The 103,257-nt window shown below is 40.5% G+C and carries 77 protein-coding genes and 2 pseudogenes; 37 read left to right on the top strand and 42 right to left on the bottom strand.

The window, feature by feature from the left end; all coding sequences use genetic code 11:
• Positions 1 to 435: 435 nt before the first annotated feature.
• The 3 genes from H0W62_12430 to H0W62_12440 all read left to right on the top strand — a co-directional run bounded on the left by H0W62_12430 (position 436) and on the right by H0W62_12440 (position 1,790).
• On the top strand, positions 436 to 954 hold the full coding sequence (locus H0W62_12430) for a transposase (GenBank protein ID MBA3649336.1): 519 nt from the start codon (positions 436 to 438) through the stop codon (positions 952 to 954).
• Between the two features lie 305 nt (positions 955 to 1,259).
• Positions 1,260 to 1,505, top strand: a complete 246-nt coding sequence (locus H0W62_12435; GenBank protein MBA3649337.1) for a DUF433 domain-containing protein — start codon at positions 1,260 to 1,262, stop codon at positions 1,503 to 1,505.
• 54 nt (positions 1,506 to 1,559) lie between these two features.
• A complete protein-coding gene (locus H0W62_12440) occupies positions 1,560 to 1,790 on the top strand; it encodes a hypothetical protein (protein ID MBA3649338.1) in 231 nt (76 codons plus the stop codon).
• A gap of 35 nt (positions 1,791 to 1,825) precedes the next feature.
• Here the strand turns inward: H0W62_12440 and H0W62_12445 are convergent, their stop codons facing one another.
• Positions 1,826 to 2,797: a KpsF/GutQ family sugar-phosphate isomerase gene (locus H0W62_12445; protein MBA3649339.1), complete on the bottom strand. Its 972-nt coding sequence runs from the start codon at positions 2,795 to 2,797 to the stop codon at positions 1,826 to 1,828.
• Between the two features lie 231 nt (positions 2,798 to 3,028).
• On the opposite strand from H0W62_12445, the gene recQ reads away from it, so the two are divergent.
• Positions 3,029 to 5,365 carry a DNA helicase RecQ gene (gene recQ, locus H0W62_12450; GenBank protein MBA3649340.1) on the top strand — a complete coding sequence of 779 codons (2,337 nt, stop codon included), beginning with the start codon at positions 3,029 to 3,031 and terminating at the stop codon, positions 5,363 to 5,365.
• A gap of 161 nt (positions 5,366 to 5,526) precedes the next feature.
• Positions 5,527 to 7,779, top strand: coding sequence for a hypothetical protein (locus H0W62_12455; protein ID MBA3649341.1), 2,253 nt, complete (start codon positions 5,527 to 5,529; stop codon positions 7,777 to 7,779).
• Positions 7,780 to 7,818: 39 nt separating this feature from the next.
• On the opposite strand, the gene H0W62_12460 is transcribed toward H0W62_12455, so the two are convergent.
• Positions 7,819 to 9,249 carry a hypothetical protein gene (locus H0W62_12460; protein ID MBA3649342.1) on the bottom strand — a complete coding sequence of 477 codons (1,431 nt, stop codon included), beginning with the start codon at positions 9,247 to 9,249 and terminating at the stop codon, positions 7,819 to 7,821.
• 49 nt (positions 9,250 to 9,298) lie between these two features.
• Complete coding sequence (locus tag H0W62_12465) at positions 9,299 to 10,456, bottom strand: methionine aminotransferase (protein ID MBA3649343.1); 1,158 nt, start codon at positions 10,454 to 10,456, stop codon at positions 9,299 to 9,301.
• 196 nt (positions 10,457 to 10,652) lie between these two features.
• Here H0W62_12465 and H0W62_12470 point away from each other — a divergent pair, with 196 nt between their 5' ends.
• The gene (locus H0W62_12470; protein ID MBA3649344.1) at positions 10,653 to 11,381 is read left to right on the top strand and encodes a DUF547 domain-containing protein; all 729 of its coding nucleotides are present in this window, start codon (positions 10,653 to 10,655) and stop codon (positions 11,379 to 11,381) included.
• Positions 11,382 to 11,388: 7 nt separating this feature from the next.
• Entirely contained in the window at positions 11,389 to 11,988 is a 600-nt protein-coding gene (locus H0W62_12475; protein MBA3649345.1) for a TIGR04282 family arsenosugar biosynthesis glycosyltransferase, read from the top strand.
• Between the two features lie 6 nt (positions 11,989 to 11,994).
• Here the strand turns inward: H0W62_12475 and H0W62_12480 are convergent, their stop codons facing one another.
• From H0W62_12480 to H0W62_12490, 3 genes are all read right to left on the bottom strand, one after another.
• A complete protein-coding gene (locus H0W62_12480) occupies positions 11,995 to 12,783 on the bottom strand; it encodes an ABC transporter permease subunit (GenBank protein MBA3649346.1) in 789 nt (262 codons plus the stop codon).
• Positions 12,783 to 13,679 (bottom strand): ATP-binding cassette domain-containing protein, encoded by an 897-nt coding sequence (locus tag H0W62_12485; protein MBA3649347.1) that lies wholly within the window; start codon positions 13,677 to 13,679, stop codon positions 12,783 to 12,785. The genes H0W62_12480 and H0W62_12485 overlap by 1 nt, the downstream gene beginning before the upstream one ends.
• 140 nt (positions 13,680 to 13,819) lie before the next feature.
• Complete coding sequence (locus H0W62_12490) at positions 13,820 to 15,295, bottom strand: PQQ-dependent sugar dehydrogenase (protein MBA3649348.1); 1,476 nt, start codon at positions 15,293 to 15,295, stop codon at positions 13,820 to 13,822.
• Between the two features lie 339 nt (positions 15,296 to 15,634).
• Between H0W62_12490 and H0W62_12495 the strand changes: the two genes are divergently transcribed.
• Genes H0W62_12495 through arsS form a run of 3 tightly spaced genes read left to right on the top strand, consistent with a single transcriptional unit; the run spans position 15,635 to position 17,941 of the window.
• The gene (locus H0W62_12495) at positions 15,635 to 16,459 is read left to right on the top strand and encodes a purine-nucleoside phosphorylase (GenBank protein ID MBA3649349.1); all 825 of its coding nucleotides are present in this window, start codon (positions 15,635 to 15,637) and stop codon (positions 16,457 to 16,459) included.
• A gap of 34 nt (positions 16,460 to 16,493) precedes the next feature.
• Complete coding sequence (locus tag H0W62_12500) at positions 16,494 to 16,826, top strand: carboxymuconolactone decarboxylase family protein (GenBank protein MBA3649350.1); 333 nt, start codon at positions 16,494 to 16,496, stop codon at positions 16,824 to 16,826.
• A gap of 32 nt (positions 16,827 to 16,858) precedes the next feature.
• A complete protein-coding gene (gene arsS / locus H0W62_12505; GenBank protein ID MBA3649351.1) occupies positions 16,859 to 17,941 on the top strand; it encodes an arsenosugar biosynthesis radical SAM protein ArsS in 1,083 nt (360 codons plus the stop codon).
• A gap of 24 nt (positions 17,942 to 17,965) precedes the next feature.
• On the opposite strand, the gene H0W62_12510 is transcribed toward arsS, so the two are convergent.
• Positions 17,966 to 19,681 carry a M14 family metallopeptidase gene (locus H0W62_12510; protein ID MBA3649352.1) on the bottom strand — a complete coding sequence of 572 codons (1,716 nt, stop codon included), beginning with the start codon at positions 19,679 to 19,681 and terminating at the stop codon, positions 17,966 to 17,968.
• Between the two features lie 388 nt (positions 19,682 to 20,069).
• On the opposite strand from H0W62_12510, the gene H0W62_12515 reads away from it, so the two are divergent.
• Positions 20,070 to 20,237 (top strand): DUF2834 domain-containing protein, encoded by a 168-nt coding sequence (locus H0W62_12515; protein ID MBA3649353.1) that lies wholly within the window; start codon positions 20,070 to 20,072, stop codon positions 20,235 to 20,237.
• A 5-nt stretch (positions 20,238 to 20,242) separates the two neighbouring features.
• Here H0W62_12515 and H0W62_12520 read toward each other — a convergent pair whose 3' ends face one another.
• Both H0W62_12520 and H0W62_12525 read right to left on the bottom strand, forming a co-directional pair.
• A complete protein-coding gene (locus H0W62_12520) occupies positions 20,243 to 22,300 on the bottom strand; it encodes a M13 family metallopeptidase (GenBank protein MBA3649354.1) in 2,058 nt (685 codons plus the stop codon).
• Positions 22,301 to 22,404: 104 nt separating this feature from the next.
• A complete protein-coding gene (locus H0W62_12525) occupies positions 22,405 to 23,793 on the bottom strand; it encodes an iron-sulfur cluster-binding protein (GenBank protein MBA3649355.1) in 1,389 nt (462 codons plus the stop codon).
• Positions 23,794 to 24,080: 287 nt separating this feature from the next.
• Here H0W62_12525 and H0W62_12530 point away from each other — a divergent pair, with 287 nt between their 5' ends.
• Positions 24,081 to 26,627, top strand: coding sequence for a T9SS type A sorting domain-containing protein (locus H0W62_12530; GenBank protein MBA3649356.1), 2,547 nt, complete (start codon positions 24,081 to 24,083; stop codon positions 26,625 to 26,627).
• A gap of 136 nt (positions 26,628 to 26,763) precedes the next feature.
• On the opposite strand, the gene H0W62_12535 is transcribed toward H0W62_12530, so the two are convergent.
• Entirely contained in the window at positions 26,764 to 28,164 is a 1,401-nt protein-coding gene (locus H0W62_12535; protein MBA3649357.1) for a T9SS type A sorting domain-containing protein, read from the bottom strand.
• A 248-nt stretch (positions 28,165 to 28,412) separates the two neighbouring features.
• Between H0W62_12535 and H0W62_12540 the strand changes: the two genes are divergently transcribed.
• On the top strand, positions 28,413 to 29,015 hold the full coding sequence (locus tag H0W62_12540) for a hydrolase (protein ID MBA3649358.1): 603 nt from the start codon (positions 28,413 to 28,415) through the stop codon (positions 29,013 to 29,015).
• Positions 29,016 to 29,020: 5 nt separating this feature from the next.
• On the opposite strand, the gene dnaJ is transcribed toward H0W62_12540, so the two are convergent.
• Both dnaJ and H0W62_12550 read right to left on the bottom strand, forming a co-directional pair.
• Positions 29,021 to 30,190: a molecular chaperone DnaJ gene (dnaJ, locus tag H0W62_12545; GenBank protein ID MBA3649359.1), complete on the bottom strand. Its 1,170-nt coding sequence runs from the start codon at positions 30,188 to 30,190 to the stop codon at positions 29,021 to 29,023.
• 46 nt (positions 30,191 to 30,236) lie between these two features.
• A complete protein-coding gene (locus tag H0W62_12550; protein ID MBA3649360.1) occupies positions 30,237 to 30,887 on the bottom strand; it encodes a nucleotide exchange factor GrpE in 651 nt (216 codons plus the stop codon).
• A gap of 264 nt (positions 30,888 to 31,151) precedes the next feature.
• Between H0W62_12550 and H0W62_12555 the strand changes: the two genes are divergently transcribed.
• The 3 genes from H0W62_12555 to H0W62_12565 all read left to right on the top strand — a co-directional run bounded on the left by H0W62_12555 (position 31,152) and on the right by H0W62_12565 (position 35,768).
• Complete coding sequence (locus H0W62_12555) at positions 31,152 to 33,461, top strand: gliding motility-associated C-terminal domain-containing protein (protein ID MBA3649361.1); 2,310 nt, start codon at positions 31,152 to 31,154, stop codon at positions 33,459 to 33,461.
• Between the two features lie 111 nt (positions 33,462 to 33,572).
• Positions 33,573 to 34,688, top strand: coding sequence for an anhydro-N-acetylmuramic acid kinase (locus tag H0W62_12560; GenBank protein MBA3649362.1), 1,116 nt, complete (start codon positions 33,573 to 33,575; stop codon positions 34,686 to 34,688).
• A 63-nt stretch (positions 34,689 to 34,751) separates the two neighbouring features.
• Positions 34,752 to 35,768 carry an NAD-dependent epimerase/dehydratase family protein gene (locus tag H0W62_12565; protein ID MBA3649363.1) on the top strand — a complete coding sequence of 339 codons (1,017 nt, stop codon included), beginning with the start codon at positions 34,752 to 34,754 and terminating at the stop codon, positions 35,766 to 35,768.
• 60 nt (positions 35,769 to 35,828) lie between these two features.
• Here H0W62_12565 and H0W62_12570 read toward each other — a convergent pair whose 3' ends face one another.
• The 3 genes from H0W62_12570 to rpoN form a co-directional block, all read right to left on the bottom strand.
• A complete protein-coding gene (locus tag H0W62_12570; GenBank protein ID MBA3649364.1) occupies positions 35,829 to 37,700 on the bottom strand; it encodes a choice-of-anchor B family protein in 1,872 nt (623 codons plus the stop codon).
• A 149-nt stretch (positions 37,701 to 37,849) separates the two neighbouring features.
• On the bottom strand, positions 37,850 to 38,323 hold the full coding sequence (locus H0W62_12575) for a hypothetical protein (GenBank protein ID MBA3649365.1): 474 nt from the start codon (positions 38,321 to 38,323) through the stop codon (positions 37,850 to 37,852).
• A gap of 198 nt (positions 38,324 to 38,521) precedes the next feature.
• The gene (rpoN, locus tag H0W62_12580) at positions 38,522 to 40,081 is read right to left on the bottom strand and encodes an RNA polymerase factor sigma-54 (protein MBA3649366.1); all 1,560 of its coding nucleotides are present in this window, start codon (positions 40,079 to 40,081) and stop codon (positions 38,522 to 38,524) included.
• A 199-nt stretch (positions 40,082 to 40,280) separates the two neighbouring features.
• Here rpoN and H0W62_12585 point away from each other — a divergent pair, with 199 nt between their 5' ends.
• Both H0W62_12585 and H0W62_12590 read left to right on the top strand, forming a co-directional pair.
• A complete protein-coding gene (locus tag H0W62_12585; protein MBA3649367.1) occupies positions 40,281 to 41,804 on the top strand; it encodes an asparagine--tRNA ligase in 1,524 nt (507 codons plus the stop codon).
• A 71-nt stretch (positions 41,805 to 41,875) separates the two neighbouring features.
• The gene (locus H0W62_12590; protein ID MBA3649368.1) at positions 41,876 to 42,997 is read left to right on the top strand and encodes an acyltransferase; all 1,122 of its coding nucleotides are present in this window, start codon (positions 41,876 to 41,878) and stop codon (positions 42,995 to 42,997) included.
• A 76-nt stretch (positions 42,998 to 43,073) separates the two neighbouring features.
• Here the strand turns inward: H0W62_12590 and H0W62_12595 are convergent, their stop codons facing one another.
• A complete protein-coding gene (locus H0W62_12595; GenBank protein ID MBA3649369.1) occupies positions 43,074 to 44,165 on the bottom strand; it encodes a COX15/CtaA family protein in 1,092 nt (363 codons plus the stop codon).
• Positions 44,166 to 44,485: 320 nt separating this feature from the next.
• Between H0W62_12595 and H0W62_12600 the strand changes: the two genes are divergently transcribed.
• Entirely contained in the window at positions 44,486 to 47,008 is a 2,523-nt protein-coding gene (locus H0W62_12600) for a bifunctional UDP-N-acetylmuramoyl-tripeptide:D-alanyl-D-alanine ligase/alanine racemase (GenBank protein MBA3649370.1), read from the top strand.
• Between the two features lie 108 nt (positions 47,009 to 47,116).
• Positions 47,117 to 47,548: a hypothetical protein gene (locus H0W62_12605; protein MBA3649371.1), complete on the top strand. Its 432-nt coding sequence runs from the start codon at positions 47,117 to 47,119 to the stop codon at positions 47,546 to 47,548.
• Positions 47,549 to 47,555: 7 nt separating this feature from the next.
• On the opposite strand, the gene H0W62_12610 is transcribed toward H0W62_12605, so the two are convergent.
• On the bottom strand, positions 47,556 to 48,986 hold the full coding sequence (locus H0W62_12610) for a DUF5106 domain-containing protein (protein ID MBA3649372.1): 1,431 nt from the start codon (positions 48,984 to 48,986) through the stop codon (positions 47,556 to 47,558).
• Between the two features lie 202 nt (positions 48,987 to 49,188).
• On the opposite strand from H0W62_12610, the gene H0W62_12615 reads away from it, so the two are divergent.
• Both H0W62_12615 and atpC read left to right on the top strand, forming a co-directional pair.
• Complete coding sequence (locus H0W62_12615) at positions 49,189 to 50,700, top strand: F0F1 ATP synthase subunit beta (protein MBA3649373.1); 1,512 nt, start codon at positions 49,189 to 49,191, stop codon at positions 50,698 to 50,700.
• Between the two features lie 72 nt (positions 50,701 to 50,772).
• Positions 50,773 to 51,021 carry an ATP synthase F1 subunit epsilon gene (atpC, locus tag H0W62_12620; protein MBA3649374.1) on the top strand — a complete coding sequence of 83 codons (249 nt, stop codon included), beginning with the start codon at positions 50,773 to 50,775 and terminating at the stop codon, positions 51,019 to 51,021.
• 79 nt (positions 51,022 to 51,100) lie between these two features.
• Here the strand turns inward: atpC and H0W62_12625 are convergent, their stop codons facing one another.
• Positions 51,101 to 53,320: a transglycosylase domain-containing protein gene (locus H0W62_12625; protein ID MBA3649375.1), complete on the bottom strand. Its 2,220-nt coding sequence runs from the start codon at positions 53,318 to 53,320 to the stop codon at positions 51,101 to 51,103.
• 141 nt (positions 53,321 to 53,461) lie between these two features.
• A complete protein-coding gene (locus H0W62_12630; protein MBA3649376.1) occupies positions 53,462 to 56,284 on the bottom strand; it encodes a tetratricopeptide repeat protein in 2,823 nt (940 codons plus the stop codon).
• Between the two features lie 468 nt (positions 56,285 to 56,752).
• On the opposite strand from H0W62_12630, the gene H0W62_12635 reads away from it, so the two are divergent.
• From H0W62_12635 to H0W62_12670, 8 genes are all read left to right on the top strand, one after another.
• Positions 56,753 to 58,792, top strand: a complete 2,040-nt coding sequence (locus tag H0W62_12635) for a hypothetical protein (protein ID MBA3649377.1) — start codon at positions 56,753 to 56,755, stop codon at positions 58,790 to 58,792.
• A 134-nt stretch (positions 58,793 to 58,926) separates the two neighbouring features.
• Positions 58,927 to 60,963, top strand: a complete 2,037-nt coding sequence (locus tag H0W62_12640; GenBank protein ID MBA3649378.1) for a hypothetical protein — start codon at positions 58,927 to 58,929, stop codon at positions 60,961 to 60,963.
• A 275-nt stretch (positions 60,964 to 61,238) separates the two neighbouring features.
• Entirely contained in the window at positions 61,239 to 63,278 is a 2,040-nt protein-coding gene (locus H0W62_12645) for a T9SS type A sorting domain-containing protein (GenBank protein ID MBA3649379.1), read from the top strand.
• A 228-nt stretch (positions 63,279 to 63,506) separates the two neighbouring features.
• On the top strand, positions 63,507 to 64,406 hold the full coding sequence (locus tag H0W62_12650; GenBank protein MBA3649380.1) for a M23 family metallopeptidase: 900 nt from the start codon (positions 63,507 to 63,509) through the stop codon (positions 64,404 to 64,406).
• Between the two features lie 89 nt (positions 64,407 to 64,495).
• Entirely contained in the window at positions 64,496 to 64,906 is a 411-nt protein-coding gene (locus H0W62_12655; protein MBA3649381.1) for a polymer-forming cytoskeletal protein, read from the top strand.
• Between the two features lie 10 nt (positions 64,907 to 64,916).
• The gene (locus H0W62_12660) at positions 64,917 to 65,099 is read left to right on the top strand and encodes an AtpZ/AtpI family protein (protein MBA3649382.1); all 183 of its coding nucleotides are present in this window, start codon (positions 64,917 to 64,919) and stop codon (positions 65,097 to 65,099) included.
• Positions 65,096 to 65,500 (top strand): hypothetical protein, encoded by a 405-nt coding sequence (locus tag H0W62_12665; protein MBA3649383.1) that lies wholly within the window; start codon positions 65,096 to 65,098, stop codon positions 65,498 to 65,500. Before H0W62_12660 ends, H0W62_12665 begins: the two co-directional genes overlap by 4 nt.
• Complete coding sequence (locus H0W62_12670) at positions 65,493 to 66,110, top strand: hypothetical protein (GenBank protein ID MBA3649384.1); 618 nt, start codon at positions 65,493 to 65,495, stop codon at positions 66,108 to 66,110. The genes H0W62_12665 and H0W62_12670 overlap by 8 nt, the downstream gene beginning before the upstream one ends.
• Before the next feature lie 88 nt (positions 66,111 to 66,198).
• Here H0W62_12670 and H0W62_12675 read toward each other — a convergent pair whose 3' ends face one another.
• Entirely contained in the window at positions 66,199 to 66,465 is a 267-nt protein-coding gene (locus tag H0W62_12675; GenBank protein ID MBA3649385.1) for a hypothetical protein, read from the bottom strand.
• 222 nt (positions 66,466 to 66,687) lie between these two features.
• Here H0W62_12675 and H0W62_12680 point away from each other — a divergent pair, with 222 nt between their 5' ends.
• A complete protein-coding gene (locus H0W62_12680; protein ID MBA3649386.1) occupies positions 66,688 to 70,122 on the top strand; it encodes a pyruvate carboxylase in 3,435 nt (1,144 codons plus the stop codon).
• 13 nt (positions 70,123 to 70,135) lie between these two features.
• Here the strand turns inward: H0W62_12680 and cls are convergent, their stop codons facing one another.
• Together cls and H0W62_12690 are read right to left on the bottom strand one after the other, a co-directional pair.
• Positions 70,136 to 71,590 (bottom strand): cardiolipin synthase, encoded by a 1,455-nt coding sequence (gene cls, locus H0W62_12685; protein ID MBA3649387.1) that lies wholly within the window; start codon positions 71,588 to 71,590, stop codon positions 70,136 to 70,138.
• An 84-nt stretch (positions 71,591 to 71,674) separates the two neighbouring features.
• On the bottom strand, positions 71,675 to 72,361 hold the full coding sequence (locus H0W62_12690; GenBank protein ID MBA3649388.1) for a DUF4918 family protein: 687 nt from the start codon (positions 72,359 to 72,361) through the stop codon (positions 71,675 to 71,677).
• Positions 72,362 to 72,531: 170 nt separating this feature from the next.
• Between H0W62_12690 and H0W62_12695 the strand changes: the two genes are divergently transcribed.
• Positions 72,532 to 73,119: an urea carboxylase-associated family protein gene (locus H0W62_12695; GenBank protein ID MBA3649389.1), complete on the top strand. Its 588-nt coding sequence runs from the start codon at positions 72,532 to 72,534 to the stop codon at positions 73,117 to 73,119.
• 376 nt (positions 73,120 to 73,495) lie between these two features.
• Positions 73,496 to 74,503: an SDR family oxidoreductase gene (locus H0W62_12700; GenBank protein MBA3649390.1), complete on the top strand. Its 1,008-nt coding sequence runs from the start codon at positions 73,496 to 73,498 to the stop codon at positions 74,501 to 74,503.
• Positions 74,504 to 74,605: 102 nt separating this feature from the next.
• Here H0W62_12700 and H0W62_12705 read toward each other — a convergent pair whose 3' ends face one another.
• From H0W62_12705 to H0W62_12725, 5 genes and pseudogenes are all read right to left on the bottom strand, one after another.
• Positions 74,606 to 75,898, bottom strand: a complete 1,293-nt coding sequence (locus H0W62_12705) for a M20/M25/M40 family metallo-hydrolase (protein MBA3649391.1) — start codon at positions 75,896 to 75,898, stop codon at positions 74,606 to 74,608.
• A gap of 201 nt (positions 75,899 to 76,099) precedes the next feature.
• Positions 76,100 to 76,851: pseudogene (locus tag H0W62_12710) on the bottom strand (DUF72 domain-containing protein).
• Positions 76,832 to 77,344, bottom strand: a complete 513-nt coding sequence (locus H0W62_12715) for a DUF1772 domain-containing protein (GenBank protein MBA3649392.1) — start codon at positions 77,342 to 77,344, stop codon at positions 76,832 to 76,834. The pseudogene H0W62_12710 and the gene H0W62_12715 overlap by 20 nt, the downstream one beginning before the upstream one ends.
• 44 nt (positions 77,345 to 77,388) lie before the next feature.
• Positions 77,389 to 78,162 carry an exodeoxyribonuclease III gene (gene xth / locus H0W62_12720; GenBank protein MBA3649393.1) on the bottom strand — a complete coding sequence of 258 codons (774 nt, stop codon included), beginning with the start codon at positions 78,160 to 78,162 and terminating at the stop codon, positions 77,389 to 77,391.
• A 19-nt stretch (positions 78,163 to 78,181) separates the two neighbouring features.
• On the bottom strand, positions 78,182 to 78,634 hold the full coding sequence (locus tag H0W62_12725; protein MBA3649394.1) for a DUF1569 domain-containing protein: 453 nt from the start codon (positions 78,632 to 78,634) through the stop codon (positions 78,182 to 78,184).
• Positions 78,635 to 78,879: 245 nt separating this feature from the next.
• Here H0W62_12725 and H0W62_12730 point away from each other — a divergent pair, with 245 nt between their 5' ends.
• From H0W62_12730 to H0W62_12745, 4 genes are all read left to right on the top strand, one after another.
• Positions 78,880 to 79,788 (top strand): NAD(P)H-binding protein, encoded by a 909-nt coding sequence (locus tag H0W62_12730; GenBank protein MBA3649395.1) that lies wholly within the window; start codon positions 78,880 to 78,882, stop codon positions 79,786 to 79,788.
• A gap of 149 nt (positions 79,789 to 79,937) precedes the next feature.
• The gene (locus H0W62_12735) at positions 79,938 to 80,591 is read left to right on the top strand and encodes a sulfotransferase family protein (GenBank protein MBA3649396.1); all 654 of its coding nucleotides are present in this window, start codon (positions 79,938 to 79,940) and stop codon (positions 80,589 to 80,591) included.
• Between the two features lie 599 nt (positions 80,592 to 81,190).
• Positions 81,191 to 81,700 carry a DUF892 family protein gene (locus tag H0W62_12740; GenBank protein MBA3649397.1) on the top strand — a complete coding sequence of 170 codons (510 nt, stop codon included), beginning with the start codon at positions 81,191 to 81,193 and terminating at the stop codon, positions 81,698 to 81,700.
• Positions 81,701 to 81,744: 44 nt separating this feature from the next.
• Positions 81,745 to 83,916 carry a catalase gene (locus H0W62_12745; GenBank protein ID MBA3649398.1) on the top strand — a complete coding sequence of 724 codons (2,172 nt, stop codon included), beginning with the start codon at positions 81,745 to 81,747 and terminating at the stop codon, positions 83,914 to 83,916.
• 325 nt (positions 83,917 to 84,241) lie between these two features.
• Here H0W62_12745 and H0W62_12750 read toward each other — a convergent pair whose 3' ends face one another.
• From H0W62_12750 to H0W62_12820, 15 genes and pseudogenes are all read right to left on the bottom strand, one after another.
• A complete protein-coding gene (locus H0W62_12750; GenBank protein ID MBA3649399.1) occupies positions 84,242 to 84,688 on the bottom strand; it encodes a hypothetical protein in 447 nt (148 codons plus the stop codon).
• 32 nt (positions 84,689 to 84,720) lie between these two features.
• A complete protein-coding gene (locus H0W62_12755; GenBank protein MBA3649400.1) occupies positions 84,721 to 86,199 on the bottom strand; it encodes an SAM-dependent DNA methyltransferase in 1,479 nt (492 codons plus the stop codon).
• Positions 86,200 to 86,403: 204 nt separating this feature from the next.
• The gene (locus H0W62_12760) at positions 86,404 to 87,957 is read right to left on the bottom strand and encodes a hypothetical protein (GenBank protein ID MBA3649401.1); all 1,554 of its coding nucleotides are present in this window, start codon (positions 87,955 to 87,957) and stop codon (positions 86,404 to 86,406) included.
• 9 nt (positions 87,958 to 87,966) lie between these two features.
• Positions 87,967 to 89,133: an AAA family ATPase gene (locus tag H0W62_12765; GenBank protein MBA3649402.1), complete on the bottom strand. Its 1,167-nt coding sequence runs from the start codon at positions 89,131 to 89,133 to the stop codon at positions 87,967 to 87,969.
• A 5-nt stretch (positions 89,134 to 89,138) separates the two neighbouring features.
• Positions 89,139 to 91,697, bottom strand: coding sequence for an Hsp70 family protein (locus H0W62_12770; GenBank protein ID MBA3649403.1), 2,559 nt, complete (start codon positions 91,695 to 91,697; stop codon positions 89,139 to 89,141).
• A 1-nt stretch (position 91,698) separates the two neighbouring features.
• Positions 91,699 to 92,325, bottom strand: coding sequence for an alpha-ketoglutarate-dependent dioxygenase AlkB (locus H0W62_12775; GenBank protein MBA3649404.1), 627 nt, complete (start codon positions 92,323 to 92,325; stop codon positions 91,699 to 91,701).
• Between the two features lie 60 nt (positions 92,326 to 92,385).
• Positions 92,386 to 93,696 (bottom strand): restriction endonuclease subunit S, encoded by a 1,311-nt coding sequence (locus H0W62_12780; GenBank protein ID MBA3649405.1) that lies wholly within the window; start codon positions 93,694 to 93,696, stop codon positions 92,386 to 92,388.
• Positions 93,697 to 93,864: 168 nt separating this feature from the next.
• The gene (locus H0W62_12785) at positions 93,865 to 94,719 is read right to left on the bottom strand and encodes a DUF3800 domain-containing protein (protein MBA3649406.1); all 855 of its coding nucleotides are present in this window, start codon (positions 94,717 to 94,719) and stop codon (positions 93,865 to 93,867) included.
• 2 nt (positions 94,720 to 94,721) lie between these two features.
• Positions 94,722 to 96,137 (bottom strand): hypothetical protein, encoded by a 1,416-nt coding sequence (locus H0W62_12790; protein MBA3649407.1) that lies wholly within the window; start codon positions 96,135 to 96,137, stop codon positions 94,722 to 94,724.
• Positions 96,138 to 96,314: 177 nt separating this feature from the next.
• Positions 96,315 to 97,676 (bottom strand): annotated as a pseudogene (locus H0W62_12795) (DEAD/DEAH box helicase family protein).
• A 96-nt stretch (positions 97,677 to 97,772) separates the two neighbouring features.
• Complete coding sequence (locus H0W62_12800) at positions 97,773 to 98,000, bottom strand: hypothetical protein (protein MBA3649408.1); 228 nt, start codon at positions 97,998 to 98,000, stop codon at positions 97,773 to 97,775.
• 163 nt (positions 98,001 to 98,163) lie between these two features.
• A complete protein-coding gene (locus tag H0W62_12805; protein MBA3649409.1) occupies positions 98,164 to 98,943 on the bottom strand; it encodes a DUF3800 domain-containing protein in 780 nt (259 codons plus the stop codon).
• Between the two features lie 112 nt (positions 98,944 to 99,055).
• A complete protein-coding gene (locus H0W62_12810) occupies positions 99,056 to 99,439 on the bottom strand; it encodes an RNA-binding S4 domain-containing protein (protein MBA3649410.1) in 384 nt (127 codons plus the stop codon).
• A gap of 11 nt (positions 99,440 to 99,450) precedes the next feature.
• Positions 99,451 to 101,244 carry an acyl-CoA dehydrogenase family protein gene (locus H0W62_12815; protein MBA3649411.1) on the bottom strand — a complete coding sequence of 598 codons (1,794 nt, stop codon included), beginning with the start codon at positions 101,242 to 101,244 and terminating at the stop codon, positions 99,451 to 99,453.
• Positions 101,245 to 101,305: 61 nt separating this feature from the next.
• A complete protein-coding gene (locus tag H0W62_12820; protein MBA3649412.1) occupies positions 101,306 to 101,833 on the bottom strand; it encodes a putative metal-dependent hydrolase in 528 nt (175 codons plus the stop codon).
• Between the last annotated feature and the right edge of the window lie 1,424 nt (positions 101,834 to 103,257).

Consider the following 103,257-nt stretch of genomic DNA (forward strand, 5'->3'; position numbering starts at 1 on the left):
CAATCAGGTTACAGAATTATCAACAATTTTGTATTTAATTAACAAAAGAAAAAGTAGCAAAAAGAAAAATAATAATTGCAAAGTGATTGAAAATATCACTTTGCAAATCTAAAGGTTGGTCTTGGCCAAGAAATAAGTATTGGCAGACCAACAACCTTTGAGCTGGACTAATATCGCTTTATGCTTCCTTGATATGTCTAATGAAATCCCATTCACTTTTATATAGAACATAAAATGATGCAGATGAAAAGCGATAATTTTCCGGATACGTTGCTAATTGCCAACGGTTGTTGAAAGGGTTATTCTACACCGCAGCGGTCACAAACAATTTTTCACCCGTGTTGGTGCTTCGGAGGTTTGCCGTTGCCGTGTCCCCTGACCGGCAACGAATAAGAGGTTCACCTGTAATGCTCAACCCGCTATTTTTACTTTACCATGCAATCCGGTAAGCTATATTTTTTCACCGCAACTATTCTCCACTGGAAACCTCTGCTTGCCCATGAAGAATGTATGCAGATCATCGGAGATGAATGGAAACGACTGGTTATGCTGCGCAGAATCAGCATCTATGCCTTCATCATTATGCCCAATCATTATCACATCATCTGGTCCGTGGAAGAGCCGTATCATCCTGATAATATTCAAAGAGATTTTCACAAGTGGACTGCAAAAAAACTCATCAAATGGATGACAAGATATCAGCCGCACCTTCTGAAAGATTTCACAGTAAATGCCGCAGATCGTGCCATTCAGATATGGGAACGAAATCCTCTGCCGATTGAATTGTACAGTCAAGAAGTAATATGGCAAAAGCTGGAATATATTCACAATAATCCTTGTCGCGATAAGTGGCAATTGGCTGAATTGCCTGAATTGTATCATTACTCTTCTGCACAATATTATTTACTGAACAAAGATGAGTGGGGATTTATTACGCATATACAACAAGCTTAGTAAGCTTGCGCTTCTGTTGCCGGTCAGGGGACACGGCTACGGCTCGCGCATAAGAGGCGACAATGCACTAACAATGGTAAAAATAACCCTTGTCGCGGTAAGTGGCAATTGGCTGAATTGCCTGAATTGTATCATTACTCTTCTGCACAATATTATTTGCTGAACAAAGATCAGTGGGGATTTATTACGCATATACAACAAGCTTAGTTTAGCTTGCGCTTCTGTTGCCGGTCAGGGGACATGGCCACGGCTTACGCATAAGAGGGGACAATGCACCAACCATGGTAAAAAGTTAACTTTGATTTATGGCAAAAAACCGCTCCACTGCGATAAATACAAACCCTGAAATCCTAAACGGCACTCCTGTTTTTATGGGTACCCGAGTGCCCATAAAAAACCTTTTTGATTTTTTAGAAGCCGGCCGAACCATTGAATTTTTTATTCAACAATTTCCTTCGGTAAAAAAGTCACAGGTTATTACCGTGCTTACTTTAGCAGAACATCTGATTGTTACCCCAAATGAAGATTCTTCTCGACGAGTGCCTGCCTAAAGATCTGAAAAAAGAATTTCCGGATCATGAAATTAAAACAGTGAAAGAAATGAAATGGCAGGGAGAAAAAATGGAGAACTTCTTTTACTGCTTTCAAAAAACCGCTTTGATATATTCATTACCATAGATACAAACCTGGTTTATCAGCAAAACCTGAAAAGATATTCGATTATTATTGCTGTAATCGAGGTTACCACCACCGATATTGAAACTTTAATTCCCATCGCAAAAAAGATGAATAAAAGAATTAAGAGTTTACAGCATGGAAGAATTTATCGCTTTTAGGACCAGCATTTATTTATTAGCCTTATGCTCTTTATTTAAACCAATCCCTCTTTCAGCAGGTCGTGAACGTGCACCATGCCGGCATATTTTTTCTTATCCATAACAATCACCTGTGTTATCTTATTTTTACGCATCATCTCCAGCGCGTCTACAGCCAGCTCATCTTTTGAGATAGTCCTGGGGTGTTTCCCCATAATATCCTTTGCCCTAAGCTCCTGGATAGAACCGTTTTTTTCCATCATCCTTCTGATGTCGCCATCGGTGATAATGCCGCTCACCTCGTTCTTCTTATTTAACACTGCGGTGGCACCCAACCGGTTGGAGGTGATTTCCACTATTACCTTATGGAAGGAATCTTCTTCCTGTACCAATGGCCGCGGATGCCGTGCATAAAGATCACTGACCCTTAAATAGAGCTTCTTGCCCAAAGAACCACCCGGATGGAATTTGGCGAAATCTTCCGGTGAGAATCCCCGCAGCTTTAAGAGACAAACCGCCAGGGCATCTCCCATGGCCATCTGTGCAGTGGTGCTTGACGTAGGGGCGAGGTTATTGGGACAAGCCTCCTGGGAAACGGTGGTATTTAACACAAGATCAGCGTGGCTGGCAAGGAAGCTGTTCATGTTTCCTACCATTCCTACCAGTAAATTGCCGTTATGCTTCACTAACGGCACCAGCACCTTGATCTCAGGGCTTTCCCCGCTTTTGGAAATGCAGATCATGATGTCATTTTCCTGCGCCATTCCCAAATCGCCATGAATGGCGTCGGCAGCATGCATGAACATAGACGGGGTACCGGTGGAATTAAAGGTGGAGACAATCTTACTGGCAATAATGGCACTCTTCCCGATGCCGCTGACGACGACCCTGCCTTTCGATTTTAAAATTTCCTGAACAATCTTTACAAAGTCCTCATTAAGCAAGCTTTTAAGTCCTGATATAGCGTTTGACTCAATAGTAAGTGTTTCACCGGCTATATCAATAATGTGTTTTGAAGAGAACTTCAAAGATTTATGAACGAAATTTAAGTTACAATTTTTGTAAAAGTATTAAAATTCCTATTTTTAGATGCTAGGTTGTAAATCAAAGCATAAACGGATAATAACAATTCCTGTTTTATATTTGTTTCCCTATCTTCTGATCCCGAACCCACGCTATCTACTTCTTGCAGATGCCAAAACCAGTCGGGACCAAAAATGAGATGATAAATTTTTCATACTACCTACAATAAATAAGGAATGGCAAAGCGTGCAATCACTGATGAGGCTGTAAAAGAGAAGCCGGTCAAGGTTAAAAGTGTAACAATTAAAAAAGAAGCGGTAACTGTTTCAGCCCAAAAAAGACTTGCTGAAAAATCTATTGCTAAAAACGGCAGTGGAAAGACTTCGTCCTCCTCGTCAAATCTTCGCGAAGCGCTGAATGAATACTTCGGATTCGAAAATTTTAAGGATGAGCAGGAAATGATTATCCGAAGTGTGATGCAGGGTGAAGATACTTTTGTGATTATGCCGACGGGTGGTGGTAAATCCCTTTGTTACCAGCTGCCTGCCATATTGCTCCCGGGCACTGCCGTAATCATTTCGCCCCTGATCGCTCTGATGAAAAACCAGGTAGACCAGATACGGGGATACAGCAGCAAAGACACCATTGCGCATTTCCTGAACTCTTCGCTCACCAAGGCCCAGCAAAAGGAGGTTAAAAAAGATCTGATGAGCGGTGAGACGAAGATGCTTTATGTGGCTCCCGAAACACTGACCAAAGAGGAAAACATACAATTTTTAAGCGAGCTCGAAATTTCTTTTGTGGCAGTAGACGAGGCTCACTGCATATCTGAATGGGGCCATGATTTCAGGCCGGAGTACCGGAAGATCAGGACCATGGTGGAAAGCATGGGTACGCGCATTCCGGTGATGGCATTAACTGCAACCGCCACTCCAAAAGTGCAGCTTGATATTTTAAAGAACCTGGATATGAAGGAGCCGAATGTCTTTATCAGCTCTTTCAACCGCCCAAACTTGTACTATGAGGTGCGCCCGAAAGGAAATAAGGAGACTACGCTAAAGCAGATCACAAAATTTGTGAAAGGCATGCCGGGCAAGTCCGGAATTATTTATGTGCTCAGCAGAAAATCCACGGAAGAAATTGCAGAATTTTTATGTGCGAACGGAATCCGGGCCGGCGCCTATCACGCCGGGCTTGATGCCACTACCCGCTCACAGAGGCAGGACCAGTTCCTGATGGAGGATATAGAAGTGATTGTGGCCACTATAGCTTTTGGGATGGGGATCGATAAGCCTGATGTTCGGTTTGTGATACATTATAACATTCCGAAATCACTGGAAAACTATTACCAGGAAACCGGTCGTGCAGGCCGTGACGGGCTTGAAGGCAAGTGCATTGCCTTTTATAACTACAGCGATATTCTGAAGCTTGAAAAGTTCATGCGCGATAAGTCGCAGAGCGAACGCGAGATGGGCGGACATTTACTGATGGAAACGGTTGCTTACGCAGAAACCTCTGTATGCCGCCGCAGGTTCCTTTTGCATTATTTTGGAGAAAAGTATGGGATTGAAAACTGTGAAAAATGCGATAACTGCCTTAACCCGAAAGAGCAGACCGAAGGGGAAGAATACATTAAGCTGTTGCTTGAAACGGTGGATGCCATCCATGAAAGCTTCGGTATTAATTATGTAATAGATATTCTCTGCGGAAATAAGCATAACCAAGTTACCATGTTCCGCCATGACGATCTTGAAGTATTTGGCGCTGGCAAAGACCATGATGACCATTTCTGGAATTCGGTTTTACGGCAGGCATTGCTGCACAACCTGATTATTAAGGACATCGAAAATTACGGAGTTATCAAGATCAGTGAGAAAGGCAGGAAATTCCTGCAGAAGCCGCACTCTATTATGATTTCGATTAACCATGATTTTGATAACCTTGATGAGGTTGCAGAACCGGAAGGTGGAACAAGTGCTCTGGATCCTATGCTGCTTAACATGCTGAAGGATTTGAGGAAACAGGTTGCCAAAGAAAAAAACCTGCCGCCCTTTGTGCTCTTCCAGGATCCTTCGCTGGAAGAGATGGCCACCTTGTACCCGTGCACCATCGATGAGCTCTCCCACGTAATGGGGGTAAGCAAGGGCAAAGCATTGAAGTATGGTAAGCCGTTTATTGAGATGATAGCGGAATATGTAGAAGAAAATGAGATAGAAAAACCTTCCGAAATGCTGGTGAAATCAATAGCTAATAAATCGGGTGTGAAGGTCTATATTATTCAGAATGTAGATAAGAAAGTCCCAATGGAAGCTATTGCCCACGGAAAGGGGATGAAGATGGATAAGCTGCTCGAAGAGATGGAATCAATCGTTTCATCAGGAACCAGGTTGAATCTTAATTACTATATAAATGATATTATTGAAGAGGACCGTCAGCAGGAGGTCTATGATTATTTCCGCACGGCGCACAGCGATTCACTTGAACATGCGATTAATGAATTAGGTAAAGACAACTATTCCATGGAAGAAATTCAATTGATGAGGATAAAATTTATGAGTGAAATGGCGCATTGACGGGATTATTTATCAATGGATGTAGTGATAGCAATCGATTATATTCACGTATAGCACACACCTTTCGCTTTCCTTAAGCCTGACTGTTTTTACAGGTTATCGCAGGTTTTATAATTTCTTTTATAGCTACCATAAAGTTTTACAATTTTCCGCATCCAACCATGCCGGTTTTCCGCAATATTTTTTATTCTTTTCCCTTCCAGCTTGTACTACTGCACTTGCGGAGGTACCTGTTCATGCTGGCTCCCTGGCTGTTATTAATCCTGATGGTAACCGATAATTTCGGCCATCTCTATGGATTTCATTATCTTTTCCTGGATCCTGAATATTTAGGTAAGGTAAACTGGTTAAGCTTCTTTATTGTCGGGCTTTCTTTGGGCGGCTTTATTTTCGTGTGGAACATTACCAGCTATATTCTCAATAGTTTTCGCTTTCCATTTCTGGCCACCTTTGAACGGCCCTTTCTTCGCTATTCACTTAACAATGCCTTTTTTCCACTGGTTTTTTTAATCATCTATTTTACAGTTATTACAAAGTTTCAATATTACGCAGAGCTGAAATCTTTTTGGGAGGTGGTAAGCTATCAGCTTGCCCTTCTCCTGGGAATGATGGCATGGCCCCTGATGACCTTCAACCGCTCTCTAAATATAAAAATTGAAACTTTTATTGAGCGCACTGCAAGACATCAGCTCCACATCCGTAAAAAAAAGCACTTAATAAATGCTTCCGTAATGACATCACCGGTAATAAAAAGGTTAACGCCTGAATTGCGTGTAGACTACCTGCTAATTCATCCCTTTAGGGTTCGTCCTGTACGGCAGGTGCTGCACTATGAGCAGGAGGTACTATTACGGGTCTTTCGCCTTCACCATAAGAATGCACTGTATTTTGAGCTGATCGCATTCTCACTGTTAGTGGTTCTTGCTTTATTTATGGAGGTGCCCTTCTTCCAAATACCTTCAGCAGCGAGCATGCTCCTGATGATCTCTATATTGCTGGCGCCTTTTGGCGCACTTTCTTACTGGCTAAGATCCTGGGCGATATCAGCTTTTATCGTATTGCTGATACTATTAAATCTGCTTGTAAAATATAATTTTCTCAATCACCGGAGTGAAGCTTATGGCTTGAATTATCACAATCCGGTAGCATATACTTTAAAAAATATTGAAAGCGCCGTAACTCAAATAACCATTGATCATGATAAGGCAATGGGTTTACAGATGCTGGAAAACTGGAAAAAGAAAGTCGCTGATTACCACAACCCTTTACAAAAGCCACCGCTGATTATTGTGAATGCCAGTGGTGGAGGATTGAAGGCTTCGCTGTGGTCATTCCGGTTAATGCAACTGGCGGACAGCGTGACAGCAGGTCGTTTTTTTGAACATTGTGTTTTTATAAGTGGCGCCTCGGGAGGCATGATCGGTGAGGCATATTACCGCGAGCTTTACCTCGATAAAAAACTGGGAGATTCAATTAACCTGCAAAACCCGCGGTACACTGCTAATGTTTCAAAAGATATTTTAAATGCAGTTTCTCTTACGTATGTGGTAAACGATCTGATGTTCCCGTTCCAGCATTTTACATTGGGGAATAACAGGTATCATAAAGACCGTGGGTATATGTTTGAAAAGCGATGGAATGAAAACCTGGGTTACATCATGAATAAATCCCTGGCAGATTATTCAAATTATGAATCGAATGCCACCGTGCCCATGATTCTTTTTTCTCCCACTATAATTGATGACGGACGAAGGCTGTTATTGTCGGGCATGCCGGTTTCATACCTTACTCAGCCATCAAAACGAATGCTTTCAGGGAATCCAAATGAGATGAAAGTAGATGCCATTGATATCCATTCTTTTTTTAAGGAACAAAACGGATCCCATCTCTTATTTACTTCTGCAGTGAGAATGAATTCTACCTTTCCCTATATCCTGCCCAATGTTTATTTGCCTACCAACCCTCCCGTGCAATGTATGGATGCCGGCATGAGAGATAACTACGGAGTAGAACCGGGCCTCCGCTTTTTATACACTTTTAAAGACTGGATCAATACCAATTGCTCCCGCGTAATAATTATTCAGGCACGCGGTGATTATGAAAAAAATTATGAACCGCGCGTTACCATCCACCCATCATTACTGCAGCAAATTTTAGATCCTTTTACAAGCTTATACTCCACCTGGAGTGACTATCACGACTTCCACAGTGATGATGTGATCAATATGATTGATAGCTGGCTAAAGGTGAATCTTAACGTCCTTTCCTTTGAATATGTGCCTGCAGAAAAAGATCAGATTGCTTCCATGAGCCTGCATCTTACTACAAGGGAAAAATTAAATATTCTGCAAACGATGAATAACAAGAAAAATAAAGAGCAGATGAACAGGCTACTAATTTTACTTTCTCACTGAAATAAAAGCACTGAGACAGCAGTTTTTACTTGTTGAATTTCAATTTAGTCTTACTGGCTCAGGCTCATTAGTTGCTCCATGTACACTTTCATAAAAAGGACGGTGCTTTCTTTTTTGTATCCTGTTATTAAGTTGTGCTTCCTTTGAAAGTGAGTTTAAAATGATCAGTCCTACCAGGTAAAAAGGGATACATGGTATTTTAAAACGCACCAGGGCGCCAAAATTATAGGATGTAAAACCCACCGCAAAAGCAAAGCATAAAGAGAAAAATAAACAGAAAAAAAGTGTTGGATTTTTGAGGGAGAATTGCACTAAATTTTTTATCCCGCTTTTCGACAGCACGTAAACGGTAAACAATAATATAAAAGCACTTTCCAGGGCTGCGGCTAAAATTACCAGGCTGTGTGCTTCCCACAAATAAGGCCTGAAGAGCGTAACATTAATAGCCAGGGGAACTTTGCTTATAACGTTTGTCCATGTTCCTGTCATAGTACCGAGGCTGTACCCCGACTCATTCTGAGTTTGGGCAAGATACCCGTGCCACAGCTGAAAATCACTGGCAGTTTTCATTAGATTTTCTATCGAAAATTTTGAAAACTGGTTTCCTAAATTTATGATAAGTGCATATCCTGATAGCAGGGTGATAGCAATTACAAAAGGCCCGCTTACAATCTTTAAAAAAGAACTTTTAATAATATTTCTGTAAGTAAGAAATATCCAAAACAACAATGCAGGAAGAAAACTGATAATAATATACGGCTTGATGATAATAGAAATATATGCAAGTACCAGAAGCACAAAAGAGTTGATGATCAGGTTTTTTTTCCGGAAAAAAATCTGGTAGGAGCACCGGGTGATCCAGCCTAAGCATCCAAACGTTACTGAATCTTTTAAAATGCCGGAGCCCCAGAAGAAGACCGAGGGCACAAATAAAATAGCCCATGCAAAGGCAACATATTTTTTAGGATATATGTTGACAAAAGTCAGATATAAAGCCCATACGCCGGTATAGGATAGAACCGCAATCATCATGGACATTACCGGATACGAGTGGAAACTGAATATGCTGATGATACCATAAACTTTATCGGTCATCCAGCCGGAAGGGTCACGAAAAAATGTTGCAGCATGGGTGTAGTTATACAGCGAAAAAGTAGTTGCATTAGCAGGTAAAAAAAGAAATTGGAAAAAGGTGAACACAGAATTATTGAGGGCTATATTAAAAATTCCTGCATCTGAATAATAATAGATCGTATCTCCCCCAGGGTAATAAAAACCATAGACGAGGCCCATGGCAATACCTCCCAAAATCTTTACCAGGAGTCCCGGAATAAAAAACTTTTTAAGAGGGGAATCACGAAGGTTTATATTCCGGATTAAAAATGCTGCAATCAAAATGGTGATAAAATATATCGGGACCAATATATAATCAGAATGGAAGAAGAGCTGTACCCCAATATCTTTTTTCATGACCTTTTTAAACCTATACTTTTAATATTTATTGATTCCTGGCGTTGTTTTATATTTTTATTAAGCGCTCAGCAGCTGATTCCAGCGTATGATCTTCTTTCGCGAAACAAAACCGCAGCATTTTATTATCTAAGCTATTGTGGTAAAAAGCGGAGACAGGGATAGAAGCTACTCCGTGCTCTTTTGTAATCCGGATGGCAAAATCTGTATCTTTTTCCATTGTAATTTCTTTATAGCTGAGCATTTGAAAATAGCTCCCGTCGGCAGGCTTAGCTATAAACCGGGATTCTTTGATCAGCTTTAAAAAATAATCCCGTTTTCCCTGGTAAAAGTCCCTAAGACCTGAATAATAGGATTGCTCTTTTAACATTTCTGCAAAAGCATATTGGTAAGGAGTGTTAGCCGAAAAAACAATGAACTGATGGGCTTTACGGAATTCACGCATTAGTTCAGCCGGAGCGAGGCAGTACCCCATTTTCCATCCAGTATTATGGTAGGTTTTTCCAAAAGAAAAAATTACAAAGCTCCGTTCTGCAAGTAAAGGATATCGAAGAACACTCTGATGGGCATGATCATCAAAAATAATATGCTCATAGACCTCATCGCTTAAAATAATAATATCGGAATTAGAAGTAAGCCTCTGCAATTCCTCCATGTCATTTTTGCTCATCACCATTCCTGAAGGATTATGAGGCGTATTGATAATAATCATCCGGGTCCGGTCACTTATACATTTTCTCACTTCATGCCAGTTAATAGAATAATCGGGCGATGTTAGCTCTATGTACACCGGTATACCCAGGTTAAGCTCAACAGCAGGGGCATAACAATCGTAGGCGGGTTCAAATATTATTACTTCATCTCCTTCGTGAACTACGGCTGTTATGGCCGCGTAAATTGCTTCTGTACCTCCGGAGGTGATGGTGATCTCTGTTTCAGGACTATACTTTGCCTGGTAAAGTAACTCTGCCTTTTCTGCTATTGCTTCGCGTAACGATAAAATTCCGGGCATGGGCGCATACTGATTCATTCCCTTTCTCATATAATATTCCACCAGGGAAATCAATCTTTCATCACAAAGAAAATCCGGAAACCCCTGGGATAAATTAATAGCACCACATTCATTGGCCAGTGTTGACATGATGGTGAAGATGGTAGTCCCTCTTCCGGGTAATTTAGATTTTATCGGCGTACGAAAGGCAGGCATAAGTTTTTAAAAATAAAAAAAATCGGCTGCTTATGAGAGAATGCTAAACCTTAATCTTACTGAATACGATAGATATGGATAATTTAAACTGGTTTATTGCAGTGTCTTAGCTTTATCAATTCCATTTTTTCCTGTGCCTTGAATTTCATTTATTTGCTATGTGGGGCGACCGTATTACGTTAAGGCGATATGAGCTATGAGTTTTCTTCTTCTCTTTTTTATATTCTATAAATGTCATGGTGCTCAGCCTGATGCAGATACTACTGAGCATACGTTAGTTATTTCTCATGACAGATGGGACGGTCTGTTAAGAAAATATGTTTCTGCATCCGGTACTGTTAATTATAAGGATCTGCTGCGCGAAAAACCAAAGCTTGACAGCTATTTAAAGGAGTTAAGTGAAACACCCGCTTCAGAGGCATGGACGCGAAATGAACAGATAGCCTATTGGATAAATGCTTATAATGCTTTTACGGTTGATCTTATCCTTAGGAATTACCCGGTAAAAAGCATACGTGATCTTAATTCAGGTAAGCCGTGGGACGATCCCTTTATTCACCTTAATGGTAAAACATATACACTGAATGCTATTGAGAATATCCTTCGTGAAAAGTTTTCGGATCCAAGGATTCATTTTGCTATCAATTGTGCATCGAGGTCCTGTCCTAAATTGATGAATGCAGCATTTAATTCCGGTTCATTAGAGCAACAGTTAACGAAGCTGACGGTTGAATTTATAAATGATCCAATTAAAAATAAGATTGCGGCCGGGAAAATAGAAGTATCTCCTATTTTCAACTGGTACAAAAATGATTTTCTGAAGTACGGATCGCTGATTTATTTTATCAATAAATATTCAGCATCAAAAATTTCTCCTGACGCATCCATCATTTACCTGGATTATGATTGGAGCTTAAACGAATAATTGTTTTATGAAAAACAGTAGTTTACTAATTATTTTCATTAAAAATCCCGTAATCGGAAAGGTGAAAACCAGGCTTGCAAAAACGCTTGGTGATGAGAAGGCACTGGATATTTATATGCAACTGTTGCAGCATACCCAAAAGGTTACACGTAAGCTTTCTTTTGATAAAGCGGTTTTTTATTCAGATGCTATTGATAACAATGACATGTGGGATAATGGCAATTATCAAAAATATCTTCAGGAAGGGAGCGACCTGGGAAAGCGCATGGTAAATGCTTTTAAAATAGCGTTTAGCAAAGGATATCGTAAGGTGGTGATCATTGGAAGCGACTGCTTCGACATAACTTCCAAAATTATAAATGATGCATTCGAGGCATTACCCCAAAATAATTTTGTGATTGGTCCCTCACACGACGGTGGTTATTATTTATTCGGAATGAGCACACTGTACGCCTCTATTTTTAAAAACAAAAGATGGAGCTCTGATGAGGTATTGCACGATACGCTGGTGGATATCCGGAATATGAACGGCTCTTATAAATTATTAAAGGAACTGGTGGATATAGATACTGAAGATGATTTAATGACGGTGAAAAACCTTGCTTAAACCAAATCATAAATCCCTCTTTTGTAAAACGAACATGGCAATGGCGGTGAATAAAAGCAAATAGAATCCAGTCAGAATCACTCCATTTATATTTATTTGCTGCTGCAGCGTTCCTCCCATCAACTTCTCAAAAGGTGAGTTAATAAGTTTACGGATGATACTTAATGGCATATATAAAGCGATCTTTTCAGGAAGTTTATATACCATAATTGGTTCAATAACGTAAGTATAAAGCAGCAGGAGTCCAATGGTCAGAGCTGCCTTTTTAATGATAATAGCGAGCATCAGCGCAAAGGAGAGAAATCCTAATAATTGTAAAAAATAGGACAGGATAAAATGTGAATTTCCCCACATACTATTAAAGCTAACGTTGTTCGAATAACTATATCCTAAAATTAAAGCAAGCATTAAAAGGAGAATGGAGGACGTGGCGCTCAGCAATGCAACGGTAATTAATTTTGAAAAAAGAAATTCACTCCTCGTCAGGCCATCTACAATATTCTGCCGCAGGGTTCTGAACTCATATTCGTTGCAGACGGTAATGATTATTACAATGGCAGGAATCACCATAAAGAAACCGGCAATATAAGTCAGCCATTGCCAGATATCCGGAAAGCGGAAAATTCCGAATTTATCAAATTGAATATCTGAATCATTGTTTAGGGTAATGTTAAAAGAGTTAAGGCTGCTCAGCACAAATGCCATCAATAAAAAATAAAGAATTGTTAAAATCCAGAATGTGCGGTTATGCACTAATTTCCGGACTTCAATTTTCCAAAGGTTAGAGACCATCATTATTGCTTTGTAATTTCCAGGAAATAAGATTCCAGGGTTTTCTTTTTAAATGACAGGTAAGACAGACAAATTCCTTTTTCGAAAAAATCCTGATTAATTCTGCTTCCGGTGATCCCAGGTTCGGCCAGGGCGGCACTAAAAATTCCCTGTGAGGTTTTTGTGATATTTCTTAAATAGGAAAGATGGTGCATTGCTTCCACCAATTGCAGTTCATCATCAGCACAGAATTCAACACTGGCATTTTCATTTACCACTTCGTTTACCAGGCCTGATATCAACACTTCTCCCTGTTTCAGCACCGCTACGTGCGTACAAACCTTTTCCACTTCATCCAGCATGTGGCTTGCCAGAATTATTGTGGTCCCTTGCAATGCAATACTCCGTATCAGGTTCCGTACATCTGCAATACCCTGCGGGTCGAGACCATTGGTTGGCTCATCGAGTACCAGCACTTCCGGTTGGTTAAGCAAAGCAGATGCAATAGCAAGGCGTTGCTTCATCCCGAAAGAAAAATTTTTGAACAGGTCATTCCGCCGATTAGATAAACCAACTGTTTGCAATACACCATCGATCCCCGAGTAAGGGATATTCTTGATATCACAGCTGATTTTTAGATTATTAACAGCAGATAAATAGGGGTATATATTTGGTTGCTCCAGCAATGCTCCTATTCGCAACAGGGCTTCTTTAGAAAATGGCTTTTCAAACCATGTAAAGGAACCTGAAGAAGCGTGAATGACGCCAAGAATAATTCCTAAGGTGGTGGATTTTCCGCTGCCATTGGGTCCTAAAATTCCAAAAATATTGCCCGGTTCAATTGTAAGAGTTAAATCGTTAACCGCGTGTACGTGGTTGTAAAATTTGTGAAGACTGGAAATCTTTAAAACTGAGGGCATGCCGGAATTAATCCAGGCAAGGTCTGAAAAATATTTGAACTGCAATATGCTGCAATAAATATGATTTGAATCAATTGATATAGTTCATAAAAATAAAACCCGCAGATTTTAGACTGCAGGTTTTATTTTAACACTATAATTTATTCAACTATAAGTTTTTGACTTGTTAATCCTCTCGAAGAATTCATTTGAAGAATAAAATTACCTGATGACAGCGTTCCCGGTTCAATCTGCCACCTGTTCCAGCCCTGGTGGGCATTTAATTTTTGACTGAATACAGTTTGACCCAAAACGTTTGTGATTATAAGAGTGCATTTCTCATTTTGATTGGAGTTCCAATCTAGTGTAAACATTCCGTTATTAGGATTCGGATATAATTGCAGGAAATGATCAGCGGTGAGCAGTGCTGTTTTACCTGCAAGCTGGGAGGCATCGACAACGTGATAGATGGTTCCATCAAACGTGTTCGTGACAAATAATTCACCTCTGTAATTTACTCCCCAGGCTACGTAGGAATAATCGGCCAGGTTAAGTAAAACGGAATTTTCCCAGGTACTTCCATTTTTAAATAGCACTTTAAAATTTCCACTGCAATAATCATTATAGAAATATTTTCCGAACATATTTTGAAAGTTCGTTCCGCGATAAACGTATCCGCCAATAACCGAGCAATCACCATTGTCCTGATGAGGGTAATCATAAACCGGGAAAACGTAGTTTGACATGCTGCCACAACCGGTTAAATTGTAAGGATGGTTTCCTTCATAGCAACGCCAGCCATAGTTTTCACCACCATTACTCGGTGAGAGCTGCAGATCAACTTCTTCCCATGCATTCTGCCCTACATCACCAATCCAAAGGTCATTTGTTAATTGGTCAAAGCTAAAACGCCATGGGTTACGCATTCCAAGTGCCCATATCTCATCCTTATATCCTGATACACCTACAAAAGGGTTCGATGGCGGAATGCTGTAAGGATTTCCGGAGTGAACATCAATACGAAGCATTTTCCCCAATAACTCTTTTGGGTTTTGCGCATTATTCTGAAAATCTCCTTCGGGGCCGCCATCACCCAAGCCTATATATAAATAATTATCAGGACCAAACCTTAGACATCCACCATTGTGGTTTGGAGAGGGCTGATGAACTCCAAGAATTTTAAGCTCACTTTGTTTATCTGCTTTGTTCGGATTAGTATTGCTTACCTGAAACCGTGCAATACGTGTATCCTGGTTTTGATTAATATAGTTTACATAGAAATAGCCATTGTTCTTATAGTCAGGATCAAAAGCTAAACCAAGAAGCCCCTGCTCACTTCCAACTGAATAAACTTTATTGGTGATGTCGAGAAAAGGTTTAGCTCTTTTATTTCCTGCAGAATCACAGATCCAGATTTTTCCGCTTTGCTCAACAATAAACAACCGGCTGTCACCGCAATTTTCAATATCCAGGGCTCCTGAATATCCGCTTGAAAAAGGAACCAGCTGAAGCGTGGGTAATTGTGCACTACTCCATTTAGAAGTACACACTATTATTGAAAAGAAGAAAAGGAAACTAATAACCCGGCCATAAAGAAAACCTGTTAAATTTTTTTTTGAAAGTAATGTGTGCGTCATAGAAATAAATTTATAGGTTAAAAATTAATGATTGGTTAACCAATTTTACGCATAAATACCATGCAAAAAAAATAGTCTTTAGCTGTTCTTTTTCTGCAGTAGATACTCTTCATATTTGAATATCTGTTGAATAAGTAATCTTAAGGAAAACTAAATTATAACAATCCTGCGCTACCTGCCCTTGGAAATATCAAGGGTTACTAAGCTTTTTTTTCATTGACGCCTATATAAATTCGACCATCTTTAAAAGAATCTTCTTCATCCTTAACATACTTTTACATTTTACCAGAGGCAGTTAAATAATTTTGTCCACCAGATTATTATATAGCAGAAAACGATATGGAATTAACGGACCAGATTAAACAAGCAGCTGCATACATTCAGAATAAAAAAATTTCAGAACCACAAATTGGAATTATTCTTGGAACCGGAATTGGTAAGCTTGGTGATAAAATTCAGGCAGATGTAATAATTAACTACGAAGAGATACCTCACTTTCCCCTTTCTACTATTGAATTTCACAGTGGTAAATTAATCTATGGCAATCTTGGAGGAAAGAAGGTAATTGCACTGCAGGGTCGCTTCCATGCATATGAAGGTTATACCATGCAGCAAATCACGTTTCCTGTAAGGGTTTTGAAGCAGCTCGGAGTTCGGGAGTTGATCATTACCAATGCTGCAGGAAGTATGAATCCAGCTATGAAGAAAGGAGAATTGATGGTTATTGAGGATCATATAAACCTGCAGCCTGGAAATCCGCTTGCCGGTAAAAATTACAATGAATTAGGCTCCCGGTTTCCCGATATGAGCAAGCCATATAACCATTCGATGATTCAAAAATTATCAGACATTGCAGCTCACATGAACCTTACGCTCCATAAAGGTGTTTACGTGTCCGTGCAAGGTCCTAATCTCGAGACAAAAGCCGAATACCGTTATCTGAGAATGATTGGTGCAGACGTTGTTGGTATGTCAACTGTTCCTGAGGTGATCGTTGCAAATCACTCGTCTCTGCCTGTAGCAGCAATTTCTGTAATTACGGATGAGTGCGATCCGGAAAATCTAAAACCTGTTAGCATTGCGGATATCATTGAAACGGCTGGCAAAGCTGAAGTGTTTCTTACTTCATTAATCTATAAGTATATAGAAGAAGTGAACTTTTAAATGAATTATTATAACTAAGTCATATCAAAAATATATGAAGACCTATTACAACCCCGATGATCTTAAAAAATTTGGAAATATTTCCGAATTCGATAAACCGCTTGCGGATAAATTTTTCAGCTGGTATGGAGACGTCTTTGCTGAAGGTGCACTTACAGCCCGGGAAAAATCATTGATTGCCCTGGCCGTTTCACATGCCGTTCAATGCCCCTATTGCATCGATGCATACAGTGAAGACACGCTTGCAAAAGGATGTACCGAAGAGCAAATGATGGAAGCAGTTCATGTAGCAGCTGCCATCCGGGGTGGTGCTTCTCTCGTACATGCCACACAGATGATGAATAAGGCAAAAGAACTTTCCATGTAATTTTCTTTATAACCGCATTTCATCACAGCCTCATGAAGTCACTCCTTGCCCAGCACCATGAATTATCAAGTACTGCAAAGCAAATGCAGCTACTGGATGATGTAGTGCAGGCAGGTTTAATTCCTTCTTTTCAGGAAAAAATTAATGAGATAGGCCATTATCCATTACGGCCTGGCGCCATGGAGATTTTCCAGCTTAACATGGGTAAAATGTGCAACCAGACCTGTAAGCATTGCCATGTGGATGCAGGACCTGACCGCTCAGAAATAATGAGCAGAGAAACGATGGAACTGTGTTTGCAGGCGCTTGCTGAAACAAACATACCTATTGTTGACATTACCGGTGGTGCCCCTGAATTGAATTCTGACTTTCGCTGGTTTGTTGAAGAGTGCCGGAAGCTTGGGAAAAAAGTAATGGATCGGTGCAACCTCACCATTATTCTTGCCAATAAAAAATACTACGACCTGCCTCAATTTTTTGCTGAGAACCAGGTGGAAATAGTGAGTTCCCTTCCCTTTTATAATGCTGATCGCACGGATCGGCAACGTGGTGTAGGAGTCTTTGACACATCGGTGAAAGCGTTAAAGATGTTGAATGAAGTGGGCTACGGTAAAGAGAATTCGGAATTGATTTTGAACCTTGTCTACAATCCCACAGGCGCATTTCTTTCATCAGGGCAGCAGGTATTGGAAGCTCAATTTAAAAAAGTATTGCTTGAAGAGCATGGTATTGAATTCAATAATTTATACGCTATTACCAATATGCCTATCAGCAGGTTCCTGGAATACCTTGTGAGATCCGGAAATTATGAATCATACCTCGAAAAACTAGTGACTGCATTTAATCCATCGGCTATTGCCGGAGTAATGTGCCGGAATACCATTTCGATCGGATGGGATGGTTATATCTATGATTGCGACTTTAATCAAATGCTCGATCTGAAAATCAGCAACAGCACTCATCAGCCTATGCATATCAGGGAATTTAATCTTGATTATTTAAATAAGAGAGATATTATTATTTCACAGCACTGTTTTGGTTGTACTGCAGGAGCGGGATCGAGTTGTGGAGGAGAAGTAATAAAAACTTCTGTGGAAGCATTGATGCCAGTATAAGTCGTAAATAGAGTTAGCGAAGAATTACTTTAATCCGGATTCATCAATTATTCTTACAACCGGATACCTCCTATACGATTTCTCATAATTAGTGGAATGAGTATAAATAAAATAAAGCTGGGCTTCCTGATCCTTTGCGAATGAAATGTCTTGTATTTTTTTGTTTTCAAAAATATTTTTTAGAGAAGCATTTTCCTTTAATAGCTCAGCGGCCTTTTCTTCCCAAACGTAATCTGAAAAATATTCCTTCTCCATAAGTATCGGGTCAAAAAAATTCCATGCAAAGTAAGAGTCCACGCCCTGCGGTTCCAGCATTTCCACTATGTAACGATTTGCCGGCTGATCTAATGGAATAAGGTAATCTCCTTGAAAAAATGGGAACGTTTGTTCTTCTGAATGAACGGTTACTTTAGAATGGATATAATGTCCCTCATAAGCCTCTTTCGAAGTGTTGAATGTGTCGATATAATATACCTGTGCTTTGATAAAGGTGTCTTTGGATAAAGGGACCATCTGAACGCCGTTTAGCGTTAAACGCCTGATCACTTGTTCCCACGCCTGTGGAACAATGTATCCAAAAGGTTTTTCAATTATTTCTGAAGCTGTATAATGATTAAAATATTTTACTTGCTGTTCATAAGGCAGGCTTTTATTGTAATACAATCGGGGCTGACCACTGACTTCACTTGGCCTGTATTCTGCAGTAAATCCTTTGAAAGGAATTAAACTGAAATTATTCTCATCAAGGTTCCATTGGAGAGCAAATTCTTTTTGCTGACTTACTTTTAGATCTGCACTTTCTTTATTCTCACCGACTTGTAAATAATCACGGTTGATGATGCGGGTAACTTCCATCAATAAGTGGTAAGTTGAAAATACACGGGCCTTGTATGGTTTCAGCATGTGGGTTTCGGGCATCATTCCAATGCAGTTAAAAAGAGCAGCATAACCTGTTGAGAAACGCGGTGTCTCCAGGAATGCAACTATCCCTGAGTCAGGTGTCGTATTGATTGGATTTACGTAAGGTGTCACTTCATAACCGGCATCTTTCATGGCAGCATTTAAGTCAGGAAGCAAAACTTTTTCCTGGTAAGCTGAAAGTGTAGGGTTTAATTTATCAGGCTGAGTGGAAATCAACGTCATGGTATATTGGTAATCAGCTCCATCGCTTACGTGTGTATCGATAAATATTTCCGGTTTCCACTCCTGGAATATCTGCGTGAACGTTTGCGCCTCACGTGAATCACATTTTACAAAATCGCGGTTGAGATCATAGTTCTGCGCAGTTCCGCGGAAGCCGTACTCTTCTGGTCCGTTTTGATTTGCCCTGGAAGAGCTTCCCCGGTTCAGCATGCCACTCACATTATACACAGGGATGATAATGATCACCACATGATCGAGCAGAGACTGCAAATCTTTCTTAACTAAAATATCACGAGCGAACATCATGCTTGCATCAATACCATCCGGTTCGCCGGGGTGGATTCCGTTATTGATGAGAAGAATCCTCTTGTTCGTTTTCCGAATCTGAACCGGATCAAAAATTTTATCCCTGGAAAGGATCATCAGGTGTAAAGGCTTTCCAATGCTGGTAGTTCCGTAAGTGGTTAATTTCGCTTCATTATATAAACCATCTAATTTTTCATAATAGGAAATACACTCCTGGTACGTCGTGCTCTGATTACCGTTGCCTTTTTCGAATGGAGTACGCAGGTCATTATCAATTAAATTCATAAGCATAATTGTTTGTAGCAGGAAAATAAATGACCACTTACAGAAGGCAGTAACTATTATTCAGAAAACCAAATCAGTCCGGTAATTAAAAGAAATAGATCGTATTAACAATTCAACAGATAAATTGAAAAAATAGGAATTAGTTATTTATTCAACTATTTTTTTTCGTAACACATTTAATTAAAGCAAACACTCGATGAAAAAATCTTACTTATTGATGGCTGTAGCCGGATATATAATTCCTAATATTTGGGTGGCAATAGAATCTTATAAAATAGGAAACTTCCTGTTGTGGCTCGATCCAAATGCCACCCATAAATGGAATGTTTGACAACCGGATCTCAACAGCCTTCATTTTTAATCTATTATTTGCTGTATTGGTTTTTGTATCTGGGTGTATAGAGAATCAAAAAAATTTAAAATCAAAAATCCATGGAAATACTGGCTCCTTACTTTTCTTTTTGGATTAGCCGGCACGCTACCCTTATTTCTTTATGAACGTGAAAAGCGTTGGAAAAAGATAATCGCGTGTTTGAAGTTCCATGCTGATATTATAAAATAAATGTTTTACCAGATTCTCACGCGCAAGCTGTCTGGCACATACATTTTATCGCCAGGCTTCACATTAAAGGCTGTATAAAAGTCGTCAACGTTTGTAACAGGGCCGTTTACACGCTGGAAATTTGGGGCGTGCACATCGGTCTTTACCCTAACTGCTAATGCCTCAGGCCGTATTTGCCCATACCAGGAAAGCGCAAAGCCAATAAAATAACGCTGAAGCGGAGTAAACCCTTCAATTGTTTTTCCAGCCTTATATTCATCGGTCTTTTTATAGGCATCCAGGCCAAGCAGCATGCCGCCCAGATCGGCTATATTTTCTCCCTGCTCAGCTTCACCATTAAGGTGAATACTGTCGAGCACTAAGTAGTTGTTAAACTGTTTTACAATTTTGCCGGTACGCGATAAAAATTTAGTACGATCTTCTGTACTCCACCACTCTTTCAGATTCCCTTTCTCATCAAACTGGCTGCCCTGGTCATCGAAGCCATGTGTTATTTCATGGCCAATGGTGGACCCTGCAGCATATCCATACATAATGGCATCATCCACGCATGAATCGGATATACCGGGCACTACAAAAGCTGCGGCCGGCAATACAATTTCGTTATTGGATGGATTGTAATAGGCATTCCACGTTTGCGGTGTCATATCCCATTCCGTACGGTCAACCGGCTTTCCCAGTTTTGCAATTTCAAAATCGCTGAACCATTTACGGGCACCGATTTCATTTTCAGCATAAGAATTTCTATTGATGGACAGAGAAGAATAGTCCCGCCATTTATCCGGATAACCCACCTTCTTCATTACTGTACTTAATTTTTCTACGGCTTTTTGTTTTGTGGAATCGCTCATCCAGTCAAGCTGGCTTATACGATTGCGGTAGGCATCTATCACATTATCCACCATTTTATCGTATCGGCCTTTGGTTTTTACAGAATAATATCTTTCTATATACAATTGACCGAGCATGAAGCCCATCACATTTTCCTCTTCATCCAGTACCCGCTTCCATCGGGGACGCTGTTCCTTTGTTCCATTCAGAATGGTATCATAGAAATGAAAATTTTCTTTGTCGAAAGCGCTGCTTAAAAATTCCGCGTAAGTATTTACCAATTGCCAGCGCAGGTACGTCTTCCAGGTTTCGAGTCCAGCCTGTTTCAGTAATGATTCCAGTTGCGTAAAAAATTCCGGCTGACCTACAATTACCGTATCCAGTGATTTTATTCCTCCAGCAGCCAGCAGCTCATTCCAGTTTACTGATGGGGTAATCTTTGTAAGTGCTGCCACATCCATCTTATTATAATTTTTATATGGATCACGGAGATCAGCTAGCTTGCGCGATTTTTCTGCCAGGGATGTTTCCAGCTTCATTACCCCATCTGCATTTTTTGCAGCGGTTGCTTCATCATCACCCATTAACACAAACATTTTTGCAACGTGTTTTACATATTCATCACGAATATTTTTTGTAGCATGATCTTTATCGAAGTAATAGTCACGGTCAGGCAATCCGAGACCGCCCTGACCTAAATGGAATGCAATTTTTTCACTGTTTTTCTCATCCTGGTAGATATAATTTCCGAAGGCAGCACCCACCCCGATAGATTGCAAATGGCCGATTTCTTTTATTAAGCCATTCTTATCCTGAATACTATTTATCAAATCCAATTCAGGCTGCAATGGTTTCAAACCCTGCTGTTCAGTGTTTAAAGTATCCATTCCGGCATGCCAGAAGTCGCCGATCTTTTGCCAGTTGCTGCCCTGATCCGCTTTTTTGGTGGCCGCTTCATCATTAATGGCTTTCATACGGACATAATTCTCTTCATTTACAAGCTTCCAGATGCCCCATGAATTTTCTGAAGCTGGTATGGGATTGTCTTTTATCCATTTTCCCATTGTGTACATAAAAAAATTATCCTGCGGCCGTACTGTAGTATCAACGTAATCAGTGAGGAACGTTTCAGAATTACAGGCAGACCGCTGCTGCTTTTTAGCGGACTGGGAGCACGAGCAGATAGTAATGGCGGCAAGCAGAACTATGGAGTAATTTACAAAAGCATTCATTAGAGGAAATTTAAACAATGATAAATCAAAATGACCTGGGTGTTAACAGCTATAAATTACAATTGCATGATTGGCTTAATCCGGTTATATAAATCGAACTGTTGTTATTCAGCTGATTTATACATCTCTTTCCACAATTGATTAAAGGACTTAGGTGCTACTTTGAACATTTCACGATGAGTTCCCCATGATTTTTTGAACAGGAAATTAAGCATGTAGTTTTTCATCTTCTCACCACCTATATTCATAAGACTGCGGTTAAGCATGGCGCGCTTCCAGGCATACCACCCGAATTTTTCAGATTTGCTGTAGTTTCCATCCATTACAGAATCATGCCTGTTAATCACTAACAAATTGTGCAAATTTATTTTGATGGGACATACTTCAGTACAATTGCCACACAGGGAAGAGGCAAAGCTCAGGTGCTTATACTCCTTCATTCCACGCAGGTGAGGAGTAATTACAGAACCGATCGGTCCTGTATAAGTGGTCTGATAGGCGTGTCCACCAATATTTTTATAAATAGGGCATGCATTTAAACAGGCCCCGCAACGGATGCAGTATAATGCTTCACGCTGTACAGCCTCTGCAAGCAATTCAGTTCTGCCATTGTCCATCAGTATCACAATCATTTCCTCAGGTCCATCCACCTCATTTTCCTGGCGGGGGCCTGTTACTACAGTATTATATACTGAAATCTGCTGACCGGTACCAAAGGTTGCGAGTAACGGGAGAAACAGATGCAAATCATTATAAGACGGAATAACCTTTTCTATTCCCACTAAAACAATATGCACTTTAGGGAAAGTTATGGTAAGCCTGGCATTGCCTTCATTTTCAAGTATGAGCACGCCGCCAATATCAGGCAGTATAAAATTTGCTCCTGTAATGCCAATATCAGCCTGCAAATACTTCTGCCTCAATTGTTCTCTTGCTATTAATGTAATTTCCTGCGGCGTTGATTCTATCGGTGTGCCAAAGTTTTCATTAAACACACGGGCAACATCTTCCTTAGACTTATGCATCGCGGGTGTTACGATGTGAAAAGGAGGCTCCCCATCGAGCTGCTGTATGTATTCACCTAAATCGGTTTCTACCACTTCAACATTCATCTTCTCCAGGAATTGATTTAAGTGCACCTCTTCGGTAGTCATTGATTTGGATTTCACTACCGACCGTGCGCCTACTCTCTTTATTACGGATTCAATTTCTTTCAGAGCTTCCTCTTTATCTTCTGCCCATACCACCTTTGCTCCGCGTTTACTGATATTTGATTCAAATTCGAGAAGGTACTTATCAAGATTGGCAATGGCTTTCCATTTCAAATTTTTTGCTCGTTGCTTGGCCAGCTCAAGGTCAGTGTATTGAAGCTTGCCCTTTTTAACTGTATCCGCATATTTACCAATATTATAATTCAGTTTGTGATGCAGCTCTTTATCGGCCGCTGTCTTATGGGCCGCTTCTAAAAAGGATTCCACCGTGGATACTGCCATAGACAATAAATTTTTATGGATGCCACATGTTACCGGCGCATATTCCGGTTGCAAAGGCAGCAGTTGACTTGCGCGCAAAAATAATAACAAATGAGGGATGGCACCGGGAAATAGTTTGAGGTTTTTCACACACTTGTCTAAAAGCAATTGGTGTCTGAGGAGCCTATTCTTCAAATTTCTTTTACCAGATCATGACGTTGTATGCCTTCTTTTCGTCGAATTTTATAAATGCTGTGGCTGTAATTATGCAACTTTATTCACGTGAACCATTCCTAATAAATTTCTTCATGAAAATAATTTTCCTTTTTTCCTCTTTTGCTGCTGTATTTCTAGTTGCATCCATGCCTGTTTTATTTCGCGCTAACTATAATTTGTCGTCGGAACTAAACAATAAGAAAACATTCAAAGAAAATTCCATGGAAGCGTATGAAGCGCTTACGTTTCTTACTGCAAGAGATGCTTTTCCAAACAATGATATACCAGCCGATGGTTACAGGAAAGCCTGGGAAAGGCATGGCCAAATATTGGCAGCAATGAATAAGCGTGCATCAGCAGACCAGAGCCCGTGGCAGAATATAGGACCAACCAATACCGGTGGAAGGACGATCAGCATAGCAATTGATCCGGCAGATACTTTTGTAATCTGGCTTGGCTCAGCCAGCGGTGGATTATGGAAATCCAGTACAGGTGGCATCGGGGAAAACACCTGGTCGTACATACCCACCGGGTTTCCGGTATTAGGTGTTGGCGGCATTGCAATTAATCCTTCTAATTCTCAGGAAATGTTTATTGGTACCGGTGAAGTTTATGCCTATGGCACATCAACAAATGGCCTCGTGGACCGCACTCAAAGGGGTTCCTATGGCATAGGAATTTTAAAAACTACTGATGGAGGTGCCACCTGGTCCACATCACTGGATTGGAGCTTTCAGCAGCAGAGGGGAGCATGGGAAATTATTTATAACCCACAGAATCCAGAATCACTTTTAGCTGCCACCACAGAAGGTATATACAGAACAGATGACGATGGACTAACCTGGAGTAATGTTTTAGATCAGAAAATGGTAATGGATATATTATGGGATCCAATAGATACCAGCATTGCCTATGCAGGAGTTGGTAATGAAGAGTCCAAAGGAAAAGGAATTTATAAGTCTGTTGACGGAGGAAGGACATGGGTTTTGCTTACTAATGGATTACCCGCATATACAGAAGATGGCCGTATTAACCTGGCCTTTGATCCGGCAGATCATAATATCTTGTTCGCGCATATTGCGAACAGGTTCAATACTCTGGGAATGTACAAAAGCATTGATAATGCCGAATCATGGTCTAAACTGCCATACACTGATATTGCATCTTACCAGGGCTGGTATGCAAAAGGATTATTGATCAATAAAAATGATCAGTCAGAAATTCTGGCAGCAGGAGTTGATATTTTTAAATCGGAAAATTCCGGTAGCTTATTCATTAACACTACCAATTTTAATTCGAATGGCGACATCAGTAAATTTCATGCTGATGTGCACGACGTAATTTCAAATCCATTAGACCCCGATCAGGTTTATGCCATTACAGATGGAGGTCTCTATCGTTCAGGTGATTTTGGATCTACTTTTTATCCCTGCGTTGATGGTTATGTAGCAGGTCAGTTTTATATCGGTTCTCTATCTGCTACCGATCCTGATTTAGCTTTGGGCGGATTACAGGATAACAATACTTTTATCTACACCGGACTGCCTGCATGGACAGAAAGTAATATCGGCGGTGACGGAAGCTATAATGCCATTGATCAAACGGATGATTATATTCAGTACGGATCGGCACAATACCTTTTTATGGCCAAGTCAACAGACCGTGGCAATATATTCGACTATTTATTTATTCCGGACTCACAGCAGGGTACCGTTGCTTTCCTGGCGCCATTCGTATTAAGTCCGTCAGATCAGGAGACCATCTATGCAGGTGCGTCCACTCTTTACAAAACAACCGATGCTGGACTTACCTGGTTGCAGACACAACCGGATCCGGTGGATGGAGGGAATGCAATTCTATCTATTGCTGTATCTGCTTCAAACACTGACATCTTATATTTTGGCACAGCACCCAGCGATTTTAACCCGATGCACCTTTTCCGTAGTGACGATGGAGGGTTTACCATTCACGATATTTCAAACGGTTTACCTAATCGCTACCCGAACAGGATTGCGGTGAATCCTTTAAATGATCAGGAGCTCTATGTGGTTTTCAGCGGCTTCGGAGGCGGACACATTTTTAAGTCAGAAAACGGAGGCAGTTCATGGACAGATATAAGCATTTCTTTACCGGATCTGCCATTTCATTGTCTTACCATTGATCCGCTTCAGCCAAAGAATCTTTATGCAGGATGTGATTTTACTGTATATGCGTCTACGGATGGAGGATTGTCATGGTTTACCTACGCAACAAATTTTCCGGATGCAGTAATGGTGTTCGATCTGGTAATTTCTCCAGGCGACCGCACATTGCTGGCTTTCACCCATGGTCATGGTGTTTACAAAAACCAGCTTCTCGATGTGAGTGCCGGCATTGCGGAAATTAATGCTTCTTCTTTCACCATTTTTCCGAACCCGGTAAGTGATAGACTGACTATCAGCACTAATAATAAAGGAGGGTTACCGCTGAGTATTAATATTTATAACTCTTTGGGAGCTCTGATCAAAACACAAAAGCTAGTTACAAATTCCGGAGGAAAAATAAGTGTTGATGTTTCTTCGCTTTCGGAAGGCAATTTTTTGGTGTCCCTGGTGGGAAATAATTTATCCCTAACCCGAAAAATGGTGGTATTACGATAATCTTATTGCTATACCATTTAAAAGTAGAAAGATAATTTTTAAAGTGCCATCGAGGCCAAAGCGAAGCAATCTCCTGAGTATGGGTTGTTCCGCAATTACTCGTTTAAAAGAAAACTGTTATTCTATGGTTTTCAATTTACCTCATTATTTCCATAGCGGTAATATATACTTTTTCACGATCGATCACCTTTATATGGTACCATCCATTCTCCAGCCCGGATACATCAATTGCTTTTGAAAATTTTTGTGTGGAATCTTTTACGATCCTCCCTTGTGCATCAATAATCTGGAACCGGATATTTTTGAAGCAATCTTTTGACCGAAGCAGAATGAAGCTGCTTGCAGGATTAGGATAAACAGACACTTCAGTTAAGTTTCCAGGATTTTTAATTCCGAGAACTGAATTAGCAAACAGCCATTCATAGCAAGCGGGAAACTCGCGTGCCCAGAACCACTCCGCATGCTGTCCGTCACTTTGTACTACCGTATCGATCTCTGAGGTGGTGAAGCCGGCAGCAGAGAGTGTATCGTACATCCTTTTTATATCGGGCACCATATCGGTGCTTTCATACCTTCCTGCCACAAAATAAAATTTCTCTGTAAGTGATTTCGGATGATCTGCAGCGTAGGTATAGATTGAATCGTTAAACCATAGAGAGGGAGAAAAGACACCGATCTTGCTGAAGACTTCCGGATACTTTTCCCCTGCATAAAAAGAGATCAATCCACCCATGGAGCTGCCGGCAATCGCCGTGAAATCACGGGTGCTCAGGGTTCGGTAATGCGAATCGACATAGGGCTTAAGTGTGGTTACAATGAAATCCAAATACTCATCACCTTCACCGCCGCCATAAGAAGCATTGATGTAAGGAGAATATTCATCCAGGCGGTATTGACCTCCGTTTTCGATACCGATCACAACAGCGCCTGAATCGCCGTTCATTTGCAGGTTGTGCAGCGTTTCATCCACCTTCCACTCGCCTGCAAAAGAGGTGGAATCGTCGAAGAGGTTCTGTCCGTCGTGCATATAAATCACGGGGTAAAATTTATTGGTTGCAGTACTATAATCATCCGGCAGATAGATCCAGATTTTCCGGGTACGGTTCAGCTGCGGAATGAAGAAAGCCGGATCCATCACCGAGACATTCGGAAGCGCCGTAGAGTGTTTAATGTTCCCTCCGAAGAAATCGTCCCAACCGGCTATAGTCAGGTTGAGCGTATCGCCGTTGCCGTAAGTGAATGTCCGGTTAGGAAGGAAAGAGCCGTCGGCATTGCATTCTCCGCGGCTCCAGTCGCCGCGCGTAAATTTAAATTCAATGGTGCCGCTTCCCTCTACAAGGGTAATGCTATAGGCGGCTGCGTCGGTCTTCATAAGCCGGTACAATGTATCGCCGGGGTTCCAGCCATTAAACGTGCCTGCAATATAAATGTCATCCTTCGAAGGTGTGTTTGACGGAACAGAAATAATGTTGATGGTGACCTGGGCATCAGTAAATATTGCAACAACCAATAGCAAAAGGGAGAAGAAAAATTTCATGAAGCAATTTCGGATAAAAAGGGGAATTGAGAATATGAATTAAACAGGTTTCTATATTTTTTCTAATAATTGGTGACTATTAAAAAAGAACAGGTATATAGTGCACGAAGATTGCTATCGAGCCCATTCAACAATTGAATATAGATATATCCTTACTATGCAACAGGATGTATCTTTTGATAGTTTAAGAAAGAACAAAGACCTTCGAAAGAATTATCAAGGTATCTCATTGATTTTACCCCAAATTCATGTCCTCATTAAATCTTGGAAGAACTTCATTCGGTGATCCTTCGAATAAAGACCGCGTAATTTCAAAAGAGGAAGCGTCAGTATTGCTAGATGACTGGGTGAAGAATGACCGCCTGAAGCTCCACATGAAGCAGGTAGCAGCACTCATGAAGATGTGGGCAAAGGAGAAGGAGTTGCTCAGCGAGCCCGATCAATGGAAATGGGAACTTGCCGGTTTACTGCACGATGCCGACTGGGATCAGTGGCCCGAGGAGCACTGTAAACGGATCATCTCGGAACTGGAAAGCAGAAATGTAGATGCTGAAATTTTGCATGCTATTGCCTCTCATGGCTGGCGCTATTTTGGAATAGAGCCGGAAACAAAAATGGATCAGATGCTCTATGCCTTCGATGAATTATCGGGACTGATCCATGCCTATTCGCTGATGCGGCCCAATGGATATGAGGCCATGGAGGTGAAAGGCGTGAAAAAAAGACTGAAAGAAAAAACCTTTGCAGCAAACGTTTCAAGGGAAGATATTACGGATGCAGCAAACAGAGCTAAAGTCGACATGGATGAGCTGATCTCCTTCATAATCCAGCATCAGCCATTAGTAATGTAAGCCGGCTAAGAAAAGAAATCCCGCATTTTCTCGAAGATATTTTTCTCGTTCTTGCCCGGTTGCGGCTTAAAGTTCGGAGAATCCCGCAGCCGTTCAATGGTACTCTTTTCTTCGCTGCTTAAATCTTTCGGCACCCATACATTTACATGAATAAGCTGATCGCCGGAGCCATAGGCATTTACATTCGGCAACCCTTTTCCCTTTAACCTGAAAATTTCTCCAGCCTGAGTGCCGGGCTTTATCTTTATGCGCGCCTTACCATCAATGGTAGGTACCTCCAGGCTTGTGCCCAGCGCCGCATCTATAAAAGAGATATATAGTTCATAAGCCACGTTATTTCCATCTCGCTTCAGATCCGGATGTTCTTCCTCTTCAATAGAAATAATTAGGTCGCCGGCAGCACCGCCGCGTTCGCCCTCATTTCCTTTTCCGCTCAAAGAAAGCTGCATACCTTCTGCCACGCCTGCAGGTATATCTACCGGAATGGTTTCTTCACCGTATACACGTCCTTCTCCATGGCACGTACTGCACTTTGCAGTAATCATCTGGCCTTCTCCATTACAGGTGGGGCAGGTAGCCGTAGTAGACATCTGCCCAAGTATGGTATTCTGTACGCGGCGCATATAGCCGGTGCCTTTACAGGTAGAACAGGTCTGAAAAGAATTCTTGTCTTTTGCACCGGAGCCATTACAGGTATGGCAGGAAACGTACTTCTTAACCTTAAGCATTTTATGGACGCCTTTGGCTATCTCCTGGAGCGTCAACGGCACTTTTATACGCAGGTTGCCGCCTCTTACGCCCCTGGTTTGTTCACGGGAAGATCTTCCTCCACCAAAAAATGCTTCGAAGGGGCTTCCTCCCAAATCTGAAAAAATATCACCGAAGTTGGTAAAGATATCTTCCATACGCATGCCACCGCCTCCACCTCCGCCAAATCCGCCATTACCTCCTACACCGGCATGTCCGTACTGATCATAACGTCTTTTCTTATCTGTATCACTTAGCACTTCATAAGCTTCTGCAGCTTCCTTGAATTTATCCTCGGCAGATTTATCTCCGGGATTTCTATCAGGATGGAACTGCATTGCAACCTTGCGATAAGATTTTTTTATTTCCTCCGCTGCTGCATTTTTACTCACACCTAATACTTCGTAATAATCTCGCTTTGCTGCCATTATTTTTTCTTTACGAATTACGGATTACGTAATTCATATTATATTTTTATTTACCGACAATTACTTTGGCATGCCGGATTATTTTATCGTTGAGGAAATAGCCTGATTCAATCTCATCCACCACTCTGCCCTTCATATCACGGTCTTCTACCGGAACTTCGGTTATTGCATCGTGAAATTCCGGATTGAATGGTTCACCGATGGAATTCATAGGTTTTAATCCGCGTGATTCAAAAATGTTGTTTAGTTTCTGGTAGATCAATTGGACCCCTTCATTCAAAGCATTTAAGTCCCGTGAAGTCTCCCGTTGTTTCTGCGCACGCTTAAAGTCATCAAGAACCGGCAGGATAGAATTGATTACATCGAGCCCCGCTATTTTGGCAAACTCAGTTCGCTCTTTCGCAGTGCGTTTCTTATAGTTATCAAATTCAGCATACAGCCGCAAATACTTATCGTTAAGCTCTTCTGCTCTTTGCTTTAATTCGGTGTTCTCTTTTTTAAGCTTATCCTTTTTTGATAATCCTAATCTCTTAAGCAACTCATTTCCCTCATTTCCTTCGTCAGCATCTGTGGCTGCGGTGTTTTCGTCACCATCCATTTTTATTTTATTCAGAATTTCTTCACCCGATAAATTTTCAAATTTATCCTGGTTGTTTTCTTCCGGTGATTGACCTGTATTTTCCTGGTTGTTCTCCATTTCAACAAAATTTAAGCAGTAGTGCCACTCAAATGACTTGCCATTCCATCTTTACCGTCAAAGTGTCATCATTAACATTTCGGCGGCCAAAAATAAATGAAATGTATTTAAAACAGGGATCAGGAATCCAGCGTTATAAATGTTTACTATATGTCGAAAGAATTTCTTAGCATCTAATCGTTTTGTAACTTTAAATGTTCTGCTCGTAAGAGGTGGATTATGAAATCGCGGTTGTATCTATATGTTATATTATTGGTTTCGGTGATGCCTGTGCGCACTTCTGCATTTCATATCATCGGAGGAGAGCTTAACTATACGTGCCTTGGAACCTACAATTATGAAATCACCTTAAAAGTCTATCGCGATTGCAGCAATTCTAATGCTGCAGGATTTGATGATCCGGCTTTGATTGCAGTTTATGATGCAAATGCATTTTTGGTCACCCAGCTGGAATTAAGTTTGCCCGGATATTCCAATGTGGAACCTGATAATACAAATCCCTGTCTTCAAATCCCACCGGGCATCTGCGTAGAATATGCTATCTATAAGACCACTGTTTTTCTGCCCCCAAAGGCGGGTGGCTATGATCTGGCATACCAGCGTTGCTGCCGGAACAGCAGTATTGTAAACATAATTGACCCTGATCACGAGGGAGCCACTTACTATGCACATATTCCTGACAACAGTATCGCCGTTTGCAATAGCAACCCAGCATTTAAAAATTATCCTCCTATAGTAATCTGTGTTGATCAGCCACTGATCATTGATCAAAGTGCAACAGATGCTGATGGAGACTCTTTAGTATATTCTTTATGCTCACCTTTTCAGGGTGCATCATACTTAATGCCTATTCCAAATCCGGCACCACCCCCGCCTTACGATACCGTTGTATGGGTTCCTCCTTTTAATGCTTCAAATCCTGTTGGGGGGAATCCCGGAATGCAAATTGACAAAGTTACCGGCTTGCTTACTGCTCATCCTGAAGCTATAGGCCAGTATGTGGTGGGTGTGTGTGTTTCAGAATATAGAAACGGAGTTTTGCTGGGTACCCATGTTCGTGATTTTCAGTTCAACATAACCAGCTGTGACCCCTTGGTTCTGGCAAATTTTAAGGCAGATGAGGAACAAACTGAAAAGGCGGATACCCTATTGGTTTGTACAGTTGGAACAGTTGTGTTTCAGAATTTCAGCTATGGCTCCAATGATTTCTTCTGGGATTTTGGTATCGAAGGCGTATCAGGTGACACATCGCATGAAACCAATCCTTCTTATACCTTTCCCGATACCGGCCTTTACAAAGTAACATTGATCGCTTCTCCGGGAATACCTTGCGGAGATACCACCTACCGATATATTGAAATACGGCGGGGTGTTTCCGCTGATTTTACTTTTAAAAGTTTTTGTGCATACACTCCCGTGCCCTTCAATGACCTGTCTTCATCGCAGGACGGTTATTTAACTCAATGGAATTGGAATTTTGGAGACGGACAAAGCTCCTCCGGGCAAAACCCTGAGCACATTTTTCAGACACCGGGTTTTTTTCCTGTAACCTTAACCGTGAACGATAATCATGGCTGCTCTGCTGATATTATGAAGCAGGTAAGTGTAGATCCTACCCCGAATGTAAATGCTCATCCCGATACTTTTGTATGCAATATAGATACTGTTATGTTACATGCATCAGGAGGCACGGTTTACAGCTGGTCACCTTTCCAAAATATTAATGATACTACTTTTGCAAATCCATTGGTAAATCCTCAGACCACAACTACCTATTTTGTTACTGTGATCAATTCTGAGGGATGTATTAGCAGGGACTCCGTAATGGTTCGGGTAACAGATACAGTTATTGCTGCTACCAGTCCGGATACTATTATCTGCCAGGGGCAAAGCATACAACTTTCTGCTAATAATGCTGTGTATTACCGTTGGTCACCGCCAGACGGCCTAAGCAGTACCATCATTTCTAATCCTGCTTCAACGCCAGATGCCACTACCACTTATTTTGTAAAATCATACATAGGTTCATGCGTTGATGAAGATACTATTGTGATTTCAGTGCTGCCGGTACCTTTGCCCGAGGCAGGACCGGATGTAACCATAAACCAGGGTGATACTACGCAACTCCATGGCAGTGGCGGCGCCTTATACCAGTGGGATCCACCAACTGCTTTAAGCAGTTCTGCGACTGCTGAACCACAGGCAAATCCACTTGCCAGCACTCAATATTCCCTGCTTGTAACCGGCGAAAACGGTTGCTCTTCAAAAGATGAAGTAACAGTGGATGTTACTCACAACCATTTGATTTTTGTTCCAAATGCTTTTACTCCAAACGGAGACGGAATTAATGATTTGTTTCAGTTTTATTCAAAAGGAATAGCACAGATCCTGCAGGTGCAGGTTTTCAACCGCTGGGGAGAACTGGTTTTTTCATCGCATGGCGAAACACCTTTCTGGGATGGAACCTACAAAGGACAACCCTGTAATCTTGATACCTATATATACCAGATAACGGGAGAATCTTACGATGGAAATGTGATCGCTGAGAAGGGCGCTGTGACCCTTATCAGATGATGAAGCTTTTAATGTTGAAATATAAAAGTTCATCAATTGTTAATACATTTACAATTCTCTGTCAGGGGGAAATAAACATATCATTTCACTCGTCTTCAAAACTTTATAACCATGAAAAAATATCATGTGCTGGGAATGATGTCTGGCAGCTCTATGGATGGAGTGGATATTACTTTTTGCAGGCTGGAAGAAGATAATGGAAAATGGCGTTTTGAAATTGAGAAAGCAGAATGTGTGCCTTACCCTCCTAAATGGAGGTTAAGACTTCAAAGTTTGGTTTTACAAAATGCAGTAACTTACTTAAAGACCGATAGCTTTTATGGACATTATTTGGGTGAAGTAGCACGGAAATTCATTCAGGAAAATATGCTGGAAGAGAAGGTGGACTTTATTGCATCCCATGGTCAAACTGTTTTTCATCAACCTGAAAACCAGATGACCAGCCAGATTGGTGATGGTGCGGCTATTTCAGCCGAAACAGGCTTGGCTGTTGTCTGTAATTTCAGAACGATCGATATTGCACTGGGTGGCCAGGGAACACCAATGGCACCTATTGGCGACCAATTGCTTTTTCCTGAATTCAAATTTTTTCTTAATCTGGGTGGCATCGCAAATCTCTCCTGCCGCCTCGATAATAAAATGATCGGTTTTGATGTATGCGGTGCCAATATGGTGCTGAATGCACTGGCCGCAGACATTGACCTGGAATTTGATAAGGATGGAAGTATTGCCCGGTCAGGAAATCTAAATCAAGACCTGTTAAATGAATTAAATACTCAATGGTATTATGAAAAGCCTTATCCGAAGTCTATTGGCGGCGGCTGGGTGACTAAAATATTTCTGCCTGTATTTAAGAAATACCGCCTGCAGATAGAAGATAAATTACGAACTGCTGCCGAGCATATTGCCGTCCAGATCGGTAAGGATCTTAAAAGTATATACGCAACCGAGTACCTTACCAAAGACGATACACAATCAATGCTTGTTACCGGCGGCGGTACCTTTAATAAGTTTCTGCTGGAACGTATTAACTATCACTCTCCTGTTGAAGTGGTAGTTCCAGACCCGATGACCATTAAATTTAAAGAAGGATTACTAACCGGACTCATGGGCGTGTTGCGTCTTCGGGGGGAGGTAAATATGCTTTCTTCGGTAACCGGTGCCTCAGCTGATTCATGTGGTGGCGAAATCTATCAATCGCTCAATCGCAAAGTTGAAATGGCTTAATTAAGTTTGCCATTAGTTACTCCCTGATTTGTTGTAAATATTTATGAAGGAAGAATATATGTTATGGTCTTTGTAACCGGAGGCACAGGTTTTATTGGAACTTATTTACTCCGCGAATTACTGCAGCAAGGCCAGAATGTGAGGGCACTCAAAAGATATGATAGTGTAATTGATCTGGAAGATCATCTTGCGAACCAGATTGAATGGGTGGTAGGGGATGTCCTCGATATTTCATCGCTCGAAGAGGCAATGGTTGGTTGCGAAAAAGTATATCATTGTGCGGCTATGGTTTCATTCCTTTCCCGTGATAGGAAGGCGATAATAAAGGTGAACGCAGAAGGAACTGAGAACGTGGTAAATGCAGCACTGGAGAACAAAGTAAAAAAGTTCGTGCACCTGAGCTCTGTTGCCGCTCTTGGACGCGATACAGATTCAAACCTGTTCACTGAGGATGCAAAATGGGAAGATGGAATAAATAATTCGAATTATGCTATAAGTAAGCACCTGGCGGAGCGGGAAGTATGGCGCGGGGCAGCGGAAGGATTAAAGGTAGTGATAGTAAATCCTTCAATGGTTATCGGCTCAGGTAACTGGAATAAAAGTACCCCCCGTCTTTTTCTTGATACCTGGAAGGGCTTGCCAGCATATACTTCCGGAGGTGTTGGAATTATTTGTGCCGAAGACGTTTCGGCACTTATGTTTAAATTAATGGAAAGCCATATCGAAAATGAGCGCTTCGTTCTAAATGCTGAGAATTGGAAATTAAAAGATTTCTTTTTCAGGATATGCCGTTTGCTAGGCAAAGAGCCGCCACGTTTAAATGCCTCTTATTGGATAACGGAAATAATCTGGAGGATAGAAGCATTAAAATCTATTTTCCTGGATTTTCCTCCTCTTAATTCAAAAGAAACTTCGCGGATGGCTTCGCATGACTCATTTTCAGATAATAGCAAAATTCTGGAAGCCTTACCGTATCGATTCAAACCTGTTGATAGCTGCATTATAGAAATATGCCAACGATTTTTACAAAGTATAACCGATGCTAAGGTTAATCATTTATCTGGAAAAGATTTTTTTTAGTTCCTATAAAATAAAAATTGCCCTCCCGGAATGGAAAGGCAATCTCTTCCTGAAAAGGCATTAATTTTTGAATATCTTTTTTGTAATTATTGAGGTACTGCTTTGTATGGTGCAGAAATAAATACCACTACTTAACGAATTGTTATTGACCTGCACAGAATGCACCCCTTCATCAGCAACTTCGTTCACAATAGTTTGCAGTTTCTTACCTGAGACATCCCAGAGAGAAATAATAATATGATCCTTTTTTTGCAATGAAAAATTAATTGTAAAATCATTTGAGAATGGGTTTGGATATATTGTTCCCTCTTCCGGATTCGCTTCATTTAAATCCTCATAAGTTCTGCAGTTGTTTCCGCCTCCAGAAAAACTGTACCAGCCGGAATAAGAAGAAGTAGTTCCATCAGGGCACTTTGATCTTACTTTAAACTCATAGACGCTGCATGCACTTAGAGATACATTTATTGAATTAGTAGTAGCGGTATATGTTTGAGTGATGTTGGTTCCAATGTCCTTCACTTTAACAGTGTATTTGGTTGCCGACTCATCACTCCATGAAAGGTCTATGCTTCCCGGATTTAAGACCGTAGCATTAAGATTAACTGGTGTTGTGCATAGCGGCAGCGAGGTGCTTTTCATTGTTAAATTTAAAATAGTGGTAACGCCATTGGATAAATTCACCTTCTTAAAGGTCTTAGTGTAATAGCCACTTTTAGTAAAGGTTACGGTATATTTTCCGGCGACTGAGTAACCGGTTGCATAATTTCCCGAAAGGTCTGTATTATCAGTATTATCTGCTCCTGTAATTTGTACCGTTACGCCGTTTAAGGGTGAACCAGTGGCATAGTCTGTAACGATGCCCCGCAGATAGCATGCCGGTACATAAGTAGGTTTCAATACAAACAGACCCTGTTCAATATCCGAGGCAATTATATTTCCAGAAGCAAAAAACGGATAGGCATCCCAGCAACCATTATAGCCATTGCCTGAATAAGGGCTGGTATCATAATTCCCGACTTTAATTATGTTATCCGGTTGTGTTGCATCTGCGAGAATTACCCCATCGCGGTAATACGCAATTACCAGGTATTTGCCTTTAACACGCACATTATGTGCAATGCTGCTTGTACCTGGATTTGCCTGAAACTGGTCAAGTGGCTCAGAAATGTTAGATAGGTCACTTTCATCATAAGAAGTTACACTCGAATTGCTAACTTCATCAGTGGTAAATACATAACGGCTGTTATCTGTTGGCCAGCAATTATGGGTAAATGCTCCCGGCGTAGTTTGTTGAGCCAATACTTGAGGATTTGTTTTACTTGCAACATTTACTACTCTGAAATATCCATTATAAATCTGAGCTGCCCACATGGTATCGTTCTTTGCATAGCAGTCGTGAACATATCCCTGATTATACTGCCCTGCATATGTTGGGTTCATAGGATCTGTCTTTAGATCCAGGAAAACTACGCCGCCTGAACCCACGTTTGAACCATTAATGTATGCAAAGCCTTTTTCATCAATCCAGATACTATGACCGGTGCTCAAGCCCAGCGTTCCACCGGTATATTTTACTGAAGTAACTGTGTTGGGAAGATTAGCGAGGTCAACAATCAATAAGCCTCCGCCTGATTCATTTACGCAATAGGCGTAATGACTATAAACTTTTACTTCATGCCATTCTGATTTTTGGGTGGAAACAAGCTGAACCTGTTTAGGATGTGCAGGATCACCCAAATCCACGATGGAAAGCCCGGAGTAAGATCCAACGAGAGCATACTCATGGCCTGTGGCATCAGTATAACCCCAGAGAGCTGCAAGATTTTCTGAATACGTGAGGTGCCCTAACTGTTGCACATTAAGCTGCGCGCGGGTGTTAGCAGGCAGAAAGCCTGTTATCAATAATAAAAAGAAAAGTAAATTTTTACTCATGTCAAAAGTTTTGTGTGTTAAATTGAAAAAAAATTGGTACGTATAAAATATTGTTCATCTGCCCACCAAGGTTGGAAAGTTATTAATACCGTACAAATATTATTAAATCATGCACGAAAATATCTTAACAGGGTGAGGTATAAATCTATCTAATAAAAGTTAAGTGCCACCAATTGCCCCATCACACCTATAAAGTATCCGATAAAAACTTCTGCTGAGTCGTGTGCGTTCAGCATTAAACGTGAACTGCCCACGGCGCCCCCCAGCAGTATCATAAGAATTAGCACCATGCTATAATTTGAAGGAGAAAGAAGGCACATGAACAGCGTAATTATTACCATGCAACCCATGGCTCCTGCATGAATGCTTACTTTTTGAAAAATATTAAGTATAAAAATTGCAAATAGTGTTATAGTAGCCCCCAGTATAGTAATATTCAGTATCTCCGGTAACCCCGATTTTCTGAACACCACATATGCCCAAATGTAAAATACTCCAGTAACCAGATAAGGTACCAATCGTTCCTGTTGCTCTTTCATGTACAGGGACTTTACAAATCCAAGGCGCCAGCACAATAAGATGGTTACTACCGGAAATAAAAAAGTGTTAATAAAAATAGTCATGAAAATCCGCAGCAGGTTGGCTGTATCATAGTTTGAAAAGAGAAATGGGTTGGTCCAGACAATCAGTGCAAATGCATAAGTTGGTAAAATCAGCGGATGAAATAATATGGATATAATCTTTGCAGTCGTTTTCAGGGAAAGGCTATTTAAAATCCATATTTTATTGAAGAGGTTTCACAGCATAAAAAACAGCCATTGTCAGAGTTCCTTCCGCAATCGCGCTACAGGAATTTCCAATTGCTCCCGATATTTTGCAACGGTGCGCCTCGCGATATTATATCCTTTTTCTTTTAAAAGATCAGTTAATTTTTCATCCGAAAGCGGCTTTTTTTTATTTTCCATTTCTATTAAATCCGTCAGAATTTTTTTTACTTCCCTGGTAGAGACTTCTTCGCCGCTATCCGTGGAAAGAGATTCAGAGAAAAATGATTTCAGCTTAAGTGTTCCCCATTCAGTCTGTACAAATTTGCTGTTAGCCACACGTGATATAGTAGAGATATCGAGACCTGTTCTTTCGGCGATATCTTTTAAGATCATCGGTTTCAGTTGAGTTTCATCACCGGTCATCAGGTAATCGTGCTGATATTCCATGATGGCGTTCATGGTTAGAAACAGGGTTTGGTAGCGCTGTCTTATAGCATCAATAAACCATTTAGCAGAATCAATTTTTTGTTTGATAAACATAACTGCTTCACGCTGCTGCTTATCTTTTTTCTGACCTTTTTGATAATCGCGAAGCATGTCTCTGAATTGGGTGCTGATCCGAAGTTCCGGAAGGTTAAGGTTGTTCAGCGAGAGTTCCAGCTTTCCTTCATTATTGGTTATGAAAAAATCCGGGATAAGGAATGTTTCGGTACCGGATGATACGTATGCGCTGCCAGGTTTTGGGTTAAGGTGTGTAATTTCAGTAATTACTTTTTTAAAAATCACATCATCTACATCCAGTTGTTTTTGTAATTTCTCATAGTGTTTTTTTACGAACTCCTCAAAGTGCTCCTGAATTATTTTAATTGCCAGCGGTGTAGTTTCCTGGTCTTTTTTTCGTTCGAGCTGTAACAACAAGCACTCTCTCAGATCGCGGGCACCTGTACCCGGAGGATCAAATTGCTGGATAATTTTAAGCACTGAACTCAGTTCCTCTTCTGTAGCAGTTACATTTTGTGAAAATGCAAGATCATCTACCATTGCATCGAGCGGCCTTCTTAAATATCCGTCTTCATCAATGCTGCCAATAAGATACTCACCCAAATGATAAAAGTGATCGTCAAGATCTTCCATCCCCAATTGTTCTTCCAGGTATTCATGGTAGCTCCTTGAAACAGGCACAGGTAATACCCGCTTATCGTCCTGCTCCGGATAATTTTCATCCCGCATCTTATATTCTGCCACTTCATCCTCGTCCATATAGTCGGCGAGATCAACATCATTATCAGCAGAAAAATCATCTTCATCATTTGACTCTATATCTTCTATTTCTTTTTCATCGGCAGCTACTTCTTTTTCATCTTCTGTTTTTTCTGCTTCGGTTTTTTCTTTCGCACTTTCATTTTCTGCTGCTGTTTCTTCCTCATTTATAACTGTAGCTTCTTCTTCCTCCTCATCTCCTGTAAGCCCCTCTTCCAGGGCAGGATTAGCCTCCAGCTCGTCCTTAATTCGCTCCTGTAATGCATCTGCCGGTACCTGCAATAATTTAATAAGCTGAATCTGCTGTGGTGACAGCTTCTGCAACATCTTTTGAAATTGTCCCTGCTTCAGCATTTCTATGGCAAGCTTCTGTTAAAAAATTTCCGTAAAGATAACGTTCAATCACATGACAGCGAAAGTTTTCTCGGACAGCAAGCAAAAATTAATAGCTATTTTCGGGCTTCATTTTTTTAAAATTTATCTCTGATTAAGACATACATAATAACGCCAATGTGGATTATTGTGCTTGAAAAATTTAGTGACTTTTTATTCTATGAATACAGTTTCAATAAAGGATGTTTACAATCACGAAAATGAAATCATAACGCTTTCGGGATGGGTTTCCAATAAACGTTCAGGGAAAGGCCTCTACTTTATAATTCTGCGTGATGGCAGCGGATTTTGCCAATGTGTGGTAGATGAAAAAAAAGTAGGAGCAGAATTTTTTTTAAATACGGGTAAGCTAACAATGGAAAGTTCTTGCAAAATAACCGGGAAAGTGGTAAAGGATGACCGGCAGATTGGGGGTTACGAGGTACAGGCCGATTCTGTTGAAATTATCAGCATTGCGGAGGAATACCCGATTTCAAAAAAAGAACATGGCGTTGATTTTTTAATGGATAACCGCCATCTCTGGCTTCGCTCACAAAGGCAATGGGCAATAATGCGCATTCGCAATTCAATAATCCTGGCAATACATAGTTTTTTTAAACAGGAAAATTTCATACAAACGGATGCTCCTATTTTCACGGGTAATGCCGTTGAAGGGACCAGCACTTTATTCGAAACGGATTTTTATGGTGCACCCGCTTATCTTTCACAGTCGGGGCAGCTATATGGAGAAGCGATGGCAATGGCTTTTGGAAAGATTTATACGTTTGGTCCCACTTTTCGTGCAGAAAAATCGAAGACCAGAAGGCACCTTTCTGAATTCTGGATGATTGAGCCGGAAATGGCCTTCTATGATCTTGATATGAATATGGATCTGATTGAGGCGTTTATAAAATACATTGTCAGGCAGCTTTTGTCCGAATGTAAAAATGAATTTGAAATAATAGAACGTGATATCCATGTTCTGGAAAGTACCGTGAATAAAAAATTTCCAAGACTTACTTATGATGAAACGGTACAAATTATAAAGGGACAGCAAAATGCAAATGGTAAAAACTCAATAGGCTCACTTGAAGATGATTTAAATAAAGTGAATGCTCGTATCAATGAAGTGCAGAATAGTCTAAGTGATATTGATTCCAGGCTGAAAAATACTTCAATGAAAAAAGGTGAAATTACTTTCAACCAAAATAAAACCGATCAGCTGAGAAATGAATTAAAAGATCTTGAAGAGGATGCCCGGAACATTCCGCTATGGATGGAAAGCGCGAAAAATTTTGAATACGGCAACGACCTTGGCGGAAGTGATGAGACAGTGATTACGAGGCTTTTTGATGTGCCTGTAATGGTATATAACTGGCCGCATGCCGTAAAGGCTTTTTATCTTAAAAGGGATGCGGATCCCCGGTGGGCAAAAGGTGTTGATTTACTGGCCCCTGAAGGATATGGTGAAATTGTTGGTGGAGGAGAGCGGGAAACGGATATTAATTTGCTGAAGGAAAAAATAATTGAGCATAAATTACCGATGCAGGCTTTTGAATGGTATCTTGATTTACGCCGCTACGGATCAGTGCCGCATTCCGGTTTTGGTCTTGGATTGGAGAGACTGGTTGCCTGGGTTTGCAAGCTACCGCATGTAAGGGAAACCATCCCTTTTCCAAGAATGTACGGGCGGCTTGAACCCTGATTATTTAGAGGATTATTGTTTTAATCTTACCAACGTAAATATAGGTTCCGGTACCTAATCTGATTTTTTAAATGCCTTTGACAGATTCCGTTAAGCCATATTGGGCGAACCTCGATGCTTTACGCTTCATAGCTTTTATGGGTGTATTTATGGCACATGTGTATAGCTTATCAATATCCGAAATGCGTGTACCGGCATGGATGGCAGGAATTAAGGAATGGTCTCAGGCAGGAGGCCTGGGATTAAATTTTTTATTTGTATTGTCAGGCTTTCTTATCACCTATTTATTGCTTCTGGAAGAAAAAGTAAAAGGCATTTTTCACATCCGCAACTATTTTATCCGGCGTACGCTTCGGATCTGGCCACTTTACTTCCTGGTAGTTGCTGCATCATTTTTACTATTGCCGCCTGTGTTAAATGCGCTGGGTAAATCTTATGCGGAAACCGCAAATCCGTGGTATTATATTTTATTTATCAGCAATTTTTATATCCTCAGTTACGGCTATCCGTATTCTCCTCTGCTTGCCATCCTGTGGTCACTCGCAGTGGAAGAACAGTTTTATTTGATATGGCCGTGGCTGATGAAGGGCTTTAAGAATTTCAGACGGGCGCTCTTTGTTTTGCTGCTCATCATTTCTGTTCTCTTCCGATGGATTCATGAAGGTGACAGTAAGATTCTATTCTTCCATACACTAAGTCTTTTGGGTGATTTTGCAGTAGGAGGGTTGCTGGCAGAGATGGTTATACTTAAAAATAAATTCTTCGTGAAATTGACAGCAATATCAACTCTTAAAATTTTAACTGGTTACATAATAATTGCACTTATGATTATTTTTTACCGGCAGATCTTTCATTTTGGACTAGCAATCATTTTTGAGAGGTTATTGTTCGCATTGGCATTTTCCTTTATAATATTCGAACAGACTTTTTGTGTGAACCGCATATTCAATGCAGCATCCATTCCATTCATCGCATGGCTTGGCAGCATTTCCTATGGACTATATTGCTTTCATGAGCTGGCAATACTTTTGGCAAAAAATTTATTAGCTCATCTCCACTTACTCTATAAGCCAACGGGCCATTTTCTGTTTTTACCTGCCTTTGCATTTGTTATCCTTTTGCCCCTTGCAATAATTAGTTATTATGTCTATGAAAACAGATTTCTAAATCTAAAAAAGCGGTTTGAACTTTAGTGAGAAAATCAGGTTCAAAGCTATCAGAATCTTATTCATGAATTTGATCATTTAAACTGTTCATATTAATTCAGATTTAGCCATTGCTGTTTGTTACCTGAAAAGCTTTTGCTTTTGTTGACGATAAGGGAATATAAAACTTCTTTGCAGACAGGCAATAATTCATATAAACGGAAGCAGTAAGCAACAGCAGCGCAACAATCTGGTGGACCTCAGCAGTAAATACAGGGATCTTTCCAAGCGAATTCCATAGCGTTAATATGCCTAAAGTGATTTGAATAACTACTAAGATAAGCATGGTAATTGCTCCGGGCATCAGGGATGAATGCACTCTTTTTTTTCTGCAGGCATAATAGAAAGAGCCTATTGCCAAACCTATAAAAAGGCCGAGAGAGCGATGAATAACCTGGATCATCGCCACGCTGGAAAATAAATTAGCTGCCGCAGGTGAATGAATAAATAATCCATCAGGGATCCACTTATCTCCAAACTTTGGAAAGGTGGGATAAAAAAGAGCGGCATGGTTTCCTGCCATTAGCCCTCCGTAAAAAATTTGCACGAAGAGCAGGCCCGTAATCAGGTAGGAAAATTTTTTTAAGGAAGGTGGTTGATAATCTTGAACTGACTGCCCTATGGTTTCAAGTGCTACCCAAAACAGGTAACAATAGAGGACAAGAGCAAGAACCAGGTGGGCACTAAGGTCAACAGCATTTACGCTGGGTTTATCAGTTAACCCGCTGCTCACCATTATCCAGCCAAGTAAACCCTGGAGAGCACCAAGCATAAAGGCAATAAGCGCTTTGATAAGCAGTTGCCTGCTGATCATTTTTTTAAACAGAAAATAGACAATAGGAAAAACAAAAACAATAATGAATAGCCGTGCCCAAAGGCGGTGCAAATATTCCCAGAAAAATATTGCCTTGAAGCTGATCAGGGTCATGCTGCTGTTCATAATTTTGAACTGCGGAGTTTGCCTGTACAAATCGAAAGCATGATCCCACGCCTGCTGGTTCTGCGGTGGTAGGGTGCCCATTATCAGGTCCCATTGTGTAATGGATAATCCGGATCCGGTGAGCCTGGTAATACCACCCAGCAATACCTGGACGAATATCATAAATACTCCAATTAACAGCCAGATACCAACAACTCGTCGCGATTTTTTATCCATGAAATAATTGCTGAAGCAAAATTAGGAAAGAATCTTTTGCCTGTGGGCTGGTTCCTGATCTTCATTGGAAGTACAACCTGTATGAAAGTTGCAAAGGCTATAAAAGTGAAAAATCCTAAAAAGAAAAAACTAAGTAAAGAATTTTTATAGGGGTATATGCGATCGGAGGATTGTTTTTCACGAAAACAAAGTTTAATAATTAATCTGAATTTAATGGCTGAACCGATCGGTATAAATGCCTTCAGCTCATTTCATTCTTCTGCTGAATTGCTCTCCTGGTTTTTATTTTATTTTTGAAACCTATACTATATCGTTAAAAAATGGAAAAGGGCTATAAGCCGGAGCAGTTGGCAAATATCGTTAAGGGAAAATTGATTCAGCGATTTTCCTCCGCCATTATTGAACATATTGTACTCGATAGCCGTAAGCTTATTTATCCTGCCCAATCGGTATTTTTTGCATTGAAAGGTGCGCGCCGGGACGGCCACCAATTTATCACTGACTTATATGATCGGGGTGTCAAAACATTTATTGTGAATGACATTCCTGAAAATGATTTATCGGAAGCAAACTTCATAAAGGTAAAAGATACGGTGCAGGCGCTGCAATTGTTAGTTGCTTTTCATCGTAAAAGCTTTAACATTCCTGTAATTGGAATTACAGGAAGCAATGGAAAAACGATTGTTAAAGAATGGCTGTATCAGTTGCTTCAGCCTGATTTCAGTATATGCAGAAGCCCCCGGAGTTATAACTCTCAGACAGGAGTCCCTCTTTCGGTATGGCAGCTAAGTGATTTTCATGATCTGGCAATTTTTGAAGCAGGTATTTCACAACCAGATGAAATGGGAAATCTTCAGAAAATCATCGCGCCAACCATAGGTATCTTCACCAATATAGGTAAGGCTCACAGTGAGGGTTTTTTAAATATTCGCCATAAGATCAATGAAAAGCTTAAGCTCTTTGCACACACAGAGGTCATTATTTTCCGGCGTGATTACCTGGACATTAATGAATGCATTCTAACTGTGAAAGCACAAATGAAAAGGGCTGATCCTGATTTCGAAGGCTTCCATACATTCTGCTGGAGCATGGAAAATCCGGAGGCGGATGTTTGTATAAAATCAATTGAAAAAAAACCATCGCACACTTACATTCAGCTTGAACACAATGGTGCGCATTTCATTTTCAGCATACCTTTTATTGATGATGCTTCCATTGAAAACGCTATTCACTGCTGGTTGGTGCTGCGGTTTATGAAGATTGATCCGGAGATAATAGCACAGCGTATGCCCGGGCTTAACCGGGTTGCCATGCGTTTAGAAATGAATGATGCCATCAACAATTGTTCTTTAATTAATGATTCTTATAATTCTGATATCAACTCGTTAACCATCGCGCTTGATTTTTTAAGCCAGCAAAAACAGCATCCCCATAAGACACTGATTCTGTCTGATATACTGCAAAGTGGATTGAGTGATGAAAAATTGTACCGCGATGTGGCTAACCTGATGAGCTCAAAAGGAGTAACGCGGTTTATTGGTATTGGCCCTGCCATTTCACGACAGCACCAGCTGTTTGTAATAAACGATAATATTTCCGCCTCGTTTTTTTTATCTACTGAGGAATTTTTGAAATCTTTTTCAGGTGACCAATATCATGATGAGACCATTTTATTAAAAGGCGCCCGCAAATTTGAGTTTGAACAGATCAGTAAATATCTTATTCAAAAGGCCCATGAAACCATTCTTGAAGTAGACCTCAATGCCTTACTGCATAATCTTACTGTTTTTCAGTCGCAGCTTGGTTCCCAGACAAAGATTATGGTGATGGTAAAAGCATTTTCTTATGGCAGCGGAAGCTTTGAAATTGCAAATGCATTGCAGTTCCATAAAATAGATTATCTGGCCGTAGCTTATTCTGATGAAGGAATTGAGTTGAGGAAGGCGGGTATTAACCTGCCCATTATGATTATGAATCCTGAACAGCAAAGTTTCGAGGGAATTATTCAATATCATCTCGAGCCTGAGCTGTACAGCTTGCGGCTGTTAAAGCAATTTCAGCAAACTATAGCCTTTTCGTCAAAACCATTTCCGGAAGGGTATCCAGTTCACCTGGAGCTGGAAACGGGAATGAATCGTTTGGGAATCGGAGCTGAGAACGTTGAAGAATTGCTGCAGCTGTTAACAGCAAATAAAAGCTTACGTGTTAAATCTGTGTTCACCCATCTTGCAGGCAGTGAAGATCCGCTGCTTGATGAATTTTCCCGAATTCAAATCAATCGCTTTCAAAAATTAAGTGAAAAAATAGTGCGGCAATTACCCTATCCGGTATTACGGCATGTACTTAATTCAGCAGGTATAATTCGTTTTCCGGAAGCTCATTTTGATATGGTGCGGCTAGGAATCGGATTATATGGAATTGATTCAACAAATAAAATCCAGCACCAGCTCAGGAACGTAAGCACTCTGAAAACAACCATTTCACAAATAAAAAAGATTCGGGCTGAAGAAACGGTTGGGTATGGAAGAAAAGGGATGGCGCTTACAGATTTAATGGTTGCCACGGTAGGGATCGGTTATGCCGATGGCTTATCGAGAAACTTAAGTATAGGGAAAGGTAAGATGATGGTTCGTGGAGTGTTGACACCAATAATAGGGAACATCAATATGGATATGGCAATGATTGATATTACCGCGGTGCCGGAGGCAGAAGAGGGAGATGAGGTGATTGTATTCGGGGATATGCTTCCCGTGCAAAAGCTGGCGGAATGGGCTGGCACCATTCCCTATGAAGTGCTGAGTACTATTTCCCGAAGAGTAAAAAGGGTGTATTTCCAGGAATAGTTTTAAGCTGATCCGCCAGCTTTTTTCAATATACAGGTTATTATATAGGAATTCTTTGGTATGATTTCTGCCAAAATTGAAGTGTTTTCATAATCAAAAATTAAATCTATGAATGCAGCAATAGATGCTAAGAAAATAGTTCAGGCAATTGTAATATGCTACCTGGTGGTTTTAACTTCTGCCATTTCATTTGCCCAGGAAAACCCATTGCCAACGCCGCCTGCTACACCTACGTTAGATAAGCAGGATTCATGGCAATCTTTTACTTTAGAATTGAAAGATAAGTATCAAAAAATAAGCAATGAAGTGGCCGACATCAGGAAGCAGGCCACAGAAAAGAAAATTGATTCGCCTTCACTTAATGACGCTTTATCTGATTTTGATGAAGCCGCCAAAAATTTTGAACAGCAAATCGGGCAGGAAAGCAGTATTACAGCTGATAGAAGAAGCTCTTTTAAAAGTGATGTAAGTAATCAGTGGGATAAGGTAAATACTGCGTATAATAAAGTAAGGGAAGAATGGGATAAGGTTAACAAATAATTTTTTGTTAGATTTTACCTTTCCCAAGTCTATCGAGTAATTCAGGAATTTGTTCAACACTGATACGCTTGGCCCGGATTACCTTTTTTTCATCCAAAATATAAATCACCGGGGTACTGTATATATCATACAGCTGACGAAAGTTACTTAAGTGCTGAGCGTCATTTACGTTGATCCAATCTCCAAGCTTATTATCCCGGATAAATTTTTTCCATTTTGATTCTTCTACCTCAATGTCAATTGCATATACCTTTAAATCGCTGCCATTCTTTTTCAGGGAATCAGTAACATGTTTCAGCTTTGGAATTTCCTTCTGACAATGGCTGCAGTCGGGATCCCAAAAAACCAGTATGGTAAATTTAGCTGGCACCTTGCTCAATATTTCCCAATTACCAATGGAATCTTTTAACGCTATTTCAGGTGCAGTGCTGCCGATCAGGTTGGGCGCAATTTTTCTCGCCCGGTCCGTTATTTTTGAAAGACTGGCTGAATCCATCCAGTACGCCTGGCCGGGTATGTAATAATTTTCTACCATATGAACGAATACGGCATCAAGCCCCATAATTTTAGAAGTCTCATAAGTATAAGTGATCCACCAAACCACATATTTAAACACTTCACTGTCTCCTTTGGCTTTAGCCACTACTAAATCTGCTGCTTTATCGATAGAGTCCGGAATCTGCGGTGTAATATCCTGAATATATTTTTTCAGCTTCGATCCTAAAATAGGAGTTCTTAATAACCTGCTGTCTTGAAAGTCTATATTATCCAGAAAGTGATCTTTAAAATAATGATAGGCAAATAAAGAATCTTTTTTTCCATTAGGCAGCGTGGGTGTTTCTTTTGGTATTTCCGGTTCCGGCATCGATTTAAACACTTTTGCTAAAAAGGTCTCCGGGTAATCAGAAAGGTATTTTTCCCGGTATGCCATTAACTCTTCCTCATTTTTCTTAGTCTGTTCCCTGAGGTTTGAAGAATCTTCCTTTGTTTTAGCAACCTTGAGACTGTCATCCCACTTTAAGGATTTTCTCTGAAGCTCAATTGCCGTACGGAGGTAATCATAAAATAGCTGGTTGTCTCTGGAGTCCTTAACCTTCATGTCCCGGATGGGATCGCTCCAGGACGTTTCTATTGTAAAATATTGTTCGCGGTCAACGATCATTTCAAAATAATGCTTATCAGGAAAAACAAAAAGATAGATACCACCGGGAAGCATTTTTTTTCCATTAAATACTGCCGTGCCATTCCGGTCTGATCTTACGGTATCTACGATGTATTGCTTGTCTCCATAATAGTTCGCCAGGAAGCAAGTGGTATCCTTCATTTCCGGAATATGAACTATAATCTGATGTCCTGTTTTTTGACCCATACTAAATTGGCTCAAAACAGCTGAAAACAGGATGAAAAGAATAATCCGAAGCTTTGCACAAATATTCATAGTCGCAAAATTAAATGGTTTTAAAATACCTGAAGAATTGCCACTCAGGGCTGCGAACCAAAGTGATTAATTATGACTCTGATTACCAACTTAAACGTTAGGAACATATCTTTGCGGCCGTTAATCCGCGCATATCCTTACAAAAAACAGTCATCAAAGGAGTTGCTATTCACAATTACCATTATTAAGATTCTATACATTTATGGCTAACATTGGCAAAATCAAGCAGATTATAGGTCCAGTAATCGATGTAAGTTTTGAAGGGAAAGATTCTACTCTTCCGGAAATTCTGAATGCGCTCGAGGTTACACGTGATAACGGGCAAAAATTAATACTGGAAGTACAACAGCATCTTGGTGAAGACGGCGTGCGCACTGTAGCGATGGATTCTTCTGAAGGGTTAATGCGCGGAATGGATTGTGTCGATACAGGCATGAATATTAAAATGCCAACGGGTGAAAAAATAAAAGGCAGGCTATTCAATGTGGTTGGGCAGGCCATCGATGGAATTGGAGATGTAAGTAATGAAGGGGGCTATCCCATTCACTCCCGTCCGCCCAGATTTGAAGATCTTACCACCCAGTCAGAGGTTCTCTATACTGGTATTAAAGTAATAGACCTCATTGAACCATATTCAAAAGGAGGTAAAATCGGGTTGTTTGGGGGAGCGGGGGTAGGGAAGACCGTATTAATCATGGAGTTAATCAACAACATTGCAAAGGCCTATGCCGGTATGTCTGTATTTGCAGGTGTTGGAGAACGGACCCGTGAAGGAAATGATTTGCTGCGCGAAATGATTGAATCCAATGTTATCCGGTATGGTGATGAATTTAAACATAGTATGGAAAAAGGAAGCTGGGATCTTTCTAAGATTGACCGTGAAGAGCTTTCCAAATCCCAGGCAACATTAGTATTTGGTCAAATGAATGAGCCACCCGGCGCCCGTGCACGGGTTGCCCTTAGCGGATTAACGGTAGCCGAATATTTTCGTGATGGAGATCCTAATGAGGCTAAAGGAAAAGACATTCTATTTTTTATTGATAACATATTCCGTTTTACGCAGGCCGGATCCGAAGTATCCGCATTGCTGGGCCGAATGCCTTCAGCAGTGGGATATCAGCCCACCCTGGCAACAGAGATGGGAATTATGCAGGAGCGGATCACGTCAACTAAAAGAGGATCCATCACTTCAGTACAAGCAGTATATGTACCGGCAGATGATTTAACTGACCCGGCACCTGCAACCACGTTTGCCCACCTGGATGCAACCACGGTTTTGAACAGAAAAATTTCTGAATTAGGAATTTATCCTGCGGTAGATCCTCTGGATTCAACGTCGCGGATCCTTACTGTAAATGTAGTAGGGGAACAGCATTACAATACTGCCCAGCGGTTGAAGATGATTCTGCAGCGCTATAAGGAATTACAGGATATTATTGCTATCCTGGGTCTTGATGAATTAAGTGAGGAAGACAAGCTCACTGTATCCAGAGCCCGGCGTGTGCAGCGCTTCCTGTCGCAACCATTCCATGTTGCCGAACAATTTACAGGTCTAAAAGGAGTGCTTGTTCCCATAGAAGAAACCATCCGCGGATTTAATATGATTATGGATGGTGAAGTGGATGAATTTCCGGAAGCAGCCTTTAACCTGGTAGGGACCATTGATGATGCAATTGAAAAAGGGAAGAAAATGATGGAGGCAGCAAAGAATTAACCGATACCATTCTTTCTGATGTTTTCTTATAAATAAACAAATTTACTTCACTCTTTATCACTCACTTCTATTATGCAACTCGATATTCTTACTCCGGAAAAAAGAATTTATAGTGGAGAAGCTGATGCAGTTATGTTTCCGGGCACAGAAGGAGTCTTCCAGGTTTTAAATCACCATGCACCGTTGATTGCTTCGATTAAGGAAGGAAAAATAAAAGTAAATCTTAAAAAAGAAGAGTTCTTCTATACCGTACAAAGTGGATTTGTAGAAGTATTGAAAAATAAGGTCACTGTATTGGTAGAGGGAGCAATTGCAGGTTAATTCCTTGCTGAATAAATTTCACAGCATTTTTTTCCCACACATAAAATAACCTGTCTTGCGATTTTGGCTATGGTGCAAGCTACCGGAGATTGTTATTTCCAAAAATAAAATCAGTGTTTGTATTTTCCTGGATGTCATTATACTTGGAGCAATCCGTTTCAATTGTGAAATCGCCGGAGGGAGGTACAAAATGGGACTTAGTGGAAATGTTAAGTGATTTATCAGCATAGCAGCTTTTCATAAAGTAAGCCCACACGGGAAGTGCCATATTAGCACCCTGTCCATAAAAGGTAGACCGAAAACGGATGATGCGGTCATCTCCCCCTACCCAACAACCTCCTACAACCTGCGGAGTTATGCCCATAAACCAGCCATCGGTGTTATTCTGAGTAGTACCTGTTTTCCCCCCCATCTCCGAGGCAATACCATAAGCGGATCGTAAACGGCGGGCAGTACCATAGTTAACTACATTTTCAAGCATTTTTACCATCACATAAGAAACCTGCTCACTCATTACTTCAGCACGCTTGGTTGTAAAATCATGAATTACGTTTCCTTTATTGTCTTCAATTCTGATTAAATATTGTGGCTGAGTATATACACCCTTATTTGCAAATGTGCCATATACGCCTGTCATCTCATAAATTGAAATGTCAGGAACACCAAGGCAAAGAGAGGGATAGGGGTCCATTTTACTGGTGATGCCCATTCTTTTTGCAAGATCTATCATTGGCTGCGGTCCGATTTGCTTCATTAGAAAAGCACTTATGCAATTAACGGAACCCGCAAGGCCCTGATACAGGTTAAGCAAACCGCCATACCTGCCATCTGAATTTTCGGGAGACCAGTTCTGAAAATTTTCGAATACCACCCGTTCATTGGGGACTTCAAAACAAGGTGAATATCCATTATCAATAGCTACGCTGTATAAAATCGGCTTAATGGCAGACCCCACTTGTCGTTTTGCATTAATGTTTACATGATCATATTGAAAATAATGGTGGTTAATACCGCCTACCCATGCGAGCACAGATCCAGTGCTGGCATCCATCGCCATGAACCCGCAATGCAGAAAGAACTTATAATACTTCAGCGAATCCCACGGACTCATAACAGTATCCACATCACCATGGTAGGAAAAAACGGTCATGGGTAACTTTGTCTGAAAGGCATGCAGAATGGAATCTTCTGAAAATCCTTCGTACTTCATCCTCGTCCACCTTTCGCTTTGTTTCATTGCATCTTCTATGTACTTATTATTTTTCCCCCACGGAACACTGCTTTTATAACTTTGATAAAACTGCTGCTGCAATTCTTTCATATGCTTTTGAACAGCAACCTCTGCATATTGCTGCATGGTGGAGTTGATAGTAGTATATACTTTTAAGCCATCCTTGTAAATATTATATTGCGAACCATCGGGTTTCTTATTCTGTTTACAAAAATTTACTAAATCCTGGCGGAGATATTCCCTGAAATATGTTGCAAGTCCCTCATTATGGTCGGGGCTTACATAATGCAGCGTGATAGGTGTTTTTTTTAAAGCGGAGGCCAGCTGATTTTTTAGAAAGCCATATTTTACCATTTGGGATAATACTATGTTTCTTCGTTTTAATGCATTTTCCGGATTGCGGCGTGGATTGTATAAGGTAGCACCCCGCAGCATGCCAATCAGGACGGCTGCTTCCTCTACTTTTAAAGAATCCGGAGTCTTGCCAAAATAGGTTAGTGCTGCTGATTTAATGCCGAAGGAATTTTCGCTGAACTGTACTGTTTGAAGATAGAGATCCAGAATTTCATCTTTAGTATAACGCCTTTCAAGTTTTACGGCTATTACCCATTCTTTAAATTTTGAGAAGATAGTGGTTATGACACTTGCATTCTGCGGACGCGGGAAGAGATTTTTTGCCAGTTGCTGTGTAATGGTGCTGCCTCCCCGCTTATCGCCTAAAAGAGTTGAAAAAATTGCTGCAAATTGTCCCCGGAAATCAATACCTGAATGCTGGTAAAAACGCACGTCTTCCGTGGCAATCAGGCATTTCCTGATCATGGCTGGAATTTCATCATAGGAAATCGGGGAGCGGTTTTCAAAATAATATTTGCCAAGCAATATCCCGTCGGCCGAGTATACCTCCGTTGCCAAGGAATTTTTTGGATTTTCCAGCTCATCAAAGGATGGCATTTGGCCAAAGGCACCCAACATGGCCAGTACAAACATTAGGAGAAATATTCCAAGACCCCCAGAAACGATATACCAGAAATAACGAACGTATTGTTTAAAATTTTTATTTCCGGTCATTGAGCACAAAAAAATTTAATAGTCACAACAATTGATGGATACTTATTAATTGAGATAGTCGATTTTGTTTACTAAAGTTTGTAAAGTAAATCATTCTTGAAGCGGGTAAACAAAAATCAAATTTAGAAGTAAAGGTAAAAGTCAATTTCCTTCATCATCTAAATCGTAATTTGTTTCGAAGAATTTCCGGTACTCGTCCATGTTTTTGAGCTTATAAAAGATAGGGTAGTTTTTATCGTCAATAAGGAGCAATTCATAGGAGAGATCTTCAACAGGCTCAAATACTCCATCCTGATCTGAGAGCTCATTATAATATGCAATAGCCTCCTTACTGCTTTTCATTTGCTTTACCAGGATCATTTGTGATTTAGTGTCGAGCAATTGGGAACTTACTTTGTAATTATCTATGGAATAATTCAAGGAATTATAATTATCTATAGAATCCATTACCGCCCTGGTTTTAGGAGAAATTGTATTAAAAACAATAACCAGATACTGAGGATTATCAGGATGATATTGATATGGAGAACTTTTGGTTTCTTCTTTTTTAGGAAAATTATCGGAGATATTTTCAGCAGGTTTTTCAATCTCCGGTTCTACGCCAAGGTTTATAAGAAGGTCTACTGCAATCTCATGCTCAGCACCCGTCGGGTAACGCTTTATAAAAGAATCAAGAGCTGCAATTAGCGCAGTAGTATCCTGCAGCTTTCCAATTGAAAATGCCTCCAGTAAGTCAAATTTTGATTGCAGTGGATTATCTTTAAAAAGAGTATCAGCTGCCTGGGCATGGGCAATTACATCCGGATACTTCTCGGCTACGTAATAATTATAAGTAGATGCATAGTAAGTATTTAAGGCATTCTGCTGCGCCTTTGCCTTATTCAGATAATTAGGATCAGTAAGCACTGCGGCATAAGCGCTATTAGGATAGTTGTTGATCAGCAGCTGCTTAAATGTTTCTGCTTTGGCAATATTTCCTTTTTCACTGTAAATCAGGTAAAGGCTATAGTATACACGGGAAATATTTTCGTTTTCAGGAAATCTTGATGCTAATTTTTCAAATGTTTCTGTGGCTTTAGCGCTGTTGTGTAACTCATCTTTATATATAGTGCCCAGGATATAATAAGCGTCAAAGATTTTATTGTTTGAAGCCTCCATTTTTGCAGTGGTAAGGGGAATGTTTAAAAGCATAGCGCTCAGGGCATTCTCTGCATTGTCTTTTTGAAGATTTTCGGCACCGGCACCTGTTTGCTGTTCCCCTGGTAGCGTATTTTGTCCATTAGCAGTGGTGATATCAGACGAAGATTTATTGTTTCTACGCCAGTTATCTTCATTTTTTCGGTTCCCCCATTTCTGCCTGAACTCATTAAAGCCTGTTGCTTTGAGAGAAGTGTTGTAAAAATACCAACTACTTCCCTGAGCCTGATTCTGAACAGTACTTCTGTCGTTGTTTAATTGCTGATTTTGAAACGACTCTGAATTCACAACAGAATCTCTTGACTGTTCCTGCTTTTGTCGTTCCTGTTCAGCGATCAGATCATCAATAAAACGATTTCGGTCTTTTTCGCTCATGGCAGCAAGTTTTTGCAGGCTGTCCTGTTCCAGTATAATGTAATATTGATCAGAAAGGTTTTTCAGAGTGCGTTGAAGGCTCTTGACCTGGTCAAGCGTATCGAATTTAGCGTCAAGGAATGAAACGGCACTGTCGTAGTCCGGAGAGGCAGAAAGATAATCCTGCTCATTGAAATCCATTTCTCCTAATTTTAGAAATGCCAGACCCTTTTGGTTAATATTGCTGGTGCTCTTACGAATTGAGGATTCTAAATTTTTTACTGCAATATCTTCCTTATTCTGGCGAAGATTAACTAAGGCCAGCTCATAATAAATCTGGTCATAAAAATCTTCATACCGGTCGTCCCGCACCATGGACTCAAGTTGCGCTGAAATGGCTCCCGGTGATCCTGCCCCGGAAATCACATAGTTCTTTGCTACCGCTATCCTGGAATTAAATTCCATTTCATAGGATGGCTTCATCCTGGTTATGGCGTCAAAATACTGAGAGGCTAATTTGTAGTTTTTTGTAAACTGGTAAAGCTGGGCAAGTACATACGTATACCGCGTTTTGTCTTTATGGTCTTTAGCGGAGGCTATTGCAGATTTTAATGGTTCTATCGCATTTGTATACTGCTTTTGTTCGATAAATAAATTGGTTTGAACTACACCATATTCTTCTTTTAAATTAACAGGCAATGATTTGTTTTTCATGAACGACAATACAGATTGCGCATCCGAAAATTGGCCCAGGTTGGTAAAGGTGCGGGCCATCCAGAATAAATCTTCATCATGTACAGGTGTATGTTTAAGCAATCCACCGGACGAAGATGAAGGCAGCGATGCCTGGGTTTTCGCAGCTTCTTTGGCCTCAGCATCTTCGGCAGCTTTCTGTTTTTGAGCTGCGGACTGAGGTTTACCATGGCTGCCTGATTTTGATGGAGTGCTGGTTTTTTTATTATTGCTGGCTTCCGTTAGCGCTTTTTTATCTCCAAATTTGCCGGACACATATTGGAAAGTGGCAAGTGCCGCTTCATAATTTTTCTTATAGTAATAAGCTTTGCCAATATTCAGATAAGCATCATCTGTCCATTTGCTGTCGGGATGCAGCTTTACCACAATAGTCAATCGCCTGATAACTGAATCCATGTCATTGTTCCCCGCGGCATCGTCCGGATTACCCACCTTAAAAAGAGGAAGCAATTGATCAAAATTGTATTTTCTGCTGGTAATCATTTGATTTTCAGCCTCAGTTAATTTCAGCTTTGCATAATAGAAGCCGTTATAATGTGCGGTAGTATTTTGATAAACACGACCTATAGCCGACCTCTCGCCTTTCTTTGAAGATGAGCAACCTGCAATAAGAAGGAAAGCAGCACTTATTGTACAAACTAATAATACAATTTTCTTCAAGAGGTATTTTTTAAAGCCTAAAATTAACTCTTATACCGTGATTTTATTTTGTTCCTGAGCAGACAATAGAGAAATATTAGCTAACAAAATCAGGCAAAAAACTGCAAATAATTATCAAAGCGCAATCAGCAAGCCTTGTATTAAAACTATGGTTTCGCTCAGAAATTATTGATTGTAATTCTGAAAGCGAAAGGCACCTAAACTATTACGCATCTAATTAATTTTCAGGATTAAACACTTAAGAATAAATTATAGAATCCTCCGTTTCTCAAAAATTTTTGTTTGGCGCTAAATGTAAACTGTTAGTATTTCGCGGGGCTGTGACTTTTCTATGACAAAACCAATTCTTACAAAGTCATGCGATAATAACGCTTTTGAAATCAACCGGACGCTGATCACTGATAGTGAGAAGCCCGGAGTAAAGAATGGTCTGATCAGCTATTTTTCATTTATAAAAACACCAATAACATGAAAAATTGTTTACATTTTTTAACAACACTGTTATGCTGCCTTGTAATTTTTGTTTTAAGTGCCGGATCCGGTTACTGCTATACGGTTACAGGTCTCAAGGCAACCTTTAAAAGCGGTCAGGTATTTCTAACCTGGGTAAACCCATCTTTTTCAAATTTAAAATACAAGATCTATCGCTCCACGTCAAAAATTACCTCATCAATTCAAATTACTTCTTCTGCTTATCTCGGTTATGTGATGGATAATTCATCAAAAAATATCCGGAAATCTAAACTTGAAAACAAGGATTATTTTTTTGTGACAAATGCTGCAGACGGACCACTTAAAAGTAATCAGGGACTGTATGTAGCAACCAGTATTAAAAACAAGCAATACTACTACGCGGTTACGGTTGTCACGCTTAATGATGATAAGGAAAACAAGACTATTGTGCAGGGGAGCAATAGTCTATCAAAAGCCGTTTCTGAAACAATTGAAGGCCCCCAGCCGGTTTTACAACAGAGCGAAACACTAAAAGATGGTACCATTCAATATGAGTACGTTAACTGGGGCGATAATCAGGATGCGCCTGGTTATCCTGCTTTTAACAATTGCGGTTCTTACGGATATAATTTTTCAGTATTCAAACATGGCAGTGGAAAAAGCGAATTATTCGTTTTAGTAAAGGATGATAATCCTTTCGAAGATGCTTCTGATCTGTGCTCCGATTGTTCAGTATTGAAACCCGACGACTGGCTGCCCAACGAAAACAACACATATTGGGTGGGTTACAATGACCAGTATGATATTTATTCAGCAAGCAATCCTGTTTTCACTACCGGAATAATTAAAACCTATACCCAGGCGAGAATGGGACAGACTCTAAAATGGGCCAGATTGAATTTAAATGTTGATAGCAACAAGGTTTATATTACAGGAACCTCTCACAATGGTTTTGGGGCAATGTTCACCGGCCAGTTAAATACCGATCAGATTGCAGCCGTATATGGCGTAGTTCCACCTATACTTATTAAAGCGGAAAATGGATCGAGCCGTGAACGGCAATGGTGTGATAACTCGGTAGACCTGCCAACTGACATTACGGATCCCCGAACAAATGAGCCTGTTCCTGTCTGGAAATTATTTGATAACCGTTTTATGGACCGCCTGAATTACGATTCTTATATTCCTTTCATGGGTGGTGTTAACGGCAAGAATGACATTACTGTAGGCTGGGTTCAAAAGTTTCATTGGTATGATTCATTAAACGCAACCCGTGCCGGAGGCACCTGGTATTGGGACCAAAGGGATCATGGAGGTGATGGTTCGCAGTTTACTCCGGATGAAACCAAACCGGATTATGAGCGATATGCCATTCATAAGTCATACCCCGCATTTGCATATTGCTCTATCAATCAAAATCCCGGTGATGGTGATTCGAAAAATGGCGATCCATATGGAGCCATAAATGGATATCTTGACTGGGAAGATGGTTCATTAACTGACGAGGCATGCAGCTATGCAGTCACCTGCTTTGTAAAAGATTTTTATGTAGGCGGAAAACTTGATAAAGAACAATATAAATCATGTACGAGTGATATTACTCTGCGGAGAGTTCAAAAATTTAAGCCCGGAATGGGAGAAAAAATCTCATGGGCTGTTAAAAAGGAAGGCAATGAGATTCAAAGCGGCTCCTTTACTTATTACGGTGGCGCAATAACACTATATGGAGTAAAGATTTATAAATCAAAAAGTGATATTTCACTAAAAATAAATAAGTGTTCAAGCGGAAAATTAGCGGAAGACACCTTACCTGACGATCAGGTAAAAGTGGTTGCTATTCCGGATGGATACCAATTGGTGTTAAACCTTCCCTCAGATGACTACATCCGGCTTGATATATTTGATATGAGTGGAAAACTGATTTCATCCAGAATAATTGAAATGATGCGGGGCTTGAATTCCATTCCCGTTTTTTCTCCGGGGAATGGAGTCTATGTAGCATTGATGCAGGGAAATAGTTTTAACCAGGCTGTAAAATTGAATTTTATGAAGTAACTGTGATGCTTTAGAACCCAATAGTTGGGGGGATACCAACATTGAGGTTTTACAAGCATCTTCTGTTATTGTTAATTAATGATCAGGCTTTAATTAATATCTAGTTTCTAATTTTTTAATACCAAACCACCATCATGAAAACATTCAAAAAATTATTAGCAGGGCTATGCCTTGCGTGCGGAACATTATCTTATGCTTACCCGGCATTTTCTTACACTGTTTCAAATTTATCTGCCTCTTATAAAAGCGGTCAGGTTTTTCTTATTTGGAAAAACCCTAAGGCAAACAATTTAAAATATAATGTTTATCGGAGTACAAAAAAAATTACCAGTCCGGATCAGCTTTCTTCTAATTATTTAGGAAATGTACGTGATAACTCAGGGCAGAATATAAGGAAGTCAGATGCCCAGAAGAGCTATAATTTTATAACACCTGCATCCAGTGATCCGCTTAGCAATGACGAAGGTCTTTATGTGATTACCTGTACTGATGAGGATGATTATTTTTATGCTGTAACCGTAGTTAATCTTAACAATGATTCAGAAGATAAAACTATTGATTTGGGAGAAAATTCGTTATCAGGCAGTATTGCAGAATCGGTAGGCTTTCCACAGCCTGTACTCCAGAACAGTGAAACGCTAACAGATGGAGTGATACAATATGAATATGTGCAATGGGGAAATAATCAGGATACAAAGAATTGTCCAGCATTCAATAATGCGGGCTCGTATGGTTATAATTTTTCTCTTTTTGACAGGGGAAAAAGTAAAAATGGTCCACTATATGTTTATTTTAAAGACAATAATCCTTTTTCAGAAGAGGGAACAGATCTTTGTGATAATTGCACAGTATTAAAGATGGATGATTGGTTGCCCAATGGAGGCAATACCTATTGGGTGGGGTACAATGAAAACTATGATATTTATTCTGAAACCAATCCGGTAGCTAAAAAAGGAACTGTTAAAACTTACTCGCAGGCAAGGGTAAAAAAAACTTTGCAATGGGTGCGAAACCATTGGGCAATAGACAGTAATAAGGTCTATCTCACAGGGAATTCGCATAATGGATTCGGTGCTTTATTAACGTCAGTGGTCTCGCCTAAGCAGGTAGCAGCTATTTATGTTACCTCTACACCGATATTAGTAAAAACAGTGGACGGCGACATTCGGGAACAGATGTGGTGTGATAACAGCCTGAATTTACCAAGCGACGTAACTGATCCAAATACCGGAGCAGCCATTTTAATCTGGGATTTGATGGATTCCCGCCACATGTATAACGTTGATAAAAACGATATACCGTTTAATTCAGGTGTAAATGGAAAGAATGACGTTACTGCAGGATGGGTTCAAAAATTCCACTGGTACGATTCTTTAAATGCAACCCGCCAGGGTGGAGTATGGTATTGGGATCAGCGCGTGCATGGAGGTGGGGGAGCGCAGTTTACTGATGCAGAAACTACTCCCGATTATGAACGCTACCGTATCAACCGTTCCTATCCCGCATTTGCTTATTGCTCTATTAATGAGGATCCCGGTACCGGCGACCCCAATGATGGTGATGATTATGGTGCCATTAACGGTTATCTTGACTGGGATGATGCTTCTATTGAAGATGAAGCTTGTAATTATTCCATCACCTGCTTTATTAAAGATCTTTACGTTGGAGGAAGCCCTGATAAGAATCAATATTCCTCCTGCACCAGCGATATAACCTTTCGTCGTGAGCAAAATTTTAAACCGGAAGAAGGGGACAAGATTACGTGGTCAGTAATAAATTCGGGTACTCAGATTCAGAATGGCTCATTTACCTACAACGGCGGACCGATTACACTCTATGGAGTGAAGATATACAAATCTAAAAGTGAAATCTCTTTAAAAATAAGCAAATGTTCAAGGACACAGAAATTTGAAGCGCAGCTTTCAGACCCCATTAAGGTAAATGTAGTCCCGATCCCCGGAGGATATGAAATGGTATTAAATCTTCCTTTTGATGACCATGCTGATATGAAAATTCTTGACATGAGTGGAAAGGTGGTTATAGAGCAGCATTTAGATTTAGCTAAAGGCTTAAACTCAATACCGGTTCAGTCACTTAATAATGGGTTTTATATAGCAATGCTGCAGGGAAGCCATTTCCGGCAAAGTGCAAAGCTTGATTTCTTAAAATAAAATCAGGATCGGATTCGGATTGTTGATTCCGGGGTTAACAATAAAACACCACCTGGTTTCAGCAGTCCGAATCCGATCCATATATAGTTAGGTATTATTATTGGCCCAATCAGGATTACCTATTTATAGGTAGCCATTTATACCATAATATTCTATATTCTTACTTCTGGCACCATTTTATCCCTGGAGCGTGACACTTCCCATAAATATTTCCGTAAGAGAGCATTCATTTTATAATGCTTCATCTTATTTTTTCATCACCAAATCAAAGCCTCATGAAAAATTTTTTTTACTTCCTGTCAAGGGTGTGCCTAACCATTACCCTGCTCATTTTTACAACTTCCGTATTTGGTTATACTGTAGCTAGTTTAACAGCTACTTACAAAAGCGGTCAGGTATTTCTTACGTGGCAAAATCCTGCGGCAACCAATTTGAAATATAAATTGTACCGCTCACCGGTAATGATTACCTCCTCGCTGGATTTAGCAGCAAGTACTTACCTGGGATATGTAAGGGATAATTCCTCGCAGAATATCAGAAAATCAAACGTCAAAAGATTACCTTATTACTTCACTATTGATCCTGCTTCAGGCCCTTTGGCCAGTACAAATGGTTTATACGTCGCCACCTCTGCTTCAAGTTCAAACTGGTATTATGCAGTAACTGTTGTAACCTTAAGTAATAACCAGGAAGATCAAACTATTATAGCGGGTAGCAATAGCCTGAACAACGGCGTTAATGAAGTCGTTGCAACACCCCAGCCCATACTACAGAAAACCACTTCCTTAGAAGGTGGGATTGTACAATATGAATACGTAAACTGGGGTGATAATCAGAATGCGCCAAATTATCCCCCATTTAATAATGCAGGGTCGTACGGCTACAATTTTTCCGTTTTTACAAAGGGTTCTTACACAAATAAATCGTTGTATTTTTATGTGAAAGACAACAACCCCCTTTCCAGTGACGCCACCACGCTTTGCGATAACTGCATTTCCTTAAAAATGGATGATTGGCTTCCGAATGGAAGCAATACCTATTGGGTAGGGTATAATACCGGTTACGATATGTACAGCACCACCAATCCTGTATTCAGTTCTGGTTCGGTAGGCACTTACAGCCAGGCTCGGGTAAGGCAAACACTACTATGGATTCGCAAGAATTTTCCTGTAGATACTAACAAAGTGTACTTGACGGGTAATTCCCACAATGGCTTCGGAGCATTATTTCTGGCGGTAATGAATCCCGATCTGATAACCGTAGCATATGCTTCTTCTGCACCAATTTTAGTCAAATCTGCGCCGGGGTCATCGTTTGAGCGTGAATGGTGTTCATCCGTTACAAACGTTCCTTCCGATGTTATTGACTTCAGAACAGGCATTGCCATTCCTATTTGGAATTTAATGGATATGCGTTATATGTATCGGCTCAATTATGACAGAGGCGTACCCTACCTTACCGGCGTAAACGGAAAGAACGATACGAAAGTGGGCTGGGTCGGTAAATTCCATTGGTACGATTCCGTGAATGTAACTCATCAGGGAGGTTTATGGTTCTGGGATCAGAGGCAGCACAGTGGCACAAATCGGCAGTTTACTGATATTGAAACCACTCCAAATTATGAGCGGTTCACAATGGCACATTCTTATCCTGCTTTTGCTTATTGTTCCATCAATCAAAATCCGGGTACCGGAGATTCAAAAAATGGCGATGCCAATGGAGCCTTAGATGGTTACCTGGATTGGACGGATGAATCAATAGCAGATCAATCCTGCCAGTATTCTATTTACTGTTTTGTGAAGGATATGTATATGGGCGGAATCCTTTATCCAAAACAATATGATTCCTGCACTACTGATATTACTTTACGCCACTTACAATTGTTTAAACCTTTAAGTGGACAAACCATTTCATGGTCGGTGAATAACAATGGTCAAACAGTTCAAAGCGGAAACTTTCTTTACCAGGGTGGTTGCATTACTGTTAAGGGAGTTAAAATATTCAGAAGCGGAAGCAGTATAACGCTTACTATAGACAACTGCCTGAAATCAGTGCCTGCTGAAGCAGGAATTTCTGCAAAGGCAAAAGTGATTATAACTTCAAGCGGTTATTACCTGCTGTTAGATTTGCCTGAAACTGACCCGGTTCAAATGAAAATTTTTGATCTGATGGGGAGAATGGTCAATGCCAATAATTACTATTTGGAAAAAGGAAGAAACTCAATTCCTATTCAAACTTTAACACCTGGTTTGTATATAGCTATAGCAGAAAGCCGGAATTTCAGGGAAACAGTGAAATTTGCAGTAACGCGGTAAAGATTTTAGGAAATTACTGTGCACCCTTGCAGATGATATGCAGGGGTGCACTTATTTAATGATTGCCTGAACCAATTATTTGCCCTGTATTATCCTCCGCCAACCATAGCGTAGTGGGAAACAATATCATGAATTATATAGGGTTAATATTTCTTTAACCTTAAGGTGATGTGAATATGTTTGCTTTTCCAAAATCACTCTTTTGATGATCTTTGCAATTTGCAAGAAATGGCAGAGGCAACTACCCAGCATAAATTAAGAAAATCCTGGCTCCGCCGGCTTACTGATAAGTACCGGTTGATACTTTTAAATGATGAAACCTTTGAGGAAGTAACTACTTTCCGGCTTACCCGCATGAATGTATACATCCTGATAAGCACTCTTCTTTTGATGCTGGTTCTGATCACGGTTTCTGCTATTGTTTTCACACCTTTGAAGGAATATATACCGGGGTATGCTGACGTAAATACAAAAAAAGATTTTATTGATTTAAAATTGACGAGCGATTCCCTGGAGAAAGTGATGTATGCCAATGACCTGTATCTTCAAAACATTCAGCGAGTGATAAATGGAGAGCTTCCGGTTACTAAGATCAGGGAAATCAGTAAATCTTCTGTACCCGTTTATGATTCCATTAATCCAGGAAAAATAAGTGCTTCAGAAAAATTGCTGCGGAAAGACATAGAGCAGGACCAGCGCTTTTCCATAAATGAAAAAAGTTCGGTGGTATCTCCTTCAAATAAATCCTCCATACGCAGCTTCCATTTTTTTACGCCTGTAAAAGGGTATATTACCGAGCCCTTTAATGCTAAAGAATTGCACTATGGTCTCGATGTTGTAGCGGCCGCCAATGAACCCATTAAAGCTACGCTGGATGGCATTGTAATTTTTGCTGGTTGGACCGCTGAAACCGGATATGTTTTAGCTATACAGCATACCGACAATTTAATATCTTTGTATAAACACAATTCTGTTCTGCTTAAAGAAGAAGGAAATTACGTAAAAGCAGGTGACGCCATTGCCATAATTGGTAATACCGGTGAGCTGTCGAGCGGACCTCATTTGCACTTCGAGCTTTGGTACAACGGGCTGCCTTTAAATCCCGAAGATTATATTGTATTTAATTAATTTCTTTGATAAATAATGAAACCAAATTCATAACACCAAAAATTTTCACCATGTTCAACACAAAGGATGACAAACAAATTAAAAGCCCGATGGTTTTTTCTTCCCCTTCTGCATCTTCATCTTCGTCTACAGTGAACATTATAGGACCCGGTACACAAATAGTGGGTGAAATTAATTCTGAAAGTGACATCCGCATTGAGGGAAAGATTAAAGGCACTATTCACTCAAAGGCAAAAGTAACCATCGGTACGTCCGGTGTAGTAGATGGCGATATTTTATGTGATAGCGCAGATATGAGCGGGAAAATTTTTGGGAAGCTCGAAGTAAGCGATATGTTGTTTTTGAAATCCACTGCTTATCTGGAGGGCGATATTACTACCGGAAAATTAATAGTAGAAGCCGGGGCACGCTTTACGGGTTCTTGCAGGATGGGAGTTAAAGAAATAAAACCGAGTGAAAAACCTTCCCAAAACCAAATTCAAAAGAAAGAAGCTATCTGATCCCGGTTTTTTGCGCTATACCCAAATTGCGTATCAAATTATCGGAACCATAGCTATAGGCTTTATTGCAGGATATTTTGCAGATAAATGGCTATCGCCCGGATTCCCGCTTTTTGAGCTTATATTTTCTTTTGGTGCGGTAATCATTGCCCTTTACCTTGTTATCAAGAATATTTCAAAAAAGGAAGGATGAAATATTCTGTGTTCTTCGTCCGGCTGATTATCCTTACTATAATTATGGTAGTAATTGTAGCAGCACTGAATTATGTTTCTCCTTTATTTGAAGCTTTTGAAGTGTTTACCTGGATTACTCTTTTATTTTTCTTCCTGATTACGGCACTTATTTTTTATTTTGGATTGAAAGCAATCAAAACAGAAAATGCCTATAGGTTTGTATCTATCATTAATGGATCAGTATTGGTTAAAATACTTTTGTGCGGCTTTTTTATAATGGGATACGCTTTGCTTGTTAAGCCGAAAGATGTACTGTTTATTATTCCTTTTTTTTTCTTCTACATTGTTTACACCGTATTTGAAATCCGCGAATTGATTATGGCGGATAATTATGAAAGGGCTTTGAAAAAAAATGGCTGAAGAAGATTTTAGTCACATACTGCAACCCTATTTTCCGGAAGAATCCATTCAGAATGTCATTAAATGGATCAGTGATTATAAAATTATCTTTACCATTACTCAAAAGAGAAATTCTGTTTTGGGCGATTACCATTCGCCTTACAATAATCAGGGCCATCGTATTTCAGTCAACGGCGATTTAAACAGGTATTCCTTCCTCATTACCTTCCTGCACGAGATGGCCCATTTAACAACCTGGGAAAAATACAGGCGAAGTGTGCCTTCGCATGGTATGGAATGGAAGGAGGAATTTAAAGTTGTGTCGGATGAGCTGAGAGGTAAGAAGATCTTTCCGCGTGATGTAACAGCAGCTTTAAAAAGATATTTAATAAATCCGTCAGCAACCCATTGTGTTGATCCGGATTTGGTTAAGGTTTTAAATACATACAATAAAAAATCGGTCCTTCATTTGGATGATCTACGGGAAGGAATGTTGTTCTCTTCGCATGGAAACCGGACTTTTCGCAAAGGAGAAAGATTGAGAAAGCGATTTAAATGCTATGAAATTAAAACCAACAGGATCTATCTGTTTAGCCCGATGGCAGAGATAAAAAAGGTAGAAGATTTATAAAGAACTATTCACGCCGTAATAATTAAGCTTACTCAATCACATTTAAAAATTTAAAGCCGGCGTATGAATACCGGCTTTAAATTTTTTTTCAAGGCCCGATTCTTTTACAAATGGTTTCCTGATCTCTGAATTGTTGTTCTTCATTCTTAAATAGTGAGATAGCTGGTGCCAATGCCGGCATAGAAATAATTTGCAGGTACACCGCCGCCAAAATTATAAACCGTTCTGATTCCGCTGCGTAACTGTTCATTCCTGAACTGGGTGTTGCATAGTCTAAATTAAAGTCCCGTTGAAAATACTGTGCTTGAGCTGACAAGGTGACCATCAGCAGTGATAAGAAGAAAAGTTTTTTCATTATGTAAGAAATTAAGGGTGAACAAAAATTAATAAATCAATATTTGAAAACTGTGTTGAGAATAATTAATACGTAAGGTTTATTATAATTTTTGGTTAATAATTTTATCAACTTTATAGATTATAGATTCAGCAGTGGTTGATTTATTTTTTTCATTGCCGGATAGGTTATCGAAAATTACCTTTACTCACCTCAATGGTTAAATTCCATATCAGTTAGTCCATGCAGAAAATAAAGAAGCTTCTTGTTGCAAACAGGGGGGAAATTGCCATACGGGCCTTACGTGCTGCTTCAGAATTAGGCATTCGCACCGTTGCAGTGTATACCTATGAAGACCGTTATTCTCTGCACCGGTATAAGGCCGATGAGGGTTATCAGATAGGGCCTGATGAAGAGCCATTGAAGCCTTATCTCGACATTGAGGAAATTTTAAGGATAGCAAAAGAGAATGAAGCAGATGCCATCCATCCGGGATACGGCTTTCTTTCTGAAAATGTCCGGTTTGTAAAACGATGTAAAGAGGAAAATATAATTTTTATTGGCCCTGCCGCTGAAGTGATGGAACAGCTTGGCGATAAGGTGGCTTCAAAAATTGTGGCTCGTTCCTGTAATGTGCCGGTCATTGAAGATAACCACGAAGATTTACTGAATTCATCCATTGCATTAAAAGAGGCTGAACGCATCGGTTTTCCGGTGATGTTGAAGGCCAGTGCAGGTGGTGGCGGACGCGGAATGCGGGTATTACACAATGCAGATGAATTTGAGAAAACCTTTAATGAAGCGCGGCGCGAGGCAATGAATGCCTTTGGTAACGACACCATGTTTCTCGAAAAGTTTGTCGATGATCCGAAGCATATTGAAGTGCAACTGCTGGGTGATGAATTCGGAAACATAGTTCACCTGTATGAGCGGGATTGCAGCGTTCAGAGAAGGTTTCAGAAAGTAGTGGAAGTAGCTCCTGCTACGTCTGTTAAACAAGAGGTTAAAGACAAACTCTATGAATACGCACTGCTTCTGGCGCATTCCGTCAACTATAATAATGCCGGCACAGCAGAGTTTCTGGTGGACAAGGAAGACCATATTTATTTCATTGAGGTAAATCCAAGAATTCAGGTAGAGCACACTGTTACGGAAGAGATTACAGGAATTGACATTGTGAGGAGCCAGATACTGATTGCAGATGGAAAAAGACTGGATTCGCCGGAAATTGATATACCATCGCAGCAGGGAATTCCCTGCCACGGTGTTGCGATTCAATGCCGCATCACTACGGAAGATCCACAAAATAATTTCAAGCCTGATTACGGGACCATCATTGCCTACAGAAATGCCGGTGGGCATGGTATACGAATAGATGAAGGAAGCTCTTACCAGGGTGTCAGAGTTTCTCCCTTCTTCGATTCCATGCTTGCTAAGGTTACTGCACACGGAAAAACACTGAAGGGTGCTGCTGCAAAAATGTACCGTACACTTACCGAATACCGGATTCGTGGAGTGAAGACAAATATTCCCTTCCTTGAAAAGGTAATCACCAACCCTGTTTTTGCAGAAGGAAATGCAACGGTAAAGTTTATTGAGAAATATCCTGAACTATTCCAGGTGAGCCAGCAGCAGGACCGGGGAACTAAGGTGCTGCGCTATCTCGCTGAGGTAATGGTTAATGGAAATAAAGATGTTACAAAAAAGGACCCCTCCAAAGTATTTCAAACACCTAAAATTCCCGACTTCAACCATTTTGAAAAACTTCCTTCAGGTACTAAGCAACAGCTTAATCAATTAGGTCCCGAGAAATTTTCCCGATGGTTAAAAGACAAAAAAGAGATCCAATATACCGATACCACTTTCCGGGATGCGCACCAATCCCTGCTTGCCACACGCGTGCGAACGCGCGATATGCTTGCGGTAGCCGAAAGCTTCGCCCATCATCATCCGGAGGTTTTTTCAATGGAGGTATGGGGTGGGGCCACATTTGATGTTGCCTTGCGGTTCTTACATGAATGCCCCTGGAAGCGGCTGCAGCTTTTGCGGAAAGCCATACCTAATATTCTCTTTCAAATGCTCATCCGCGGCAATAATGCGATCGGCTATTCTGCATACCCGGATAACCTTGTCGAAAGATTTATTGAAGAATCCTGGAATAACGGCGTGGATATATTCCGGATATTCGATTCACTGAACTGGACAAAGAGCATGAGCATTAGTGTTCGTGCGGTACGTGAAAGGACTAATGGCCTGGCAGAAGCGTGTATCTGCTATACTGGAGATATTACCGACCCAAACAGGAAAAAATATACACTGCAATATTATCTCGGCCTCGCCAGAGAGCTGGAAGATATGGGAGCGCATATCCTGGGAATAAAGGATATGAGCGGCTTACTAAAGCCTTATGCTGCACAGGAACTCGTATCGGAACTTAAAAAAGTAATCAGCATCCCTATTCATCTCCATACGCATGATACGGCAGGCATACAGGCTGCAACGTATTTAAAGGCTATCGAGGCAGGGGTGGACGTAGTTGATCTTTCTTTAGGAGCATTGTCCGGACTTACATCGCAGCCAAACTTCAACTCTGTGGTGGAAATGATGCGCGGCCAGGAACGGGAACTGAAGATGGATATCGATTCGCTGAATCGCTTCTCTAATTATTGGGAGACTGTTCGTGAATTTTATTATCCCTTCGAAAGCGGCCTGATGTCCGGCATGGCGGAAGTATATAAGAATGAAATTCCCGGAGGACAATATTCTAACCTCAAGCCGCAGGCAGCTGCACTCGGGCTGGCCGACCGCATGGACGATATTAAAAAAGCTTATGAAGAGGTGAATGAGTTGTTTGGTGATATCGTGAAAGTAACCCCTTCATCCAAGGTGGTCGGTGATATGGCGATGTATATGATCTCTAACAAGCTCACGAAAGAAGATGTGATTTCGAAAGGAGCGGATCTCTCTTTTCCTGAATCGGTAAAGGGATTTTTCAGGGGGGAAATCGGGCAACCGCCAGGCGGCTTTCCAAAAAAGCTGCAAAAGATTGTATTGAAGGAAGAGATGCCATTCACAGACCTGCCCAATGCCCATCTTCAACCCATAGATTTCGATAGTGCGTTTTCAGAGTTTCAATTAAAATTTGATTCATCTCAGACCTTTCTTGACTTTCTTTCTTACCAGTTTTATCCCAAAGTTTTCGAAGAATATTATGAGCATCAGCAACTGTTTGGCGATGTAACTGCAATCCCTACACCCGCATTTTTTTATGGGCTGAAAAGTAATGAAGAAGTTCTGGTAGAGATTGGCAGGGGGAAAACATTGATGATACGCCTGCTGTATGTAGGCGATGGGGATGAAAATGGGATTCGTACGGTTTATTTCCGCCTCAACGGGCAAACGAGAACGGTAGAAATAAAAGACCGAAAGATCACGGTTAAAAAAGAGATGCATCAAAAGGCTAAGGACGACCAACAGCTTGGAGCTCCTTTGCAGGGAATGCTTTCCCGGATTTTTGTAAAGGAAGGTGAAGCAGTAAAAAAGAACCAGCCGCTGTTTATTATTGAGGCGATGAAGATGGAAACAACTTTTACTGCACCCAGGGATGGTGTTATAAAAAGAATTGCATTAGTAGAACGCACGTTGGTGGAGGCAGATGATCTGGTGATGGAGTTTTAAACTGACAAGATGATCACAGTACCGGACTAATAAGCTTCGCCAGCGCTTCACCCACCAAAACCAGTTTGCTCCGGTTGTTCCATTCCTTAGCAAATATCTCTTTGCTGTCTTCAAGGTCAGCTAAAAAAGATTTACGCAAATCCTGATTTAATTTGCGGTTGTACACTACGGCCACCAGCTCAAAATTCAGGTCGAAGCTGCGCAGATCCATATTAGCTGATCCTACAACAGAAAGGTTTTCATCTACTGCAATGGTTTTAGCATGAACAAATCCTTTTTTATACATGAAGACTCTTACACCGGCACTCAGCAGCTCTCCATAGTTTGCCCGTGACGCATAGTTTACAATATTTGAATCGGACTTTCCGGGAATAAGAAGGCGAACATCCACGCCACTCAAAGCAGCCTTTATAATAGCATTCATGATGGTTTCGCCAGGAATAAAATAAGGAGAAGTTATATACACCTGTTTTTTGGCTCCTACAATAGCTGTAAAGAAGGATAGCATCACGCTTTCACGGTCTGAATCCGGACCGCTTGCAGCTATTTGCACTAATTGTTTTTTATGCGCAGAATTTGAAATGTCAGGAAAAAAGTCTTTCGTAATCTTTAAGGGTTGACAACAAAAATTCCAGTTACAGAGGAAATGGTACTGCAGCATGTAAACACCTTCTCCCTCTATTTTTATATGCGTATCACGCCAGTACAACTTGTTCTTATTACTGTTTACATATTTATCTGAAACATTTATACCACCTGTAAATCCAACCTTGCCATCAACTATAATAATCTTCCGGTGATTACGGTAATTATATCTATCGGCAAAAAAGAAAAATTTGATTTCATAGAACGGATGCACTTCAACACCGCCTTTTCGTAACTCTTTTACAAGATGCTTTTTTATTCCGTGGCTTCCGAAATCGTCGAAGATCACACGTACAGCAATTCCTTCGTTAGCCTTTTTGATCAGCAGGTCTTTCAGCTTATTCCCGATTACATCATCCTCATAGATGTAATACTCTATGTGTATATATTGCTCAGCCTTTTCAAGCGCTTCAAATACGTCCGGGAATTTATTTTCGCCGTTATTTAAAAGAGTTACTTTATTGTTATTGGTGAGTGGCGAAAAATTGTCGTTAAGGAGCAAGGCAACAAGATCCTCCTTACCATCGATCTCCTCTTTATAAGTTTCTGTATTATTATACGTTTCTGTATCGATCCATTTTTTCAATGACTTCAGCAGTTTGTCGTTTTCTTTAGATTTGTCTTTATATAATTTTCTCTTGTGGAAGTTTACACCAAAGGTGAAATAGATGATGATCCCTATAACCGGGAAGAAAATAACCAGGAAGAGATAAGCCACTGTTTTTTCTGAATGCACCGTATCAAGAAGCACGCGTATGCATATGAGCACTATAATGAATAAATATGCCCCAATTATAACAGTGCCTGTGTAGCCGTGGAGCATATTCAATCTACAATGGTTATGAGGTGAAGATAATTGTAAAAGCTTTACGAATTGTGGCCTTTGATTTCAACAGCGATACAGGTTTTATATTACTAAATCCGAAATTGTATTTACATATTGCTGTATGTACGCTTCCAATTTTTTTCTTTTGTATTGCATGATAAATCTTGGATGCTCAAGTGCTATTACTTTTTTAAAATATTGAGTTTCATTATTCAATGTCTCAATAAACCTTTTATTTTTTCCGGTACCAAGACAAATTAGGACATCTTTCTTTGCGCCTATATTAATTTGGCTGTTAAAGGTTTCTCTTATGAAAGGTTCTACGGCTTCCAATAATTTTTTGTCATCGTAGTAATTGTAGTTTTTATTATCTTTTGTGAAACCTAAGGGGCAAATTGCAGTGAGAAAAAAGTGACGATAGAATAGACCGGGGCCACCGTATCTTTCAATAACCCTGTAAATAAATTCACTTGATAGCTCAAACCTTTTATTGAAAACATTTTCAATTCCGCAATGCTTAAGCAGTGCCAGAGGATCGGTAAAAGAGATACCTGTTATTCCACCGCCATGTCTGCCGGGATTAATACCGAATATGAAAATTCGCTGATTACGGTCATTAAAATACTTTGTAAAAAAATTGTCAACCACATTCTTCACTATAGTGCTTTGATAGGGATTCAATACTCCAATTTTTAATGAATCATCTAATTCCAGTTCGAGGCTGTTAAAAAAACTAATTGCTCTATCAGCAAAAGTGTTCACCGGCATGTTTTGCATCTTTAAAAAGCCGTTAATCTAAGATTCTTAATTCCCATTACCATTGCGTTTTTTACAACTGTTTTCCGTGGAATGTCATTTCAATAAATTCTGTGTCAGCGCCAAATTGTTGTGTCTATTTAAAAGAATCGGATATCTTGCAATAAATTAAAAGTAACAGGATGAATGTTATTCCTCCGCGAACAGGCACTGCCTTTATCTTAAATAAAGGTGACCACTTAACCATAACCGATATATACGGAGAACAGGTATCAGATTTTATCTGCTTCGGCCTGCATGATAAAAAAGAATACCTCTCTTCCGGGCGGACGATTGATTATGCAGAAACAATATTCCTGACAAAAGGAAATCACTTTTATTCGAACAGGAGCAATATAATGTTTGACCTGGTGGAAGATACCGTAGGCAGGCATGACTTTCTTCTTACACCCTGCAGTGCAGATACTTTCCGTATCATCTATGGCCATAAGAATCCTCATAGGGGCTGTTTTGGAAATTTAGCAGAAGCATTAAAGGAGTATGATATTAAGCCGGATGATATTCCCGTCTGCTTCAATATTTTTATGAATGTAACCGTAAATGAAGATACTGGCAAAGTCGGCGTACTTCCGCCAAAAAGCAAATCAGGGGATCACATTGTTATTAAAGCACACATGGATCTTATTGTCGGTATAACTGCATGTTCGGCAGAAATGTCCAACAATTATTCTTTTAAGCCTATCGGATATAAGATCGACCAGGGAAGTTAGCAGGCAGGTAGAATTCCTCCTGAAGCAATTTTTATTGGAAGACGCAATTTTTGTAACTACTTGTATTTAATCCAGCTGATGGTAAAGTCTTATTGCACGATTAACATTTAATAGTAGATGAGTTCGTTTGGTAACATTATACAAACCGTGAAATCTATTTTCTTCCATAATTAAAATCACTTCATTTCCGGTAGCTCTTGATAACCTTAGAAGCTATCCGTCCCTCCTTGGAACATGAAAGGCTAAGTGCTTAACTATGTGCATTCGTTAAGACTTTCCCAGAAACAAAACAAGTACAACTCTGTTATTTAAAATGTACATAGTTTGTAACCTTTTTCACGCTTTAAAAGATTCATCATTATAAATAGCTACCACCATGAACGAAAAAAATAAAATATCACGTCGTAAACTTATTGGAGGATTAAGTGCTGGCTTAGCTGCAATGGCTGTTACACCTGTATTTTCTGCCACTGAAAAGTTAAACATAAATGCTGCTGAATTCCAGAAACTGGAAGACCCTACTACCAAGTATGTAAAACCACCGTTTAAAAGTCAGTCACAGCCCTGGCCTGGACTGGAAAGTAAAATGGATCCGCGTCCTGATCATGGAGAAACCACCTACAAAGGTTCAGGTCGCTTGGCGGGCCGCAAGGCATTGATCACCGGTGGTGATTCAGGCATGGGACGTGCCGCCGCCATTGCTTATGCACGTGAAGGGGCGGATGTAGCCATAAATTATCTTTCGGAAGAAGAGCCGGATGCACGTGAAGTAATTGATCTTATAAAAGCAGCAGGCCGTAAAGCAGTTGCTCTTCCGGGAGATATCCGTGATGAAGCATTTTGCAAAAGACTGGTAAGCGATGCTGTCAACGGTCTTGGAGGACTTGATATCCTGGTCTGCAATGCAGCCCGCCAGCAAACTCATGCATCTATTCTAGATATAACTACCGAGCAATTTGACTGGACCATGAAAACCAATATCTACGCTCCTTTTTGGATTATTAAAGCTGCACTTCCTAATCTACACCCCGGATCGGTAATTATCGGTACGTCCTCCGAACAGGCTAATGAACCCTCCACCGATCTGTATGATTATGCGCAGACAAAAGCGGCTACCACAAACTACGTAAGATCACTTGCCAAGCAGCTCGCACCCAAAGGCATACGCGTTGATGGAGTTGCGCCGGGACCTATCTGGACCCCTTTACAAGTAAGTGGTGGTGCTACCCAGGAAAAATTGCGAAACTTCGGAGGTGACACCCCTATGGGAAGGCCAGGACAGCCTGCTGAGCTTGCATCCATTTATGTACAGCTCGCTGCAAATGATGCCAGCTATGCTACCGGTCAGATATATGGTTCCTCTGGCGGAAAAGGGCAGCCTTAGTTTTTTATTTCGGAATAAAAATTTGTACTTCCGGATGAATTACTATTTGCAGCTTGCTGAGAATGGAAGCACTTGTTGATTGGGATATTTAGATAATAATCTTTACTTCCCGAGCCTTGCAATCAGCACTGCTGCACGCTTGGCATCAATAGATAGATAGTGGAGGTTAGCTGTTTCCTGTACCGTATGTCCACCAGCTCCGGCAATACCCAAACCGTCGAGTGACATTTCCACTTCGTCGCATGCAAAAGAAATATCAGCAGCACCTGCTTTGCGCGGAGGAACGGCTGTCACTTCCCCAAAACCAAGGTCCATGCTTACTCTGCTGTATTCATCGAGCAGCTTTTTATTCCCTTCCGTTAGCGTCATCGGTGGATAACCATCATCGCCGAAATCAATTGTGGCGGAAGTATGCGCATCATTCTGCCGTACGATATCCGACATTATTTGTCTTGTTCTCTTCAACTGATCGAGAGAAAAAGCACGTAAATCTCCCGTCACGATCACGTCACTTGCTACGATATTATTTTTCCCGGATGCAGTTGCTGAGTTAGTGGTATCATTAAATAATACCTGGCCACCGCCTGCAATAAGTCCGGGGTTAAAGGTTAGATTTTCTTCCTTGCTCAATGATTGATAAAATAAATTGAGGATCCGTGCTGCCTCAAAAATAGCGCCGTTGCCTACTGCATCAGTAAATACCTGTGAGGAGTGTGCAGCGGTACCTTTTACAGTCAGCGTCCAGTCGGAGGAACCTCTGCGCGAGATGAGTGCATGATTGGCTATTCCGTCACCGTCTTCAAAACCCAAAGCAATATCAGCGTGCTCTGCCGCTTCCATAATATCTTTTTTTGAAAGTGTGATGGGATCACCGCTTTCTTCTTCATCTCCGGTCATGATAATTTCTATGGAAAGATCATCGAGCAATCCTGCATCGTGCAGAGCCTGCATTGCAAGGATGATAATCACATCTCCGCCTTTCATATCAAAAACTCCCGGGCCCTGCATGATGGAATCGTTAAGCATGTTCCATGTCTGAAATTTACTATCACGGTCAAACACGGTGTCGAGATGACCAATGAGCAGCAATTTTTTCCCTTTCCCTTTATGTACCGCTATTAAGTGGCCGGCCCTGTGGAACTGATCTCCGGGAGACCATCGTGTTTCAAATCCAAGAGTTCTTAACTCTGCCATAAACAGTTCACCGACTTTTCGCACCCCGCTAAAATTCATTGTTCCGCTGTTGATGTTCACGGCGGTTTTTAAAAGTGCAGTTGCTGCAGCTGTTCGGTTGTCAATTGCCTTTATAATTTTTAATTCCTGTTTGGTCGCCTGTGCCGAAAGAAACACCGGTAACAATATGAAAATTATAAGGAGCGTAGATTTTCTGTTCATCAGGGTAAGATAACGAATTACAGGATTTAGATTCCGTTATTCCTTACCTGGAGTAAATTGATTTGCGGTCATTGTTTAAAAAATAAAGAACGACTGTTTTTAATGCTTTGATTAAACTATGGTCAGACCACAAGCCATTCATTACAGGCTTTATTTATAATTTCCCTTTTAAAGCCGAACGTGATCTATAACAACAGGGATTCATTGCAGAAAATTATTTAAGGTCTGCAGGTTGTTAAATGCATCACCCATGGTATTATTGAAATAAACGTAAACCGTTTTTTGCTCTTTTACCAGTGCTTTAATATGTTGTGCATATTGGTATAAAAACTCATCCGGGTAACTTCCACGGTAGCGACTTTCAGGACCATGAAACCGGAATAACAGAAGCTGAATTCAAAGTCGGTGAGCGATACAGCGGAAGCAGGTATATCATGCACTACCCTGCATGCTTTATATTGGTTCAGTAATTCATATACCTCTTCATGATACCATGATTGATTACGGAATTCAATAGCTACTTTCCAAAGATGGTTTTGGTTGGATTCTTTGATCCGGATTAACAATTTCTGTAACTGATGCAATTTATCCATTTTTAATGCCGGAGGAAACTGAATGAGCAGGCAGCCTTTTTTAATTCTAATATTTGCTATGACGTCCATGAAATCATTGACGTATTCACCATTAAACTCAAGTCCCTTTGTATGGGTGATAGCTTTCGGTAATTTAAATGTGAATTGAAAATCATCAGGAACACTTTCAGCCCATTTGCTTATCGTGGTGATCTTAGGAATTTTGTAAAAGGAGCTGTTGATCTCAACACTATTTAACAATGATGCATAATACGAGAGCCTGCTCTTACCCTGAAATTCAGGAGGATAAAGTGATTGCGGTACCGGAAGTACCAGGCCACTGGTGCCGGAATAAACCGTGCTATTGGTTTGCGGCCGCATCACCATTTTTTATAATTGCTGCAATGGTTAAAGCAGTGGTTAAAACGGAGAACAGCGTCCTGATAATATGATACCGGTTCCAGCTGGCTTCAAACTGGCTTCTTTGTGTGGACAGATCCGGTACACTTGAAGATGTAATATCGAGGTGGGCCAGTGCATTGTTTAATGGAATATTCCCGAATGCTGTTACACCAGTTACACCAATAAAATACGTTAATGCCGCTGCCATTAATAAATAAAAGCAGGCAGGTGAACCGTGTGATCTACTATACCATGCAGTTATAGGCAACAGGATAAATGTGCCCATGAAACTGATGAAGAAAAAAGGATTTAGAATCTCTTTGTTGATTGATTGCATAGCCCTCAGGTATTCAGAATCGGTTAATTTATTTAAACCCGGATTTACCGAACATGCATAGCCGTATAATAAACCCATTATTAAGGAGGATAACAAAGCTGATAAAAACAAAAGACCATTCTGAATGCTGAGCATATTAACTGCGTGTATTTTTATACAGAACTAAAGCTAGAAATAATCTAATCCGCCAATTCGATCCAGACAGGAGCATGGTCACTTGATTTTTCCCATCCGCGCACATGCTTGTCAACACCGGCTGCACGCAGTCGTTTTTTAAGCTTAGGACTCAGCAGGAAATGATCGATGCGTAAACCTGCATTGCGGCCATAAGCATTTCTAAAATAATCCCAGAATGTATATATGGCTTCACCCGGATACATTTTTCGCAAAGCATCTGTCCATCCCTGATCCACAAGATTTTTAAAAGCTTCGCGCACCTCCGGTCTGAACAGGGCATCATCTACCCAGCGCTCGGGCTTGTATACATCCAGCTCCGTGGGCATCACATTAAAATCCCCGGTTAAGATCACAGGCGTGCCGGATGCAAGAAGTTCTTCTGCATGGATGGTTAACCGTTCGAACCATTTTAATTTATACTCGAATTTAGGACCCGGCAGCGGGTTTCCGTTGGGCAGGTATAAACCACCAACCTGTATCCCTTTTACAATGGCCTCGATATATCTGCTGTGCGTATCTTCCGGATCACCGGGAAGTGCACGGCGGACCTCCTGCGGCTCTTCATCACGAGCCAGTATCGCTACCCCGTTCCAGCTTTTTTGTCCATGCCAGATGGCATGGTAACCCGCTTCCTCTATGGCTTTCAAAGGAAATTTTTCCTGCGGTGCCTTTAATTCCTGCAGGCAAACCACATTGGGAGCAGCTTCCGCGAGCCACCTCAGCAGCACCGGTAATCGGCCGTTAATCCCATTCACATTGTAAGTGGCTATCTTCATTTCAGGTTTATTTGCATAATTACTGCACTCCAAATTGGGTAAGGTGATGATCCAGGTGTTTGCTCATCAGGTTATTCCACTCTGTGGTGGTCAGTCTGCCGAATGAATGAGACTCCTTTCCCTCGAAATCCGCCCCCGATTGCTGCGTTCTTCTTATGTAATTTATCAAGCGGCTTTTCTCCTCCTCAAAGTTTTTACTACCGGTTATTTTAAATGCAGGCGCGGTAGGATTGCTGTGTTTATAAGGCGCTTCACTAACCACCTTTTTCTTTACCAGCATTTTCAAAATTACCCTCATAAAAGCATTAGGCTTTGCGTGCTTGTCTTCATAGATCATCTCATAGGTCACGTTGCAATGTGCCAGCATCTGGTCTACCGACATTTTCCCCCATAAGGGTTGCGTTGCAGGCGTCAGTTTATTGATCCGTAGTATAAATTCTTCGGCATCGGCAGGGTTGAATATGTTTTTCATGAGTTATTAATATAAGGTGATAAAAGGGTGTTTCGACATAGCCCGCATCTCGTTAGAATATTGCAAAACTGAAACAGGTGTAGGGTATTTTTGTCGCGGAAGTTACTACTAACCTGTAAATCCTGCACTTCCTATTACCTGAGGGGCTTATTCACCCACTTAAGAATTTAATATCGCTTCTGAACTTTTATTTCAAATATCGCCTTTACTGATTCGTCTTCACCGGTAACTAAATTAAAATATCTATGAGTAAAACATTTGTGATTACCGGCGCATCCGGACATGTTGGGAAAGTATTAACAGACCGTCTTCTATCTGCGAACCAAAAGGTTCGTGTAATAGCCCGCGATGCGAATAAGATGAAAGAGCTTATTGAAAAGGGAGCTGAACTTCAGCAGGGTGATGTGAGAGATGGAAGCTTCGTGAACAAAGCCTTCAGCGGCGCGGATGCGGTGTTCCTGATGATCCCGCCTCCGCATGATGAAAATAACATCCTGGCATATTCGCACAGGGTGATGACCAATTACCTGGATGCTGTAAAATCAAATAATGTGAAGCATGTGGTGTTGCTGAGCAGCATCGGCACCCATGACCTGAATACGAAAAATGTAGTGGAGGGATTGAAGGATGCTGAGCTTGAATTTCACAAGCTCGATAATGTGAATTTTCTGGCGCTGCGTCCATCTTCTTTTATGGAGAACCTGATGTTCCAGGTGCCGGTGATCAAACAAATGGGCATTGCAGGATCAGCGGTGAAAGGCGACCTCTCGATGCCATGGGTGGCCACAAAAGACATTGCTGAGATTGCAGCAAAGCGTTTGCTCGATCTTTCTTTCACCGGTAAATCCCATGAGTACATTTTAGGTGAAAGGAATTTTTCTTACAATGAAGCAACAAAGATCCTTGGTCCTGCCATTGGAATGCCCGACCTGCAATATGTCACTTTCCCTTACGATCAGGCGGAGCAGGCAATGTTGCAATTCCTGCCGCCGGATTATGCGCATCGCATGGTGCAGATGTCCAAAGATATGAATGAAGGAGAAATGCTTAAAGACTATACGAGGAGCTCAGAAAATACCACACCTACCTCCATCGAGGAATTTTCAAAGACATTTGCTGCAGCCTACAATGCCGATGCAGCGGCCACGAACTAGCTGCAATTTACCTGATTAAAAAGCGGACGACCTCCGCTTTTTTTATTTCTTGCGTGCTTTGCAGGATTACCGTTCCACTTTGTCCTATCAAAAGAAACCATTGGAAGATGGAAGGAATTTCTTTTATCTTGTTTTTTTAATTCAAGACTATGTCTCTTAAAATAATTGGTTCAGGTTTGGGGCGCACCGGTACCTATTCCCTTAAGCTTGCCCTCGAGCAACTCGGATTTGGTAAATGTTATCACATGGCGGAACTCTTACAGCAGCCGGAAGATCTTGTTCACTTTGAAAAAGCAGAACGGGGGAAAGATGCGGACTGGGATACGCTCTTCCAAGGCTATCAGTCTGCGGTAGATTATCCTGTGGCGCGATACTATAAGCAGCTCATCAAAAAATATCCTGAAGCAAAAGTCATTCACACCATTCGTGATCCGGAGTCATGGTACCAGAGCGCTTCGAAAACTATAATCTGGGTCAGCAAGCCTTCTTTCCGCCGGATGTTGAAAATGATGTTCAAACTTCCATTCTCCGCCCAGTTGCGAAAACAATTTCCTGTTCTGAAATTCAATGGAAAACTTATTGACCTGGAATTTGGAAAAGATTACAAGAACAAAGACGAAGTAATTAGCCGTTTCAACAAACACAATGAAGAGGTGATGAGCACTGTGCCAAAAGAAAGATTACTCGTATTCGATGCAAAGCAGGGGTGGGAACCTCTTTGCCAGTTTCTTGGAGTGGAGGTGCCTTCTGAACCTTTCCCGCAAACCAATACGCAAGATGAATTTATCAGGCGCGCATCATAAACATAGCCTCCTGAAAGTTGCGCCCGTTTGTTGAAATTCATTGGCTTATTTACTATTGAGTTCAGCAATAATCGCCTTAAAACTCTCCAGTCCCGCTTCCAGAATTCTCTACAATCTCCATCGCCAGCACATCCGGGTCTGGAAGGTATCTAAATCAGTAAGTGATTTATCTTTTAGCCAGGTAATGTCTAATGAAGTTTTATCACGACCAACAATCTCATCATAATCAAACTTCCTCCACTGCCATTAATGTCTGAATTGGAATGATTAATGTATGCGTTTCTGCCGCTGTTGAGTGTTCTTCACCCGACTGCCCTTTTTTCATTTATGTTTGCAGGTAAAGAACACCTGCAATGACAAGTAACGAATTTATACGAACTCTTTGCGCCCCTTCCTGCCCTTCGTGGCTTTGTGGCAATGGGAAAATTACTACTCACCGAGGTGGGAGAAACAATTTAAGAAGGCATAATTTTTAATCAATCCTTACAAACTATTATTTTTTTATGAAAGAATCTCATACAAATCAAACGGTCGTATCGGGCACTACAAGTGTTTTGCCAAGTCAGCCTACATCCACTCCTATTGAAAGCGCTTCAGGGTTGCCGGAGCTTTTTGCAGACGGTATAAAAGATATGTACTGGGCTGAAAACCATCTTGTAAAATCGCTGCCTAAGATGGTTGCCGCAGCAGGTTCCGAAGAATTAAAAAGCAGTTTGGAAAACCATTTGGAGCAAACCAAAGAACATGCAAGCCGTCTTGAAAAAGCTTTTGAATTGCTGGGTTTGAAAATCCAGGCAAAAAAATGTGATTCAATGGAAGGTCTTGTTATGTCAGGCGAACACATTATTGAAAATACAATCGCCGGAACTGAAGCACGTAATACAGGTCTTATAATGTCTGCGCTGAAAGTGGAAAACTTTGAAATAACCTCTTATAACGGGCTAATACAACTTGCTGGTCAACTGGGGCAAACGGATGTGGCAGAACTGTTGCAGCAAAACTTGTCCGATGAAATGGAAGCGGAACAATTACTAACAGGTCTTAGCCAAAAAAAAGCTGATACTGGTAAAAAGACTTCTAAAAAGCCTTCTAAAAAGCCTTCCGCTTAATGCGTTTATACCCAATCTTTTAAAAACATAACTATACTTACTTTATGCCAGAAAAAAAACCCGGTTCCGATGAGGTTACCAATGATAAAATAAAAGATCTTGCCGGTAATACCGAATATGCAGAAGGACAGTTTTTAACCACCAACCACGGATTACGGATAAATGACGACCAGAACTCATTGAAAGCTGGTCCCCGTGGGGCTACCCTGCTGGAAGATTTTCACTTCCGTGAAAAGATGACTCACTTTGACCATGAGCGTATTCCTGAGAGGGTCGTTCATGCCCGTGGCTCAGCAGCACATGGCGTTTTCAAGGTGTATGAGAGTATGAGCAAATACACCAAAGCCGGTTTCTTGAACGATACCAACCGCGAAACGCCTGTGTTTGTACGGTTCTCTACAGTTGCCGGTTCCAGGGGTTCATCAGACCTAGCAAGGGATGTACGCGGATTTGCCGTTAAGTTTTATACAGAAGAAGGAAACTTTGACCTTGTAGGAAATAACATGCCGGTGTTCTTTATACAGGATGCCCATAAATTTCCTGATTTCATTCATGCAGTGAAACCTGAGCCGGACAATGAAATCCCACAGGCAGCTTCGGCGCACGATACCTTCTGGGATTTTGTATCGTTAAACACTGAATCTACCCACATGATTATGTGGGTTATGAGCGACCGTGCATTGCCAAGAAGCCTACGCATGATGGAAGGTTTTGGTGTGCATACTTTTCGCTTTGTCAATGCTGAAGGCGTATCCACTTTTGTAAAGTTCCATTGGAAGCCGCTATTGGGTGTACACTCCGTAGCATGGGATGAAGCGCAAAATATATCCGGCAAAGACTCCGACTTTCACCGCAGAGATTTGTACGATGCCATAGAAAACGGCAATTATCCTGAGTGGGAATTGGGCGTACAGCTTATACCTGAAGAAGATGAATTTAAATATGAGTTTGACCTGCTTGATTCTACCAAGCTGATACCTGAAGAATTGGTGCCGGTAATTCGTATTGGCAAAATGACCCTCAACCGCAATCCTGATAATTTCTTTGCAGAAACAGAGCAGGTAGCCTTTCACCTGGGTCATGTTGTGTCAGGTATTGATTTTACCAACGACCCGCTTTTGCAAGGGCGTTTGTTCTCTTACACCGATACGCAGTTGTCACGTCTTGGCGGACCAAACTTCAATGAAATACCTATAAACCGTGCAATAGCGCCGGTACATAACAACCAGCGTGATGGCATACACCGCACCACCATAAACAAAGGCAAAAGCAGCTACAGTCCTAATACTACCGGCGGCGGTTGCCCGTTCCAGGCAGGCAAAATGGATGGCGGTTTTGTCACCTACGCTGAAAAGATAGATGCAAGAAAAGTGAGAGAGCGCAGCAAAAGTTTCTTCGACCATTTCAGCCAGGCTACCTTGTTTTTCAACAGCCAGAGCGAACCTGAAAAAATGCACATTATTGATGCATTGCGTTTTGAACTGGGTAAAGTGGAGCACGTTGAAATTCGCGAAAGAATGTTGGTTGTGCTAAACCAGGTTGACAAAGGTTTAGCCGCACAGGTCGCCTACAGTTTGGGTCTGTCTGTGCCCGAAACGCCGGAGATACTTAATCATAGCATACCCGCCGACGTTGACCCGCAAACTTACCAGCCGGTAAAAATGGAAGGTGCTTTGGCAAAATCGGAAGCGCTCAGCATGGCTAACTATAAAGCCGATTTGCATACCCGCAAGATAGCCTTCTTGGCAGCCGACGGCGTTGACGAAAATGCACTCATGACAGTAAAAGAAGCATTGGTATCCGGCGGTGCAATGGTTGACATCATAGCGCCACGCGGCATATTGGTAACAGAAAGTAACAACACCATAAAGGCGGATAAAACGCTGCTAACCGTGTCATCGGTTTTATACGATGCCGTATTCGTGCCCGGCGGCGCCAACAGCGTAGCCACCCTGGAAGCCGAAGCCGATGCCATTCACTTCCTCAACGAAGCCTTCAAGCATTGCAAACCCATAGCTGCCCAGGGTGACGCACGGCAGGTACTGGAAGCGACCTACTTCGCCAAAAAACTACCCGAAGACAACAGTGATGAAACGGTAATGAGAGAAGGTATAGTTATAGGCAGTGACTCCGGTGAAGTTGCGAACAAGTTTATTTCAGCTTTGTCACAGCATCGCTTCTGGGAAAGGGAAAAGCCAAGAAAAGTGCCTGCTTAGCTCACCTTTCTATAGTTTATATTTTAAAGTCCTGCTTTGCAGGGCTTTTTTTTGTGCATCTTTTTTGAGACCGGCAGAAGAATAAGCATTGAGCATCGTTGTGTCATTCACTTGTAGGGCATTTTCGTTATTCAGCTTTTCTCAAACTACCTTTTTATTCTTTGAGCCGCTATTGTGTATTCTTCGCCAAAAGCTTCTTTTATCATCTATTTTGCAGGTAAAGAACACTCTGCAAAGGAGGATTATGTGGATTTGAAACTAGAATTATATTTCCTATGATCCTGATCTTTTATTCCTTTCCGGTTCCTGGATTTAATTTCTCCTTTTATGTCCTCTTAGCATCTACTAACCTAAGCTGAAAAGGCGCAGAATCAAATACTGAAGTAGATTGGTTCATTAGTTCAAGAAGCACCACCAGCGGTCCATCAATATATTCATCAGCAAAACTGTTTTTACCAATCCTTTCTACTGCTCTGATTAATATGCCAGCCGGCGTCTCACCTTCTCCGAAAACAATATCAATTCCTGAGTAATGGATAAACCAGGTGAACTGTGAAGACTGGCGCTTCTTATGCCGATGAATTCCAAGACCATTCTTATGCTTTGCTTGAATGATTCCATATACGGTTGGGTCTTGGTAGTCGTGAGAGTTGTAATAAAATTCAATTTCTCTTATTCTATAAATAGCTTCAGGTGTTGAAATGTGATACCTGTAAATTAATTCTTCGGCTATTACGAAACCACACCACATAGTCATCATTACCACGCCCATTGATAAAAATTTGTTTTAAATTTTCCATATACCTATTTTTTCAACTGTTTAATTATCGCTTGAAAACTCCCCAAAGCACTCTCCAAATTCTCTGAAATCTCTAATGCTAACACATCAGGGTCAGGAAGGTTATCTAAGTCAGCGAGTGATTTATCCTTCAGCCAGGTAATATCCAATGAAGTTTTATCACGTGCAATGATCTCATCATAATTAAACTTCCTCCACCTTCCTTCAGGATTATCTGTTGCATGAAACGTTTCTTTTCGCTTGTGCCTGTTGCCTGCATTATAGCAGGTAATGAAATTCTGCAGGTCGCTTAGCTTAAGCGGGTTCTTCTTCAATGTATGGTGAATGTTCGTTCGGTAATCATAGAACCAGATCTCTTTTGTCCATGGGTCTTTGCTGGAAGGTTTGTTGTCGAAGAAAACAACATTTGCTTTTACACCATTGGCATAAAAGATACCGGTGGGCAAACGAAGAATGGTATGTACATCTGTTGTCTCCAACAGCTTCTTGCGAACCGTCTCTCCTGCCCCGCCTTCAAACAAAACATTGTCAGGAATAACTACGGCTGCCTGCCCTGTTGTTTTAAGCATGGAGCGGATGTGCTGAACGAAGTTCAGTTGCTTGTTGCTGGTGGTTGCCCAGAAGTCTTGACGGTTGTAGGTGAGGTCTTCTTTTTCCTGTTCGCCTTCTTCGTTGGTAAAGGTCTGACTGCTCTTTTTACCAAACGGCGGATTGGCTAAAACATAATCATAGTATGTGCTTGGCGGAGCAATCAGAGCATCTGCCGGCGATATACTGTTATCGCTGTCTATATCGCCAATGTTGTGCAGGAACAGGTTCATTAGTGCAAGCCGGCGTGTACCTGCAACTATCTCGTTGCCATAAAACGTGTTGAACTTAATGAACTGTTTTTGTTCTTTATCCAAACTATGATTGGCAACAATAAAATCGTAAGCCGCTAAAAAGAAACCACCCGTACCACATGCGGGGTCTGCAATGGTGCGCATCGGTTCAGGACGAACACATTCTACCATTGCCCTTATCAGCGCACGTGGCGTAAAGTACTGACCGGCGCCGCTCTTGGTATCTTCTGCATTCTTCTCCAGCAAGCCTTCATAAATATCTCCCTTCACATCGGCACCCATCATTACCCAATTCTCTTTATCAATCAGGTCAACCAGCTTGTATAGCTTGGCAGGGTCCTGTATCTTATTTTGGCTCTTGGTAAATATCTGCCCGAGTATGCCTTTCTCCTTACCCAACTCACGAAGCGTGGTAGAGTAATGAACCTCCAGCTCAGCGCCGCGTAAAGGTGTAAGACTTTGCCAATTATATGCCGCCGGAATAGGCATAATACGGTTGTAAGGAGCCCTGGTATATTCATCTGCCATTTTTAAAAACAGCAGGTAAGTAAGTTGCTCTAAGTAATCGCCATAGCCCACACCATCATCACGAAGCGTATTGCAAAACGACCAGACTTTAGAAACTATTTGATTGGTTGACATTATATAGTTTTAAAGTGATTTTTGGTACAAGCTGAAGTACCTCCGATTGATCATCGTTGCCACGCTCGGTTCAGGTTTTGTGCACGTGGCAGCGTGGCAGTTTATCCTGAGCAAAGCCGAAGGGTCGCATTTCGTTCATCGGCACCGCAGTGATTTAACCCGTGTATCCCAAGTCCTTTAGCTTCTTTAGTGTCCACTCTTAAACTATAGGGCAGCAAAAAAGAAATTCTTTAATGCAATCTCTGCTTTTTTAGATTTTAAAAGCTTCCCCTTTAAATCGGGGATAGGGTCTATTACTGCGATAAGGTCATCGTAGCTTATACTTGGATACTTATCTATCAAATAGGTTTCAATAAATTGAGACCAAGGCTTTTTGAGTTTTTCGAAATGGGTTGTAACAAACTCTTTAAGGTCAGAAATTGATCTATTGTTTTTAGCATTTGGCACTACAAAATCTTGATCTGAAACAGGATTGCTTGTCTCCTCGCTTTTAGCTTTTCCATCCTCATTCTCAGCTTCTGCTGGCAATTGTTTTTCAATAAGATTTTCTTCTTGGACAATCTCTGTTTGCTCCGAAACAACTTTTTTAATTAGGCTGGAGTCTGATTCGTTAACGTCTTTCGTTACAGGAGAATTTTCTTCCTCCATTTTTATTGCTTCACCTTTTTCGTTTTCCTCCTCCTCCCTCGACACTTCTTCTTTTCTCCAAGCACGTTTTTGTTCTGGCTTTACAGAAGTTTTGAAGAGAGGTGCATCATTTAAAACATGTAAGCTCTCATAAAGTTGATCAAAGGAAAAGACATATCCCAATAAAGTTAAAACCCAAGCTGCCACTTCAGCATCATTACGCTTCAACTTTTCAATATCTGGTTTAAGCCCTAAAAAATTGAGTTCATTTTTATTCAAATAGGATTTAAAAGCTAGAAAAAAATAAGATATTTTGAAAATATCGAGCTTGGGAAAATCTTTTGAGATGATTTCAACTATTTTTTCATGACTTGTTCTTAGGGCAGTGTCATGGAGCGACAAAAAAGTCTCAAAAGATTTTTCATAGTCCCCCGCATTGATTTCATTCCTATATGAAAGACATGCTTTATAAAAAGGACCATTTTTGAAGGCATCTTCTTGCCTTCCAAAAAACTTCATAGCGATCGCACCTATTTTACAGAGAAATTCGACATTGCCGGAAGGCATATAACTGGGAGTTATGTTATATGATAAAAGTTGGTCAAAATAGGAACTATCATTTTGTAAACCATTTTTTTTGTTTAAAAGGCTTGTTACACTATTCCTAATCTTCGATACCACCTCCTTATCTCTGGGAAAAGGCAATGAAAAGTAGCTAAGAAATCTCGATACGGCTATTCTACGGCTTTCTATTGACCGTATTTCTTTCACCTTTTCAACCACACTTTCAAATATTGGCGTGTTGATCCTAAACTTTTCGTTTAGCCTCCCAGCTAAAAGTTTACTGCCAATCTCTGTCAAAGGATAAATCGAATGTACAGATTGAAAAGCTACTGTCACCTTTCCCTGAATTCTTAATTTACTTTTATCGATGTCAAGTAAAATAACCTCATGATCTTCCTCAAAAGCAGGTAAAGCATTATGAAAATCGTCCACTAACTCATTGAAATCATTGCGTAATTTCTGTAGCGCTTCTTCGATACTAATGTCAATTAAACTATTGATATCAACAGTTAATTCATTCAGTTTGTATAAGTAGTTAAACCTGCTTCTTTCTATTGCTAATAGCATATAATTTTTTTAAAAAAGGATTTCGTCATCATTCGAAGTTTCGTCTGGGATAGCCATTGGCTCAATCCCTTCTAAAAAGGGTTCTAATCCAGAATACAAAGATCCTGTATAACTAATAAACAAGCCGCTCTTAGATCTCGATAATGCAACTAATAACAATGAATTTTCATTTGAATTGATATACATATCATCATTTGCCATCGGCAAATAAACATAATCAAAGTCCAAGCCTTTGGAACTGTGATATGTCATAATCACAATTTTATTTTCTGCATCCGCTTCTACTAAAGAACCGTGGTTGTTTCCGATGTACATAAGTGGCAAATCGTTGCTGTCGAGATAAGTGTTCAGAATTGTATAATTTGTTTTCCCATAGTTATCATCAACCCGGTTCCATTTTGACTTGCCTTCAATTTCAAGAATTGCATTAACAAATTCTAAAATAGATTCATGTTCTGAGAGTAATATTGCACTTACTTCAGAAGTTCTGAGAGAATTTGTTTGCTTTATTTCCTTCCAGCAAAATCTAATTTCAGAATCTATATCTTCCGCTTCATACAACTTAATCTGGGTGTCTTCTTTTGCAATGTTTGGCTTATCTGCAAGCATAACAGGAAACACTTTCTTAAGTGCGTTTAATATCGATTCAGTTAATCTATAAATAATGCCGAGGTTCTTTTCGATTGGAGATATTCCTTGTTGAATATCTACAAGTTTAGCTGGCGGGGAATTGAACACCGGAACACTATTATAAATAGATTGTTCTGCGTCGCCTGCAATAATTAGGTGCTTGCACGCTGCCCTAATTGATTTAATAAAATCAATAGGCAAATCTTGAACTTCATCACAAAAAATCGCATCAAACCTCCCATTATTATCTATTCGTTTTTTTAGTTTATAAATTGTCAAAACAGGTATATGCTTGTTTTGCAAAGCTGGGATCTGCTTTAAACCGGTTGATAAAAGATCAACTAGTGCGTTTGTAAATACCACTACGCATACATTTGCAGCAGGGTTTCTAATCAAATAGTCTTTCAAAGAATGCAACAAAAGAACAGACTTACCGCTTCCTGCATGCCCTTTAATCCAAATCGGCTTACCTTCAATCTTACCTACTTCATTAATAACTTCTTTCTGGTCTGCTCCTAATTTGTCCTCTGTTATCATCCATTTCATAAAGCTTATTTTATTTTGATTGAATTGGTTTTGGGCTTGTCAAATATTTCTTCCGCTACGCTTTCTGTATTGCTTCCAATTAACTCACATTTCAACTCTTGGTCCGGCGCGATATAAAAGACAAGCTTTTGGGCATCAGCATGCTGAGGTATAAGAAAATACTTTTGATAACTTAAATTTTCATGAGAACAACATTCTATGTAGTTATCACCATTGAGCTTTCCACTTGCTAAGTAGACCTCGATATCTACACTTGGAATCGCTATGCCGCTATTAAAGAGTGGAACTGATTTATTTGCCGCTTTTAAATAAATATCAAAACCAAGAATAGGTGTAATAATATTTTTGCCAAAGCTGTTCAAAACAAAAGATTGCAACGCCGCCCCACGTGACACTTGTTCTTGGATGTTATCAGAAATAAATACTTCTGATTTATTAAAGTACTTCGCAACTAAAGTTTTGAGATAAGGGTTTCTTCCGCCACCGCCGGTCACGATAATTTTATCAACCGACACCTTGTCTACGTTAGCATTTTTTAGTGCAGTTTGTATAGTAGCTTTCACCCCAGCATTTGAGTCCCCTCCATTCCAATATTGTAAAATAATTTCATCAAACTCTCTAAAAGACATTGAAACTGTTTTAATCCCAATATCATTTAAGCTAGGCGTATTTGGAACTGACACGATTGTATCAGATGTACTTAGAACCGGTAACAAGAAATTAACGGATAGATCTGTAAAGAGTTGTTTGCATACTTTTATCTTCAACTTCTCGCAGAGGCTTACAAGTTCTATCCGTTGGGTGCTGTTTAATCGTGTAGCGATTCCTGCTCTTTGAGCAATTAAGTCTGCAATTATCTCATCGATTAAGTTACCCCCAATATTCCCTAAACGAACTACGGAAAGTAGCTTAGATGTAAATCCTTCGTCTCCATTCTCCACATGCAGTATTGAAACATCGACTGTGCCTGCACCTAAATCTAAAACAAGAATTGTTTTTGGAGCGTCGCCAATAAAGGAAATGTTCTGCTCAAATAAATAATTAATTAGAGCCGCATTTGGCTCCTCAATAAAAGGAGTGTCTTCGCATTCTATACCAGCAACTAATAAACATGATTTTAAAGCTGACTTCTCTTTAGAAGAAAAGCTTGCAGGAACACTAATAGAATATTCAACTTCCAAAGGCAATCCCTGGGACTTCAGGTAGTCAAAAGTTTGATCTTTTATAAACTTCAAAAAGAAAGTCAATCCTTCCGTGGCATTGGAAATTTTTAACCTAGGATGATTGACTAGTACAGAATCTGGGTATTCTATACGTTCTAAAATGCCAAGGTTTTGCTTGAAGGAGTGCCAACAATCTTTGCCATACTTTAAAAATGGTTTATGGTCCGCTGCATGAACTCCTACCAATAACCTATTACCATTAATTAACGCAATAACTGTAGGAACAAGTGGGCTACTTGTAATTCCACCTAAGTGATCTTTCTGTTTTATGGGAATAGGCTTGATTACTATTTTACCATCTTTTAGTTGTGCAGTACTTACTACAGTTGAAGATGTTCCAAAGTCAATACCTATGAATATCTTTTTGTGGATGTAATCGTTAGCATCCAATTTTTTAAAATCTAAAGGGCGGTATATTGCATTAAAGCCTAAGCCGGAATAATCAACTATTTCTTGAATGACTCCTTTCGATAACATCGAATAATCGTAACTGATATTCTTACGTGGTATTAAACCATCAGTTCCAACCAATAGATTTTCAGCTATAATCGAAGACGGTCTATGATGTACCGATATTAACGACCTTGAACTTGATAATGATAACGTTGACTTTATAAGCTTAGGATCAAAAAGATTGACCAAATGATGTTCTAAAGCCTTTATAGTTGTTCTAGCTCCAGATGTCATATCAGACATGAGAAAATAAGAGCTTCCTGGTAAATATTCAAATAATAGTTTTAAGTTTCTCTTTAATGCTGGGAGATTCGTTACAGCAATTTCATTTAGGCAGTTTTGAATTACAAGCAAATCACTCTCCCGAACAATCGACTTTACTTTCTTAACTTCTTCTTCAGAAACTAAATCAAAAAAAACAGCCTTCCAATGAACATTCAAATTCTTACTCGTAATTGCTCTAATTACATTCTCTTGAACGATCGAATGACTAAATGACCATGTAGGTGCGTTGATGTCCAAAATAGTTACGTGAATATTTTTGGCGCTTTTACAGTTGTTGACAATATATTTTACTGCACCATATGCTTCAGAACCAGGACCCCCACCAATAAAGGTTAAATAGACATCCTTTTTTCCTTTAAATATATCAGGCACCTCCTCTAGAAAAATGTTATAAATTAATTGATAGTAATGCGGTAGGTAAGTTGCCAGGTAGGCAGCTTGTATATCACTATCCTCATAATTTACATGTACAGGAGAGTTTCGATATGCTATGCGAAGAGACTTAACAGATTTTTGAAGAGACTTCAAATATGCTTCTACTCCACCACCGATTATGGGAACATGCTTTTTGAATCCATCTACTATTGAATCATATAAATCCATCCTACAACTTTATTGTTCTAAATGTTAGATTAATTCGTGGTTCAACTATTTTTTTCTGGGTTGGTATTTGATGTAACCAGTTATGTTGCAAAGCCCCCTTCATTACAATCAATGAGCCTGAGTCTAATTCAACTTGTAACTTTTGTTCGGGGTCGACTTTATGCTTTAAATCAAATCGCCTTTTGGCGCCTAAACTTACAGATGCTATTGTTGGATTAACGCCTAGTTCACGTTCGTCATCTGCATGCCAACTTACTTTATCGTTGCCATCACGATATAGATTTAAAAGCACACTATTGAAATCTTCACCAGGCACAAAGTGTTCAATTACTTTTTTAATATCAAGCAATTCTTTATTCCAAGGTTCAGGATTACAGAGAATGCCAGAGTATTTATAATTAAATCCTTCATATCCATACCACGCTGTTTGCCTTGGTACAGGATAAACTTTTCCATACATTTTAATTTCCTCTTGTTTCCAATTGCTGTTTGTAAGCAAAGCATTGTAATAGAATAACGCTTTGTCTGCCGGCATGAAGTTCTTCATCAACCATACTTCGCCATCTCTGAGATCAAACTTCTCAAAAACTCTTGCTTCAGTTTTTTTTTCATCATTAATCTGTTGCATATAATTTAATTTTTTTGACTACTAAATTTTAAAACCTAATTGTTTTGTTGGGAAAGCAATTTAAACCAACTTCCCTTCAAACGCTTTCTTTAAAATACTTTGTCTTAAAGCCTCTGATTGTTTTAGGCTGTTGTTTATTGTTTCTTCTATCTTATCACAAACACTAAGGCGGCTTTCTATTTCCTGTACGATTTGTTGTTGTTCTTCAACACTACAAATAGGAATAGCAGCATTTGATACATCAGTCTGATTAATGCTCGCCTGGTTAACGGCATGCTTTGCATTCTTCGTTAATTCTTTTATACCTCTTTTAGAAGATAGGTAAGCTGTGATATATTCAGGAATAGCTAATCCTTCTTTCACTCTTACTTTCATTATGTTACTTTCGAAAACCGTCTTCTCTTTTAAAGATTTCACCAAACCGCACTTGCCCAAGTGAGACATACTATTGACGCGATTAATTAAAATATCTCCCACCGTTAACAGATATCTTTTAGTTTCTTCCTCTGATAGCTGCACTCTTTTGTACTCATAATCCTTTAAAATCACGCCTTCATAGAAACCATCTATTCTTATAATTGGCACACCCCAACCATATTGTGTTGAAGGTTTGTATAATCCATTCTGCGGTGTTTCAGAAAAAAGCTCTCCAAACTTTTTCATGTTCCATCCCTTCGGCAACTCACCTTCCTTTACATCCTCATTGGTAAGCTTACCTTCAAAAGCCGATTTTAATACAGCTTGGCGGTAAACTTTTAATTGCTGTTGTGCAGTTTTTAATTCTTCTATGCCTTTGTCTAATTCGCTGAAGAGTTCTTCTATTTTGGAAACGATTTGTTGTTGAACTGTTATTGGGGGCAAAACAAAATCAAGGCTTTTCAACTTGCCTTGATTGATGGAAGATTGATTAACTGATTTCTGTGCAATGCTTATAAACTCACCTTTCTTTCGTTTGTATTTAAATTGATAATTAATGAAATCAGCTGAAACATTTTCTTTGAACCTAATAAGCAAAAGGTTTATACCATGTATTAAAGTAGGCGTTTGATTTTTGAATATAGCTGTCTTACCAAGATGTATATCGCTATTTATATGACTAAACAAAACATCGTTTCTCTTTAAGGAATACTTTTCGATAAACGCAGGTTCGCTTTCTTGAATGTATTTTACTCTGTCAAGGTCAATCTGCTCATTCCAAATTGTTTCAATTCTTGAAATAGGATAACCAATCTTTTCTTCACTTTGTTTTGCGTTGGCTCCATTAGAAATTTTTTCAGTGATTTCACCAAGTTTTACAACGCTCCAATCTTTAAATGTTCCATTCATATTTTGCTCTTCCTTTACAAGAGTGCGACGCAACGGATGTTTCATAGTAGCAATGTATTTCGGTTCATCGCACTCTATTTTTAAACCTTGCCTATGCCTTTTCTTAAGCCTTTTGAAAACGTTTTCATTTTCAAAAACATCGTTCTATATTTGCATATAGGTCTGCCCTGCATGAATGTCGACTCCAGGTCGTTTCCCACCTTAAAGGTGGGATTAGTGTAATGGCGGGCTTATTTTATTTTTAGCACTTAACGAATTCTTTGAGTTATAGTAATTTCTCCAGTCTTTGTAGTTTGTAGTATCGTACAAATCTACTATAAGAGATACCTGCTCTTTCAGGTAATCATAAAAACGGGTTTCTCCTTTTTCAAATACTCTCTGCACAGCCCAGCAAAAATAATCCGCCACATTCAACAAGGGTTCCTGGGTTGGATAAACGACATTGAAAGCGACATTGGTGATAATATCATGCCTTGTCACCTTCGAAGCAGTAATTTCAGCATTCTTCTTATTTATATTTTCAGCTACTCTTTCTTTCGCTTTTTCCATTGCTAATAATAAATTATTATTCTTTGTGCTTCTGCCTCTTTCAGCAATGTTAAGTATAAGCTTCACTTCTCCCTCCATTTTGTTTTTCAACAAATGCGATAACAGGTCAGCATAGAAATACTCTTCTTTGCCTTTGTGTAAAGTCTCATAGCGCTCTATCGTCTTTCGACCAACGACTGCTTCGAAAGAGCACTTAGTTGATTTGATAAAATCAAAAAACGTTTTGCGAACTTCGGGCAAATCATCGGTTGCGTGAAAATAGTACCCTGCTCCCTGTTTCCTTTTAAGTATTGATGGAACCTGGTAGTAAGGATCGTTTGCTACCTGATTTTGCAACTGAACTATTTTTTTTCTCACTGGTTCAAGCGGCTCTTTAAATTTTACCATTCCAAGAATAAAACAACCGGAAACACCTTCTGATCCAATAATCGTTTTCTTTCCTTTGCCATAAAAGGCTGTATCACCCGCCTCATCAAGAAAGCGGTGATTGGTTTTAATATTTGATTTAGCTACTACCATTTTTACGCGACAAGTTCAGTATTCAACTCATCCAATATTATTTCATAATCTTCTTTAAACAACTGGTAAAACTTACCTAAGCCACCAGCTTTGTTAAAAGGGTCGAGTTCGAAATCGTCTTTGTCAACATGAAAGGAGTTGGCAATGTAATCCTTTATCATCCGCAGCCATTGTACCTGTTCTTCGGTGTACTTGAGCGTGCCTGCCTGTTTCTTAAATATCCAGTCCTGGAAATTCTTGTCTACCGTTTTATCGAAACCGGTAAGGGTGGTATCGGCTCCGCTTACCTTGCGTACCAGGCTCACCAATGCGATTAATTCATTCTTTGGCTGACCCGTAACTTTTTCGAGTTGCTCATAAGCACGCCATACATGCAACGGCGCAAGCAAAGGCTTATCGAGCTTTAGCTTTTCTACAAGGTCTTTTATCATGGTGTACGTTACCTCGCGGCGGCGATAAGGTTGCTCGTAGAATATTTGCAGCACGGTTATCTCTGTTTTGTGCTGTTGCATCCAAGCGGTAAAATCGTGTATGGTGTTTTCTGCCGCAGCCTTATTGTCTTTCACCCAACCCATGTTGAGTATTTCATCGGGGTTGATGTGATCTATAAACTGGTCGTACTTTTTACGAACATCAATAATGTAGTTGCGCAGTTCGTAGTCGTTGAAGAGTGCGGTGGCGTCTTCAATTAGTTTAGAGTGATGAGTTATGAGTTCAGAGTGAATGTGTGCGGGTGAGGCATCGGGGTTTTCACTCATAACTCTTAATTCTAAACTCTCAACCGTATCCGGGTCGTATGCATTCAGCAGTTGCTTTACAACCTGGTTGATTGTTTTGCCTCCTGCTTTTTCTGCGAAGCCTGCTTTCTCTTTTTCATTTATCTGCTTGTCTAACCTGATGAGCCTGTTGGCTAAGGTGGTTAGCATGTCTTCGTCTTTATTGCCCATGTGTATGCCTTCGAGCAATTCTTTGATGCTTAAGCCGGGCTTACGTTCTAATGGTCGGCTGTCGGTCTTTTGGCTTTTCTCTACGCCGACTGCATCGATGATTACAAAATGGTCTTTGGTGAATTTGGCTGCCCGTGTTCCGGTAAGTTGTAGTTCTTCGAGGCTGCAGGTGCGTGTGCCCCTGCCTTTCATTTGCTCGTAATAACTCCGGCTTTTAACATCACGCATAAACAACAATACTTCGAGGGGTCGTATGTCTGTGCCGGTTGCAATCATGTCGACCGTTACCGCAATGCGGGGATAATACTCCCTGCGGAATTGTTGTAGTACAGTTTTGGGTTCTTCTTTTTCTGGTCCTTCGTTGCTGCGGTACGTTATCTTTTTACAGAACTTATTTTCTTCTGCAAATTCTTTACGAACTATTTGAATAATGTCGTCGGCATGGCTATCGCTCTTGGCGAAGATGAGCATTTTGGGGACTTCGAACACCTCACCCCCCGCCCTCTCCAAGGGACTTGGAGAGGGAGCAGCCACCGCACTGACCTCGCTTTGCGACGATGCAACATCGTTAGCAGTATTTCCAACAGGCAAGGGCTGTGCTGAATGCCTCCCCTCTCCAACTTGTTGGAGAGGGGTCGGGGGTGAGGTCCATCGATCAGGAAAGATGGTTGGCAGCGCATCCCGTACTGCTCTTATGATTAATCTTATTTGATTCGGGTTTACAACTTTATCATCGAGTTGCTTTGCGGAGTATTCAACATCTTCATCCAGCTTGTTCCAAAACTTTTTGCGGGTGAGTTTTTCCCGGATGTCTATGTATTCACCCAAGCTAATCTTCGATCCTTCTTTAGTGATCTTTGTTTCAATTTCAAATACATTGTAGGGAACCAGCACACCATCTTCAACGGCTTTCTGGTAACCGTAATCACTTACTAAGTTTTGTTCGAAGTAGCCGAACGTCCGGTTATCAGGTGTGGCTGTTAACCCAATCTGGAAGGCATCAAAATAATCAAGTACCTGTTTCCATAAATTGTAGATGCTTTGATGGCATTCATCAATTACAATAAAGTCAAAAAACTCCATCGGAACTTTTTGATTGTACACAACAGGCAAAGGTTCTTTAGGCTTCCACTTCTTCGACGCAGGGTCTTCCTCTTCGTCGCGTTCATCTAATTCTGTTCCTTTTAAAATGGAATACAATCGTTGAATGGTGCTGATGTAAACCTGGCTATCGTTGGGTATGAAAGAACTGTTTAATCTTGTAACACCATACAGTTCAGGAAACAACCGGTTATCATCCTGTGGTAGAAACTTTTTAAATTCCTGTTCTGCCTGTTCACCAAGATTTCTTGTATTTACTAAAAAAAGAATCCGCTTTGCTTTTGCAAACTTCAATAACCTGTAAATGCTTGTGATGGCAGTGAACGTTTTCCCCGAACCTGTTGCCATTTGTACCAATGCCTTTGGTCTGTTCTCCTTAAATGATCTCTCTAAATTATTGATGGCTGTAACCTGGCAATCACGCAAACCATCTGGTTGCAGTGCCGGTATATCAAATACTCTTTTGCGTAGTGTCGCATCTTCTCTTAACCACTTCTCAAATGTTTCAGGACGATGAAAACTGAACACAGGACGAGACCGTGGCTTGGGATCACGATAATCTGTAAACCGGGTTAACTCGCCGGTGCTCTCATACACAAAAGGCAAAGGGTTGTTGTTGATAATATATTTCAACTTTGAAGTTGCATAGTCTGCACTTTGATCCTCATGCATGGTAAGGCGAACGCCTTCTTCTTCACGCTTGGCTTCAATAACACCAACAGCAGTTTTATTAACGAAGAGAATGTAATCTGCAGGACCGGTATCAGTTGGGTATTCCCGAATGGCAACACCTAAACCGGCAGCAATATTTTTTTGTTTGAAAGATTGCACAAGCCAACCACTTGCAAGCAATAGCTGATCAATTTCATCGCGGGCAAGCTGTTCAGGATCCTGGTTTGCGTGGGACAATCACTAAAAATTTATTGGTAAATCTCTCCTTTGAACCTGATAATTCCAACCACCTGGAAAGATTACGATAAAATATGCATCAATAAAAAAGACACTTTAAGATATAAACTCATCCAGCTCTCTTCGGTCTTTTTTAGTGGGTCTGCCCTCGCCACGCTTGCGATAAGCGCTAGTTTCAATGGAATGGACTCTTATTCTATCCAATTCTTCTTCAGGGGTAATGTCTTTGCAAAAGTCCGCTACGGATTTAGCTGGCTGCCTGTTTTCCGTTAACTGAAGCACTTCGAACTGCATCGTAAATGCTCCCTTACGAATAGTAATCATGTCTGCTGTGTCTTCGAGGAAGGGTTTGATGGAGAAATTCGATGGTAAAAAAAAGAAAATAATTAAACTATGGTTTTAAATGTATATGACAGTATCTTTGAGGTAATCCGGTTTTCCGGAGGTGGAAGGTACAAATGCCTTTGCCCCGCTTTGCGGGGTTTTTTTATGGTAATAATTTAAGTCCGTATCCATCCAATATGCTTTCTCTTTTGAAAAATTTATCTTCTATTACTTCAATTACTTTTTCATTAAAAGTTATTCGCTCATCGGTAAGGAGATTATAATGCTTAAGAGCAAATCTTCTTGACGGATATGCAAGCAGATCGGCGAGTTGCAGTCCGCTGATGTTTGCTGACTTGGGTTTAATCTTTAGTTCTCGTGAGGTTAGTGTCTCATCGATCTCCATCGGCTTTATATAAGACGTACCGTTGAGAAATATTCCGCGATACGATTCCTTTAATCGCATGTCTTCTTTGCCACCCCTTGATTCAAACATCATGTCTCCTACCACTTTTAATTCCTGCAGTCGTAGATGAAAACGCTCAAATATAATTGCCATGCAATAATGATAAGGATCATATCGCCATGTGGTATAGCGAGCAGCATGTTCTTTTTTATCAATCAATATGGTGATGATTTTATATTGCCACCTTTTTAAGCAACCCAGGTATTCTATATTAAACTGTGCTTCCAATTTCGGATCTCTTAAAGGATGAAAGGGAAATTTCTTATTCAATAGTTCCTTTCGATGAAAGATAACAGGGTCATCAGGATGTGATTCGAAATACTTTGTTTTTAACGCTTCCATTTCAGGAGTCAATACATCTTTAACGTAACTCAAATCAAGAATAACTCCCGTGAGACTAAGAAATCGATGATTGGGGTCATCCGAACTGCCCAAATCACTATTTCCAACCTCATCAATGTAAATCCTCAACTTCATATTAATAAAACGATATAAGTATTGTAAGTTAATTCAGTTCTCATCATACTTTTCCATTTTCAAGAGGTGAATTCCCCGCGTTATTTCAGACCTATTCATCCCAATAAAGAAGCTATGAAATAAACTCATCCAGCTCTCTTCGGTCTTTTTTAGTGGGTCTGCCCTCGCCACGCTTGCGATAAGCGCTAGTTTCAATGGAATGGACTCTTATTCTATCCAATTCTTCTTCAGGTGTAATGTCTTTGCAAAAGTCCGCTACGGATTTAGCTGGCTGCCTGTTTTCCGTTAACTGAAGCACTTCGAACTGCATCGTAAATGCACCATTGCGAATACTAATCATGTCGCCCACCTTTATATTCCTGGAAGCCTTTACTTGCTGGTCAGCTATCTTTACTTTTCCCTTGTCGCAGGTTTCGGCGGCAATAAAGCGGCTTTTAAAGAGGCGCATAGCCCACAGCCATTTATCGATCCTTACTTTTTCGGGAGTATTGTTCATTCGTTCTTTCTTCAGAAGCAATACCGGCCTTCTGAAACCAGCCTTGCAGCAATTTTCCTTCGGGCATTTTTGCAATTAAAAGGCTCCTGTTTGGTGAAGCGCTTCAATCCCATTAACAGCATGCGCAGCTCATCGCCTTCGGCAAAAGATTCAATGGCGTTTCGTCCTGCAGCTTCTATACGCAGCATGGAATCGTGAAGCCACACGCGCAATATATCTTCATACAGTGCCACCTTTTCTGTACCCCAGAGTTCACTTAATTTTTCGACACGAAGCAAGGCAGATTCAAACAGGTAAATTTCTATCTGCATGTCGGCGGCGTTCATGATTATTTCCTGCTCTTCGCTCAGTGCTGTCCCGAGCTTCTGCACTGCGGCGCCTGCCGTCATCAGGAACGCTTTTTTCATATTTGCCAGGAGCTTCTTTTCATATCCATATATTTTTTCTTCCCTATCGGCAAACTTAGGGATGCTCATCAGCTCTTTCTGTACTGCCATGGCAGGAGCCATCAGGTCAAGCTTTCCCTTCATCACCCGCTTCAATAACATGTCAATAGAGAGCAGGCGGTTGATCTCATTGGTGCCTTCGAAGATTCGGTTAATGCGTGCATCGCGGTAGGCGCGCGCAGGGGCATATTCTTCGGAAAAACCGATGCCTCCGTAGATCTGCACCGTCTCATCCACCACGTAGTCCACCATCTCCGAGCCTGAGACTTTCAGGATGGCGCACTCGATGGCATATTCTTCCGCCGCACCCATCAGTGCTTCATGGTATTGTTTACCGCCTTCCAGCAACTCTGTCTTTAAATTTTCAATATCAGCAGCAAGGCGGTATAAGGCCGATTCATTAACGAAGATGCGGACAGCCTGCTCTGCGAGCTTGTACTGGATCGCACCAAAAGAGGCGATCGGCTTCCTGAACTGCTCCCGCTGAATGGCATACTGTACTGAGAGATCGCTCAATCTTTTTGAACCGCCTACGGCAGCGGCAGCAAGGCGGTGCCTCCCGATGTTGAGGATATTGAAAGCGATCAGATGACCTTTACCGGCTTCGCCAAGCAGATTTTCCACGGAGATTTTTACCTCCTGGAAAAATATCTGTCGCGTAGAGGAGCCTTTGATGCCCATCTTTTTTTCTTCCTCGCCGCGGGAAACACCTGGCGCGGATGCCTCTACGATAAAAGCGCTGAACTGCTCTCCATCGATCTTTGCAAACACGATAAAAATATCTGCGAAACCTCCGTTCGTAATCCACATCTTCTGGCCATTGATGATCCACGATTGTTTGTCGTCGCTGAGGGTTGCAGTGGTCTTGGCTGCCAGCGCATCGGAGCCGGAGCCAGGCTCCGTTAAGCAGTAGGCTGCCTTTAATTCGCCGGTAGCAAGCCTGGGCAAATAGTTTCTCTTCTGGCTTTCGGTACCGAAATACAGAATGGGCAACGTGCCGATACCCGTGTGTGCGGACATGGAGACTGCCCAGGCGCCGGAGGAACCGAGCACTTCCGTGATAAATGTAGTGGTGACATAATCCTTGTTAGACCCGCCATACTCTTCGGGAATGGAGGCACCCAGCAAGCCCAGCTCACCTGCCTTATTCAGCAGCTCTACTGCAAGTCCGGGCTCCTGGTGCTCGAGGCGGTCAGCAACAGGCAGGATCTCCTGGTCCATAAAATCGCGCGCCATCTGAACGATCATCTTTTGCTCTTCATTGATTTCTTCGGGAATGAAAAGACCTGCTGTGGAAGTCTCTTTAATGAGAAATTCTCCGCCTTTGGTAACACTTTGGATGAGGTTTTCGGATGTCATGCATATGAGTTTTAATAATTAATATATGGGGTTAAGAATCCGTTTAAAGCACTAATCCAAATTACCACTTTTTTGATTTCCGTAACTGGTTGATGTGTTCAAAGTGGTGGTTGCAATGCCAGGCGTACATGGCAAGCATCTCCCGTAATTGAAAAGTTCTGTTATGTTCGGGATGAAAAAAGGTGCGGTCAAAATCTTCGGGCTTTAATGATCTTAAAAAAATAACCCAACGCTTGTGGAGGTTATCGATCAGCGACAGGGAGATGAGCGGGGAGAGTATCCTTGCATCTTTCAATTCTGACCACTTTTTTTCATCGTAAGGTTTTATCACCGGGTTATCTTCCGTGATGGCAAGCTTGCACCTTATATAGGCGTGTACATGGCTGTCGAAGATGTGATGGACGACCTGGCGGACTGTCCAGCCCTCATTACGGTAAGGTGTATCGAGCTGTTCTTTTCGTAATCCTCTTACTACTTTTTTTAGCTGGGCAGGAAATGCTTCGAGAGTATCGACGAATTTTTTTAGGTCTTCATCGGAATAGGTCTTTCCTGTTTGGAATGGGCCAATTGGATAGCGGAGTTTTTCGATTGGGTTTTTAGCAACGGCTTCAGTGGTCATTTTATATTTTTTTTAAGATGGTTTAATGATATGAAAAAGTTAAATGGATATTAATTTAAATTTTCTTTTGGCTTGATCCAAAGGAAACAAAAGATCAAGGCTTCTAAAAATAAAAGCGCTGCCCAATCCCGCCTGGGAAAAATGAAAGCTGTTTACCAAGTTTGTTATAATTTTTACTGTCAAAATTTTATTTACACATTTTTCCTTTTCCTCTGCTCAATTACTTAACTCGTGCTATATTTTTAGAATGCCGGTCTAAGAGTAGAATAGATTCTAATATTTCGACAAGGTAAAAGAGAATCAGAAAAAGATAAATAGTTATTAGTTGATCCTTTTTATTTTAAATTTTCTTTTGGCTTGATCCAGAAGAAACAAAAGATCAAAGTTCTCTAAAAATAAAAGCGCTGCCCAATTCCACCTGAGAAAAATGAAAGCTGTTTACCAAGTTTGTTATAAATTTTACTATCAAAATTTTATTTACACATTTTTCCTTTTCCTCTGCTCAATTACTTAGCTCGTGCTTTACTTTTAGAATTCCTCGCTAAGTGTTGAATAGATTCTAATAGCTGGTAAGATAAGCGAATAAGAAAAAATTAATTGTTATTGAGTTTTCTCATCATTTATTTTAAATTTTCTTTTGGCTTGATCCAAAAGAACAATCCCGAGTATTCGGGACAAGGCTTAATAAAACCGGAACCACTTCCCCAGGCTTTACTCGGAAAAATAAAAGCTGTGATTTAAATTTCATTGAAACAATTGCTTTAGAGCTTTGATTTTACATATTTTTCCTTCAGCTTCGCTCTTAGTCTTCGCTCATGTTTCTGTTTTTATAATGCCGGTTTTCCGCATTGATTGAAACTGTGTCGATTTGAAAGATGTTATCTCCTGGAACTATTTGAGCCGTGGTGCTCCCCTTTGGGGCAGGGGTAACGTAAGCAATGTTCAAATATTTTTTAATTTCTTTTGGCTTGATCCAAAAGAAACAAAAAATCAAGGCTTAATAAAACCAGAACCACTTCCCAGGCTCCACTCGGAAAAATAAAAGCTTTGATTGAAATTTATTGGAACCAAATAGTTTGCAGATTTGAGGTTATGTATTTTTCCTTTTCCTTCGCTCCTTGTCTTCGCTCATGTTTCTGTTTTTATAATGCCGGTTTTCCGCATTGATTGAAACTGTGTCGATTTGCAAGATGTTATCTCATGGAACTATTTGTGCCGTGGTGCTCCCCTTTAGGGGCGGGGGGTAAGCGTAAGCAATGTTCAAAGATTTTTTAATTTCTTTTGGCTTTGTAAGCTCCCCATAAAATAGGGCCAGTTAAAAATAGAAAATACAGTTTTAAATTTAACTGGTCATGAAAAGAGAAAAATTCACCGAAGAACAAATTATCAGGATA

This window comes from Chitinophagales bacterium (assembly GCA_013816805.1).
Classification (GTDB): Bacteria; Bacteroidota; Bacteroidia; order Chitinophagales; family UBA10324; genus MGR-bin340.

What these genes read in the sequence shown, in the direction of transcription:
- H0W62_12430 (MBA3649336.1), top strand. Translation starts at nt 436, where the DNA reads ATGCAATCCGGTAAGCTATATTTTTTCACCGCAACTATTCTCCACTGG.
- H0W62_12435 (MBA3649337.1), top strand. Translation starts at nt 1,260, where the DNA reads ATGGCAAAAAACCGCTCCACTGCGATAAATACAAACCCTGAAATCCTA.
- H0W62_12440 (MBA3649338.1), top strand. Translation starts at nt 1,560, where the DNA reads ATGGCAGGGAGAAAAAATGGAGAACTTCTTTTACTGCTTTCAAAAAAC.
- recQ (MBA3649340.1), top strand. Translation starts at nt 3,029, where the DNA reads ATGGCAAAGCGTGCAATCACTGATGAGGCTGTAAAAGAGAAGCCGGTC.
- H0W62_12455 (MBA3649341.1), top strand. Translation starts at nt 5,527, where the DNA reads ATGCCGGTTTTCCGCAATATTTTTTATTCTTTTCCCTTCCAGCTTGTA.
- H0W62_12460 (MBA3649342.1), bottom strand. Translation starts at nt 9,249, where the DNA reads ATGAAAAAAGATATTGGGGTACAGCTCTTCTTCCATTCTGATTATATA.
- H0W62_12465 (MBA3649343.1), bottom strand. Translation starts at nt 10,456, where the DNA reads ATGCCTGCCTTTCGTACGCCGATAAAATCTAAATTACCCGGAAGAGGG.
- H0W62_12470 (MBA3649344.1), top strand. Translation starts at nt 10,653, where the DNA reads ATGAGTTTTCTTCTTCTCTTTTTTATATTCTATAAATGTCATGGTGCT.
- H0W62_12475 (MBA3649345.1), top strand. Translation starts at nt 11,389, where the DNA reads ATGAAAAACAGTAGTTTACTAATTATTTTCATTAAAAATCCCGTAATC.
- H0W62_12480 (MBA3649346.1), bottom strand. Translation starts at nt 12,783, where the DNA reads ATGATGGTCTCTAACCTTTGGAAAATTGAAGTCCGGAAATTAGTGCAT.
- H0W62_12485 (MBA3649347.1), bottom strand. Translation starts at nt 13,679, where the DNA reads ATGCCCTCAGTTTTAAAGATTTCCAGTCTTCACAAATTTTACAACCAC.
- H0W62_12490 (MBA3649348.1), bottom strand. Translation starts at nt 15,295, where the DNA reads ATGACGCACACATTACTTTCAAAAAAAAATTTAACAGGTTTTCTTTAT.
- H0W62_12495 (MBA3649349.1), top strand. Translation starts at nt 15,635, where the DNA reads ATGGAATTAACGGACCAGATTAAACAAGCAGCTGCATACATTCAGAAT.
- H0W62_12500 (MBA3649350.1), top strand. Translation starts at nt 16,494, where the DNA reads ATGAAGACCTATTACAACCCCGATGATCTTAAAAAATTTGGAAATATT.
- arsS (MBA3649351.1), top strand. Translation starts at nt 16,859, where the DNA reads ATGAAGTCACTCCTTGCCCAGCACCATGAATTATCAAGTACTGCAAAG.
- H0W62_12510 (MBA3649352.1), bottom strand. Translation starts at nt 19,681, where the DNA reads ATGCTTATGAATTTAATTGATAATGACCTGCGTACTCCATTCGAAAAA.
- H0W62_12520 (MBA3649354.1), bottom strand. Translation starts at nt 22,300, where the DNA reads ATGAATGCTTTTGTAAATTACTCCATAGTTCTGCTTGCCGCCATTACT.
- H0W62_12525 (MBA3649355.1), bottom strand. Translation starts at nt 23,793, where the DNA reads ATGGCAGTATCCACGGTGGAATCCTTTTTAGAAGCGGCCCATAAGACA.
- H0W62_12530 (MBA3649356.1), top strand. Translation starts at nt 24,081, where the DNA reads ATGAAAATAATTTTCCTTTTTTCCTCTTTTGCTGCTGTATTTCTAGTT.
- H0W62_12535 (MBA3649357.1), bottom strand. Translation starts at nt 28,164, where the DNA reads ATGAAATTTTTCTTCTCCCTTTTGCTATTGGTTGTTGCAATATTTACT.
- H0W62_12540 (MBA3649358.1), top strand. Translation starts at nt 28,413, where the DNA reads ATGTCCTCATTAAATCTTGGAAGAACTTCATTCGGTGATCCTTCGAAT.
- dnaJ (MBA3649359.1), bottom strand. Translation starts at nt 30,190, where the DNA reads ATGGCAGCAAAGCGAGATTATTACGAAGTATTAGGTGTGAGTAAAAAT.
- H0W62_12550 (MBA3649360.1), bottom strand. Translation starts at nt 30,887, where the DNA reads ATGGAGAACAACCAGGAAAATACAGGTCAATCACCGGAAGAAAACAAC.
- H0W62_12555 (MBA3649361.1), top strand. Translation starts at nt 31,152, where the DNA reads ATGCCTGTGCGCACTTCTGCATTTCATATCATCGGAGGAGAGCTTAAC.
- H0W62_12560 (MBA3649362.1), top strand. Translation starts at nt 33,573, where the DNA reads ATGAAAAAATATCATGTGCTGGGAATGATGTCTGGCAGCTCTATGGAT.
- H0W62_12565 (MBA3649363.1), top strand. Translation starts at nt 34,752, where the DNA reads ATGGTCTTTGTAACCGGAGGCACAGGTTTTATTGGAACTTATTTACTC.
- H0W62_12570 (MBA3649364.1), bottom strand. Translation starts at nt 37,700, where the DNA reads ATGAGTAAAAATTTACTTTTCTTTTTATTATTGATAACAGGCTTTCTG.
- H0W62_12575 (MBA3649365.1), bottom strand. Translation starts at nt 38,323, where the DNA reads ATGACTATTTTTATTAACACTTTTTTATTTCCGGTAGTAACCATCTTA.
- rpoN (MBA3649366.1), bottom strand. Translation starts at nt 40,081, where the DNA reads ATGCTGAAGCAGGGACAATTTCAAAAGATGTTGCAGAAGCTGTCACCA.
- H0W62_12585 (MBA3649367.1), top strand. Translation starts at nt 40,281, where the DNA reads ATGAATACAGTTTCAATAAAGGATGTTTACAATCACGAAAATGAAATC.
- H0W62_12590 (MBA3649368.1), top strand. Translation starts at nt 41,876, where the DNA reads ATGCCTTTGACAGATTCCGTTAAGCCATATTGGGCGAACCTCGATGCT.
- H0W62_12595 (MBA3649369.1), bottom strand. Translation starts at nt 44,165, where the DNA reads ATGGATAAAAAATCGCGACGAGTTGTTGGTATCTGGCTGTTAATTGGA.
- H0W62_12600 (MBA3649370.1), top strand. Translation starts at nt 44,486, where the DNA reads ATGGAAAAGGGCTATAAGCCGGAGCAGTTGGCAAATATCGTTAAGGGA.
- H0W62_12605 (MBA3649371.1), top strand. Translation starts at nt 47,117, where the DNA reads ATGAATGCAGCAATAGATGCTAAGAAAATAGTTCAGGCAATTGTAATA.
- H0W62_12610 (MBA3649372.1), bottom strand. Translation starts at nt 48,986, where the DNA reads ATGAATATTTGTGCAAAGCTTCGGATTATTCTTTTCATCCTGTTTTCA.
- H0W62_12615 (MBA3649373.1), top strand. Translation starts at nt 49,189, where the DNA reads ATGGCTAACATTGGCAAAATCAAGCAGATTATAGGTCCAGTAATCGAT.
- atpC (MBA3649374.1), top strand. Translation starts at nt 50,773, where the DNA reads ATGCAACTCGATATTCTTACTCCGGAAAAAAGAATTTATAGTGGAGAA.
- H0W62_12625 (MBA3649375.1), bottom strand. Translation starts at nt 53,320, where the DNA reads ATGACCGGAAATAAAAATTTTAAACAATACGTTCGTTATTTCTGGTAT.
- H0W62_12635 (MBA3649377.1), top strand. Translation starts at nt 56,753, where the DNA reads ATGAAAAATTGTTTACATTTTTTAACAACACTGTTATGCTGCCTTGTA.
- H0W62_12640 (MBA3649378.1), top strand. Translation starts at nt 58,927, where the DNA reads ATGAAAACATTCAAAAAATTATTAGCAGGGCTATGCCTTGCGTGCGGA.
- H0W62_12645 (MBA3649379.1), top strand. Translation starts at nt 61,239, where the DNA reads ATGAAAAATTTTTTTTACTTCCTGTCAAGGGTGTGCCTAACCATTACC.
- H0W62_12650 (MBA3649380.1), top strand. Translation starts at nt 63,507, where the DNA reads ATGGCAGAGGCAACTACCCAGCATAAATTAAGAAAATCCTGGCTCCGC.
- H0W62_12655 (MBA3649381.1), top strand. Translation starts at nt 64,496, where the DNA reads ATGGTTTTTTCTTCCCCTTCTGCATCTTCATCTTCGTCTACAGTGAAC.
- H0W62_12665 (MBA3649383.1), top strand. Translation starts at nt 65,096, where the DNA reads ATGAAATATTCTGTGTTCTTCGTCCGGCTGATTATCCTTACTATAATT.
- H0W62_12670 (MBA3649384.1), top strand. Translation starts at nt 65,493, where the DNA reads ATGGCTGAAGAAGATTTTAGTCACATACTGCAACCCTATTTTCCGGAA.
- H0W62_12675 (MBA3649385.1), bottom strand. Translation starts at nt 66,465, where the DNA reads ATGAAAAAACTTTTCTTCTTATCACTGCTGATGGTCACCTTGTCAGCT.
- H0W62_12680 (MBA3649386.1), top strand. Translation starts at nt 66,688, where the DNA reads ATGCAGAAAATAAAGAAGCTTCTTGTTGCAAACAGGGGGGAAATTGCC.
- cls (MBA3649387.1), bottom strand. Translation starts at nt 71,590, where the DNA reads ATGCTCCACGGCTACACAGGCACTGTTATAATTGGGGCATATTTATTC.
- H0W62_12690 (MBA3649388.1), bottom strand. Translation starts at nt 72,361, where the DNA reads ATGCCGGTGAACACTTTTGCTGATAGAGCAATTAGTTTTTTTAACAGC.
- H0W62_12695 (MBA3649389.1), top strand. Translation starts at nt 72,532, where the DNA reads ATGAATGTTATTCCTCCGCGAACAGGCACTGCCTTTATCTTAAATAAA.
- H0W62_12700 (MBA3649390.1), top strand. Translation starts at nt 73,496, where the DNA reads ATGAACGAAAAAAATAAAATATCACGTCGTAAACTTATTGGAGGATTA.
- H0W62_12705 (MBA3649391.1), bottom strand. Translation starts at nt 75,898, where the DNA reads ATGAACAGAAAATCTACGCTCCTTATAATTTTCATATTGTTACCGGTG.
- H0W62_12715 (MBA3649392.1), bottom strand. Translation starts at nt 77,344, where the DNA reads ATGCTCAGCATTCAGAATGGTCTTTTGTTTTTATCAGCTTTGTTATCC.
- xth (MBA3649393.1), bottom strand. Translation starts at nt 78,162, where the DNA reads ATGAAGATAGCCACTTACAATGTGAATGGGATTAACGGCCGATTACCG.
- H0W62_12725 (MBA3649394.1), bottom strand. Translation starts at nt 78,634, where the DNA reads ATGAAAAACATATTCAACCCTGCCGATGCCGAAGAATTTATACTACGG.
- H0W62_12730 (MBA3649395.1), top strand. Translation starts at nt 78,880, where the DNA reads ATGAGTAAAACATTTGTGATTACCGGCGCATCCGGACATGTTGGGAAA.
- H0W62_12735 (MBA3649396.1), top strand. Translation starts at nt 79,938, where the DNA reads ATGTCTCTTAAAATAATTGGTTCAGGTTTGGGGCGCACCGGTACCTAT.
- H0W62_12745 (MBA3649398.1), top strand. Translation starts at nt 81,745, where the DNA reads ATGCCAGAAAAAAAACCCGGTTCCGATGAGGTTACCAATGATAAAATA.
- H0W62_12750 (MBA3649399.1), bottom strand. Translation starts at nt 84,688, where the DNA reads ATGGGCGTGGTAATGATGACTATGTGGTGTGGTTTCGTAATAGCCGAA.
- H0W62_12755 (MBA3649400.1), bottom strand. Translation starts at nt 86,199, where the DNA reads ATGTCAACCAATCAAATAGTTTCTAAAGTCTGGTCGTTTTGCAATACG.
- H0W62_12760 (MBA3649401.1), bottom strand. Translation starts at nt 87,957, where the DNA reads ATGCTATTAGCAATAGAAAGAAGCAGGTTTAACTACTTATACAAACTG.
- H0W62_12765 (MBA3649402.1), bottom strand. Translation starts at nt 89,133, where the DNA reads ATGAAATGGATGATAACAGAGGACAAATTAGGAGCAGACCAGAAAGAA.
- H0W62_12770 (MBA3649403.1), bottom strand. Translation starts at nt 91,697, where the DNA reads ATGGATTTATATGATTCAATAGTAGATGGATTCAAAAAGCATGTTCCC.
- H0W62_12775 (MBA3649404.1), bottom strand. Translation starts at nt 92,325, where the DNA reads ATGCAACAGATTAATGATGAAAAAAAAACTGAAGCAAGAGTTTTTGAG.
- H0W62_12780 (MBA3649405.1), bottom strand. Translation starts at nt 93,696, where the DNA reads ATGAAACATCCGTTGCGTCGCACTCTTGTAAAGGAAGAGCAAAATATG.
- H0W62_12785 (MBA3649406.1), bottom strand. Translation starts at nt 94,719, where the DNA reads ATGGTAGTAGCTAAATCAAATATTAAAACCAATCACCGCTTTCTTGAT.
- H0W62_12790 (MBA3649407.1), bottom strand. Translation starts at nt 96,137, where the DNA reads ATGCTCATCTTCGCCAAGAGCGATAGCCATGCCGACGACATTATTCAA.
- H0W62_12800 (MBA3649408.1), bottom strand. Translation starts at nt 98,000, where the DNA reads ATGATTACTATTCGTAAGGGAGCATTTACGATGCAGTTCGAAGTGCTT.
- H0W62_12805 (MBA3649409.1), bottom strand. Translation starts at nt 98,943, where the DNA reads ATGAAGTTGAGGATTTACATTGATGAGGTTGGAAATAGTGATTTGGGC.
- H0W62_12810 (MBA3649410.1), bottom strand. Translation starts at nt 99,439, where the DNA reads ATGAACAATACTCCCGAAAAAGTAAGGATCGATAAATGGCTGTGGGCT.
- H0W62_12815 (MBA3649411.1), bottom strand. Translation starts at nt 101,244, where the DNA reads ATGACATCCGAAAACCTCATCCAAAGTGTTACCAAAGGCGGAGAATTT.